Source organism: Xenorhabdus miraniensis (genome assembly GCF_002632615.1).
The window spans coordinates 1-115,343 of record NZ_NITZ01000007.1 but is presented as its reverse complement, the minus strand read 5'-3'; the positions used below and the strand labels follow the sequence as shown (position 1 = coordinate 115,343).

The 115,343-nt window shown below is 44.1% G+C and carries 91 protein-coding genes, 4 tRNA genes, 2 pseudogenes and 2 riboswitches; of the genes and pseudogenes, 39 read left to right on the top strand and 58 right to left on the bottom strand.

The window, feature by feature from the left end; translation table 11 throughout:
* Nucleotides 1–379: 379 nt before the first annotated feature.
* On the bottom strand, nucleotides 380–946 hold the full coding sequence (gene syd, locus Xmir_RS08905; protein ID WP_099114032.1) for a SecY-interacting protein: 567 nt from the start codon (nucleotides 944–946) through the stop codon (nucleotides 380–382).
* A gap of 507 nt (nucleotides 947–1,453) precedes the next feature.
* Between syd and Xmir_RS08900 the strand changes: the two genes are divergently transcribed.
* From Xmir_RS08900 to xni, 5 genes are all read left to right on the top strand, one after another.
* Nucleotides 1,454–3,145 (top strand): cholesterol oxidase substrate-binding domain-containing protein, encoded by a 1,692-nt coding sequence (locus Xmir_RS08900; RefSeq protein WP_099114031.1) that lies wholly within the window; start codon nucleotides 1,454–1,456, stop codon nucleotides 3,143–3,145.
* A gap of 173 nt (nucleotides 3,146–3,318) precedes the next feature.
* Nucleotides 3,319–3,492, top strand: coding sequence for a YopJ family acetyltransferase (locus tag Xmir_RS24495; protein WP_167385959.1), 174 nt, complete (start codon nucleotides 3,319–3,321; stop codon nucleotides 3,490–3,492).
* Nucleotides 3,493–3,580: 88 nt separating this feature from the next.
* Nucleotides 3,581–4,426 carry an NADPH-dependent 7-cyano-7-deazaguanine reductase QueF gene (gene queF, locus Xmir_RS08895; RefSeq protein WP_099114030.1) on the top strand — a complete coding sequence of 282 codons (846 nt, stop codon included), beginning with the start codon at nucleotides 3,581–3,583 and terminating at the stop codon, nucleotides 4,424–4,426.
* Between the two features lie 246 nt (nucleotides 4,427–4,672).
* On the top strand, nucleotides 4,673–6,040 hold the full coding sequence (ppnN, locus tag Xmir_RS08890) for a nucleotide 5'-monophosphate nucleosidase PpnN (RefSeq protein WP_099114029.1): 1,368 nt from the start codon (nucleotides 4,673–4,675) through the stop codon (nucleotides 6,038–6,040).
* Nucleotides 6,041–6,118: 78 nt separating this feature from the next.
* Nucleotides 6,119–6,877, top strand: a complete 759-nt coding sequence (xni, locus tag Xmir_RS08885) for a flap endonuclease Xni (RefSeq protein ID WP_099114028.1) — start codon at nucleotides 6,119–6,121, stop codon at nucleotides 6,875–6,877.
* Between the two features lie 92 nt (nucleotides 6,878–6,969).
* Here xni and Xmir_RS08880 read toward each other — a convergent pair whose 3' ends face one another.
* The 9 genes from Xmir_RS08880 to Xmir_RS08840 form a co-directional block, all read right to left on the bottom strand.
* Nucleotides 6,970–8,481, bottom strand: coding sequence for a M10 family metallopeptidase C-terminal domain-containing protein (locus Xmir_RS08880; protein ID WP_099114027.1), 1,512 nt, complete (start codon nucleotides 8,479–8,481; stop codon nucleotides 6,970–6,972).
* Between the two features lie 308 nt (nucleotides 8,482–8,789).
* Nucleotides 8,790–10,256: a TolC family outer membrane protein gene (locus Xmir_RS08875; RefSeq protein ID WP_099114113.1), complete on the bottom strand. Its 1,467-nt coding sequence runs from the start codon at nucleotides 10,254–10,256 to the stop codon at nucleotides 8,790–8,792.
* Between the two features lie 5 nt (nucleotides 10,257–10,261).
* Nucleotides 10,262–11,599, bottom strand: a complete 1,338-nt coding sequence (locus Xmir_RS08870) for an HlyD family type I secretion periplasmic adaptor subunit (protein ID WP_099114026.1) — start codon at nucleotides 11,597–11,599, stop codon at nucleotides 10,262–10,264.
* 51 nt (nucleotides 11,600–11,650) lie between these two features.
* A complete protein-coding gene (locus tag Xmir_RS08865; protein ID WP_099114025.1) occupies nucleotides 11,651–13,411 on the bottom strand; it encodes a type I secretion system permease/ATPase in 1,761 nt (586 codons plus the stop codon).
* A gap of 61 nt (nucleotides 13,412–13,472) precedes the next feature.
* Nucleotides 13,473–13,808, bottom strand: a complete 336-nt coding sequence (locus tag Xmir_RS08860; RefSeq protein WP_099114024.1) for a protease inhibitor Inh/omp19 family protein — start codon at nucleotides 13,806–13,808, stop codon at nucleotides 13,473–13,475.
* A 251-nt stretch (nucleotides 13,809–14,059) separates the two neighbouring features.
* The gene (locus Xmir_RS08855; protein ID WP_099114023.1) at nucleotides 14,060–15,493 is read right to left on the bottom strand and encodes a serralysin family metalloprotease; all 1,434 of its coding nucleotides are present in this window, start codon (nucleotides 15,491–15,493) and stop codon (nucleotides 14,060–14,062) included.
* 377 nt (nucleotides 15,494–15,870) lie between these two features.
* Nucleotides 15,871–16,968, bottom strand: coding sequence for a 23S rRNA (cytidine(2498)-2'-O)-methyltransferase RlmM (gene rlmM / locus Xmir_RS08850; RefSeq protein ID WP_099114022.1), 1,098 nt, complete (start codon nucleotides 16,966–16,968; stop codon nucleotides 15,871–15,873).
* Nucleotides 16,961–17,356: a DUF423 domain-containing protein gene (locus tag Xmir_RS08845; RefSeq protein WP_099114021.1), complete on the bottom strand. Its 396-nt coding sequence runs from the start codon at nucleotides 17,354–17,356 to the stop codon at nucleotides 16,961–16,963. Before Xmir_RS08845 ends, rlmM begins: the two co-directional genes overlap by 8 nt.
* A complete protein-coding gene (locus tag Xmir_RS08840; RefSeq protein ID WP_099114020.1) occupies nucleotides 17,356–18,306 on the bottom strand; it encodes a transcriptional regulator GcvA in 951 nt (316 codons plus the stop codon). The genes Xmir_RS08845 and Xmir_RS08840 overlap by 1 nt, the downstream gene beginning before the upstream one ends.
* 404 nt (nucleotides 18,307–18,710) lie before the next feature.
* Here Xmir_RS08840 and csdA point away from each other — a divergent pair, with 404 nt between their 5' ends.
* Nucleotides 18,711–19,916 carry a cysteine desulfurase CsdA gene (csdA, locus tag Xmir_RS08835; protein WP_099114019.1) on the top strand — a complete coding sequence of 402 codons (1,206 nt, stop codon included), beginning with the start codon at nucleotides 18,711–18,713 and terminating at the stop codon, nucleotides 19,914–19,916.
* A gap of 139 nt (nucleotides 19,917–20,055) precedes the next feature.
* On the opposite strand, the pseudogene Xmir_RS08830 reads toward csdA, so the two are convergent.
* Nucleotides 20,056–20,333, bottom strand: a pseudogene (locus Xmir_RS08830) (IS1 family transposase); the annotation flags it as partial.
* 735 nt (nucleotides 20,334–21,068) lie between these two features.
* On the opposite strand from Xmir_RS08830, the gene Xmir_RS08825 reads away from it, so the two are divergent.
* The 6 genes from Xmir_RS08825 (at nucleotide 21,069) to csdE (ending at nucleotide 27,482) form a co-directional block, all read left to right on the top strand.
* On the top strand, nucleotides 21,069–22,124 hold the full coding sequence (locus Xmir_RS08825) for a fatty acid desaturase family protein (RefSeq protein ID WP_099114017.1): 1,056 nt from the start codon (nucleotides 21,069–21,071) through the stop codon (nucleotides 22,122–22,124).
* A gap of 24 nt (nucleotides 22,125–22,148) precedes the next feature.
* Nucleotides 22,149–23,129 (top strand): proline dehydrogenase family protein, encoded by a 981-nt coding sequence (locus Xmir_RS08820; RefSeq protein WP_208620409.1) that lies wholly within the window; start codon nucleotides 22,149–22,151, stop codon nucleotides 23,127–23,129.
* Between the two features lie 23 nt (nucleotides 23,130–23,152).
* Nucleotides 23,153–24,409 carry an ATP-grasp domain-containing protein gene (locus Xmir_RS08815; protein WP_099114016.1) on the top strand — a complete coding sequence of 419 codons (1,257 nt, stop codon included), beginning with the start codon at nucleotides 23,153–23,155 and terminating at the stop codon, nucleotides 24,407–24,409.
* The gene (locus tag Xmir_RS08810) at nucleotides 24,402–25,616 is read left to right on the top strand and encodes an MFS transporter (protein WP_099114015.1); all 1,215 of its coding nucleotides are present in this window, start codon (nucleotides 24,402–24,404) and stop codon (nucleotides 25,614–25,616) included. The genes Xmir_RS08815 and Xmir_RS08810 overlap by 8 nt, the downstream gene beginning before the upstream one ends.
* 1 nt (nucleotide 25,617) lies before the next feature.
* Nucleotides 25,618–26,730 (top strand): aminotransferase class V-fold PLP-dependent enzyme, encoded by a 1,113-nt coding sequence (locus Xmir_RS08805; RefSeq protein ID WP_167385957.1) that lies wholly within the window; start codon nucleotides 25,618–25,620, stop codon nucleotides 26,728–26,730.
* Between the two features lie 293 nt (nucleotides 26,731–27,023).
* Nucleotides 27,024–27,482: a cysteine desulfurase sulfur acceptor subunit CsdE gene (gene csdE / locus Xmir_RS08800; protein WP_099114013.1), complete on the top strand. Its 459-nt coding sequence runs from the start codon at nucleotides 27,024–27,026 to the stop codon at nucleotides 27,480–27,482.
* An 8-nt stretch (nucleotides 27,483–27,490) separates the two neighbouring features.
* Here csdE and tcdA read toward each other — a convergent pair whose 3' ends face one another.
* Nucleotides 27,491–28,303, bottom strand: coding sequence for a tRNA cyclic N6-threonylcarbamoyladenosine(37) synthase TcdA (gene tcdA, locus Xmir_RS08795; protein WP_099114012.1), 813 nt, complete (start codon nucleotides 28,301–28,303; stop codon nucleotides 27,491–27,493).
* A gap of 72 nt (nucleotides 28,304–28,375) precedes the next feature.
* A complete protein-coding gene (mltA, locus tag Xmir_RS08790; protein ID WP_099114011.1) occupies nucleotides 28,376–29,473 on the bottom strand; it encodes a murein transglycosylase A in 1,098 nt (365 codons plus the stop codon).
* A gap of 225 nt (nucleotides 29,474–29,698) precedes the next feature.
* Between mltA and Xmir_RS08785 the strand changes: the two genes are divergently transcribed.
* The 3 genes from Xmir_RS08785 to Xmir_RS08775 all read left to right on the top strand — a co-directional run bounded on the left by Xmir_RS08785 (nucleotide 29,699) and on the right by Xmir_RS08775 (nucleotide 30,119).
* Nucleotides 29,699–29,775, top strand: a tRNA-Met gene (locus Xmir_RS08785).
* A 122-nt stretch (nucleotides 29,776–29,897) separates the two neighbouring features.
* Nucleotides 29,898–29,974, top strand: a tRNA-Met gene (locus tag Xmir_RS08780).
* Between the two features lie 68 nt (nucleotides 29,975–30,042).
* Nucleotides 30,043–30,119 (top strand) — tRNA-Met (locus Xmir_RS08775).
* Between the two features lie 150 nt (nucleotides 30,120–30,269).
* Here the strand turns inward: Xmir_RS08775 and amiC are convergent.
* On the bottom strand, nucleotides 30,270–31,517 hold the full coding sequence (gene amiC, locus Xmir_RS08770) for an N-acetylmuramoyl-L-alanine amidase AmiC (protein WP_099114010.1): 1,248 nt from the start codon (nucleotides 31,515–31,517) through the stop codon (nucleotides 30,270–30,272).
* Between the two features lie 257 nt (nucleotides 31,518–31,774).
* On the opposite strand from amiC, the gene argA reads away from it, so the two are divergent.
* Entirely contained in the window at nucleotides 31,775–33,100 is a 1,326-nt protein-coding gene (argA, locus tag Xmir_RS08765; RefSeq protein ID WP_099114009.1) for an amino-acid N-acetyltransferase, read from the top strand.
* 102 nt (nucleotides 33,101–33,202) lie between these two features.
* Here the strand turns inward: argA and recD are convergent, their stop codons facing one another.
* From recD to rppH, 12 genes are all read right to left on the bottom strand, one after another.
* Complete coding sequence (gene recD / locus Xmir_RS08760) at nucleotides 33,203–35,092, bottom strand: exodeoxyribonuclease V subunit alpha (protein ID WP_208620415.1); 1,890 nt, start codon at nucleotides 35,090–35,092, stop codon at nucleotides 33,203–33,205.
* A 5-nt stretch (nucleotides 35,093–35,097) separates the two neighbouring features.
* Nucleotides 35,098–38,805 (bottom strand): exodeoxyribonuclease V subunit beta, encoded by a 3,708-nt coding sequence (gene recB / locus Xmir_RS08755; protein WP_099114007.1) that lies wholly within the window; start codon nucleotides 38,803–38,805, stop codon nucleotides 35,098–35,100.
* Entirely contained in the window at nucleotides 38,802–41,687 is a 2,886-nt protein-coding gene (gene ptrA, locus Xmir_RS08750; protein WP_099114006.1) for a pitrilysin, read from the bottom strand. The genes recB and ptrA overlap by 4 nt, the downstream gene beginning before the upstream one ends.
* Before the next feature lie 19 nt (nucleotides 41,688–41,706).
* Nucleotides 41,707–45,129, bottom strand: coding sequence for an exodeoxyribonuclease V subunit gamma (gene recC, locus Xmir_RS08745; protein WP_099114005.1), 3,423 nt, complete (start codon nucleotides 45,127–45,129; stop codon nucleotides 41,707–41,709).
* Nucleotides 45,122–45,505: a prepilin-type N-terminal cleavage/methylation domain-containing protein gene (locus Xmir_RS08740; protein ID WP_099114004.1), complete on the bottom strand. Its 384-nt coding sequence runs from the start codon at nucleotides 45,503–45,505 to the stop codon at nucleotides 45,122–45,124. The genes recC and Xmir_RS08740 overlap by 8 nt, the downstream gene beginning before the upstream one ends.
* Nucleotides 45,502–45,960, bottom strand: coding sequence for a YgdB family protein (locus Xmir_RS08735; protein ID WP_244170903.1), 459 nt, complete (start codon nucleotides 45,958–45,960; stop codon nucleotides 45,502–45,504). Before Xmir_RS08735 ends, Xmir_RS08740 begins: the two co-directional genes overlap by 4 nt.
* A 7-nt stretch (nucleotides 45,961–45,967) precedes the next feature.
* Nucleotides 45,968–46,639 (bottom strand): prepilin peptidase-dependent protein, encoded by a 672-nt coding sequence (locus Xmir_RS08730; protein ID WP_244170902.1) that lies wholly within the window; start codon nucleotides 46,637–46,639, stop codon nucleotides 45,968–45,970.
* Nucleotides 46,636–47,217: a prepilin peptidase-dependent protein gene (locus Xmir_RS08725; protein ID WP_099114002.1), complete on the bottom strand. Its 582-nt coding sequence runs from the start codon at nucleotides 47,215–47,217 to the stop codon at nucleotides 46,636–46,638. The genes Xmir_RS08730 and Xmir_RS08725 overlap by 4 nt, the downstream gene beginning before the upstream one ends.
* Nucleotides 47,218–47,507: 290 nt before the next feature.
* The gene (thyA, locus tag Xmir_RS08720; protein ID WP_099114001.1) at nucleotides 47,508–48,302 is read right to left on the bottom strand and encodes a thymidylate synthase; all 795 of its coding nucleotides are present in this window, start codon (nucleotides 48,300–48,302) and stop codon (nucleotides 47,508–47,510) included.
* Nucleotides 48,299–49,189, bottom strand: coding sequence for a prolipoprotein diacylglyceryl transferase (lgt, locus tag Xmir_RS08715; RefSeq protein WP_099114000.1), 891 nt, complete (start codon nucleotides 49,187–49,189; stop codon nucleotides 48,299–48,301). The genes thyA and lgt overlap by 4 nt, the downstream gene beginning before the upstream one ends.
* 221 nt (nucleotides 49,190–49,410) lie before the next feature.
* Nucleotides 49,411–51,657, bottom strand: a complete 2,247-nt coding sequence (gene ptsP / locus Xmir_RS08710; RefSeq protein ID WP_099113999.1) for a phosphoenolpyruvate--protein phosphotransferase — start codon at nucleotides 51,655–51,657, stop codon at nucleotides 49,411–49,413.
* A 9-nt stretch (nucleotides 51,658–51,666) separates the two neighbouring features.
* Entirely contained in the window at nucleotides 51,667–52,197 is a 531-nt protein-coding gene (rppH, locus tag Xmir_RS08705) for an RNA pyrophosphohydrolase (protein ID WP_099113998.1), read from the bottom strand.
* Between the two features lie 116 nt (nucleotides 52,198–52,313).
* A riboswitch (TPP riboswitch) is annotated at nucleotides 52,314–52,418 on the top strand.
* Between the two features lie 102 nt (nucleotides 52,419–52,520).
* Here rppH and thiB point away from each other — a divergent pair.
* Genes thiB through thiQ form a run of 3 tightly spaced genes read left to right on the top strand, consistent with a single transcriptional unit; the run spans nucleotide 52,521 to nucleotide 55,802 of the window.
* On the top strand, nucleotides 52,521–53,534 hold the full coding sequence (gene thiB / locus Xmir_RS08700) for a thiamine ABC transporter substrate binding subunit (protein ID WP_099113997.1): 1,014 nt from the start codon (nucleotides 52,521–52,523) through the stop codon (nucleotides 53,532–53,534).
* Entirely contained in the window at nucleotides 53,510–55,114 is a 1,605-nt protein-coding gene (gene thiP, locus Xmir_RS08695) for a thiamine/thiamine pyrophosphate ABC transporter permease ThiP (RefSeq protein WP_099113996.1), read from the top strand. The genes thiB and thiP overlap by 25 nt, the downstream gene beginning before the upstream one ends.
* Nucleotides 55,107–55,802: a thiamine ABC transporter ATP-binding protein ThiQ gene (gene thiQ / locus Xmir_RS08690; RefSeq protein ID WP_099113995.1), complete on the top strand. Its 696-nt coding sequence runs from the start codon at nucleotides 55,107–55,109 to the stop codon at nucleotides 55,800–55,802. Before thiP ends, thiQ begins: the two co-directional genes overlap by 8 nt.
* A 432-nt stretch (nucleotides 55,803–56,234) precedes the next feature.
* Here the strand turns inward: thiQ and Xmir_RS08685 are convergent, their stop codons facing one another.
* Nucleotides 56,235–57,380: a hypothetical protein gene (locus Xmir_RS08685; RefSeq protein WP_339373879.1), complete on the bottom strand. Its 1,146-nt coding sequence runs from the start codon at nucleotides 57,378–57,380 to the stop codon at nucleotides 56,235–56,237.
* Between the two features lie 910 nt (nucleotides 57,381–58,290).
* On the opposite strand from Xmir_RS08685, the gene Xmir_RS08680 reads away from it, so the two are divergent.
* The 3 genes from Xmir_RS08680 (at nucleotide 58,291) to rluA (ending at nucleotide 64,620) form a co-directional block, all read left to right on the top strand.
* Entirely contained in the window at nucleotides 58,291–60,633 is a 2,343-nt protein-coding gene (locus tag Xmir_RS08680) for a DNA polymerase II (protein WP_422646039.1), read from the top strand.
* A 217-nt stretch (nucleotides 60,634–60,850) separates the two neighbouring features.
* The gene (rapA, locus tag Xmir_RS08675; RefSeq protein WP_099113992.1) at nucleotides 60,851–63,760 is read left to right on the top strand and encodes an RNA polymerase-associated protein RapA; all 2,910 of its coding nucleotides are present in this window, start codon (nucleotides 60,851–60,853) and stop codon (nucleotides 63,758–63,760) included.
* Nucleotides 63,761–63,966: 206 nt separating this feature from the next.
* Nucleotides 63,967–64,620 carry a bifunctional tRNA pseudouridine(32) synthase/23S rRNA pseudouridine(746) synthase RluA gene (gene rluA / locus Xmir_RS08670; RefSeq protein ID WP_099113991.1) on the top strand — a complete coding sequence of 218 codons (654 nt, stop codon included), beginning with the start codon at nucleotides 63,967–63,969 and terminating at the stop codon, nucleotides 64,618–64,620.
* A gap of 31 nt (nucleotides 64,621–64,651) precedes the next feature.
* Here rluA and djlA read toward each other — a convergent pair whose 3' ends face one another.
* Entirely contained in the window at nucleotides 64,652–65,476 is an 825-nt protein-coding gene (djlA, locus tag Xmir_RS08665) for a co-chaperone DjlA (RefSeq protein WP_099113990.1), read from the bottom strand.
* Between the two features lie 182 nt (nucleotides 65,477–65,658).
* On the opposite strand from djlA, the gene lptD reads away from it, so the two are divergent.
* The 6 genes from lptD (at nucleotide 65,659) to apaH (ending at nucleotide 72,425) form a co-directional block, all read left to right on the top strand.
* Nucleotides 65,659–68,007 (top strand): LPS assembly protein LptD, encoded by a 2,349-nt coding sequence (gene lptD, locus Xmir_RS08660; RefSeq protein WP_099113989.1) that lies wholly within the window; start codon nucleotides 65,659–65,661, stop codon nucleotides 68,005–68,007.
* Nucleotides 68,008–68,076: 69 nt separating this feature from the next.
* Nucleotides 68,077–69,381, top strand: a complete 1,305-nt coding sequence (surA, locus tag Xmir_RS08655; protein ID WP_099113988.1) for a peptidylprolyl isomerase SurA — start codon at nucleotides 68,077–68,079, stop codon at nucleotides 69,379–69,381.
* Nucleotides 69,359–70,372 carry a 4-hydroxythreonine-4-phosphate dehydrogenase PdxA gene (gene pdxA / locus Xmir_RS08650; protein WP_099113987.1) on the top strand — a complete coding sequence of 338 codons (1,014 nt, stop codon included), beginning with the start codon at nucleotides 69,359–69,361 and terminating at the stop codon, nucleotides 70,370–70,372. Before surA ends, pdxA begins: the two co-directional genes overlap by 23 nt.
* Nucleotides 70,365–71,180 carry a 16S rRNA (adenine(1518)-N(6)/adenine(1519)-N(6))-dimethyltransferase RsmA gene (gene rsmA / locus Xmir_RS08645; protein ID WP_099113986.1) on the top strand — a complete coding sequence of 272 codons (816 nt, stop codon included), beginning with the start codon at nucleotides 70,365–70,367 and terminating at the stop codon, nucleotides 71,178–71,180. The genes pdxA and rsmA overlap by 8 nt, the downstream gene beginning before the upstream one ends.
* A 37-nt stretch (nucleotides 71,181–71,217) precedes the next feature.
* Nucleotides 71,218–71,595, top strand: coding sequence for a Co2+/Mg2+ efflux protein ApaG (apaG, locus tag Xmir_RS08640; protein WP_099113985.1), 378 nt, complete (start codon nucleotides 71,218–71,220; stop codon nucleotides 71,593–71,595).
* Between the two features lie 2 nt (nucleotides 71,596–71,597).
* Nucleotides 71,598–72,425: a bis(5'-nucleosyl)-tetraphosphatase (symmetrical) ApaH gene (gene apaH, locus Xmir_RS08635; RefSeq protein WP_099113984.1), complete on the top strand. Its 828-nt coding sequence runs from the start codon at nucleotides 71,598–71,600 to the stop codon at nucleotides 72,423–72,425.
* Between the two features lie 45 nt (nucleotides 72,426–72,470).
* Here the strand turns inward: apaH and folA are convergent, their stop codons facing one another.
* From folA to nudF, 8 genes are all read right to left on the bottom strand, one after another.
* Nucleotides 72,471–72,956 (bottom strand): type 3 dihydrofolate reductase, encoded by a 486-nt coding sequence (gene folA, locus Xmir_RS08630; protein ID WP_099113983.1) that lies wholly within the window; start codon nucleotides 72,954–72,956, stop codon nucleotides 72,471–72,473.
* A gap of 284 nt (nucleotides 72,957–73,240) precedes the next feature.
* Nucleotides 73,241–74,671: a cell division protein FtsP gene (gene ftsP / locus Xmir_RS08625; RefSeq protein WP_099113982.1), complete on the bottom strand. Its 1,431-nt coding sequence runs from the start codon at nucleotides 74,669–74,671 to the stop codon at nucleotides 73,241–73,243.
* Between the two features lie 335 nt (nucleotides 74,672–75,006).
* Nucleotides 75,007–75,738: a 1-acylglycerol-3-phosphate O-acyltransferase gene (locus Xmir_RS08620; protein ID WP_099113981.1), complete on the bottom strand. Its 732-nt coding sequence runs from the start codon at nucleotides 75,736–75,738 to the stop codon at nucleotides 75,007–75,009.
* Nucleotides 75,739–75,805: 67 nt separating this feature from the next.
* Nucleotides 75,806–78,058, bottom strand: a complete 2,253-nt coding sequence (gene parC, locus Xmir_RS08615; protein ID WP_099113980.1) for a DNA topoisomerase IV subunit A — start codon at nucleotides 78,056–78,058, stop codon at nucleotides 75,806–75,808.
* A 55-nt stretch (nucleotides 78,059–78,113) separates the two neighbouring features.
* A complete protein-coding gene (parE, locus tag Xmir_RS08610; protein ID WP_099113979.1) occupies nucleotides 78,114–80,009 on the bottom strand; it encodes a DNA topoisomerase IV subunit B in 1,896 nt (631 codons plus the stop codon).
* Between the two features lie 73 nt (nucleotides 80,010–80,082).
* A complete protein-coding gene (gene yqiA, locus Xmir_RS08605; RefSeq protein WP_099113978.1) occupies nucleotides 80,083–80,691 on the bottom strand; it encodes an esterase YqiA in 609 nt (202 codons plus the stop codon).
* Complete coding sequence (gene cpdA / locus Xmir_RS08600) at nucleotides 80,691–81,530, bottom strand: 3',5'-cyclic-AMP phosphodiesterase (RefSeq protein WP_099113977.1); 840 nt, start codon at nucleotides 81,528–81,530, stop codon at nucleotides 80,691–80,693. The genes yqiA and cpdA overlap by 1 nt, the downstream gene beginning before the upstream one ends.
* A 104-nt stretch (nucleotides 81,531–81,634) precedes the next feature.
* Nucleotides 81,635–82,270, bottom strand: a complete 636-nt coding sequence (gene nudF, locus Xmir_RS08595) for an ADP-ribose diphosphatase (RefSeq protein WP_099113976.1) — start codon at nucleotides 82,268–82,270, stop codon at nucleotides 81,635–81,637.
* Between the two features lie 217 nt (nucleotides 82,271–82,487).
* On the opposite strand from nudF, the gene tolC reads away from it, so the two are divergent.
* From tolC to Xmir_RS08580, 3 genes are all read left to right on the top strand, one after another.
* A complete protein-coding gene (tolC, locus tag Xmir_RS08590; RefSeq protein ID WP_099113975.1) occupies nucleotides 82,488–83,858 on the top strand; it encodes an outer membrane channel protein TolC in 1,371 nt (456 codons plus the stop codon).
* A 173-nt stretch (nucleotides 83,859–84,031) separates the two neighbouring features.
* Nucleotides 84,032–84,733, top strand: a complete 702-nt coding sequence (locus Xmir_RS08585; RefSeq protein WP_099113974.1) for a DUF1190 family protein — start codon at nucleotides 84,032–84,034, stop codon at nucleotides 84,731–84,733.
* Nucleotides 84,734–84,739: 6 nt separating this feature from the next.
* Nucleotides 84,740–85,900 carry a glutathionylspermidine synthase family protein gene (locus Xmir_RS08580; RefSeq protein WP_099113973.1) on the top strand — a complete coding sequence of 387 codons (1,161 nt, stop codon included), beginning with the start codon at nucleotides 84,740–84,742 and terminating at the stop codon, nucleotides 85,898–85,900.
* A gap of 5 nt (nucleotides 85,901–85,905) precedes the next feature.
* On the opposite strand, the gene ygiD is transcribed toward Xmir_RS08580, so the two are convergent.
* Together ygiD and ribB are read right to left on the bottom strand one after the other, a co-directional pair.
* Nucleotides 85,906–86,682 carry a 4,5-DOPA-extradiol-dioxygenase gene (gene ygiD / locus Xmir_RS08575; RefSeq protein ID WP_099113972.1) on the bottom strand — a complete coding sequence of 259 codons (777 nt, stop codon included), beginning with the start codon at nucleotides 86,680–86,682 and terminating at the stop codon, nucleotides 85,906–85,908.
* A gap of 362 nt (nucleotides 86,683–87,044) precedes the next feature.
* Nucleotides 87,045–87,698, bottom strand: coding sequence for a 3,4-dihydroxy-2-butanone-4-phosphate synthase (ribB, locus tag Xmir_RS08570; RefSeq protein ID WP_099113971.1), 654 nt, complete (start codon nucleotides 87,696–87,698; stop codon nucleotides 87,045–87,047).
* 118 nt (nucleotides 87,699–87,816) lie between these two features.
* A riboswitch (FMN riboswitch) is annotated at nucleotides 87,817–87,996 on the bottom strand.
* A gap of 135 nt (nucleotides 87,997–88,131) precedes the next feature.
* Between ribB and ubiK the strand changes: the two genes are divergently transcribed.
* Complete coding sequence (gene ubiK, locus Xmir_RS08565) at nucleotides 88,132–88,407, top strand: ubiquinone biosynthesis accessory factor UbiK (protein ID WP_099113970.1); 276 nt, start codon at nucleotides 88,132–88,134, stop codon at nucleotides 88,405–88,407.
* Nucleotides 88,408–88,477: 70 nt separating this feature from the next.
* Here the strand turns inward: ubiK and Xmir_RS08560 are convergent, their stop codons facing one another.
* From Xmir_RS08560 to Xmir_RS08545, 4 genes are all read right to left on the bottom strand, one after another.
* The gene (locus Xmir_RS08560) at nucleotides 88,478–89,281 is read right to left on the bottom strand and encodes a M15 family metallopeptidase (protein ID WP_099113969.1); all 804 of its coding nucleotides are present in this window, start codon (nucleotides 89,279–89,281) and stop codon (nucleotides 88,478–88,480) included.
* 168 nt (nucleotides 89,282–89,449) lie between these two features.
* Nucleotides 89,450–90,874: a bifunctional D-glycero-beta-D-manno-heptose-7-phosphate kinase/D-glycero-beta-D-manno-heptose 1-phosphate adenylyltransferase HldE gene (gene hldE / locus Xmir_RS08555; RefSeq protein ID WP_099113968.1), complete on the bottom strand. Its 1,425-nt coding sequence runs from the start codon at nucleotides 90,872–90,874 to the stop codon at nucleotides 89,450–89,452.
* Nucleotides 90,875–90,962: 88 nt separating this feature from the next.
* Entirely contained in the window at nucleotides 90,963–93,809 is a 2,847-nt protein-coding gene (gene glnE / locus Xmir_RS08550) for a bifunctional [glutamate--ammonia ligase]-adenylyl-L-tyrosine phosphorylase/[glutamate--ammonia-ligase] adenylyltransferase (RefSeq protein WP_099113967.1), read from the bottom strand.
* A gap of 75 nt (nucleotides 93,810–93,884) precedes the next feature.
* Nucleotides 93,885–94,853 carry a CYTH domain-containing protein gene (locus Xmir_RS08545; RefSeq protein WP_099113966.1) on the bottom strand — a complete coding sequence of 323 codons (969 nt, stop codon included), beginning with the start codon at nucleotides 94,851–94,853 and terminating at the stop codon, nucleotides 93,885–93,887.
* 271 nt (nucleotides 94,854–95,124) lie between these two features.
* Here Xmir_RS08545 and Xmir_RS08540 point away from each other — a divergent pair, with 271 nt between their 5' ends.
* Both Xmir_RS08540 and Xmir_RS08535 read left to right on the top strand, forming a co-directional pair.
* Nucleotides 95,125–95,745 (top strand): TIGR04211 family SH3 domain-containing protein, encoded by a 621-nt coding sequence (locus Xmir_RS08540; RefSeq protein WP_099113965.1) that lies wholly within the window; start codon nucleotides 95,125–95,127, stop codon nucleotides 95,743–95,745.
* Between the two features lie 15 nt (nucleotides 95,746–95,760).
* Nucleotides 95,761–96,951 carry a multifunctional CCA addition/repair protein gene (locus Xmir_RS08535; protein ID WP_099113964.1) on the top strand — a complete coding sequence of 397 codons (1,191 nt, stop codon included), beginning with the start codon at nucleotides 95,761–95,763 and terminating at the stop codon, nucleotides 96,949–96,951.
* 84 nt (nucleotides 96,952–97,035) lie between these two features.
* Here Xmir_RS08535 and folB read toward each other — a convergent pair whose 3' ends face one another.
* Nucleotides 97,036–97,389 (bottom strand): bifunctional dihydroneopterin aldolase/7,8-dihydroneopterin epimerase, encoded by a 354-nt coding sequence (gene folB, locus Xmir_RS08530; protein WP_099114110.1) that lies wholly within the window; start codon nucleotides 97,387–97,389, stop codon nucleotides 97,036–97,038.
* 108 nt (nucleotides 97,390–97,497) lie between these two features.
* Between folB and plsY the strand changes: the two genes are divergently transcribed.
* A complete protein-coding gene (plsY, locus tag Xmir_RS08525) occupies nucleotides 97,498–98,157 on the top strand; it encodes a glycerol-3-phosphate 1-O-acyltransferase PlsY (RefSeq protein ID WP_099113963.1) in 660 nt (219 codons plus the stop codon).
* An 87-nt stretch (nucleotides 98,158–98,244) separates the two neighbouring features.
* On the opposite strand, the gene tsaD is transcribed toward plsY, so the two are convergent.
* A complete protein-coding gene (tsaD, locus tag Xmir_RS08520; RefSeq protein ID WP_099113962.1) occupies nucleotides 98,245–99,282 on the bottom strand; it encodes a tRNA (adenosine(37)-N6)-threonylcarbamoyltransferase complex transferase subunit TsaD in 1,038 nt (345 codons plus the stop codon).
* Between the two features lie 359 nt (nucleotides 99,283–99,641).
* On the opposite strand from tsaD, the gene rpsU reads away from it, so the two are divergent.
* The 3 genes from rpsU (at nucleotide 99,642) to rpoD (ending at nucleotide 103,922) form a co-directional block, all read left to right on the top strand.
* Nucleotides 99,642–99,857, top strand: a complete 216-nt coding sequence (rpsU, locus tag Xmir_RS08515) for a 30S ribosomal protein S21 (protein ID WP_001144069.1) — start codon at nucleotides 99,642–99,644, stop codon at nucleotides 99,855–99,857.
* 114 nt (nucleotides 99,858–99,971) lie between these two features.
* On the top strand, nucleotides 99,972–101,720 hold the full coding sequence (gene dnaG, locus Xmir_RS08510; protein ID WP_099113961.1) for a DNA primase: 1,749 nt from the start codon (nucleotides 99,972–99,974) through the stop codon (nucleotides 101,718–101,720).
* A 351-nt stretch (nucleotides 101,721–102,071) separates the two neighbouring features.
* Nucleotides 102,072–103,922: an RNA polymerase sigma factor RpoD gene (gene rpoD / locus Xmir_RS08505; protein ID WP_099113960.1), complete on the top strand. Its 1,851-nt coding sequence runs from the start codon at nucleotides 102,072–102,074 to the stop codon at nucleotides 103,920–103,922.
* A 55-nt stretch (nucleotides 103,923–103,977) separates the two neighbouring features.
* Here rpoD and Xmir_RS08500 read toward each other — a convergent pair whose 3' ends face one another.
* Entirely contained in the window at nucleotides 103,978–104,757 is a 780-nt protein-coding gene (locus tag Xmir_RS08500; RefSeq protein ID WP_099113959.1) for a GNAT family N-acetyltransferase, read from the bottom strand.
* Nucleotides 104,758–104,984: 227 nt separating this feature from the next.
* Here Xmir_RS08500 and Xmir_RS08495 point away from each other — a divergent pair.
* Nucleotides 104,985–105,060: transfer RNA gene (locus Xmir_RS08495), tRNA-Ile, on the top strand.
* Between the two features lie 320 nt (nucleotides 105,061–105,380).
* On the opposite strand, the gene Xmir_RS08490 is transcribed toward Xmir_RS08495, so the two are convergent.
* The 13 genes and pseudogenes from Xmir_RS08490 to Xmir_RS08430 all read right to left on the bottom strand — a co-directional run.
* Nucleotides 105,381–105,638 (bottom strand): helix-turn-helix domain-containing protein, encoded by a 258-nt coding sequence (locus tag Xmir_RS08490; protein ID WP_099113958.1) that lies wholly within the window; start codon nucleotides 105,636–105,638, stop codon nucleotides 105,381–105,383.
* Between the two features lie 353 nt (nucleotides 105,639–105,991).
* A complete protein-coding gene (locus tag Xmir_RS08485; protein ID WP_099113957.1) occupies nucleotides 105,992–107,299 on the bottom strand; it encodes an FRG domain-containing protein in 1,308 nt (435 codons plus the stop codon).
* Between the two features lie 130 nt (nucleotides 107,300–107,429).
* Entirely contained in the window at nucleotides 107,430–109,091 is a 1,662-nt protein-coding gene (locus tag Xmir_RS08480; RefSeq protein WP_099113956.1) for a terminase large subunit, read from the bottom strand.
* The gene (locus Xmir_RS08475; protein WP_099113955.1) at nucleotides 109,088–109,441 is read right to left on the bottom strand and encodes a phage terminase small subunit P27 family; all 354 of its coding nucleotides are present in this window, start codon (nucleotides 109,439–109,441) and stop codon (nucleotides 109,088–109,090) included. Before Xmir_RS08475 ends, Xmir_RS08480 begins: the two co-directional genes overlap by 4 nt.
* Nucleotides 109,442–109,560: 119 nt before the next feature.
* Nucleotides 109,561–109,998: an HNH endonuclease gene (locus Xmir_RS08470; protein WP_099113954.1), complete on the bottom strand. Its 438-nt coding sequence runs from the start codon at nucleotides 109,996–109,998 to the stop codon at nucleotides 109,561–109,563.
* Nucleotides 109,998–110,300: a head-tail connector protein gene (locus Xmir_RS08465; RefSeq protein ID WP_086113125.1), complete on the bottom strand. Its 303-nt coding sequence runs from the start codon at nucleotides 110,298–110,300 to the stop codon at nucleotides 109,998–110,000. The genes Xmir_RS08470 and Xmir_RS08465 overlap by 1 nt, the downstream gene beginning before the upstream one ends.
* A complete protein-coding gene (locus Xmir_RS08460) occupies nucleotides 110,293–110,631 on the bottom strand; it encodes a phage head closure protein (RefSeq protein WP_099113953.1) in 339 nt (112 codons plus the stop codon). Before Xmir_RS08460 ends, Xmir_RS08465 begins: the two co-directional genes overlap by 8 nt.
* A complete protein-coding gene (locus Xmir_RS08455; protein WP_099113952.1) occupies nucleotides 110,628–111,845 on the bottom strand; it encodes a phage portal protein in 1,218 nt (405 codons plus the stop codon). Before Xmir_RS08455 ends, Xmir_RS08460 begins: the two co-directional genes overlap by 4 nt.
* Nucleotides 111,846–111,847: 2 nt before the next feature.
* Nucleotides 111,848–112,393, bottom strand: coding sequence for an HK97 family phage prohead protease (locus tag Xmir_RS08450; protein ID WP_099113951.1), 546 nt, complete (start codon nucleotides 112,391–112,393; stop codon nucleotides 111,848–111,850).
* A 44-nt stretch (nucleotides 112,394–112,437) separates the two neighbouring features.
* On the bottom strand, nucleotides 112,438–113,589 hold the full coding sequence (locus Xmir_RS08445) for a phage major capsid protein (RefSeq protein ID WP_099113950.1): 1,152 nt from the start codon (nucleotides 113,587–113,589) through the stop codon (nucleotides 112,438–112,440).
* Nucleotides 113,590–113,751: 162 nt separating this feature from the next.
* A complete protein-coding gene (locus Xmir_RS28135) occupies nucleotides 113,752–114,150 on the bottom strand; it encodes a DUF6201 family protein (RefSeq protein WP_244170901.1) in 399 nt (132 codons plus the stop codon).
* Nucleotides 114,147–114,989, bottom strand: coding sequence for a DUF6402 family protein (locus tag Xmir_RS08435; RefSeq protein ID WP_099113949.1), 843 nt, complete (start codon nucleotides 114,987–114,989; stop codon nucleotides 114,147–114,149). Before Xmir_RS08435 ends, Xmir_RS28135 begins: the two co-directional genes overlap by 4 nt.
* A 2-nt stretch (nucleotides 114,990–114,991) precedes the next feature.
* Nucleotides 114,992–115,343, bottom strand: a pseudogene (locus Xmir_RS08430) (Hcp family type VI secretion system effector); the annotation flags it as partial.

Below are 115,343 nucleotides of genomic sequence, written 5' to 3'. Positions count from 1 at the left end.
ACTTAATCGTTGTACTGCTCAATTATTATACTGATAGTATCCGGCGATAATGGCATTTGGCGATCCTGCCTCTACCTGACCTTCCCTGAACCATCTTCCCGATGGGTTTATTCCCTGGTTATTGTTTTGCTGTGATCCCTTACGGAACAGTAAAAGGATCTATGATTTGGGCGGTTGGAACAAGCAACCGAACAGGAACCGTCAGTACGATGGTAAAAAGGATACTGCTGTCACATTCTGTATGATATTGATATAAAATAGAAATAATTTCACGCGCTAATATTCACTTTGTGATTAAAAGAAATATCTCACGCACCATGTGAGATATCTCTTACAAAAGATCAAACTAATATCTGCAAGTGACTGCACACATCTGCAACTAACTGCACACAACGGGATTGATAACTGAAAGGAAACTTGCCAGATTTGCAGATAACATTGTCCTCTCGTTACTGCCAAACTGCTCCAGAATCACCTGGCCGGTCAGATTACATACAGAAATCAGCCCCATATCAGAATCAGTCGTGCCAATAAATACGGTTGGTGAGAGCTTTAACCGCTTCTGTGTGACAAGATGACCAATTAGGTTTTCCTGTAACCGAATAAAATCATCTTCACTCCATACCTGAATCAAACTGAAATTCTGCCCTTCAAAACTGGCCGTCATATCACCCGCAAGTTGCGTCACATAGTAATCATGGATAGCACTTTGCAAACAAATATCCAGCGCTGTTTCGACCTTCTGGAGTTTTTCCCGGACAGAAAACGGCTGGGGAAGCCAATGCACTACACCATCTCCGGTACGTTCAATACAGGGTGAAGGTATGCCATACAGATCACTGCTGGCTGGCGGAAAACCTGTCTTCTCTTGCCACAATTCAACATAGCGTTGGGTGAAGCCAGAGAGAGCTTCTGTCACATTAGCTTCTGTCACATTAAAGGTCATATGATTATATCATCCATCATTTTCAGGTTTATAATGTTATCCTACTTATTCCTATACGTTTTTTAGCAAAATAACAACCGAAGAGTGATGTTACCATTGTTATGAAAGTTACCATTGTTATGAAAAAGTGTTGATATGACTTCCTTCATCTGAATACCTGTCATCTATTCCAATAAATGCTAAAAATGAGATCATTTTCGTATCTGACCTATAAAACTTTCTATTATCCTCATCATTAACCCATATTATTTAATTTCAACAAAATTTATGTTTTCTGAATTTCTTCACAAGTCTGAAATTTAAAGCATTTAATGACGACTATATGTCATCCATATCGCATCAAGTACATATCAGAGATAAAATAAATATTAACAGATGATCCCCACTGCCTAAAGGCGGAATGACCTTTTAATGTTCATAGTAAATAATCCCGTAATAAACGGATTTAGTTTTAAATTCATATTAAAGAACCCAAAACTCACAAAATAAAAATTAAGGTGACAAATAATGACCACATCAGATATAAATCGACAAGATGAAAATTACTTACAAGATAACATTATTACTGAGCCAGAATATCACTTGCCTCATTTTCCTGACCATATTATCTGGAAAAATTTAAACTTTAAAAATTGGTCAGGAGAAGTTCAGGCTCACAATGTACCATGCTGTATACCTCGTTCTGCTGAAGAGGTTATTTCAGTCGTCAATTGGGCATGGAAGGAAAATTATAAGCTAAGAATTGTCGGACAATCTCATAATTGGTCACCATTGATCCTGGAATCAGGGCAAAGCTTCAAAAATCGTATTATGTTGATGGATCTCTCTGAGCATTTTACTCACGTCAATATCGAACACCGTTCCCAATTTTCTATCGTAACCGCACAAACGGGTATATTGATGGAAACACTAATGACTCAAATGGAGGATCAAAATCTTGGTTTCACCGCAACACCAGCTCCCGGTGATTTAACATTAGGGGGCGTTCTCGCGATAGGCGGGCATGGAACTGCCATTAAAGCAGTGGACGAAACGCCACTTCCCGGGCACACATATGGCTCTCTGAGTAACACAATATTGTCCCTGTCTGCTGTTGTGTGGGATGCAGAAAACCAGCAATATACTATCAAGCATTTTGAGCGAAGTGATCCAAATTGTGCACCACTATTAACTCACTTAGGTTGTTCCCTGATTTTAGAAGTCCAGTTTCAGTCTGGTAAAAATCAACGCTTACGCTGCCAAAGCTTCACTAATATCTCAGCGGCGGAATTATTTGCCGATGCCGAATTTCCAGAAAGCAATCGAACTTTTAGTCATTTTCTAAATAAAAGCGGTCGGGCTGAGATTATTTTATTTCCTTTCACAAACCTCCCATGGTTAAAAGTCTGGAGTGTGGCACCAACCAAACCGGCTGCCAGCGTTGAGGTTAAAACACCCTATAACTATCCATTTTCCGATAATATCTCACCAGCCATATCGAATATCGTGGATGACATTCTTTCCGGTTTCCCTGCAATAACGCCTCTGGTCGGTGAGATGCAATATCAACTGGCAAATACCGCTTTACAAGGCCATGGAAAAGATATTTGGGGTTGGAGTAAAAACCTATTGCTGTATGTGAAACCCACAACACTGCGTGTTACAGCAAATGGCTATGCGGTATTAACGCGCCGTGCTGATATCCAGCGCGTTTTGAATGAATTTTATACCGAATGGCAAAAATTAATGCGTGAATTTGCAAATCAGGGGCGATATCCCATCAATGGCCCTATTGAAATCAGAGTCACTGGATTAGATGATCCTGCCGACGTCCTACATGAAAAGGCGGTTGTTCCCAGTTTATCTGCAATCCGTCCCCGTTTAGATCAGCCTGAATGGGATGTTGCAGTCTGGCTCGATATATTGACCTTTCCAAACACACCTTATGCCATTGAATTTTGCCGCCAATTTGAACAGTGGCTATTTAAAGAATTTGAGGGTTCTTATGCCTCAGCCCGTGTTGAATGGAGTAAAGGTTGGGCTTATGGCACCAACGTTGCGTGGGAAGATAAAGAAGTTTTAACCAAAATAATTCCAGCTTCATTCACTGATGGATTGCCTGCCGATAACAATTGGGTTTCAACAATTTCTGCATTGAAGAAATACGATCCACATCACATATTCAGATCGCCATTATTAGATAAATTACTTTCTGAATAAAGGCATCTTAACAAATAGTAGATATATTTTTATATCTACTATATCCATAGGCTTTCAAATTATAATTTCGTTAGTTACACGATGCTTCACAATGACATGGCAACCACATCATGAATTATGCTTTCTGGGATTTAACTTCCTTATCATCATGCCGCATCTGAAATCCATTGGGTATGACCATAAAAGTATGGAGAAAAAAAAGAGAAACCCTGCCAGAACGATATAAACGTCATTTGATTACCCGCACAATTGATGGTAAGTCACGAGACTACAGTACATCTATTGAAGAAAAAAGGCTTAGCCTTGCAGAAGCAGCGCTAAAATGGCTCGATGAGTACGGAGAATAATGCACAATAAAAATACGACCATTCAGGATTCCTTGATAAACTACGGTCTACCTCAAACATAATGATTTACCAATTTTAAGGAATCTTAATGTCTTTATATCAGGATAATCAGGCACTCGCTCAACTCACGTTAGGTAAACCCACTCCCTACCGCGACAACTACGATCCGACTTTACTGCAAGCGGTTCCCCGCAGCATGAACCGTGAACCGCTTGGACTATTCCCTGAAAGTATTCCTTTTCATGGTGCCGATATCTGGACGATGTACGAACTTTCCTGGCTCAACGCACGCGGTGTTCCTCAAGTTGCTATTGGTCATGTCAGTCTGGATGCCACCAGCGAAAACCTTATCGAATCAAAAAGCTTTAAGCTTTATTTGAATAGTTTTAACCAAACCCGCTTTGCTGATTGGGAAACCGTACAAAAAACGCTGCAACAGGATTTATCTGCGTGTGCCAATGGCAATATCGACGTTGTCTTACATCCCCTCCACAACTTCAGTCAGCAGCCAATTGCCGAATTTACAGGAAAATGTATCGATAATCAGGATATTGAAATTGATGATTATCAGTTCAGTCGCGATTATCTTAACAATGCAGCCATTGGCCCTATTGTTGAAGAAACTTTAGTGAGTCATTTGCTAAAATCAAACTGCCTGATCACTAATCAGCCAGACTGGGGATCTGTCATGATCCACTATAAAGGCGCCAGAATCGATCAGGAAAAGTTATTGCGCTACTTAGTTTCTTTCCGCCATCACAATGAATTTCATGAACAATGTGTCGAGCGTATTTTCAATGACTTAATGACATTATGCGTGCCTGAAAAACTCACTGTTTATGCACGTTATACCCGCCGGGGAGGGTTGGATATCAATCCGTGGCGCAGTAACGAAGAATTTACTCCAGCAATAGGAAGGTTAGCCCGTCAATAATCAAATCAATTTGATTAGCAATGGGTAACCAGACTGCTGGATGAAATCAGTTATACCCAATAAATTTCAGGTTGCTGTGACGGCAAATAAGCTAATTCCCCAGAAACTGAGATAACTGTCATAAGGTAACATCATGTTATTTCGTTATATCGCTGGAAGGAGTGGACGCAATAAAGCAGCAATTTGAAAGATAGAGGGTATAAATCATTATTGAGGAACCCCTATAAGGGGTAAAAGGAGTCATTCTTGATTACACATGTCAATCCATTGGGATCGATGGATTTACTCTCTCAGCTTGAAGTAGATACGCTTAAGCGTACCGCAAGTAGTGATTTATACCGCCTTTTTCGTAACTGTTCACTGGCGGTTCTTAATTCTGGAAGCCAAACCGATAACAGTAAAGAATTGCTGTCAAAATATGAAGATTTTGATATCAACGTACTGCGCAGAGAACGCGGCGTAAAGCTGGAGTTAGTCAATCCACCGGAAGACGCTTTTGTTGATGGTAAAATCATCCGTTCCCTGCAAGCAAATCTGTTCGCAGTGTTAAGGGATATTTTGTTCGTTCACGCGCAAATTACCAATGCACAGAAAGCTCACAATTTAAATATGGAAAATGGTACACATATTACCAGCACCATTTTCTCCATCCTGCGCAACGCTAACGCCCTGCATATCTCAGAAGATCCGAATATGATTGTTTGTTGGGGCGGTCATTCCATCAATGAAAAAGAGTATTTATATGGGCGCAAGGTAGGGAATGAGCTGGGGTTACGCGAACTGAATATCTGTACAGGTTGTGGCCCGGGAGCAATGGAAGCCCCAATGAAAGGCGCTGCGGTAGGGCATGCCCAGCAGAATTATAAAAACAGTCGGTTCGTCGGTATTACAGAGCCTTCAATTATCGCGGCAGAACCTCCCAACCCGTTGGTGAATGAGCTGATTATCATGCCTGACATCGAAAAACGTCTGGAAGCCTTTGTCCGTATTGCTCACGGTATTATTATCTTCCCCGGCGGCGTGGGTACGGCAGAAGAACTGCTGTATTTGCTGGCTATCCTGATGAATCCTGAAAATAAAGATCAGGTTCTGCCACTGGTCTTAACAGGCCCCAAAGAGAGTGCCGATTACTTCCACGCGTTAGATGAGTTTATCGTTAATACTTTGGGAAAACAGGCTCGTCACTACTACCGCATTATTATGGATGCACCATCAGAAGTCGCACGTATAATGAAAAGGGCGATGCCAAACGTCAAAGAGAATCGCCGTTCTACCGGAGATGCTTACAGCTTCAACTGGTCATTGAAAATCAGCCCTGATTTACAATCTCCATTCAATCCAGCCCATGACAACATGGCTAACCTGAATTTATATCCAAATCAACCACCTGAGAAACTTGCGTCAGCATTGCGATGCGCATTTTCTGGCATTGTGGCAGGTAATGTAAAAGAAGTGGGTATTCATGCCATAGAGAAATACGGGGCATTCAAGATCCACGGTGATGCTGACATTATGCACTGTATGGATAACTTGCTAGAAGATTTTGTGGAGCAAGATCGCATGAAACTTCCGGGAGGTACTGCTTATGAGCCGTGTTATGAGATAATCAAATAAATCACAGATACCTTTTCTCTTCACGATTCAATGAGGCTAGTGCCAAGGAATAAAATCCAAGGATGGAATATAACGACCATGATACATCTTTTAATTGTAGACGCCCTAAATCTGATTCGACGCATCCATGCGGTACAGGGAAGCCCTTGCGTTCCTGCCTGCGAACATGCGTTAAAGCAATTAATCACCCACGCATCCCCGACTCATGCCGTTGCCGTATTTGATGAAGATGATCGCAAACATAGCTGGCGCCATCAACTTTTCCCTGACTACAAAGCAGGGCGTTCTGCTATGCCAGAAAACTTACAACAGGAGATGCCGCTGATTAAGCAGGCATTCAATGAACTTGGCGTAGCTTGCTGGCATGCAGAAGGACATGAGGCGGATGATTTGGCCGCAACATTGGCGACTAAAGTCGCCAATACCGGTCATCATGTCACAATTGTTTCAACAGATAAGGGCTATTGCCAGCTTCTTTCTCCCAATATTCAAATCCGTGATTACTTCCAAAAACGCTGGCTGGACTTACCGTTCGTTCAGCAAGAATTCGGCGTTTCCCCTGACCAACTTCCTGATTATTGGGGGCTGGCAGGTATCAGTAGCAGTAAAATCCCCGGCGTTCAGGGCATTGGCCCGAAGACAGCCGCCACCCTGCTACAACAAGCCGGTTCGCTGGATAATTTATTCCAGAATCTGGAAGCCCAACCAGATAAATGGCGAAAAAAATTAGAAGCTCATAAAGAAATAGCTTATATCAGCCGGGAAGTCGCTTCATTAAAAACCGATCTATCACTACAAGGAAATTTGCAGCAACTCAGGCTGATTTATGTCGAATAAATCTCAAATCGCAGAGAAGAATAACCGTCTAAGAAAGTGAGCCGGAAAAACCAGTCATCTTGCGACTTGAAAAACAATATGTATAAACTGAATTAGAGAATAAAATCTGATTCAGTTAATTCTTTTATCCCTATAAATACTAACATAAACATATCAGAGACCATTCCTTTCCCTAACTTAATATATAAACTTGTTGAATTGTATATACTCTGGTATATAAAATAGGCATCTCCTGGCTGACCAAAATTGTGACGCTCAACAAATTTCACTTTTCCTGTTCCACCAAAATCAAAACCTGATAAATCGACTTTATCTTTACCTGATTCAAAATCAAGAATGGTATCGTAACTGCTATCTATTGATTGATTACCAGACAAATAAACGAATGTGTTTTTTCCCGTTCCTCCCCTTATCGTTCCTCCTCCAAAGCCACTATATAAAATATTATTGCCCGCAGTGCCTTCCAAATTTTTTGGAACATTATTACCTATAATGATATCGTTACCACGACCACCAATAGCCTCATGAATAGTACAACCGCGGGCGATAGAGACATTGCCTTTCAATCCACCAACATCAGAAAAAGCCCCCTCATTCAAATTGATAACCTGATCCTGCACAAAACCAGAAAAGTCAAACCTATTAACCTCTATTTCTTTGCCTGAAATAATATTAGGAGGACAGGCACAAAATATCAATTTACTCTCTTTGTGTAATGCAGTTTCATAATCCAAACCGGTATTAGAATTAAAACCATATACAATATAAGTAGGATAATTACTACTGTTAAGACCATATAACTTTTGAACAGCAGAAATATCATTCATTACAGGGCAAGATGGGTATAAATCCTCAAAATCCTGCCCAGTATAAGATGAATTAAAATAACTCATAACAGTATAAGCGAAACTATCCTCAAAATGAGAAGCACTCTTCTCATAATTGGGTTTCTCTTTATCACCGGCATCATATGGAGACGGGTGGATCAGACTCAATTGATGCCCAATTTCGTGAACAAACGCCTTTCGTATATTTCTATTGACTTCAAGAAATTTTTTATCAGAAAATTTGTCATTATTCATATTAAACCATGAATGGGATTTATAATTTCCTTTAGTAGGTAATTTAGTAAATGGATTAAGATCTGCTTTTTTTATATTTTTACTATAAAAACAAACGACAAGATCAGCTTTATCATAATCATAAACTTCGGTAAAAGAGATATTAGCAACACGACTCCAAGATTCATAGGATTTATCCAAAGCTTCCTTAATATCCATATCAATGGTCGCAAGTTCTGCAACCTTGGCTTTCTCCATAGCTTTTTTAACCGCAGGTTCTTTCGCAAATTTAGACTTTGATGTTAATATACAATATTTGAATTGTACAGGCTCGTTAGGTAGCGTCTCTTTTTTCTTATTCTTCCAAATAAAATTCTTTCTCAAAATTTTCTCATATGATTTATCACCATATATTGGTTTTTTATATTTATTAATATTTTTATTTTTACTTGGATTGTAATAATCCAAATATTTTTTTATTTGTTTAACCGCATAAGAATATAAAACCTCATTCTCATTAATTTCTTTTTTCGACAAGGACATCCCGACCTCCTTAAAAAGGCATCAACCTGAAATAAAAGACGGAAATCAATTGCTGACATATAATAAACACATCAACCACAATATAAAGTTTAGTTCAAATTCCTGTGAAAAGAGATCATTTTACATATCGTTTAACATTTATTTAAACTTATCCCTCTCTTAATCAGATAAGCTAAACAATCCCATTAAATTATTTTATAAAAATAAAAAACAGCATAGCTTTATAATAAAGTACGCTGTTTTCTCTTATCTGTTATTTAATGGAAATTTCAAAAAATCATTTAAATCGGTTTCTGCATAAAATCAGATCAACCAAAATAATCAGCAATTAACTTAATATGTTCACCATTTAATTGCCCCGACTCATTCAGCAATCCAATCCACGCTTTCATATAGTCATATTTAGCCTGAGACAGTTCACGACGCGCAGTATAGAGTTGTTGCTCAGCATTGAGCACATCGACATTCACTCGCTGCCCCAAAGCAACGCTTTTTTGCGTCGCTTTCACCTGTAATTCAGCCGCTTCTACCGCGGTTTCATAGACTCGTATCCGCTTCTCACCATTAACATAGGCATTATAATTGCGGCGCAGTGCATTCAGGATTTCGCCTGCCTGTGCATCCATCTCATATTTAGTCTTGCCATAATTTGCCGCCGATTGACGTACTGCCGCCGCCGTTCCGCCGCCATTATAAAGATTCATGGAAACACGCAAGCCAATAGAATCTGTCCGGTATTTTTGGTCAATACTGTTATCGCTACTGGACTTATTTTCGCTATGAGAAGCATACAACTCAAGTTTTGGCAGGTATCCCGCACGATTGCGGTTAATGTCATGATACGCCACATCAACTTTCTGCCGGGCTGCCGCCAATTGAGGGTTCTGGCTTAATGCCTGCTGTTCCCAATCAGCATAACGCCCGATATCCCGTTTGATGGCTTTGAACTGTGGTGCGTCGGACAAGCGATTAACCGGTAAACCGGCGGGCAACGGTACACCAACTAATAGCTGCAAGTCACGGATTGCGGCATCCAGCTCATCCTGCACCATCAATTCATCGGCCAGTACCTGGCTGTAACGTGTTTGCGTTTCTGCCACATCGGTGCGAGTGCCCTCGCCAGAGGAAAACAATTTCTGATTGCGTTCCAGTTGCTCTTCATAGGCAGTCCTCTGCCGGGCGACTTGCTCCAGCCGATCCTGTGCATAGGCTACAGCCACATAGCTGTTCACTACCCTGACCGCCAATTGCTGGCTATCCGCCCGAAAGCGGGCATCACTCATCAGCGTATAAGCCTGACGGGTTCGATAACGCGCCCACGCTTCAAAATCAATCAGCGGCTGGGTCAAAATAATCGCACCGCTATAGCTGTCATACTTCCGGTCACGGCTTTCGCTAACCTTCCGACCACGCATATCTACAGAATGAGATTCCATTTTCTGCCAGTTTTGCGGTGAATTCTGATAGCTAATCAATACCTTGGGCAGCAATTCTGCCAGCCCAAGATTTTTCTCTTCCTGCCCTGCTTCCTGCTCTTTGATGGCGGCCTGAAATGTTGGATCATGCTGCAATGCCAGAGCATAAGTTTCCGTCAAAGAAAGGGCTTTCGCGGAACCGGAAGCTGACATCACCAACAATGCCGTTAAAAACATTTCCCTCAAAAACATTGCCCTTAAAAACATTGCCCTTAAAAACATTGCCCTCAAAAACATTCGCCTTAAAAACAGAGGCAATAGCAAAGTACGTTTATTGGCAAAACCGCAATACCTCAACATCTCCATTACTCCTCAATCAGCGATGTAGACGCCCTATCCACCAGTGGCTTGAACAGATAGCTCAACAGAGAGCGCGATCCCGTTTTGACGAACACCTCAACCGGCATCCCCGGCTTGATATTCAGTCCTGCCAATTTCTCCATTCCCTCAGGGGTCACTTTCAATCGCATCTGGTAATAAGGTTCCCTTGTTACTCCATCCACTAACCGGTCAGCAGAAACCACTGCCAGCTTAGCCGTCACTTTCGGCGTCCGGTTTTGGTTGAACGCAGTAAACATCAAATCAACATCCTGACCTACAGCCACCTTATCAATCAAATGCACCATCAAGCGCGCTTCCACTTCCAAGGTACTCTGAGCAGGGAGGATCTCCATCAATTTCTCACCGGAAGCCACCACACCGCCTTGGGTAAATACGTTCAACCCCACCACTGAACCATCGACCGGAGCCGTAATTGAGGTATGAGACAAATCAAACTGGGCCGTTTCCAGCTTATTGCCTAATTCATTAGCCAACACCTGCACATCCGACAATTGGCTGCGTACTTCACGTTGGTAATCAGCCTGACGCTGAATAATTCGCTGTTGCGTTTCCTGCCGCTGCTTTTCAAGCTGACCAATTCGCCCAGACATCTCGGCCACACTGCCACTTAACTCACTTTGGTTACGCAGTAATTCCAGATACTGGTTACGGGGAAAATAGCCTTCCTCTGTTAAAGGTTGCAGGTTAGTCACTTGCTCCTTGAGTGAAGCCTGCTGTTGTCGCTTGCTTATTAAGGCTTCTCGTAATCCTTTGATTTGGAAATTCAGCCCTTCCTCAGTCTGTTGCATGCCTGCCAAGTCACTTCGCAACATCTCACGGCGTGACAGAAAGAGCTGTTTCTGCAATGCCAGAATATCCTGAACGCGCGGCTCCGATTGCTGACTCAATAATGTGGATGGAAAGACAATGGCATCCTGTCCTTGTTGTTCGGCCAACAGTCGGGCTTCCGTTGCCAAAGTGGTATAAAGTTGCTGTTTCAGAGAATCAATCTGCGCATTAACCTGCACTTGGCTGAGCTGAACCAAAACCTGCCCGGCCTTGACTTGCTCACCCTCTTTCACCTGAATTTGCCTGATAATACCATTCACCGGGGACTGTACCGTTTTTCGGTTTCCATCCACGACAACCGTCCCTGAAGAAGCCACCCCTTTATCGAGTGGCGCAAACGCGGCCCAGATTAAAAAGCCCAGAATGCCAATGCCAATAACCAACCAGCCTATTCGCAGGTAACGATTCGCATCCAGCGGCAATAATTCTGACGCCTCATTTTGGGCATCCTTTGCATTGGTCTGATAGGACATCTTTACTCCCAGATAGCAATATCCCAAGAATTTAAATATGGCTGAATCATGTTACGAGGCACGTTCGACCGCTTTTGGTTGTGGCTGTGGCTGTGACGGAGACAGCGCCGCCATGACTTGCTGGGAAGGGCCAAACATTTTCATTTTACCCTGCACCAACAGCAAAACTTTGGTTGTTTGCGAGAGCAATGAAGGACGATGGGTAATCACCACCACCGTTTTCCCTTGTTCCCGTAATTGAGCAATGGCATTACTCAGCGCTTTTTCTCCGATATCATCCAGATTCGAATTAGGTTCATCCAATACCACAAGCGACGGATTACCATACAAAGCGCGAGCCAGCCCAATCCGCTGTTTTTGCCCACCAGACAGCCCCATTCCTCCGGCACCAATGACCGTGTCATAACCCTGTTCAAGATTGAGCACCAATTCATGGACGCCGGCTTTTTGTGCCGCCTCGATCACTTTTTCAGGATCAACATCGTTAAAACGCGCGATATTCTCAGCAATCGTGCCACCAAACAGTTCAATGTCCTGCGGCAAATAACCAATGGATGCCCCCAATTCATCTTTGTTCCACTGGTAAATATCGGCACTATCAAGTCGTACAACGCCTTCCTGTGCCGGCCAAATCCCCACCAGCAAACGGGCTAATGTGGATTTCCCTGACGCACTGGGGCCAATCACCCCCAGAACATCGCCGGGATTTAAGGCAAAGTTGATATCCTGCAAAACATATTGCTTGTTTTGTGATGTCTGGCTTGGTGATGCCTGAGCGGCACGTGTTTTACCGGGTGGTATTGCAGAGACTTTCTCCAACAGCAATACGCCCTTGGGAACAGGCAATGACATGCCACTTTTGCGCTCTGGCTGAGCTTTCAGGAGCTTGTCCAACCGCTGCCATGACAAACGAGCCGCACTCCAGCTCTTCCATGCCTGTATCAACTGCTCAATCGGGGACAACGCCCGCCCCATCAAAATGGAACCTGCTATCATCATTCCCGGCGTGATATTCCCTTCAATCGCCAGCCAACCGCCCAAACCCAGAATCAAAGATTGCAAGGCTATGCGTACTGTTTTAGTCAGCGCAGCAATGAATGCCGCTCGTTCACTGGCAATACACTGGAAATGGAGAAAGCGCTTATGCAAACCAAACCAGCGGTGACGCAATACCGGCAACATTCCGAGCGCTTCGATCACTTCTGCGTTGCGTAAGTTGGTGCTGGCAAGATGGGCTGATCGTAAAGAGAGGTTGCTTGCTTCGGCTAACGGTGCCTGGGATAGCCACTGGTTCAATACCGCCAGCGTGATAAGAATGATGGCCCCAACCAGTGCCAACAATCCCAGATACGGGCTAAACAGGAAAATGACACAAAGGTAGACGGGGAACCAAGGAGCATCAAAAAAAGCAAACAGTGCATTCCCCGTCAGAAACTGGCGAATAGTCGCCAAATCATTGAGCATTTGCCCCGCATCTGTTGAGCCACTTTTTAGGTTGGACTCATACGAAGCGGTGTAAACCCGCTGGTTCAGGCTCATATCAAACTGGTTGCCAATGCGGATTACCACCTGACTGCGGATATATTCCAGCCCGCCCATGATGGCAAACATACCCAGTGTGATAAGCGTCAGCATTAACAGGGTCATTTCATTACCGGATGGCAGTACCCGATCATATACCTGAAGCATATAAATCGAGGGAACCAGCATCAACAGATTGATAAACGCTGTAAATAAGCCAATAGTCCAGAATACTTTGCTGCGTGCACGGATAACATCCGTGATTTCATCCTTCGGAAAGCGTAATTTCACTGCAATCCCTTTATCATTAACTGAAGCAAAACGAATTAGTTATCAAATCATGCCTGATTTTTTATTTTGTCACTGCATTCGCTGTGCCACTAAATGTCATGACCAATTCCCTGCCATCAACAAGGTAGGCGACCCATTGTTCTTCAGACTCATGACCAAAAAAGGCCAGACTATTACCGTCATCATCCGTCAATGTGATTCCATCGGGAGCCGGACGCCATCCTTCAACAGGCTGACCAAACAGCGCTGTCGCACAGGCGTCACTTTTTAGCGCCCAAATTGACCCTTCAGGTAAACGGGTATCGGTCAATTCAACACGACATACCTGCTGCCCATCGGAGAGTTGCCATAGCCCTTTCAACTCATCAGCGGGTGGAAGTCTCAAACTACTCGCCATACATCCTCCTGCAAAAAAAAGAGATAAAATTACCGATAATTTCAATGCCGATAAATTTATTGTCGATAAAAAAGCTCTCCGCAAACATGTCTTCAACCTATAAAACGGAGTTCCAAAAAATTCATACTGATGAAACAGGGGACGAAAGAAAACCGATATTATCTTCAGATGACGATATAACACAGCGGCCTCCTTAATACTGCCGTACACCAAGAAGCATACGGCAGCATTCAGTTATTGCGATGACATCATCAAACGATGAAATCTGCCTCAGTCAGCGGCTGGCCAACAACTTTCACTAGGAAATCGTTGCCCGCCAGATCACCACCAAGACTGATCTCTAAATCTGTGACTTCATTCACTTGGTCATAAGTGAACTTCACTTCACCCGCCTTGCCTGAGAATGAATCCACAAATTTGATATCGCCACGACTACCGAAGTTGAAGAAAGACAGATCGATCTTATCTTCACCAGAAGTAAAATCATGAATCCAATCCGGGTTGTCTTTCAATGATTCTTTGCCATCCAGATAAACAAAGGTATCCTTGCCTTCGCCACCCCACAGATGGTCACCGCCAAGCCCGCCATAAATGATGTCGTCGCCTGCACCACCTTTCAGGATGTTATCTGCGCTGTTACCGACCAGAATGTCGTCACCGCTACCGCCAATCGCATTTTCAATAACGACACCACGTGCGATAGAAACGTTACCTTTCAAGCCGCCAACATCAGAGAAAGCCCCTTCATTCAGGTTAATACGCTGATTTTGGGTAAAGCCAGAGAAATCAAATGTATCTTCACCGCCCGCATCCCAAACGCTGAACACCAGTTTGCTGTTCGCATCGGTAGCGGTCATGAAATCACGGCCAGTATTGGAATTGAAGCCATATATGGTATCGTCTGCACGAGTTTCCATATTAGCGCCATACAAATCCTGAATGGCAGAGATATCATTCAGCAAAGGTGCTGATGAATATTCACCTTTGAAATCCTGGCCCGTGTATTTCTCACCGAAATAACTCATGACCGTATAGGCACGAGAGTCTTCGAAATATTTTGCTTTAGTGATATAGCTTGGACGCACTTTATCAGAAGCATCATAATCAGCAGGGTGTTCCAATCCTAAAGTATGTCCAATTTCATGCGTGAAAGTCTGACGGGCATAACCATTCACATCAATGTCATTGTCTACAAAAGTATGGCTCTTAGCGTTATACCATGTATAAGCTGTTTTTTGTCCCTGTGGCAGATTTGCGAATGCGTAATCTTTCGCTTTGCTATAATCAAAGAAGCCAAAAGTGATATTTGCTTTATTAGCATTACTTACTTCGGTAAATTTAATATTGGCAACATCAGACCAAGACTGTAAAGAAAGTCTCGCTGCATCTTTCTGATCTTCATTAAACGCACTGAAGCCAGAAACATTAAACAGCGGCATGATAGCCGGTGTTTTTGTTAGAAAATGATATGATAATTCCAATGTTCCAGAAGAATTAACATATTTATTGGACCAGTGATAATGGCCCCTCACAAGCTGATCAGGCGCATTATCGCCCAATGGATTATGATCAACACGAATAGAAGAATCGTAATTCGGAACGTAGGCTGTGAGAAGTGCTTTTACATCCTGAACAGAATTAGAATCAGATAACCCCGAATAGGTATATTTTTTCTTTGAGGTCATGTAAATCTCCTGTAAGAACAAGATTAATTTTCTAAAACCCGAAATAGTTGTAATAACGGGAGCAAGAGTTTTAAATTCTTTCTAAGTTCCCCTTAGAAATAAAACTCCAGCATAAAATAGCGTTAGTTCTTGTCCGTGTAAAAATAATTAATATATCTTTTTAGAATACATATTGAACAAATTTAGTTTATGTATTTAATTATTTATTTTTCAATGAAATTTTTTTGATAACAAAAAAACAGTATTATTTATTATAAAATAATACTGTTTTTATCTGCTGGAAATTAGCCCTAAGAAAGAATTATCTATTTACACTTTCTTTTTTCAAATTGCGGTATTTTCACCGCAACTTGAAATTTATTCCCTATCCATCACCTTCAATAATCCCTTTCAGTTGCATAAACAGACCAGATGCGGCGAACATGTACTGTAATCTCTTCACGATCGTGATACAGATGTTTCGCCTGAATTTGAGCATTTACACCATTCTCTTTCAGTTGCGACTCAATTTTCTGCAATATGTGATCCACTTCCTCATAACGCTTTTTCATCGGCAATTTGAGATTGAAGATCGCTTCACGACACCAGCTTTTTACCAACCAATCTGTCATCAAGTGTGCAACTTTGGCAGGTTTTTCAACCATGTCACAAACCAGCCAGTAAATGTTTTTTACTGACGGCTCAAATTTAAAGCCATCCACGCGGTGATGCTTCACCTGACCGGTTTCCATTAAACTTTCCGCCATCGGGCCATTATCTACCGCATGAACCAGCATGCTGCGTTTTACCAGCTGGTAAGTCCATCCTCCCGGACAGGCACCGAGATCCACGGCATGAAGACCGCTGCATAGACGTTCTTCCCATTCGTCATAAGGAACAAAGACATGAAAGGCTTCTTCCAGTTTCAGCGTGGAACGGCTTGGTGCATCAGATGGAAATTTCAGACGAGGGATCCCCATATAGAAACGGGAATTATTGTTACTGTAGGAATACCCCACATAGCAGCAACCTGAAGCAATGAAAAAAACATGGATTACAGGACGGCTGTAGTTTTCCTTTGCCAGCAAGAGCTTTTCCTGACGCATTGCATTACGTAGTGGAACCGTAAATTTACGGCAGAATTTCATCAACTCTTTGCTTTCATTGGTGTCCGGGACTTCTACACGCAGCTCACCGGCTCGCTCAATCACCCCCATCAACATACCAATAATCGGTGTAATGCGATCTTCCTGCGGCAGATCTTTCAACAACTCGCCCACGACCAACATTTGGCGGGCAAAAATCAATTCCTTAAACGGAATTTCACGGATCAGACGATCGGCATCATCAGGCTGATAACACTCAAACAGTACATATCCGCTGTTTTCTTTCACACGGGCGAAACCGTAAATTTCTTTTTTACCCGCTTTATCGGTAATTTCTGCCGCACACTCTTTTTCAAAACCCGGGCGGCAATATAAAGCAACTTTATTCATGGCTAAGCGCCGATTTCCTTAGACGCAGAGCGCCAATTAATACACATAACCAACCAATGAGAAAACTCAGCCCACCGATTGGTGTCAAATACACCAGAAATTTTAGCGGTAAAAAGGCCAGACAATAAAGACTGCCGCTAAACAGCACAATTCCCGCTGCGAAAAAAATACCACTCCATCCAAATTGGGGTACTGGCTGACGCATCAAAAAAACAGCCAGCGCCATCATGGCGAGTGTATGCAGCCCTTGATATTGCAGGCCGGTATGAATCCATTCCATCTGACGTGAAGTCAGGACAGGCGCCAACATATGTGCCCCCATCGCTCCCAATGCCACGTAGAAAAAACCACTGATCCCGACAAAAATAAGCATGACCCGACTGCTCATCACACAGCTCCTGTTTCAGATTGGCATCTATTGGGTATAGTGATATATCCCAACCTTTCTTGTTCGGACGCGGCTTGCGTCAATATCCATTTCCGAAAAGCGGCAATCTTGCCCAATTCTGCCTGATTATCGTGACAAACCAAATAAAATGCGTTCTTACTGACCAGAACATCATTGAATGGACAGACCAAACGCCCCGCATCAATTTCATTTTGTGCCATAACATTATTGGCAAGGGCAACCCCCTGACCGTGCACAGCCGCCTGAATCACCATTGCACTGTGACTGAATATTGGCCCTTGCTGGACATTGATTTGTTGCTGCATGTCAAGCTGACGAATATAGGCTTGCCAATCCCTCCGGGATGAATCGTGCAATAAGGTATGCCTGGCAAGATCTGAAGGGGTTTTCAAGGGCCGGTCTCCCGCCAACAAGGCCGGAGAACAGACGGGCAGTAAATACTCAGGATAAAGACGATCGGTCCGCAACCCCGGCCAATTGCCCCTGCCATAAAAAATGGCGACATCAACATCATCAGTCAATTTATCTTCTTCCCGATCTATCGCCTGAATCCTGACATCAATCCCCGGAAAGCTCTGATTAAAACCAGAAAGCCGTGGCACCAGCCATTGAATAGCAAAACTGGGAGACAAACTCACGGTTAACGCCCCTTTAGCGCTACGTGCCTGAAGCTTGCGGGTTGCATCATTGATAGCAGTAAAAATTTCCTTGATATCGAGATAGTAACTCTGCCCATCTTCAGTTAACAACAGTGAACGATTACGACGACGAAAAAGCTTTAATCCCAGAAAATCTTCCAGACTTTTCATCTGATGACTAACTGCGGCCTGAGTCACAAATAATTCTTCTGCCGCCTTAGTAAAACTTAAATGACGGGCGGCGGCATCAAAAACGCGTAAGGCATTGAGTGGAGGTAAACGTTTAGACATGTTGGTTTCTTATATGGTGGTGACGATACCGGTAACTCTTTTCGTTCAGGTATTAGTTTTTATAATCCGAAGCATTATAATTTGTCCCTTGATGATATACCAGCAAATCCCTATAGTGTGCGCACTTCCTAAGCCGGAACGAAAAGTCTCTTTGTATTAATACATTGATACTTTTGGCTTTGTGGTTGTGATGTTGTGTTTGCAAGTTGTCTGGTAATCCAGACTTTGTAGCGTAAGCTACCGTTTTTTTTCACTTCCTGTACATTTACCCTGTCTGTCCATAGTGATTTTTTTAATGCACCGCAATTGCGGTGCTTTTTTTCTCAACTTTCCTGTAGAATTCCCCTTCCTCTGGCTAAAGAAAAACTTATTCTTTATCACACAATGATTAAATTACACCGTTTATGAAAGCCTTTGACTCAGAACAATTCCGCCAACAATTTCCTGCCCTGCAAGAATCAACCACGTTTCTGGATAGTGCCGCCACTGCATTAAAGCCGAGATGTATGATTGAGGCGACCGAACACTATTACCAGAACCACAGTGCGACGGTACATCGCAGCCAGCACGCGACAGCACAAGCCATGACCGCGCGTTATGAGCAAGCCCGATCACGGGTCGCGGAATTGATCAATGCGCCATTACCTGTGGATATCATCTGGACGAAAGGCACCACTGAGTCCATTAATCTGGTAGCGCAGAGTTACTTTCGCACCCGCCTGAACGTAGGTGATGAAATCATTATCAGCGAACAGGAACACCACTCTAACCTGCTACCGTGGCTGATTCTGGCAGAACAGACAGGCGTCAAAATCGTAAAATGGCCGATTGGCAACCAACGCCAACCTGAAATAGAGAAACTGGTAGAACTGTTAAATGAGAAAAGCCGACTAGTCGCCATCAGCCAAATGTCGAACGTGACTGGCGCCGCCATCGATTTGGCACAGGTCACAACACTCGCCCATCAATATCACTGCAAGGTACTGGTTGATGGTGCTCAGGGCATCGTTCACGCACCTATTGATGTTCAGCAACTGGATATCGATTTTTATGCGTTCTCAGCCCATAAACTGTATGGCCCGAATGGGTTGGGTGTGTTGTATGGCAAAACTGAGTTACTGAATGCGATGTCTCCGTGGCATGGCGGCGGCAAAATGCTGACTCAAGTCTCATTTGACGGTTTCACACCGGAAGCCGTGCCCTATCGCTTTGAAGCAGGTACACCTAACGTTGCTGGCGTAATCGGCTTTGCAACAACTCTGGAGTGGCTGAAAACCATTGATATCCAGCTCGCCGAATCCCATGCCATTGCCCTGACGGATTACACCGAGCAGCAACTCAGCCTTCTGCCGGGTTTTATCAGCTACCGTGTGGCTAGTTCCAGTTTGCTGGCGTTCAATTTCGCCGGAATACATCACAGTGACTTAGCAACACTGATTGCAGAACAAAATATCTCCCTGCGTTCGGGGCAACATTGCGCTCAACCCTTGCTAGAAGCTCTTGGGATCAGCGGCTGCTTGCGCGCTTCATTTATGCCTTATAACAACCAGCAAGATGCAGATAGATTGATTGAAGCGGTGAAATTTGCGCTGTCGTTGCTGGATGAGTGATATTAGTTTGTTGTTGATTACGCCTCTATTTATAGTAGGGGCGTGTGTTTAATATATTGACTGAAACGTTCAAGGAAATGCTTCTGTTTCATAAAATTGTATCTTAATCAGTTAGTCATGACTCCAATAGTGAGATCATTTAAAGGAAGTAGTATTCATTTTCAATGAACGTTCCTATCCTTTATTGTGTGTTTCTTCGGATTTGGAATAACCTATCGTTTTTCGGTTTAGCCTTTTTAGGCGGATACGCTGAGTGAGATTAGTTCTCCCGATACGTTGGGTAAACGTCTTTCCCGTGAGGTGTTTTTTCTCAGGAAAGCAATGACAAACGACATAGTCATCTGTACAGTAAAACCAGATATTAAAAGAAGACAGAAGTAAAAGCAGTTTTTCCAACGTTTTCCTGCTGCGATCACCACTTTGACATGTTCTAATTTGTGACAATAACAACAATAGACGTTAACTTTAGCCATGCTTTACCTTCATCACTAAAAACCGATAAGCCTGCTACAACTCATTATTTAATACATGACCCCATCCTGAATATAATATCTGATCTATTTAGTTTAATAGATAAATTGACATTATTTAATTTTTCAGAGCGACATTATGTGTAGATAAAATTACTATCCAAACTTTTTCTCTGAAGAGCATTTCTAATTTTTATTTCTTCATAAATAAAAAACCAATTAGAGTATGGCATTGTTTATAAATTTCATTATAAGGATGTGTATTTTTCACAAAATGAAACCAAATTGGAAGCACTAAAATAAATTTAACCCTAAAGTGTTATTTTTTTAATTTAGTTTGTTGTGTTTATGTAACTTGTTTGCTATTTTAATTTTTGTGTTTATCTAGCGTAGTCATATTAAATATTTATCAGTGAAACTATAACCAAATGTTTAATGCTTGGTTTATATTTAAAACTAAAATTAGATTTTTATAGGAGTGATTATGTACTTGTGTGAAAGTTAAATAAAATTTAATGTAGATAGTTATAATTGACTTTAAAAGCAAGTTTCTTTAGTTATAATTACGCATTTAATTTCGAAATTAAATACTACTTTCTAGTAAAAATCAAGTTTTATCTTTATTGGAAAATATATTATCAACATCATGATCTTATTTTTCCTTATTAAGTAAGGGTGTGTTATGATTTCTGAAAATATAGAGGTATCTAATAGGTATAAAATATCAAGAGATGTAATTAGAGGATTAAAGCCTTTATGTAAACAAGATAATTATCACTGGCTGTTAGCTATTTTAAAGGACTACTCTCTTATAGCTATATCAATATATTTAACACTTGGTGTCAGTTATTGGTTTTACCCTATTTCATTATTTGTGATTGGTTCTACACAAAGAGCGTTCACTAATATATTACATGAGGCATCTCATAATGTCTTGGCTAAAAATAAGGTGTTAAATTATATAGCTGGTACTTACTTGTCTGGCTATTTGGTGTTTCATTTTTATAATTCTTATAGTTATTCGCATATTAAATATCATCACGTTTATTTAGGGGATAAAGATAAAGATCCAGATTATAACTTTCATATAAAATCTGGGCTGTACAATTCGAATGAAGATTCAAAAGATTTCTTCATTAAAAATATTTTATTAGCCCTAACAGGTTACAGGTCCTTCAAATATATACAATATGTAATAAAAGATAGAATAAAGATACAAAATAATGAGAACGAGGAGGGGAAAAAAGAGTTAATTCCATTTTTATTATATTGGATTGCTATTTTATCAGTTTGTGTATACTTTGATGTTATATTATATTTTTTAGCTTTTTGGTTAGTGCCATTATTTACCTTTGCCGTTGCGATTGGTTGGATAGTTGAACTTTCCGAGCATTACCCCTTGCCTGAATCTGAAAATGAAGCACTATTACTAACTCGAAATCGCAAAGGAGCATGGTGGGAGAATTTCTTTTTTGGCAGACATAATGATAACTATCATCTGGTTCATCATTTACATCCGGGTATTCCACATTGGAATATGAAAAAAGCCCATATCCATCTGATGAGTGACACAAATTATGCTAGGTGGGATCGATTATGGGGAGGAATATTTACACGTAAAAATAAAAACGAAGAAACACTGCTTAGTTATGCTAAAAAATATAGAGAGTATAAACGATTGAATGAAAAAAATGATGTTAGTCACAGTTTTGCGAAATATATGTTGTCTCTTCAATAACCTATATTAAAAAGGATATTGCTTATGAACCTTGTTTTTATGAATGACGTAAACCAAAGACTAATAACCTCTAAGGCACTTAAGTACTTTGCTGCCAATGCTTCTTTAAGAGAATTATTCATATCATCAAAAGAATTTCAGGACTTTTTAAGACCTGCAGCACATCGCTATATTGTCGGTGAAAATATTTCTGAGTTATTCGAAAGGTTACAAAATTTAGCAAGTATAGGCTATAACACGGGAATCGAATTTGCAGGTGAAGAGGCTTCCTCAATAGCTGAAGTAGATACAATAGTTAATGAATATCTTAATTTGATCGACCGTATAGACAATGGGGTTGATAGTAAACCTCAGTTAGGATTTGATTTATCTAATTTAGGTTCAGGAATTTCAAAAGAGATTGCTATTCTGAATTGTGAGAAAATTTGTGAGAAAGCAATCAAAAAAGATATACCCATAATCATTAGTATGGAAAGATCTAAATGGACTGATATCATTCTTGATATTTTCTTTATGCTGAGAAAGAAGTTTAGTAACTTAGGAATAACGTTACAAGCTCAATTAAATAGAACTAAGGATGATATAAAGGATGTTCTTAAAACCGGATGTAAAATTAGGTTAGTCAAGGGGGTTTATGATGAACCTGAGAAAATATCTCTCCCCAGAGGAAGCAAACTTGATAAGAGATATATGGAAATTTTAATAGAAATAGCTAATAATGAAAATATCTTTGCTTATGCAACTCAAGATCCAAAGCTAATAGAAATGATTAGAGGGGAAGGTATACATAAGACAGGGGAGCATGAAATGCTGCATGGTGTAAGGCCTGAATTACTGAAAAGCACTAGAGATTTGTCTGTCATTAAACCGCGTATTGCCTGTGTTTACGGTTACAATTGGTATTTGCATTTTATACATCGTTTAGCAGAATCACCTGAAAATATTTATCAAGCATTCAATGATATTTATTTAAATGGTAAAATCAAAAAGTCATATAACTATTAGTTATATAAGTAAATGGAAAACCGATGAAAGAATATGTCGCTTTAGTTGATGTGTATTCTAGTGGTAATTTTTTACCACGTTTTTTTAAAGAAAATGGGATCTCGCTGATTCATGTACAAAGCACCCCTGAACTGATGCCAACAATGTTAGGGCCTAATCTATCCGAATATGAAATTAACTTAGTTTATAATGGTTGTAATTTAGATGAAATTGTAATTTTATTGAAAGAAATGAATGTGATTGCTATTATTGCTGGGCAGGAACCGGGAGTAATTTTAGCTGATTTATTAAGTGAATCACTTCATTTAACCAATTCAAACGGAACTCAATTATCCAGTTCTAGGCGAAATAAATATGATATGATTGAAACGTTGCATCAAAATAATATTAACGCGACATGCCAAATTAAATCAGCAGAAAAAAATCATATCCTTGATTGGGTGAATAACCAAAGTGGATATCCTTGTGTTGTAAAACCACTAAGTTCAGCCTCAACGGATGGTGTGACTATTTGTTTTAATGAAAAGGATGTTATTGATGCGTGTGATGTTGTTTTAAACAATAAAGATATATTTGGCCTTGATAATAAGGATATATTAGTTCAATCATTTCTTGAAGGTGATGAATATATCGTTGATACAGTAAGTAGTCATGGGCATGTTTATATTTGTGGGATATGGAAATATGTTAAAAAAATGGTCCATGGCGGGAAGAACATATATGACAGAGATGTGTTGATTGATGAGAATAGCGATGAAGCAAAATTATTGGTTGATTATATCTATAAGGTCTTGCCCGCTCTAGGGATAATGAATGGTCCGGCTCACGCAGAAGTGATATTAACTGATAAGGGGCCTGCACTTGTTGAAATAGGAGCGAGACTAAATGGAAACATGGAACCTGATTTTCACGATATTGTGTTGGGTAACAATCAGGCAAGAATAACTTATATTGCCTATTGCTCTCCGGATAGGTTCTTGAAAAATTTTGCAGGTAAAAAATATAGAAAATTAAAAGAAGCATGTGTTTTAAACACATCAACGAAACAGGATGGGATAATAACCGCGATTAATGAAAGTATAGTGAATGAAATTAGAGGGTTGGATACGGTTTTTAAATTAGTAGTAAAATATAGTGTTGGCAGAAAAATATCACCCACTATTGATCTCTTATCAAGTCCACTAAGGATATTTATTTTCTCGGATGAAAAAACAGCTATCGAATTAGATTATAAAAAAATAGATTCAATCAAAGATGGAGTGTATGAGTTAAATGTTTGACACAATAGCAACGATACGAGGATTGAACAAAAAACTTCAATCTTTATTTTTTGCGACGCTTTCATTCAGAATGGGAACGATGGGGTTCCCATTCTTTGCCGCATATCTTATACAGGAAAAATCATTAACTGCCATTCAAGCGGGTGTGTTAGTCGGTGTTTTTGGTGCAGGTGCATTACTTTGTGATCTTATTATCGGCTATTTTATTACAAAATTTGGCTCTAATAGAATTATTGTTTTTTCATTATTGTTTACATCGATGATCTTGTTTGTTATTCCATTCCTAGATTCTTATCATACAATTATTGTATTTTCTTTTCTTTGGGGAATGAGCTATGAGTCTTTTACGCCTGCCGCCTATTCTGAAACAGTTGCAAATTCAGATTATTCAACAAGGAAAATTGCCTTTTCATGTAATAGATTAGCTATAAATATCGGTATGGCAATTGGACCCTTTATAGGAGGGATTATATTTTCTGTCAGTCCTATATCTGTTTTTTTAGTGAATGCAGTTTTTGCTTTATTCTCACTTATTTTTTACCTTTTCTCTCTGAGAGTCAGAACTACTCTTAATAGAGAGCTTGATGACACGGATGATAATATGAAAAAGGAATATGAAGTTTCGGAAGATAGAAAATATCAATCTTCAAGATTAGTGGTTATTCTATCTTCCGTTTTACCTGTACATATTGCCTATGCACTTCCGCCAACCTTTCTTTCTGCCTATATTATAGGCTATACATCACTGCCCAGCTACTTTGTCGGTGTTATTTTCTTTGTTAATGCGTTTCTTGTGATTTTATTTGAGATTCCGATTAATAAAAAAATGAATAATATCAATAGTAGACTTTCATTAGTTTTAGGATTTTTGTTGGCAGGAGGAGGATTCTCATTAATGATCTACGGTCATAGTATTTTTCTTCTAATAAGCGCTACTGTATTATGGTCTTTGGGCGAAATGATAATATTCCCTGCTATCACGCATTATATTAGTGGTATATCTTTACGTGAAACGGTTGATAGAAATTTAGGTTTTTATTCAGCTGGTGTGAACATAGGTATTATGATTACACCTTCTATTGCGTTTTATATGATGGAAAATAAATTTATCTCCCCTTGGCTATTTATTGGGGTGATTTTACTGTTTATTTCTGTTTTTTTGTTTTTGGTAAAGAAAAATAAAATATTGTGGAAGGATAATGCTTAACATGAAAGTACATATGAACACTGCCGGATCGGGTATTATCCATGCTTCCACTCATGAGGTTATGAGTAATTATTTATCTTCAGAGTTTCAAATAGGTAGTTATGAAACTGAGTTGAAGAATGAATTTCTTTTAAAGAATGAAGTTTATAATCATTGTGCACAACTGATAAATTGTGATCCAAAAAACGTCGCTTTGTTTACCAGTGCAACAGATGCCTGGATTAACATTATGAGAATGTTATCAGTTAAAGAAGGAACAGAAATATGGACTAGTGATTCAGAATATGCCGCTAATATTATATATTTCTCATTTTTATCCAAAAAATACAATTTAAAATTACGAAAAATCCCCTCTAATCCAGATTTTACTCTTAATCTCGAATGGATGGAAAATAACTTATCGGATAATGTTTCTATTGTCAGTATTACACATATTCCATCATGCTGTGGGATTGTCAATCCTATTGAAAAAATTGGTGATATATTAAAAAATAAAGACACAACTTATATTGTTGATGTATGTCAATCAATAGGTCAACTGCCTGTTGATGTGAAAAGAATTCAATGTGATCTTTTAACCGGTGCCGGCCGCAAATTTTTGCATGGCCCTAGAGGGGTGGGTTTTGCATTTATTTCAGAAAAATTATTACGTAAACTTAACTATGACTTTTTTGACCTACATGCAGGTTATATCGAGAATTTTAATTCGTATTTGACTGTCAATACTGCAAAAAATGTTGAAAAAACAGAAAGGAGTCTTGTTTCTGTTTGTGGTTTCAATAATGCGTTGAAAATAAGAGTGAATGATAGTGATTATAATAATGAAAGTTTCACATTTTTTTTTGAGGAATTAAAAAAAATTAAAACGATTAAAGTTCTTTTCCCTGATTCAACGATACAAGGAATAGCAGCCTTTCAATTTGAACACTGCCCTGCTTCTGATGCGGTGAAAAAATTAAGAGATCAAGGCATTAATTTATGGGAAGGAACGGCGCAACATACCCCATTTTTAGCCCCTCATCTGTTACACAGTCAATTTGTACGGGCTTCTTTTGATAAAAGATTAACAATTTATGATATTGAAATTGCGTTAAACGCAATTAGAAAAATATAAAGTGTTTTTTGATAATAGGTATATTTTCTCAAAGTGGAAGTAGCTGGAGTTATGTGTTTGTATGAAAATCATACTCTATTGGCAGTACCAACAATGGCTAAAAAACACTCTTTTTTGACAACGAATAAAACTCATCAATTTTTCCTTTTTCGCATAACTGATTATTGAAGTGGGAAGCCTCTCCCGATACAGTCACCGGAAATGCTAATTCATCATAGCAATGATAACTGCTATGATCCTGAAACCTCATCCAGAGAAAATCAGTAACAAACTCACTGCAAGATAAAAAACCGATGACACAACTTTCAGACAGCATCCTTGCTCCGCATCCATTCGGAACAGAGATTACAGAGCAACAACTCATTGAAAACTTCCGGCAATGTAAGTTGTGGGAAGATCGCTACCGACAGCTAATCGGCCTTGCCAGAAAACTGCCACCTTTGGCGGATAAACTAAAACAGCAGAATATTGAAATGTCCGGTTGTGAAAACCGTGTTTGGTTGGGGCATCAATTGCTTTCAGAGGGCTGCCTGCATTTTTACGGTGACAGCGAAGGCCGCATTGTTAAAGGGTTATTAGCGGTTATCCTGACGGCGGTGGAAGGCAAAACACCTGAGCAGGTTTTGCAGACACCTTTGGCCGAGCTATTTCAACAACTCGGCCTGGAACAACAACTGAGTGACTCACGGCTCAATGGTGTGAAATCCCTGATTAACACCATTCAGGAAATCGCGCACACTTACACGAATTAGTCCCTCTATTACAGCGCCTTTTCCCGTTCGGCTTTTGCCACCATCTTTTTCAGTGCGTGGGATACAGCAACAAAACCAAAGGTCGCCGTAACCATCGTTGCGGCACCAAAACCAGAAGCACAATCCATTCGTTTGGAACCATCCGCCGTGCTCTTGGCAGCACAAACCGTACCGTCAGATTGCGGATAAACTAACTGTTCCGTGGAAAAAACACAGTCAATGCCTAATTTTCCTTTACCGTTTTTCACTACGCGATAATCCGATTTCAGGCGCTCTTTCAATTTCGCTGCCAGCGGATCTTGTACTGTTTTCGCCAAATCCACCACCTGAATCTGGGTAGGATCAAGTTGTCCGCCCGCTCCCCCCGTCGTAACAACAGGGATCTTATAACGACGGCAATAAGCCAGTAACGCCGCTTTTGGCCGTATGCTATCAATGGCATCAATGACATAACTGAATCCTGTAGACATCAATTCAGCGACATTATCAGGCGTGACGAAATCATCAATGCACGTCACTTGGCATTCAGGATTAATGGCCCGTATCCGCTCGGCAATGACTTCCGTTTTCGGCAATCCGACATTTTGTACCAACGTATGCAACTGGCGGTTGGTATTAGTGATGCAAACATCATCCATATCAATCAGCGTGATAGCACCAATGCCTGTGCGCGCCAACGCTTCTGCGGCCCACGAACCGACACCGCCAATGCCGACAACACAAACATGGGAGCGGGCAAATAATGAAAGTGCTTTCTGGCCATATAATCGAGCCGTGCCAGCGAAACGTTGGAGATAAGCATCAGAGAGAGAAACTTGCATCGCTAAATAAATCCTGCATAAAACCTATCTCTATCGGGATAGGTTATCGATTGATGATTTTAGGAGGGGATCTTACTGGTTTGCCGCTAAAAAACCAGATAAGGCTTTCTTCAATACCCAAACACGGCCATAGTGATTATAAAACCCTGCCATTTCCCCCGCTTTTTCACCGACACCATGATAAATGTCGAAATGATGCCCTTTAATGGCGCCACCAACATCCAATGCCACCATCAACCGCATGCGATACTGTCCGGTAAATTTACCGGATTCATCCAACACAGGAACTTCCGCCAGCAATGCGGTCCCCGGCGGGATCAATGTCTTATCAGATGCCACCGAAGCTTTTGCAACAAGAGGGACAGCACTGGCTCCCCTGACAGGGGTATAAGACTCAGGTTTAAAGAAAACAAATGAAGGGTTCTGTTCCAGCACCTCTCTCACTTTAGCTTCGCTGTGCTGTTCTCCCCACAGACGAATCGCTTTCATTGACATTTTGTCACTGGGGATTTCTTTACGGTCGATCAGCACCTTGCCAATACTGCGGTAGGCATGCCCATTTTTTCCCCCGTAACCAAAAAAGGTCAATGGTTGACCATCACCAAAATTGACGTAACCACTTCCTTGCACTTCCATCATAAAATTATCCATCAGGGAATTACTGTACCCGATGATAAATTTTTTGTTCAACGCCCCGCTGTATATTGCTGCGCGATTGGGTAAACGAAAACGCGATTTCGTTGGCATACTGTACAGCGGATATTTGAATTCCCCTTGCTTAATATGCCGGGCTTGCAAAACGGGCGTGTAATAACCCGTAAACTTCACATTACCGTAATTATCTCCGCCTTCCATCTGATAGGCGAGTAAACCAAACTCATTTAAATGGCGAGTATCACCACCGGATAACATCCAATTTTCGATGGCTTCGAATGTTTCACGGTGACTGTTATACAAGCGGGGAGAAGATGTACTGATATATTTAACTTGGGTAGCAAAATCTTTGGCATTAACCGGGCTACCCTGAGCATTAGGCATGTTAACCAATTGGAGATTTTGGGTAATCCGACCATCTTTATATTGCTGAGCCTGATCTGTCGGACGTAAATGACAGCCCGATAATGACGAGATGACAAATCCACATAAAAGATATTTGCCCCAGTGCTTCATATTTCTGCCTTATTTTCTTACCATTACTATCTGACGATGAACAATATCAAACACCAATAAATAATAAAATGTAGTTAGAAAAAATAGCTTATAGTTTTTCAACGCACATAGAACAAAAACAAAACAACAAGAATGCTTTTTAACCAAAAAACAAACAAATTCAGTAAATATCAATAAAAAAACTTGCAACCACGCCGTTCAAGAGTATAGTGTGCCGACATCAGACGCGGGGTGGAGCAGCTTGGTAGCTCGTCGGGCTCATAACCCGAAGGTCGTCGGTTCAAATCCGGCCCCCGCAACCAAATCTACGCGAGAATATCATTTATTAACAGATGATTCAGCATAGACACAATCTAGCAGTAAAGAATGTTATCATTCAGTATTTGCACTCACTATTGATAGTCAAAGTTTGCAAATAGACGGACGCGGGGTGGAGCAGCCTGGTAGCTCGTCGGGCTCATAACCCGAAGGTCGTCGGTTCAAATCCGGCCCCCGCAACCAATTTTGTATGATGTCATCATTAAGTATTTGCACTCATTGTTAATAATCAAAGTTTGCAGATAGACGGACGCGGGGTGGAGCAGCCTGGTAGCTCGTCGGGCTCATAACCCGAAGGTCGTCGGTTCAAATCCGGCCCCCGCAACCAATTTTCTTTTTATTAATACTTCCTTTTATTATTTCCTTAATCTTCATCTCTTATTGCTTATCTGGTTTTCACAGCCGTTCCCAACGCTTATTTAAAATTTTTTAAGTCTGGCTATTTTAAGTCTGGATATAAGTATCTAAGGCGGATATTTCACCGCCGTGCCAATTCTGCGCCACTTTTAAAATAAGCCTTAATGCCAGCAAAAATAGATTCCGCTACTTGTTGCTGGAATTTGGCTGTCTTAAGTTTACGCTCTTCTTCCAAGTTGCTGATAAACGCAGTTTCCACCAAAATGGAGGGAATATCTGGCGCTTTCAATACTGCAAACCCCGCCTGATCGACACTATTTTTATGCAGCTTATTAATTTTATTCATTCTCTTGAGCACTTCATCACCAAATTTCAGGCTATCGTTGATAGTCGCGGTCTGAACCAAATCCAGCATAGTATGATCCAAATATCTATCACCGCTTTTACTCACTCCCCCAATCAAGTCCGCCTCGTTCTGGGTCTGGGCCAGAAAACGGGCAGTATTACTGGTTGCTCCCTTAGTTGACAACGCAAATACGGATGAACCACGGGCAGAGCGGTTCGTAAAGGCATCCGCATGAATCGAAACAAAGAGATCAGCCTGCATTTTACGCGCTTTTGCCACCCTGACTTTCAACGGAATAAAGACATCTTCGTTGCGAGTCATGTAAACTTTCATGCCAGGTTCACGTCTTATAAGCGCCTGTACACGACGAGCAATTTGTAACACAACATCTTTTTCGCGGGTTTTATATTTTCCAATCGCCCCTGAATCTTCACCGCCGTGCCCCGGATCGAGCATAATTACAATTGGCCTGTCTTTTCCGGCCTTACCAGGTTTGCGTGTTTCCGCAGGCAAGTGTCTTTCCAAGTCCCCGCTGTTGTACTCTTCAAGCAAAGCCTGTAAAGGATCATCATCCACAGCAGCGGCCTTTTTCGGATAAAGATCTAATACCAAACGGTGCTTAAATTTCGCAATCGGTGGCAATGTAAAAATATGCGGAGAAATTAGCTGCTTAATTTCAAAAACCAAACGCACCGTTTTAGGATTAAATTGTCCGGCTCTCACCACTTTCAGGTAAGGATCGCGTCGCTGAACCTGTGTTCCCATGCTGCTCAAAACGCTATTAAGCTGGACACCCTGTAAATCGATAACAATGCGATTAGGATTTGAGAGAGAAAATTGGCGATACTTGAGTGGAATATTAGACTCCAACGTCACTCTGGTATAACTTGATGCAGGCCAAATACGAACAGCAACCACTTTTGAATTTGCTGCCTGGCCGATAGGGCTAATACTCAACAGCCATACAGCGGCTGCGCCTTTCAACAGACGACGACGTGAAAAATTATAGTCTGAATGACTCATCGTTTATTCCATTTAAAAACAACCAAACGCAGTAATCTTTACCCAACATATAATCTTTAACCAACATAATAGTCAGGCGGGAACTCTAATTAATTAACGAATCGCTGTCATCAAAAAAAGCATTTTTTGCTCTCTCAAGTTATTTATACCAATATAAATAATAACGTTATTTTTATCCATGTTTCCGCTTGCCATTTCCTTTCAAAAAGAATAAAAATACAAAAAATTCGAATAAAAATTCAATCGGAGAGGGTTTCATGAGAGAGCGCAGTACCGAATTGGTTGAAATATTCCGGCACTCGGTTCCATATATCAATGCACACCGAGGTAAAACCTTTGTCATTATGTTGGGAGGTGAAGCCATCGCCCATGATAATTTTTCCAATATCGTCAACGATATTGGATTACTGCATAATTTGGGCATTCGTTTAATCGTCGTGTATGGTGCTCGCCCACAAATCGAACAAAATATTGCCGAACACAATCACCAACCGTTTTATCACAAACACACCCGGGTAACTGACGCCAAAACGCTGGATTTGGTCAAACAGGCTGCCGGTCTGTTGCAACTGGATATTACGGCGCGTCTTTCCATGAGCCTGAGCAATACCCCATCACAAGGCGCACATATTAATGTTGTCAGCGGTAATTTTATCATTGCCCAGCCCCTGGGCGTCGATGATGGGGTCGATTATTGCCACAGTGGCAGAATACGCCGTATTGATGAAGATGCCATCAACCAACAATTGGACAATAATGCGATTGTATTAATTGGGCCTGTTGCCGTTTCCGTTACGGGAGAAAGTTTCAACCTGACAACTGAAGAGATTGCAACACAACTGGCAATTAAATTAAGGGCGGAGAAATTGATCGGTTTTTGTTCATCACAGGGCGTGCTTGATGCTGAAGGCAATACATTATCAGAAATGTTCCCCAATGAAGGAGAAAACCGCCTGCATGAATTGGAAAACTCCGATGATCACTATTCAGGAACAGTGCGTTTCTTGAGGGGAGCCATCAAAGCCTGTCGCCGTGGCGTTCGCCGCAGTCATTTGATCAGTTATCAGGAAAATGGTTCGCTGATTCAGGAGTTATTTTCCCGTGAAGGTATCGGTACTCAAATTGTTATGGAGCGCTCCGAACAGATTCGTCGTGCCAATATCAATGACATTGGCGGCATTCTTGAGCTTATTCGCCCATTGGAACAACAAGGCATTTTGGTGCGTCGCTCACGGGAACAATTGGAAATGGAGGTTGATAAGTTCATGTTGATAGAACTTGATAACGTCACCATCGCGTGTGCGGCTCTGTATCCTTATCCTGATGAAAAAATCGGGGAAATGGCCTGCGTTGCCGTACATCCAGACTATCGGAACTCTTCCCGGGGTGAAATACTGCTAAATTCCATTATCAATCAGGCTAAACAAACAGGGTTAGAAAAAATCTTTGTGCTTACAACTCGCAGTATTCACTGGTTTCAAGAGAGAGGGTTTGAACCCGCAGGCATTGAAACACTGCCAGTAGAAAAACAGGCTCTGTATAACTACCAGCGCTGTTCCAAGATCTTAATGCTGAATTTATAGCTCCATTGATTTTGTATACGGAAACTTTACTCAGATTACCCTTAATTTAATTGACTCCGGTTATATTGGCCTTGGTGATAACAACCTCGGCCAATACCTGTTTCACGGCTGATTTAGCCATTCTGCCAACCCACTTCGGCGCTGTGTTGCCGTAGCCACAGCCTTATCCAACACGGGCTTATGGGCATAAAGGGTTAATTTTTCTCGTGCCCGAGTCAGTGCGGTATACACCAATTCCCGGCTGACTATCGGTGAATATTGGGTCGGTAATACCAATGCAGTATGTTCAAATTCTGAACCCTGAGATTTGTGCACCGTCATCACATAAGCCGTTTCATGTTGTGGTAATCGGCTCGGCTGAAACCCTTTGATCTGCCCATCCGATAACTGAAAATAAGCTTTCAGTTCATTCTCCTGATTCCTGAGCATAATCCCGATATCGCCATTAAACAGTCCAAGGGTACTGTCATTACGTAATATCATGATCGGACGCCCGGAATAACCCCGATTCTCGATATTTCTGGGTAGCGTTATAATTCCTTTTCTGTGCAGCAGTTGCTCCACTCGCTGATTTAACCCCATAACCCCAAACGGCCCTTCCCTTAATGCACACAATAACCGAAAACGGTTAAACTCCGCCAAAATGGCTTTTTCTGAAGCCCGTTGCTGCACCATCGCCAAATATGAGGAGTAACCCTCAGCAGTTTCAGTCAATAAACGCTGATAATCTTCATCCCCTGAAAGAGGATTAAAGGATACATCGGGAAAAGGTTGCTTCAATACCGCAGATACTCCGGCACGATTTCCCTGATTAACTGCCGATGCCAGCCTTCCAATGCCAGAAGCCGAATTGAAACGATAACTTTTACGTAACAGACATAAACAATCCTGCACGGCGAAAGGTTTATCATCAGCATGAGATATAGAGTGTGACATAAAATAAGGCATTAACTGGCACCCGGTTAATCGCCCCAATTGTTCCGTACGTTTAGCGCTATATCCCTGTTCAGCGAAGCGGCAAATATCCCCCAATACCGCTCCGGCTTCGACCGACGCCAACTGATCTTTATCCCCCAGAAAAATCACTTTTGTCCGCGATGGTAACGCATCAATCAAATGTGCCATCATCGGTAAATCCACCATAGAGGCTTCATCAATGATCAAAATATCAAGGGCAAGAGGGTTATTGCGATTATAACGAAGCTTCTGGCTATCAGGTTGTGCGCCCAGTAAACGATGGGTGGTTTGCGCCTGTTCTGGAATGCTACGCCATTGTTCCGGGGTCAAAGCCAATTTATTTACTGCTTCCCTGAGAGACTCAGTTAATCTCGCCGCCGCTTTACCCGTTGGCGCTGCCAATTGAATGCTCAATTGCTGCCCTTCATGCAGTTTTATCAAGGCAACCAGCAACTTAGCCACTGTCGTTGTTTTTCCTGTTCCCGGCCCACCAGAAATAACCGAAATACGGCTTGTTACCGCAACGGCCGCCGCTACTTTCTGCCAATCGATCTCCCCTTCAACAGTGACACCGAAAAGCTCATCCAAAATGCGGCGTAACTGCATTTCATCAGGAACATCAGTCAATTCAACAGTGGCAAAGAAACCTGCCACACGCCGTTCACTTTGCCACATACGTTGCAAATATAAACGGTAATCAGAAACATTCTGTAACGAAAGGATGATCGGCGCAGGAAACTCCCCCGTACTCACTGCCGGACATGCCTGCAAAGCAGCAATAATCTGCTGTTGATCAGGCTCCCCCGTTAAAGACCAAAGCGAAGCGGCTAATTCTGGCTGCCTGCCTTCAAATAAATATTTCGGGGAAATCCGTTCGAGGGGTAAACAAACATGTCCCGCGCCTGATTCGGCACTTAACAAGGCCGTAATCAGCAATAAAAGAGGATTTTCATCTTCAATCATCGCATAAGCAAACTGCACATCCAGCGGGCGCAACAATTTCTGGCTCACGGCGTGTTGCAATAATGACTTCATGGAATTCATACGCTTTGTTCCTTACCCACAGCGCTGAAAAGCGTATCCAGTTCATCAATAAATTCAAAGGGCGGTAAATAGTGATAAATACCATGTCCGGGATTATTTTTATCAATACCGCGTAAAAATAGGTATATTACCCCGCCGAAATGCTGACGATAATCATAGTGAGCTAATCGATGACGCAAATAACGATGCAGAGCCAACGTATAGAGCTGGTACTGTAAATCGTAACGATGTTCTATCATGGCCTTAGCCATCGCTTCCTGCGTATATGACTGGCTACTTTCTCCCAGCCAGTTTGATTTATAATCCACGACGTAAAACTTATCCTGCCAACAAAAAACCAAATCAATAAATCCTTTTAACATCCCCTTGACCTGATAAAAGCCCAACGGTGCACATTGTGCTGACAACGGATCATAGCGACGAGTCAGGGCATCCATCTCTTTTGAATGCAATAACTTATCCACTGGTAAATAAAACTGCATTTCACTTTGCTGAAAATGGCGAGGCACACTGGCAAGCTGCATTCCTTGCGCATTCAACTCTGCGCTCAGAATATCTTTTACCCACTGTTCCAACACAGATGCCCAATTTTCATCAAACCCTGATGCTGCCAGTTTTTCTGCCAGGCACGTTTGATCAGGGGGATTAGCGAAATCTAAATCTTCCAAAATACTGTGCAGAAAAGTTCCCGCAGATGCTCCGCGTGGAAAAGTATGCGGGGTCATCTGCAATGATAGTTCCTCTTGTTTTTCACCTCGTGCATCAATATCCAGCTTCGGAGCGATGGATTGCACGATCACATCAACTGACTCCACAAATGCACTCGTGCGTTCATGGGAAATAGCATTTGAAATAGCATGGGAAGCTGAATGTTGTAAACCTGAATAGCTCGTCACTCGCCAATCATCCCGAATGGAGCGCTGAAATCTTCGGGCTTCCAGCGAAAAAGGAATTTCACTTTGTGAGCACCATTGCTTATCAGCAGTTTCGCCCACCCGCTCAACTTCTATGCTGTCGTCACAAAGTTCATTTAAGCTATCCACCAGCAATTCCGCATCGCCTTTCTGACCTTTCTGCAATAGATACCCCAAGGCAGATAAATGTAAATCAGTCTCCCCCGTTTTTCCTCTATTTCCTTTGATAAGCGGAGCCACACCAATGCTACAGTGATAAACTGAACGGGTTAATGCAACATAAAGTAAACGTAAATCTTCTGCCAAGCGCTCTTCATCAGCCAGTTCCAAAGCTTTTTTCAGTTTTTCATCATCATGTGAAATGCTGAGATGAGTCTCAAAATTACGGCGATCATGGTAAACCGCCTGTTTCTGCTTCCTATAACTGCAAATGAAAGGCAAGCAAACCAATGGATACTCCAGCCCCTTTGATTTATGGATAGTACAGATCTGCACCAAGTGCCGATCACTCTCCAGTCTCATTTGTTGGGCTTCTGATTGTGGATTAGGGCGGGAAATCTGTTGCGCCAACCAACGGGCAACAGCGTGTTCGCTATCCAGTTGCAGGGATGCCTCCTGCAATAACTCCCCAATGTGCATCACATCAGTAAGCCGACGTTCACCGTCATCTCCGGCCAGCAAGTTTTCCGCTATCTGATATTTCACCATCACCGCCCGCAACATTGGCAATACCCCACGTGTGCGCCATAAACGGGCATAGCCATCGAATTCATCAACCAGACGATCCCACGCAGCTTCGTCGTGATTCAGTTGATCAATTTGCTGTGCACTCATACCAAATAAGCTACTGGCTAGTGCGCTTCTCAGTTCTCGGGCCTTTTCCGGCGATAAAACCGCCTGTAACAACCAAAGGAGATCTTTGGCTTCCGGTGTATCAAACACGCTTTCCCGATTGGAAAGAAATACCGATGGTATCTTTAACGTGTTCAGTTCGTTACGGATTAATGCGGCTTCCCGTCGATCACGTACCAATACCGTAATATCTGCCGCCACAACAGGACGGCTTTTTTCCGCCTGACACATTTCTGCCTGACACATTTCTTTCTTACACAACAGAGCCTTGCCTTCTTGCCCCGCCTGTAACCAATCCCGGATTTGGGCAGCGCACAGTCGCGCCATGTTCTGTTCATATTCCCCTTTGGAAACACCTTCACCGGGTTGTAACCAAAATCGCAGCGCAGCCTGCTCCTCATTATGTAAAGAGAATTTCAGCCCATGATTTTTTTCAGCTGCATTGACATTAATGAATGGGATCTGTTCAAACCAAAATGGGCGTTCTGTTCGGGAAAACAGTTTATTGACTGCCTGCACCATTGATGCGGAAGAACGCCAGTTAGTCTCTAATGTGTAATGGGCTTTAACATTGGAACGCGCCCGAATATAAGTAAAGATATCCGCACCACGGAACGCATAAATCGCTTGTTTAGGATCTCCGATGAACAATAAGCCATTTTCTAATGGTGGATATTCTGACGGCTTGCTTTCTGATTGATCACAATATATAGCCTGAAAAATGCGGTATTGCTGGGGGTCAGTATCCTGAAATTCATCAATCATCGCAACGGGATAACGTTGGCGGATAGTCGTTGCCAGATGTTCCCCGCCAGCACGCCTCAAGGCGCTATCCAAACGGGTCAGCAAGTCATCAAACCCCATGTAGCCGCGCATCAGCTTCTCTTGATTGACAGATTGGCGGACTTCAACAATCGCCTTAGAGATAATGATATCTTTCAGCGTCAGTGGATGCTGGTATAACTCATCAATAGCTTCAAACAGCGGATGCCGTGGAGCTTCACCCTTTTTAGTTTTTTCCAATAATCGTGATTGGCAAAATTTATCCAAATCCTTGGCAAGCTGGTAATCTTTGGTTGGTGATTTAGCCCATTCAGAGACGTTACTTAACCAATTAGGTAAGAACCGGCTGCTATAGCTTCGCTTATCAACACCAGAACTGGCAATAAGACCGGGTAAATCAGCGGCTGCATCATTCCACTGGCGTTTTATCAGATCAATTTGCTCAATAATTTTCTGGTGACGGCTAAACAGTGTTTCATCGCCATCAGGCGCATTGACGATATACGGCATATCCCCATGCAAATAATCAGAGATATCTTTCAGCAATGCTTCCGGCCCACTCCATATTCGGCTTATTTCTGAGGCAATCGGCAATGGAAGAGGATAACAGTGACGGCGCCAGAAATCGGCACAGCCTTGTTTACGCAGCTGGCTCTCATCCTGAATTAACGTTTGCTCAAACAGCACACCGGATTCAAACGCATTGTGAACCAACATTCGCTGACAAAAACCGTGGATGGTATAAATCGCCGCTTCGTCCATTTGGCGTTCAGCGGCTAATAACCAACTCGCGGCGCTTTTTTTATCAGAAATCTCATCCAACAATTGCTGATAGGCCGGATCGCTGACAGTTGTTTCTTCCCGTACCCGTACGCACGCCAAGCGAAGCTGGTGGATATTTTCGCGAATACGCCCGCGCAATTCATCCGTTGCCGCTTCTGTAAAGGTAACAACCAGAATCTCCTCAACATTCAGCGGGCGGGAAAAGGCGGCAGAGCCGCCCAGTCCCAGTAACAGACGAAGATAAAGCAAACCTATTGTGTAGGTCTTTCCTGTGCCTGCTGAAGCCTCGATCAGCCGCTGACCATACAGCGGCAATGTTAATGGGTTAAGTTTATGAGATTGTATTTGGTGTTCGGGTATTTCTTTGCTCACTGAGCATTCACCTTAACCGGTAATTGTTTCTGGAAATCTGACACATAATTGTAAGTTTTCCATCCTTTCAGCTCAGCATATTGATGAACCGTGCCTTTTTTCCCGGTAATTTGGGAAATCAATGCCAATCCCTGACGCTTGATAACCGCTTTTTCGTAGAACTCAATCAGTTGTGCTTTCGTGACTTTTTCCATGGCCGCAATGTTTTTCTCTCTCGTATCAAATTTGAAGTTATTGCGCCCAAAATCCCAATCATAACGAGCGGCTTCTGAATAGAACGTTTCTGGCGGCTGACGCATTTCTGTCAGAAGTGCTTTTTTATACTGCTCAAACTCAGCATCAGGCATCGCTTTCAATTTTTTATCTGCCTGCTGATAGAAGCTTTGGTAGCGTTGATGCAAATAATCGGGTTGCTTACTGTTACTCTGCAACAGAAAACCTAATCCCCCCTGTTCTCCCACTTTCTGATTGAAAGCAAAGACCGCATAGCCAAGTTGTTCTATCGTCCTTAATTGATCATAGAACCACGGTGACAAAATGCTACTCAGCAAACTGGAATAAATATTACTATGGATACGGTCATACCCTGTTGGGATATAGATTTCAGCCAAAGCATTATCTGTACTATTCGCAGTTCCCTTGAAATCAGCAGCATAATTGCGATCAATCACAATGTGATCGCCCGTCCACCATACCGTACCCTGATTGGCGAGCTGCTTCTGCGCTGATTGAACGATGCTGATGCTCTCCTGCTCCGTAAAATTACCGAAGATAAACGCTTGTAAAGCAGCATGTTGAATCATCATCTGGCGATATTTCACAATATCGTCAACGGTGATGGTATCCAGTACCTTCAATTTTTCTGCCTGTTCAAAGTAAGGTACGCTTGAAAGGCGAGAAATGGGCTGCATAGCCATTTGGAAGGCTTTGCTATTATTGGCAACTTCAAGTTTTTCCCGGTACCATGATTTCGCTTGTGCTAATTCTTCCTGAGTTGGCGTAAACGAAATATATTGATTAATTGCTGAAGTTAACAATTCCGGTAAATGTTGCGTATAACCATTGACGCCGATTTTCAAACCATCGACATACCCCGTATAAACGCCCATTCCTCCGACTGATGCCTGATAACTCAGTTGATCAAGCGCAAGCCCGGACAAATAACCCAATAATGTATCTGAAAGCTGATCTTTAATATTCTTCAATCCATTAGGATTACGCATTTCCAGAGCAATACTGCCTTTAGGTTCATCCGCAAAATATTGGCTCGGCATATACAGCAAGCGAACATTTGGCTTTTCCAAAATCATGGAAGGATGTTTTTGGCTACCCGATGGTTTAATCAGGGATAAATTGTCAGGAATATAAGGGTTCAATTTAGGTAAAGAGAACGAAACGCCTTGCTCGAGCTGTTTCCAGTCCGCCAACTGTTTCGGGGTAATTTTATTGACCTGATACGGAGCCTGCACAAAGTAAGCTTCTTTGTTATATGGCTCTGTTGGGCTGATAAACCAGATACGCGCATTTTCAGGTGTTAATTCATCCAAACGGCTCGCTATCGCTTTTGGCTTGAAAGTATCCGCAACATAACCCGCATCCAGCACATGGGAAACAGGCAGTACTTGTATGGCATTGGACAACCCTTCAATGTAGTTCATATCCCGCACAATTGACGCATATTGAAATGCCAAATTAAGAACCTTTGACATTTCATCGAAATAGTTCTTATTGATACCCTGTTGTTTCAACAGATTAATATAAGAAAAAATAGCGGCTATAACTTGATCGCGATGTTCAAGCCCTTTATCCGTCAGCGAAACATAAATCTCAAACGTCCCGGAATTACCATCAGTTTTGGGACTCGCTCCAGCGTCAATACTTTCGATGAGTCCCTCCTTCTGCAACCAATCAGACAAGGTATTCTGGCTTCGGTTACCAATCAAATACCCAACATACGCATCTGTTTTACTGCGAAAGTCTGCACTGTTGTCAGCGATGCTAAATTCCAGTCTTAACGCCTTATGAGGTTGGGCAGGCACATAATGGATGATGATGCCTTTTTCTTTATCGGTAATTGCCGGCACTGTAATAGCAGGTACTGAAGCATGTCGATTCGGAATGCGGCCGAAGGTTTCCGTCGCCATCTGAGCCAACTTATCGATTGATTGGTTGCCATACACAACCCCTTTCATCAAATTAGCAGAGTAATAGCGTTGGTAAAAATCAATCAGTGCGGTCTGTAATTTGCTGTCTGGTTTATCTTTGAGCGTTTCTAAGTTTCCGCCAGCAAAGCGGGCATTAGGGTGAGCGGGGTTGATGGTCTCAGCCCGGATTTGCCACATACGATGCGCTTCACCTGCACGAGCGATGGTCATTTCATTATCAACAGCATTGCGTTCCCGATCGGCATTGACCGGGTTCAACAAAGGTTCTGCCAACGCATCCGCAAGGCGATCAACCGCTTCAGTTAAGGAATCATTTTCAACTTCCAAATAGAATGAAGTGCGGTTGGCAGTGGTACTGGCATTACGGCTTCCCCCATGTTTTTGCAGAAATTCAGCAAAATCACCTGGTTGTGGGTAGCGTTTGGAACCCATTAATACCATGTGTTCCAAATAATGGGCCAAACCAAGCTGATTGTCTGGATTCTCCATATGACCGACCGGAATCGAAACGGCGGCCAATGATTTAATCGCTTTTTCATCGGAAACCAGCAGGACTGTCATGCCATTTTGCAATTGAATGGCTTCATATTGGCGAGGATCGCGATTGCTCTTGTGAATTGTATCCGGCAACGGTTGCCACAGCGGTTGAGCATATGCCGTTACTCCACAAAGCAGCAGAAAGAGCATCATCATGATGCGAACGATATATTTAGGCATAACCTAATATTCTCCCTAGTTATTTGAACAACGAGCCATTTGAATAACGAGCCATAGGTAACAAATAGCTCTGAATTTCGCGTTTCATACGCTCTAAAAGTGATTGATCAACTTGCCGGAAAGCCCGCTGTATATAGTGATCGTAACTTTCACCTTTTCTGTCATGTGTCCCCAACCATTGCTCCATCAATTTACTTTCAGCACTTTGTTGAGTTTCCTCACTAAAGTTGATTTCCTGACTTTCCCGGTCAAAACAATCAGCCAGCCATGCCCAGCCACTTCGACAAAATAGAGGGAGAGGCTCAGACATGCCTTGAAAATACCCTTCTATCATCTGATTCAGGTAGTTTCTCGCCTCATCCCGTCCTAGCGGTAAAAATCGGCAATCTGGCACCTTTTTACCTTCTTTCTCCCTTTTATCTTTTTTCCCGGTTCCATACATGCGACTTTCGCTGGCTCCACCTGAAAGACAGTAGGCAAGGTGCTCAATCCATAGTTGGATACTATCATTGGCCGTTAAGTTCGCCGGACGCCAACGTAAAATCCCATCAGACTGTACCTGATGGATTTTGCCGGCCAATATCACGCTGTCTAATTCTTCATACAGGTCGATGGTAAAAGTCTCGGTTCTCTCTTCACGCACCTTATCCGCCAGTGGCCACATGGACTCCAACTGTTCTTCCCAATAGACTTCGCCAAAAGAGCCGTATGGCAATCCCCCCGATGCCCGAAGATGGTGGAATAAAGATGCCGGATCGCCCTGCTCTATCAAGATACTGAGCAACAGTTGGTTAAATTGATAACGTTGCAGATTATCCAGTACAAAAGGTTCTTCTTCAGGCAATTCCATTTCTTCAATCACAAAATGTACTTTTAGCCGCTGCTGAAAAAAGGCCCTGACAGGGTGGCGATAAAAACGGATCAGTTCATCCAATGCAACTTCTTTTATTTCACCGCGATCAAATGCAATCGGTCGGCAAAAATCAATCCCTGAGGCGCCCTGCTGTGCTGCCGCAGGCAGCCATTCTGCGGCATAACTTTGTGAGTAATGGTCGGGCAGGAAATTCTCTGTCGCAAAAGGAACACGAGTATGCTGTGAAAGTAAATGATTTCTGACATTTCTCGCACTGTCATCAACATTCAGCATTTCATCACCCAAGTGGCAAAAGCTCTGGCAAACATAATCCAGTAACTCATTGACCAGAACAGATGGGTTACATTCGGTATCATCTCGAATCGATTTACCGATATAGCTGATATAAAGAAATTGCTCAGCCGAAATTAATGCTTCCAAAAAGAGATAACGGTCATCATCGCGCCGTTTTCTATCCCCTCGCTGGGTTTTTTCAACCATCAGATCGAACCCAAGCGGAGGAATTGTCCGCGGATAAACGCCGTCATTCATTCCCAGCAGGCAAACAACCTTAAAAGGAATAGAACGCATAGGCATCAGGGTACAGAAATTAAGTGATCCTGCTAAAAAACGCTGGCTGATCTTCTCATCATCAAAACGAAGCGCCAATTCATCCCGCAATAGTACCAAAGGGATTTTTTCGCTGTAATGTGCATTAAGACCATTATCAATCACTTTTTGCCATTGCTGCGTGATAAGTGCCAATACCAGTTCAATTTCATCATCGGATTCAAAAAAAGTCTCCAACAATTGCGGACATATTGCCAGCCAATCCACCAATCGCTGCTCTTCACTCAAAATTTTCCGCCAGTGATTCAATTCCATTAAAAACTCAGCCAGTTGTCCGGCTAATTCGGCAGCAAGGCCACTGGATTCATCATAAGGCAAAACATCATTCCACGGCCCTGCATGGCTATCCATCGCATAACCCAGTAGCATTCGTGTCAGGCCAAAACGCCAGGTATTCTGCCCCGTGGCAGGCAAAGACAAGGCTTCAATATTGTCATCATCCAACCCCCAACAGATCCCGGATTCTTTCACCCAACGCCGCAATAAACGCAATCCTTCTTCCTGAATGGCAAATTTACTGGCTAAAGCCGGCACTTCCAATAATGCCAATACCTGCTCAGCCGTAAATCGGCTCTGCGGCAAATCCAATAAAGTAATAAATGCTTGTAAAACAGGATGAGCCTGACGCGCTTTACGGTCTGAGATGGCAAAAGGAATATAGCGATCATCCGGCGCATTACCGAAAACCGCCTGAATATAGGGGGCATAGCTGTCAATATCAGCCATCATCACAATAATGTCCCTCGGTGTCAGCGAGGGATCATCATCCAACAAATGCAGAAGCTGATCCTGCAACACTTCAACTTCCCTCTGTGGGCTATGACACGAGTGAAAAGTCAGAGAACGATCAGTATGATCGAACGGGCGTTTTTTTAAACTGTTTCTGAAAGTACTATCCGTAGATCCTATCTGAGCATGATCTTCAAGATTAAAAATATCTCGTTGGACTTGGTGCAAAATACAGTCAGATTCCAGTTCAACAAAAGCATGAATATCGGAATCTGGCTCTAATTGTGACAGCAGGTAGAGATTATCCCTCCCCAATTTTCCCCAGGATGCCAATAGTGGGTTATTCAGATTTTGTTCCCCTTCTTCATTAAAGAGTGACGGGGCATTATCTGGATCTTTGAATCTCTCCAGTAATTGGCTGTTTTTATAATGTTTGGGTTTACGGCTACTTAGCCTGGCAAGAAACGCATAACTCTGAATATCTCCCCAATAATATTGGCACGGATTGGTAAACATAAGATGAATATCAATATGTTGCCCTAATGCCTTAAATACTTGCAGGTAAGCAGGAGGAAGCGTAGATATCCCACAAATGAAAATACGCGGTGGCAGATTCTCCAACGGAAAATTTCCACTTTCCAGCGTCGTGATAAACCGCTGATATAAATTGGCGCGATGCCACAGCGGTTGTTGTAGCTGACGAGTATACTCTGTCAGTTCAGACCAGAGTCTTTGTTGCCACAATTGATTACTGCTCAGGCCATCAATTAATTGACCATTTTCCCAATTTTCTAACCATTGCGGACGATAAACGAGATATTGGTCAAATAGATCCGCAACCCGACCCGCTAATTGGTGAATTTTGCGTTTATCGATATCCTGATCAAGATAGTGCCTGAGGGCCGAAAATTCGGGTTCTGTTAACAATTCAGGCAACAACATCATTAACTTCCATTTCATGGCATCCTTACTAAAGGCACCATCTTTAGGAATATCAGGTAATACCAGAGTGAACATCTGCCAGATAAAAGTCGCGGGAAGTGGAAATTCCATGTTCGCGGCAATGCCCAATTTCTCTGCCAATTGAATCTGCAACCACTGTGACATTCCTGGGCTTTGAACCAGAATCACTTCTTTGCCAAATGGGTCAGAAAGGGGGGTTTCCCCGATCAATATCGCCATCAACTCTTTAAGAAGATCGAGTTGATTTGAATGATAAACTCTAAACATCAATGCTCCCACTTGCACAAAACCAGCGTTCTAATTTACTTGGTTTATTGTAATATACTGTCAATTTAACCGTTACCTGAAAGCATTCCAAAGAGTGAAACTCTCGTTGAAACTCCATTTTCCATTTCTGCCTTGACGCCGTTTCTCCCTCTGTTTTACCCGAGCCTATTTGCCCTTCCAAACGTTCATACTGTTCCAACTGATCATGGGCATAACGGATTGCCTTAAGTTGCCCCCAATATTGCTGAAAATTTGCTGACAATGCCTGATGGTAGCGCATTAACCCCAATAATGAGATCGCAAATACAACAGATGCTACCAGAACTTCTGGCAGACTCATGCCTTCTTGCCGGCCGAGGTGGAGGTTCCTTTTCATAAACAAAATTCAACCTGAGGAACAGGGCAAAAATCTAACCAACCACTTTCAACGGGAATCAGCCCAACAGAAATAAGTGTATCCTGATTTAAGTGTTTCATCTGTTTCATCCATTGATAAAGTTCAATATTTTCCCCTGAGGTGAATGGAGCTATTCCTTTTAATAAAAAAAGCTCATCTGAATAACGTCTTAAACAGCTTTTCAAATTAAACTCTGTCTGTTGCAAACAAAACCAATCATCCATTTCTTGCTGATTGATCTGCCACGGTTGCACCTTTCCCCATGCCAGTGAGGATTCCGCCCGCAGAAAAGCATTCAGATAATGTTGTTCATCCATCATCATAAGCATCGCGTTTTCTTGTTGATAATGGAGCGCTTTCAACATCATTAAGCTCAGCGCCAATAACATTATTATCGATACCAGCAAAATATTTCCCTGCTGCTTGTTTGCCATATTTTCTTTATTCCCTGACATTACGTAGCCGGATTGTCGTTTGGTGATGATAGACAATTGATGAAGATTTCAGCCAATGGGCTTTAATGGACAGAGTGACAAAAATCGGCCCTTTTTTTGCCTGTGATTTTTCAAGGTAGAAGATATCAATCACAATCTCTTTAGGATCAAATAACCTTTCCCAACCATTTTCCTGACAATCACCCGCCCCTCTTTTCCATTCAAGCGCCCGGTTATTCAGACGATAGCCAAAAAACTCGGATTCAATATGATCAGGTTTTTCCCATCGATTATTTAGGTTTAGATCAAAAGCGACAATAAAACAGGAGCTGGCAGGTTCTGTATTCTTATTTTTAATGATCAATGGCTCACCTTCACACTGTTTTTTATCCTGACAATAACCTGCCCGCCGGATATCTTTTTCCATCAAATAAACGGTTCTATTCACCAAATAATGCAGACGATATTTACGATAGAGATCGAAGACCTGACCAGACAAAACCGGATAGGTTTTGGTCATGGCAATAAAAATAACACTACTAATCAACATGGCTACCATTATTTCCAACAAGGAAAACCCTGCCTGTTTTTGTTTAAAACAGAACATAGTCTTAAAACAGAAGGTAGTTTTAAAACGAAAAGTAGTTTTAAAGCGAAAAGCAGCCAGCATCATGATCATGGATTTTTTATTCCTTCACAATCAGGAAGTTGGCTAATTGTATTACTGCACGTTCTAATCCGACCGCGTCCCGAAATCACAATACTAATTTCACCCGCAGAATTTGCCAGCATGAAACTGGCCGGCATTGCCGTGTTTCTAATGCCATAAAAATCAATGCGTTCAGTCGTAGATGACGCCAAAAAAACATCGCCATGAGGAGAATTAACCCGTTCTCCATGTTCTGCACTACAATCAGATACCTTGGTCACAGAAGATATCAGACACCAAGAATGCCCCATGACTAACCATAGTGTACGATCTTGGTTCAGATAATTTGCCAAAGCCTGTTGCCTTTCCATAAAGGACAAAACATTGTGCACCGCTGATTGCAAGCGCAGGCGGTTTTGATATTGCCCCCAATAATACAGTCCATAAGACAAACTAATGGAGATAATCAGCATCGCTATCAATAACTCCAATAATGTAAACCCTGATTGTTCAGGTCTGTTTACTCGCCTATTTGCTTTGCAATTTAATAAACTATTTTCTGGACAATTTTCTACCTTAGTATTTGTCGTCTTAATAATTATTCTCATATCAATCTCTTATACGCCAATTCCTTTTATAATTAAGGCGTGATTCTTTCGGCTAAAATATCTTTGATTCATAGAAAAATAGGAAGACAATTTATTTCATTATGCGAAGTGATTTCAGGGAAAAATAACGATGAAATAATCTCTTTCATTTTATTTGGGAGGCAACACGCAAAAGTGACAAGCAGCTAATTTTTAATATTGAGAACCTCTGGCGATAAATGTAAAAAGAGCAGGCAAAACCCGCTCTTTAATAATTTGGTATTACGTTAAGAAACTATTGGTATCGTTTCTTAAATCGCGACTGGGGCTTTGATGCCCGGATGTGGATCATAACCCACAATTTCAAAGTCTTCGAATCGATAATCAAACAATGAATCAGGCTTACGCTTAATAACCAATTTAGGTAACGCACGTGGCTCACGGCTTAACTGAAGTTTAGTTTGTTCCATATGATTACTGTAAAGATGGGTATCTCCACCTGTCCAAACAAAATCACCCACTTCAAGATCACACTGTTGAGCCATCATATGCACTAACAAAGCATAGCTGGCAATGTTGAATGGCAATCCTAAAAACACATCACAGGAACGCTGGTAAAGCTGACAGGACAGTTTGCCATCGGCCACATAGAATTGGAAAAAAGCATGGCATGGCGCCAATGCCATTTTATCCAACTCGCCAACATTCCATGCTGAAACAATAATCCGGCGTGAATCAGGATCATTTTTCAATTGTTCAATAACTTGGGTTAATTGATCGACTTGACGACCATCCGCCGAGCCCCAGGCGCGCCATTGTTTACCGTAAACAGGCCCCAAATCGCCATTTTCGTCAGCCCATTCATCCCAGATGGTCACGCCATTATCATGCAGATATTGGGTATTGGTATCACCATTTAAGAACCAAAGCAGTTCATGGATGATGGAGCGAAGATGACAACGCTTGGTTGTTACCAGCGGGAAACCTTCTTGCAAATTGAAACGCATCTGATGACCAAAGATAGAGAGAGTTCCCGTACCGGTACGGTCATCTTTTGCCGTGCCTTCTTCCAGCACTTTTTTCATTAAATCCAGATACTGTTTCATTTTGCCTCTTGTACCTTATTGTTTCGAGCTTTGTTGCCAGGGCTTTTATACGCCCATACCATCATTAAAATTCCGACCAGAATCATTGGAACAGAAAGGATTTGCCCCATACTAATCCCTTCAAACAGCCCGAGCTGCGCATCAGGCTGGCGGAAAAATTCGACTATTATACGGAATGCGCCGTAACCAATCAGGAACAGGCCTGAAATGCTTCCCATCGGACGTGGTTTACGGATAAATAAATTAAGGATGATAAACAGCACAATACCTTCAAGCACCATCTCGTATAACTGTGATGGATGGCGAGGCAGGACACCATATTTTTCCAAAATCGGCCATAAAGAAGGATCGGTTGTCGCCAATGCGATATCTTCACTGCGGGAACCCGGGAACAACATCGCCCATGGCGTATCAAGCGTGACACGCCCCCACAGTTCGCCATTGATAAAGTTACCGATACGCCCCATGCCCAAACCAAAAGGAACCAATGGGGCAACGAAGTCAGCGACCTGTAAGAAATGACGTTTAGTCCGGCGGGAAAACCACCACATGGCGCAGATAACCCCTACCAGCCCACCGTGGAAGGACATGCCGCCATCCCAAACCTTAAACAGATAAAGAGGGTTATCAAGGAACATTGGAAGGTTATAAAACAGAACATAACCGAGGCGTCCACCGACGAAAACCCCGACAAACCCTGCATATAGTAAGTTCTCAACTTCGGTTTTATTCCAGCCACTGTTGGGTTTTGCTGCACGGCGATTTGCCAGCCACATGGCAAAAACAAAACCAACCAGATACATAAAACCGTACCAGTGGAGGGATACAGGCCCGATTGAAAATATGACTGGGTCAATTTTAGGAAATTCCAGATAGCTAGTGCTCATCGTTCCCCACTAAAAGTAATGTTGTGTGAATAAATGATATGGCGGATAAATTATCTTATGCGAATAAATTATTTTGCTTGAATAACTCCAGACAAATAATAGCATAGCCAAGTGACTGTTCTCCGCCCTTATCGTCAGACATCGAATTTCAAGCATAAAATTCACGGTGTTTTTGAATTAACTCCAATGCCTATTCCAAGGGATTTTGAGCTGATTTAATGCTAAATACCGCCTCGGATTAATCCTCCCAGCCCATGCGATTCCATAAACTCGGCTGACAAAGTTTTTACCTGCTGGCTGGTTTCGGCTTTCAGTACCACATCTATCAGGCTTTCGAGTTTGTTAACACCCAATTGGCGCAACAAATATTTGATGCGTGGAACACTTCGGCCACTCATGCTCAGGCTACGATAACCTAAACCAAGCAATATTAATGCTCCCATCGGTAAACCCGCCATTTCACCACATATGCTGATAGGAAGATCAAGGCGTTGACATTCATCAAAGGCCAGTTTTAGCGCCTTAATCACCGCAGGGTGTAAATTATCATAGAGTGAAGCGACATGGGTATTATTGCGATCCACTGCAAGTAAATACTGGGTTAAGTCATTCGTGCCAATAGAGACAAAATCAACCCGCTTCTTTAACTGCGGCAACAGAAAAATCGTAGATGGCACTTCAATCATGATACCAATCTGGGGCATGGGGATTATGTCAGAGATGGTTTGCTCAACCTCAGCTTTCGCTCTTTCAATCAGTTTTCGAGCTTCATCAATTTCCTCAATACTTGTCACCATTGGCAAAAGAATTTTTAGATTGCCGGTGTGTATATTGGCTTTCAGCATAGCCCTAAGCTGAATGAGAAAAATCTCAGGCTGATCCAGAGTGATACGAATTCCTCTCCAGCCGAGACAGGGGTTATCTTCACTGATGGGCATATAAGGAAGTTGTTTGTCTGCACCAATATCCAGTGTTCTCAACACCACAGGCTTATCAGGAAAAAGTTCCAGCATCTCCTGATAACGATTTTTCTGCTCATCTTCTGATGGAAAACCGTTATGCAGCATAAAGGGGATTTCTGTGCGATATAGCCCGACGCCATCAATACTATCCGCTATTTGCTGTTCATGTTTCAGACTCAGGCCCGCGTTCAGTTGCACCAAAACCCGCTCACCACTCTTGAGCTGTGCTCGCTGCTGCTGTTCACCTTCGGCCAGCTTGCTGAGGACGCGTTCTTCTTCAATGATCTGCCGATATTCCTGAGCGATAAGCGGCTCTGGCTCAACGAAAATCTCTCCGCGATAGCCATCAAGGATAAGCGTCCGGTTATGCAGTAGTTCAGGTTGGATATCCGCTCCCATAATAGCCGGGATCCCCATCGCACGAACCAGTATCGCAGAGTGGGAATGCGTCGCACCGTCACGCACAATCACGCCAACTAACTGTTCTTGCGGCATTTCAGCCAACAAATTGGCACTAAGTTCATCGGCAACCAGAATAAAGCGTTCCGGCCACTGACCAGCGCCAGCGAAAGAATCATCCAGATGAAACAACACCCGCTGCCCAAGCGCCCGCAGATCAGATGCTCTTTCTCGCATATAGGGGTCTTGCAAGCTGGCAAACTGTTCGGCGTATTTTTCAATCACGACTTTGATTGCCCATTCCGCCATAAAACCATTATCGACGGAATAAAACAGATCTTGCTTGAGTTGGGGATCATTCAATAAATGAGAATAGAGATCAAAAATGGCAGCACTTTCTTTCTGTGAGCTCACAGTGAAACGCTTGCTAATCCGGCGACACTCCGCTGTAGTTTGTTCCAGGGCCCGAGTCAGTCTTGATCGTTCAGCCTGATAATCCAGCGTCAATGCCTCAGATACCTGATCCAGCAAAGGTTGTGAGCGATCTTGCCATCCCTGAGCCATGACAATGCCATTAGAAATAGCGAGAGCCTTAATACGGGTTTGACGGTACTGACCAAATAACCCTTTTGTCTGCGTCTGAGCAAGAATAACACCAAGCTGTGTCGCCAGTGTAACCATGAAAGATTCTTCACTTTCATCAAACAGCCGCCGTTCAAGTTGCTGAACAACTAATATTCCCTGCAACTGACGGCGATAAATAATAGGCACACCTAAAAAAGCCCGCAGGCTTTCTTCCTTGACTTGGGGGATATATTTGAAACTAGGATGTTCGCGAACATCTGCGAGATTGATTAATTCAGACAAACGCCCGACTTCGCCCACGACGCCTTCATCAAAGGCCAGACTGATCGCTTGACCCCGGGGTTTTCTCAACCCTTTGGTTGCCATTAGGTAATAACAATGTCGCTGATGATCTGCCAGATAAATAGAACAGACATCCGTGTTCATTGCCTGACAAGTTTCATTGACCAACAGCTCAAGCGCTTCAGATAAATTAGCTGTCATAGCCACTTTTTCGACAATTTCCCGTAAGCGCGTGAGCATAACAATTACCTAACTTCTTCTACGACGATGTAAATAAGGTGAATGTATCTGTGAAGCAGATTCCTGTATTGGCATCACAATGGAAGAAAATTCTTTCATCACGCGGCGGTATACATCCCGTTTAAAGGAAACCACTTGCCGGACAGGATACCAATAACTAACCCAACGCCAGCCATCAAATTCCGGCGTATTACTGCGCTGCACATTAATATCTGCTTCATTACACAGCAACTGCAATAAAAACCAGCGTTGCTTTTGCCCAATACAAACAGGCTTTGTATCCCAACGCACCAAACGCTTGGGTAATTTGTAACGCAACCAACTACGGGTCGAGGCGAGAACCCGTACGTCTTTGCGACTTAAACCAACTTCTTCGAACAACTCGCGATACATCGCTTGCTCTGGTGATTCCCCCGGATTGATACCCCCCTGAGGAAACTGCCAGGAATGCTGCCCATAACGGCGGGCCCACAGAACCTGCCCTTGGCGATTACAAATTACAATTCCTACATTCGGGCGGTAGCCATCATCATCGATCACCAGACTACCTCTCGATAAAATACATTTGAAAAGATGGCTAATTGTTTCACACTCATCTCAAGCGGTAAACCTCTATGATTGGACTTTGCAGACGTAGCCTAAGTCTCTACAATACCGCCATCTCAACGGGGTGCGGCTGTAATAAAACAGTTTTGCTGAGAACAAACCCGTCGAACCTGAACCGGTTAGTACCGGCGTAGGGATTTGAGACGCTAGTCATTGATATAAAATAAGTAATTATCATTTAGCACCTTCTCAGATCCTTTGCCAATCTGCCAATAACGAACGTTAATAACTAATGTCCATAAGTACAGGAGAGCAAAGTGTTTAAGAAATTATTTTTCAGCTTTATCGCCATCAGTACGCTATTGATTTCTGCCTGTGTCTTTGCCCAAGCATCTCAATCGAAGCCAACATTGACAGTTTACACTTATGATTCATTTGCCTCTGAATGGGGGGCTGGGCCAGCCATTAAAAAAGCCTTTGAAGCAGAGTGTGGTTGTGAACTGAAACTTGTTGCTCTGGAAGATGGCGTATCCCTACTGAACCGTTTGAGAATGGAAGGCAAAAAAACATCAGCAGATATCGTGCTGGGATTGGATAACAACTTGATCCAAGCCGCCCAACAAACAGGATTGTTCACAACAAGCCATGTTGATGTATCAAAACTGAAATTACCCATCTCATGGAACAATACAACATTTATTCCTTACGATTACGGTTACTTTGCCTTCATTTACAACAAGAACACCTTACCTCATCCACCAAAAAGTATGGATGAATTAATCAATAGTCACCAGAACTGGAAGATTATTTATCAAGACCCGCGCACCAGTACTCCGGGCTTGGGCTTCCTGCTCTGGATGCAGGATCTCTATGGCGATAACACCGCACAGGAGTGGCAGAAAGTAGCCAAAAAGACGCTTACTGTCACGAAAGGGTGGAGTGAAGCCTATGGCCTGTTCCTGAAAGGCGAAGGTGATATGGTGCTGAGCTATACCACTTCACCGGGTTATCACATCATGTCAGAGAAAAAAGATAACTATGCGGCGGCGATATTCGAGGAAGGGCATTATTTGCAGATTGAAGTCGCAGCCCAATTAGCCTCAAGCAAACAGCCTGAGCTGGCACAAAAGTTCATGAATTTCATGGTATCGCCGGCATTCCAGCAAGCCCTTCCGACAACCCAATGGATGTATCCCGTGATTGATATTCCTTTACCTGAGGTTTTCAAGCAACTCACGGTTCCTGAGAAATCCCTGCTATTCAATGCAGATGATGTGGCAAAACACCGTACCAAATGGATCCGTATATGGCAAAGCGCTGTCAGCCGTTAATTGCGGGTTGGATATTGCCGGGGGTTATTGCCTCCGGCCTGTTAATTATCGTTGCCCTGTCAGCATTTGGGACGCTGTGGTTCAATGCGCCTGAAAGCAACTGGCAGACATTCCTGCATGACAGTTATCTCTGGCATGTTATTCAGTTCACCTTCTGGCAAGCGTTCTTATCTGCCGTATTATCGGTAATACCCGGCATTTTCCTCGCAAGGGCGCTTTATCGCCGCCATTTTCCGGGCAAAATGTTGTTTCTGCGCTTATGCGCAATGACATTGATCCTTCCTGTTTTGGTCGCTCTGTTTGGTATTCTCACTGTTTATGGTCAAACCGGCTGGCTGGCAAATATTTCCCAATGGATAGGGGTGGAATACCGTTTTACGCCTTATGGGTTGCAAGGAATTCTACTGGCGCATATCTTCTTTAATATGCCGATGGCAACACGCTTATTGCTGCAATCTCTGGAAAATATTGCCATCGAACAACGGCAACTTGCAGCCCAGCTTGGTATGAGTGAATGGCAACATTTTCGTTTTGTGGAGTGGCCTTATCTGCGCCGCCAAATTTTGCCGACAGGCGCACTGATTTTCATGCTGTGTTTTGCCAGTTTTGCCACTGTGCTTGCATTGGGTGGTGGCCCTGCGGCGACCACTATCGAACTGGCTATTTATCAGGCAATCAGTTATGACTATGATCTCTCTCAAGCTGCCCTGCTCGCCCTGATACAACTTTTTTGCTGCCTCAGCTTGGTATTACTTAGCCAAAAACTCAAAGGCACCTTTTCTGTCGGTTACAGCCATCAACGAAAATGGCGCAATCCACAGGATTCATGGCTGAGAAAACTATCCGATGGTTTACTGATTAGCGTGGCGTTACTACTTCTGCTGCCTCCTTTGCTAGCCGTCATTGTCGATGGACTGAACCTCAGTATTTTTACTGTCTTGAGCCAGCCCGCTTTATGGCAGGCCCTTATCACTTCCATCTTTATTGCACTGGGCGCCGGATTACTTTGTGTCGTACTGACCATGATGCTGCTATGGAGTAGCCGCGAATTACGTTTACGTCATTTATCGCGCTGGGGGCAAGCAATGGAAACCAGTGGCTTGTTAATTCTTGCCATGCCGGGCATTGTCCTTGCTACAGGTTTTTTCCTTTTACTGAATACCACTATTGGCATACCCCAATCACCTTACGGATTGGTTATCTTGACCAACGCACTGATGGCGATCCCTTATGCTCTAAAAGTATTAGAAAATCCTATGCGCGATCTGGCTGAACGCTACAACCCTCTATGCCGTTCCCTCAATATTCAGGGTATTCATCGGCTGCGTCTCATTGAGCTTAAAGCACTGAAAATCCCATTAGCACAAGCACTGGCTTTTGCCTGTGTATTGTCAATTGGTGATTTTGGGGTTGTCGCATTATTTGGCAACGAAGATTTCCGTACTCTGCCCTTCTATCTTTATCAACAAATTGGGGCATACCGCAGTCAGGATGGTGCAGTCACCGCGTTCTTACTGCTCCTTCTCTGTTTTATTTTATTCACTGTTATTGAACGTCTACCGAGCCGACGCCATGATTAAACTCGATAATGTCACTTATACTTACGAACATCTTGCCATGCAGTTTGATGTGAACGTTAAAGCCGGGGAACGCATTGCGATCCTCGGTCCAAGCGGAGCAGGCAAAAGTACCTTATTAAGTTTAATGGCGGGCTTCCAATTTCCTGAGCATGGCAAAATCTGGCTGAATAATGAAGATCATACGTATACTCCTCCTTCTAAGCGGCCCGTTTCTATGTTATTTCAGGAAAACAATCTGTTTTCCCATTTAACCATTGCGCAAAATATTGGTTTAGGTTTACACCCCGGATTGCGCTTAAATACCGAACAAAAGCAAACACTCCAGCAGATCGCTACTCAGGTATCGCTGGAGGAATGCCTCTCTCGCTTACCCGCTCAACTTTCTGGCGGTCAACGCCAACGCGCAGCATTAGCGCGTTGCTTGGTTCGCCATCAGCCTATTTTATTGCTGGATGAACCCTTTTCAGCACTTGATCCTGCTTTACGCAATGAAATGCTGGAATTGCTGGATCAAATCTGTCGTGAACGCCAAATCACTCTATTGATGGTGTCTCATAATCTCGATGACGCTGCAAAAATCGCTCCACGTTCGTTACTGATTGTGGATGGGAAAATTCGTTATGATGGTGCAACAGAGAAATTGATGAGTGGAGAGGCGGCTGAGGCGGCGGTTTTAGGGATAGGTTGAATTTTGACATTTTACACAGACAAAATATTGCCTGACTATTGTCAGTCTTAATTTAAGGGCATGCGACTGTTTCATAAAACTGCACCTTAATCAATTAATGCCTAACTTTTGGGGTGCAGTTCAAATTTTGATATTTTTTCAGAGGGATATCCCCTGAGATAACGGGTATCAATTTCTAACTCAGGATAAACCGAGTGCAGATAATTTATTATTGTTTGATTAATCATGGGATAACTCTTTTTGAGCCTTGAAAAATAGAAGTATCCAAGCAAGGATGTAGCTGCTAATGAACCCTATGATTATCTTGAAAAAACTTATACATTCTATAAAAATATTTTTGGACGTAATTCGATTTATTGTCATTGATTCTTGGAGTCAAGTTGGTATTTGTCCTAATTAAATAAAGCGCCATTTAATGGCGCTTTATTTAAATTATTTATTATCTTCCAACCCCACCTTTTTATAAACCACCAAATTTTCACGATCTTGACCTGGCCTATGCCCCTGCCAAAATAACACCATGCCTTTAGGTGCAGGATCTATCTCTTCAGATAAAAATAAAACAAGCAACCAATCACATTTTTTGGGGGCATCAAAGGTTTTCTGTTGTTGATGCAAAATATGGGCATAGTAATAGAGCATTGGAGCTTCAGATTCACCAATATTATATGAAGCCATGCAGTCATTATATCGATATACCCCTGCTAACTTCTCCTTTAAATCAAGAAAAGTGCCTTGATAACCTTTGGTGTAGTCAATCCAACCGACAAATAATGTAAAGACTAATCCCCAAACTGTGGCAATACCCAGAACCCAGTTTTGTGCGGCGTGCAAAGCGGGAGATTTAGAAATAAGCCAATTTTTGGCTACCCATATTGCCGTAATTAAAACAGCGATAGTAAATATAAATCCAGAAAAATGTATCTGATAACTCATTGGCAACCATCTGCCAAGTGGCGTTAACCAGTGTTTATAATCCGTGGAAAGTGCTAAGAAATAACAGACCCATAAAAATATAATCAGAACAGACCAAAGTATGGAGGAAAATAAGGTTAAATATTTATAGATTATTTGAGGTATTTTAATGAAAGTCTCTGTTGCTAAAATAGCCATAGGTGCAATAAAAGGCAGTAAATATAATGCCCGGCCAGAGGCTGATATTTGCAATAGAACAACACCTAATACAACAAATGCGGAGCAAAGGAAATAGTGCTCATCAGATAATGACTTGATTGGATTCATTAATATGAAGATGAAAGCTAAAACACCTGATGGCAGAGCGAATAAAAGCACGGCTTCGGGGATCATGGTCAAATTACCTCTGGCTCCGAGGTCTTCAACAGAGAAACCTAAAAAGCGACCGATATTGTTATCCCAAAACCAGACTTTAAATAAATCAGGATGTTCAATAAGTAACATGACTGGCCACGGCAGGATGAATACCAGTGCAATAACGCCTGACAAGAAAGTATTTAACCCATATTGTTTAGTTCGACACTGTTTTAGAAAAACGGGGGCAAGAAGCAAGCAAATCCATAATAATCCCGGAATAAATACCCCTTTTGATAACAATGTCATAACCGTACCGATAATTAACCATAAACAGGAGTAACTGGTTTTTTCTTGTTTGATTAATCCCAGTAAACCATATAAGCCGATGGTTGTTCCTGCTATCAATGAGGTATCAGTAAACATATCGTGACTGTGACGAACCAAACCGGGAGCACTTACATACAACGCAAAGGCAATCCATATCCGGCTGTCTGTAAAGTGTCTGGCATCAAATACACGCCGGGATAACAAAATAAAAAAGGAAAAATTGATTATAGAAAAAAATAAAGTGGCGGTTCTGGCTGCATCATACATCGGAAGCCAAGAGGACAATAAATGTATAAACGAGGTTGCTGTCCAATAATACAGAGGGGGCTTTTCCATAAAAGGTTGCCCCGCGTTTTTGGGCACTAACCAATTTCCCGTTTCATACATGGTTTGAATAATACCAAAACTATAATTTTCATCTTGTTTCCAGGGAGTATGCCCATAAATACCAGGTAATAAATAAAGCAACGTGAAAGCTAGAAATAACAGTAATGCTTTGATATCTGTCTGAGTCAGTTTATTGGGTTTATTCATCAATATTTACCAGATTCAATTAACATTTATCTTCTCCATAAAAACCGATAACATCTTATACAATTAAAAATAATAACAAAAGGAACCTGCCATAACTAGATTAGAATTCAATCCATTATAGTTGGTTAATATCATTGATATTAACTTAATAAAATTAAATCTATTGAAATGAATTTCTAAATTTTACTGACAATATTAATTAATAAATACAATTTCTTCAGGGAATTTTTATTCCCACCCCAAGCCTTAATCCCACAAAAAACACTGTATGAATAACCACTATCAGTGCTATGATTGAAATTACCTTTACAAAACCAGATATGGCTGATTGCTTTTAATAAAGAAAACCATGCAGATAAATCACGTTGAACAAGGTTTTATACTGACTCGTCACTGGAAAGATACTTCGTCTGGCATCGAGTTAGTGTATTGGCTGGCGACAGATAACGGGGCACGTCGCATCACAATTCCTCATCAAAAAGCCGTTGCCTTTATTCCTCAACATGATTTACCTAAAGCCAAGCGTTTATTGGCACAAGAAAGACATTGCCAACTGAACGCCTTGCCACTGAAAGATTTCAACCGTCAGCCTGTCTCAGCACTGTATTGTTTACAATATCACCACCTGCAATACCTGGAAAAAAACCTTAAAGAACAGGATATTCCGCTCTACGAGGCTGATATTCGGCCGCCCGATCGGTTTATGATGGAGCGCTTTATTACCGCCCCTGTCTGGTTCGGCCAGAAACCTGACGGAAGTTATCAGATGAAAACCAATCCCACCTATCGCCCTAAGCTGAAATGGGTATCTCTGGATATTGAAACCAGTCAGCATGGGGAGTTGTATTCCATTGGCCTGGCGGGATGTGGTGAGAAAACAGTGTTTATGCTAGGGCCGAAGAACGGCAACCAGCAGGATCTCAATTTCAAACTGGAATATGTCGCCAGCCGTCCACTGATGCTGGAAAAACTCAACGAGTGGCTGGCTCATTACGACCCTGATGCCATTATTGGCTGGAATCTGATTCAATTTGATTTAAGGGTGTTACAGCAACATGCTGAGCGCTATAACGTGCCATTAAAATTCGGCCGTAATCAGGGCCTGCTCGAATGGCGTGAACATGGCTTTAAAGCAGGGCACTTTTTTGCCTCAGCAGAAGGCCGCTTGATTATTGATGGTATCGAAGCGCTGAAAACGGCAACGTGGAATTTTCCTTCATTCAGCCTTGAATATGTTGCACAAGCGCTATTGGGAGAAGGGAAATCCCTTGATAATCCCTATGACCGCATGGATGAAATCAATCGTCGCTTTCAGGAAGATAAGCCCGCCCTCGCCCACTATAATTTGCAGGACTGTATTCTCGTCAATCATATTTTTGAGAAAGCGGATCTCATGGCGTTCTTATTGGAACGCGCCACGGTAACAGGCTTGGCGGTGGATCGCAGCGGCGGTTCTGTGGCTGCGTTCACCCATCTTTATCTGCCAAGAATGCACCGGATTGGCTATGTCGCTCCCGTTCAGCCAACTTATTTCGATGATAACAGTCCGGGGGGTTTTGTGATGGATTCATTCCCGGGGTTGTATGATTCGGTATTGGTGCTGGATTACAAGAGCCTTTATCCTTCGATTATTCGCACATTCCTGATTGATCCCGTTGGCATGGTCGAAGGAATTGCCGCTCCCGACTATGAACATGCTGTCCCCGGTTTTAAGCAAGCCTTCTTCTCCCGTACGCAACATTGCTTACCCGATATCGTTACGCAAATCTGGTACGAACGTGACAAGGCCAAAAAGCAACAGAACGCTCCGCTTTCCCAAGCCCTGAAAATTATTATGAATGCGTTTTATGGGGTACTCGGTGCTTCCGGCTGCCATTTTTTTGATCCTCGCCTGACATCCTCAATTACCATGCGTGGGCATAAAATCATGCATCAAACCCGTGAGTTAATAGAATCACAAGGCTATCAGGTGATTTATGGCGATACAGATTCTACGTTTGTCTGGCTGAAACGCCTCCATTCTGAAAAAGAAGCCAGCCAAATTGGGCATGCGCTGGCGCAATTTGTTAACCAATGGTGGAAAAATCATCTCAAAACCGAATTCAACCTTGAAAGTGTGCTGGAATTAGAATTTGAAACGCACTATCGGCGCTTCCTGATGCCAACGGTACGAGGTGCGGAGCAAGGCAGTAAAAAGCGCTATGCCGGGCTGAGTGGCGACAAAGTGATTTTCAAAGGGCTGGAAACGGTAAGAACTGACTGGACACCACTCGCACAAATATTCCAAAAGGAGTTATATACTCTGATCTTCCATCAGAAACCCCATCAGAATTATGTCCGTGAGTATCTTGCCAAAACGCTGGCAGGTGAGTTTGATGATCACCTTGTTTACCGCAAACGGCTACGCCGCAAATTGTCTGAGTACCAGCGCAATGTTCCCCCTCATGTCAGGGCCGCACGTTTGGCGGATGAATATAACCAACAGCATCATCGCCCATTGCAGTACCAAAACGGAGGCTGGATCAACTATATCATCACTCAATCCGGGCCTGAACCGTTGGAAAATCAGACTTCACCCCCCGATTATGAGCACTATATCAATAAGCAATTGATGCCGATTGCTGATGCTATCTTGCCATTTATTCAGGATGACTTTATGACCTTGCTGACAGGGCAAATGAGCATCTCTTTTGAGTAATGGATATTTTTGCAGGTGACGGCTTGCTCAGCATCAATTAACATATCGCCCCTCTAAAGGGGAATGGTGCTTTTGTGACCTCGTTATCAAAAAACAGGCGCTATAAAGTCCATTGAAAACTATCCCTATCGATAACCAATGATGATCGATATCCAACAAAAGCAGCCATCCTGCAACCATAAATAACATTGTCTAACAGAAAACTGAGCCCAAATTTATGCCATTTACTCTTGGTCAACGCTGGATAAGCGATACAGAAAGCGAACTTGGATTAGGAACAGTCGTAGCGCTTGATGCGCGCATGGTAACGTTGCTTTTTCCTGCCAGCGGAGAAAACCGCCTTTACGCACGCAATGACTCCCCCATTACCCGCGTTATGTTTAATGTGGGCGATACCGTGACCAGTCACGAAAGCTGGAAACTCAAGATCGATGATGTTCAGCAAGATAATGGCCTGCTGATCTACGTCGGTACTCGTCTGGATACCGAAGAAGAAAATATCTGCCTGCGGGAAGTTTTTCTGGATAGCAAACTGACGTTTAATAAGCCGCAGGATCGTCTGTTTGCCGGTCAAATTGACCGCATGGATCGCTTTGCACTGCGTTTTCGCGCCCGTAAGCACCAGAGCGAACAATTTCGGCTGGCTGAAAGTGGGTTACGTGGTATTCGTGCCAGTTTGATCCCTCACCAGTTACACATTGCCAATGAAGTGGGTAAGCGTCACGCCCCCCGTGTGTTACTGGCGGATGAAGTTGGTCTGGGGAAAACCATTGAAGCGGGCATGATTATCCACCAGCAATTGATGGCCGGGCGTGCCGAGCGGGTGTTAATCATTGTGCCAGACAGCTTGCAACATCAATGGCTGGTAGAAATGCTGCGCCGATTCAACCTGCGTTTTTCGCTGTTTGATGATGGCCGGTATAGCGAAGCGCTGCATGACAGTGACAACCCCTTTGAAACCGAGCAATTGGTTATCTGTTCCCTGGATTTTGTTCGCCGCAATAAGCAGCGTTTCGAACATCTGCTGGAAGCGAGCTGGGATTTAATGGTGGTGGATGAAGCTCACCATTTGGCGTGGAGCGAAAAAGCCCCAAGCCGCGAATATTACGCTATCGAACAATTAGCAGAGCAAATTCCTTCTGTTCTGCTGCTGACAGCGACACCTGAGCAGTTGGGGCAAGAGAGCCACTTCGCCCGTCTGCGTCTGCTGGACGCAAACCGCTTCCACGATTATCAGGCATTTATTGATGAACAACAGAAATATCGTCCTGTTGCTGATGCTGTCACGTTATTGTTGTCCGGTGAAACGCTGAATAATGACCAGCAAAATGTGATTGTTGAGCTGATCAGTGAGCAGGATATTGAACCTCTTCTGAAAGCAGCAAACAGCCATCAGGATGAAGAGAGCGAAAATGCTCGCCGTGAACTGATCTCTATGCTGATGGATCGCCACGGCACCAGCCGGTTGCTGTTCCGTAATACCCGTGGCGGCGTGAAAGGTTTCCCTCATCGCGAACTGCACGAGATTAAGTTACCGTTGCCTGCCCAATACCAGACGGCAATCAAAGTTTCTGACATCATGGGCGCCAAAAAAACCGTGGAAGCGCGCGCCAAAGATATGCTCTATCCTGAGCGGATCTATCAGGAGTTCGAAGGTGAAAACGCCACATGGTGGAACTTCGACCCCCGCGTAGAATGGCTGTTGGGTTTCTTGATGGCAAACCGTGACGAAAAAGTTCTGGTGATCTGTGCCAAAGCAGAAACGGCGCTGCAACTGGAGCAAGTTCTGCGTGAGCGCGAAGGTATCCGCAGTGCCATATTCCATGAAGGCTTGTCCCTGTTGGAACGCGACCGTGCGGCGGCTTACTTTGCTTCTGAAGAAGAAGGGGCGCAAGTGCTGCTCTGTTCTGAAATTGGTTCCGAAGGGCGTAACTTCCAGTTTGCCAATCAGCTCGTCATGTTTGATCTGCCATTCAACCCTGATTTGCTGGAACAGCGTATCGGACGTCTGGATCGTATCGGCCAGAGCCGCGATATTAAGATCAGCGTGCCTTATCTGGAAAACACCGCGCAATCGATTCTCCTGCGCTGGTATCACGAAGGTCTGGATGCCTTTGAACATACCTGCCCGACCGGCCGTTCTATCTATGACAAGTATTATGAAGTTCTGTTGAACTTCCTTGCCAAGCCAAACGAGCAGGCGGGTTTCAATGAATTTATTGCGGAATGCCGCACACATCACGAACAACTCAAACAACAACTGGAACAAGGCCGTGACCGTCTGCTGGAAATGAATTCTAACGGCGGCGAGCAAGGCCAAAAACTGGCAGAAACCATTGCCGCACAAGATAACGATACGGATCTGGTGAATTTTGCCCTGAACCTGTTCGATATCATCGGCATCAATCAGGAAGATCGCTGCGATAATATTATCGCCCTGCAACCATCCGATCATATGCTGGTACCTGATTTTCCCGGATTACCGAAAGATGGCTGCTCCATTACGTTTAGCCGTGAGAAAGCGCTATCCCGTGAGGATACTCAATTCCTGAGCTGGGAACATCCAATCATCCGTAATGGTCTGGATTTAGTCTTGTCAGGAGATACCGGAAGCTGCGCTGTTTCTATTCTGAAAAACAAAGCACTGCCGGTCGGTACGCTGTTGGTTGAGTTAATTTACGTTGTTGAAGCACAAGCGCCTAAACATCTGCAATTGACCCGCTTCTTGCCACCAACGCCTGTGCGCCTCTTGTTGGATCTGAAAGGCACCAATCTGGCTCCTCAGGTAGAGTTTGAGAGTTTCAACCGCCAGTTAAATGCCATCAATCGCCACAATGCCAGCAAACTGGTTAATGCGGTACAAAAAGAAGTTCATGCGATTTTGCAGCAATCAGAGCCTCTGATTGAAAAGCAAGCGCGTAAATTGATTGAGAAAGCCAAAAAAGAAGCAGATGAAATCCTGTCAGCAGAATTATCACGTCTGGAAGCCCTGAAAGCGGTTAACCCGAATATCCGTGATGATGAGCTGGAAGCGATTGAATCTGAGCATAAGCATCTGTTGCTTAACCTTGATCAAGCGAACTGGCGTCTGGACGCTATTCGTCTGGTGGTTGTTTCTCATCAATAATAGTTTCTCACCAGTAATAGCGGTTTATCAGTAATGGCTTATCGCCAATCATTGATTTAAACTCAGGGGGTTTTCTTCACGAAAGCCCCCGTCATTTTTCCGATTTGACTATTTTTCGACTTTTCGACATAACTATTTTTCGACATAACTATTTTTCGACACGACTATTTTTCAACACGATCATCCTTCAACATATGGGAGCTATTATGCTGGAGTCTTATAATCCCCCGACAGATCCTTGGTTATATGTGCTGTACCAAGACGAGCACATTATGGTTGTCAATAAACCCAGTGGATTGCTTTCTGTGCCGGGCAAAGCAGAAGAGCACAAGGACAGTATCATGACACGGGTACAAGCGGAATTTCCCACTGCTGAATCAGTACATCGATTGGATATGGCCACCAGCGGTATCATGGTTGTTGCGCTGACTAAAGCCGCCGAACGTGAATTGAAGCGTCAATTCCGCGAGCGTGAACCGAAAAAAGTCTATATCGCGCGGGTATGGGGAAAACTGGAGCCGGAAGAAGGATTGGTGGATCTACCGTTAATCTGCGACTGGCCGAATCGCCCGAAACAGAAAGTCTGTTTTGAAACCGGCAAATCGGCACAAACAGAGTATCAGGTACTGGAGTATGAAGCACAAGCAACGCGGGTCAGGCTGGCACCAATCACAGGGCGCTCTCATCAGCTCCGTGTACATATGTTAGCACTTGGCAACCCTATTCTGGGGGATCGGTTCTATGCCCATGAACAGGCAAGGGAATTGGCACCTCGCCTGCAATTACATGCCCAAGAACTCTTCATTACTCATCCGGCTTATGGCACTCCAATGTATTTTGAGTGCCAGGCAGATTTTTAACGCATGCGCTTTTGGCACATTTGGATAAGCGCTATTTAAAGCCCTTCTCTTTTTTAATTAAATCGTAAGCAGACTGGATGGACTGCGCTTTTTGTTTCGCAAGTTCCATCATTTCTGGTGGTAAACCTTTCGCCACCAGTTTGTCGGGATGATGTTCACTCATTAGTTTTCGATAAGCCCGCTTAATGGTTGTGGCGTCATCCTGTTCATTGACGCCCAATACCTTACAGGCATCTGACAACGTCGCACGCTGCTGCCCACGACCTTGGTAATGCCCGTATTGCTGATTCTGCCCACCAAAATTCTGCCCGTCAAAATGACGCCCGCCTTCCATCATGGCAAGGAACTGTTCAAATTGAATACGGGAAATTCCCAGTTCTTCGGCGATAACAAATAAAACTTTTCTTTCGTTAGGATGCAGTTCACCGTCAGCAAATGCAGCCTGTAACTGAATTTCCAAAAACATCCGAGTCAGGTCAAAACGACCAACGCAAGCACGCCGTAATTGTCGTAATGTTTCACGCAGAGGGAACTGAGGCTGTTTGCCCTCACGAAATGCCTGCTGGGCGGCAAGCCTGGCTTCACCATGCAGTTGCATTCTGTCCATCAGTTGAGTGGCAAGCTGGATATCTGTTTCTGTTACCCGGCCTTTTGCTTTGGTTATATGCCCCAATACTTGGAAAGTACTGCGAAAAAACAGGGACTGTCGGGTCGGGCCTTTAGCATCGGCACCCAAATTTCGGGCCCTGACTTTGTCAAGAATGTGACCCAACAACACGCCAATCACAATCCCCCAAAAACCAGCACCAGACGCAATACCAAATATTAATCCAAATAATTTTCCCCAATACTGCATATAGTCTTCAATTCCCCAATGCCCTTAGCGCAATTTTGCATTATCATACTATTCATTAAGCTCTGTGCCTAACAACAAGATAAGCAAAGTTAAACTTTACTCTGGTGCATATATCTCAACTACGTTAGTCTCTGAACATTTGCCGGCACGATGGCACTGATGACGGAACCGCATAAACATCTATGAACAAATGTTATCCTACCCTGCTGGCCACGATGGTATGGGCCGCACTTTACAGTCAGCAAGCACATGCTGACCTCGCAGCACAATGTATGCTGGGTGTCCCTGTCTATGATAAGCCGATTATCACAGGTGATCCCAATAAAATGCCCGTTAACATTAAATCCGAAGATACTCGTGGCGAATATCCTAATGCGGTTGAGTTCATTGGTAATGTTGATATCCGGCAGGGAAATAAAACGCTGACAGCCGATAAAGTCAGGCTTGAGCAAACACAAGATAAAGAACTCGTTCGTACTATTACCGCAACAGGTAATGTCAGCTATGATGACCCTCAGATCATTTTGAAAGGGCCACGCGCCTGGGCTAATTTAAACAATAAAGACACCGACGTGGAACAAGGCAAATACCAGATGGTTGGCCGCCAGGGACGTGGCAGTGCAGATAAGATGATGTTGCGTGATGAAAACCGCTATACCATTTTAAATAACGGGATATTTACCTCTTGTTTGCCGGGCAACGATAGCTGGAGTGTTGTCGGTTCCGAAGTGATCCTGGATCGCGAAGAAGAAGTGGCTGAAATCTGGAATGCCCGTTTCCGGGTTGCCAACGTGCCAGTGTTTTACAGCCCGTATTTGCAGTTACCGATTGGTGATAAACGCCGCTCGGGTTTCCTGATCCCCAATGCCAGTTTCTCCAATAAAGATGGTTTCCAATTCCTGCTGCCGTATTACTGGAATATTGCCCCTAATTATGATGCCACGATCACTCCGCATCTTATCACTATGCGTGGCTTGAAACTGGATAATGAATTCCGTTACCTGACTAAAGCCGGTACGGGCACTGTTGCGTTGGATTGGATAGGCAACGACCGCCTGTACAGGGAAGACAAAAGACCTGAACGAGAGAGTGATAATCGCTGGCTCTTTTATTGGAACCATAGCGGCGTCATGAATCAGGTCTGGCGTTTTAGCGCCGACTATACCAAAGTCAGTGATCCAAGCTATTTTACTGACTTTACTTCTCAGTATGGTTCTAGCACGGACAGCTATGCGACCCAGAAATTCAGTATTGGTTATGCGCAACAGAACTGGAATGCCACACTCGCAACCAAACAGTTCCAGATTTTTACCATTGACGATAGAAGAAGAGCCTACCGGGCAGCCCCTCAGTTGGATCTGAATTATTATAAAAACGATTTAGGGCCATTTGATTTTCATGCCTATGCCCAAGCAGCTAAATTTACCAGCGTTGGTAGCCAGTGGCCTGATGCAACACGTTTGCATGTGGAACCCACCATTAACTTGCCACTTTCCAATAGCTGGGCCAGCATCAATAATGAATTTAAGTTGATGGCTACGCATTACCAACAGGATCTTACTGCTGCAACCAAAGCCAATAAAGTTACGGCTTCATTGGAGAGATCAGTAAACCGTCTCCTGCCTGTATTTAAATCAGATGCCAAGATGGTGTTTGAACGCGCCATGTATTTTAATCAGGATTATACCCAGACGCTGGAGCCACGCGCTCAGTATTTGTATGTGCCTTACAAGAATCAAAATAACATCAACAACTTTGATTCTTCCCTGCTGCAAGCCGACTATACCGGATTGTTCCGTGACCGCTTCTACAGTGGCTTAGACCGCATTTCATCTGCCAATCAATTTACGACGGGTGTAACTACCCGTATTTATGATGAAGATTTAGTTGAACGTTTTAGCCTGTCCGTAGGTCAAATCTACTACTTTGAACGTCCACGTACTGAAGATACTGAACCTAATTCAGGTTCTAAAGATATCATCGGGAACAAAAAGGGAACGGGCGCCACGACATGGGCTGGCGATACGCACTGGAGAATCAATGATTCCTGGGGATTCAAAGGCGGGCTGCAATATGATAACCGTCTGGGTAGTTTAACCATGGGTAATGCAGTAGTGGAATACCGTCGTGATGCTGATCGCATATTGCAGTTAAACTATCGTTTCGTTGACCGCGATTATATTCAGGCCACGCTCAAAGGCGGTGCGCCAGCTTATCAACAGGGTATTTCGCAGGTTGGAATGGTGGCAAGCTGGCCATTGACGGATCACTGGGCATTTGTCGGAGCGTATTACTACGATACCAAAGAGAAACAACCGGCGAACCAGATGGTAGGTCTGCAATACAACACTTGCTGTTGGGCAGTCAATGTGGGCTATGAACGCAAGATCGTCAACTGGAGATTCGGCAGCAGTCAGTATGACAACAAATGGTCATTCAATGTTGAACTTCGTGGCTTAAGTAACAATCACAGTTTGGGGAGTCAGAAAATGCTACAGCAAGGTATTCTTCCATACCAGCGCGCATTCTGATACCGATAAACTCTAATACCGATATACACAATAACCCCGCCAAGGCGGGATTGATATGATGGGAAATGTATGAAGAACTGGAAAGCGCTCATTCTCGGATTGATGTTTTCAGTAACCACTGTCGCAGTGGCTGCACCACAGGAACTCAATAGGGTAGCTGCCGTTGTTAACAATGATGTCGTACTGGAAAGTGACGTCAACAGCCTCTTACAATCCGTTAAACTCAATGCAAAGCATGCAGGCCAGCAAATACCGGATGAAAAAGCACTGCGTCATCAGATCATTGAGCGCCTGATTATGGATGACATCGTTTTGCAAATGGCAAAGCAGATGCAAATTACCATCCCCGATCAAGCCCTGGATTCTGCAATTACCGATATTGCTGCCCAAAACCACCTGAGCATGGCCCAGCTGAAACAGAACCTGACCGCAGATGGTATTAATTTTGACACCTACCGCAACCAAGTCCGCAAGGAAATGACGATTGCGGAAGTACGCAATAATGAAGTGCGCCGCCGCATCACTATCCTGCCACAGGAAGTTGATTCACTGGCGAATCAGCTCGAAAGCCAAAATAGTCAGGACTCGGAATTGAACATCAGCCATATTCTGATCCCTCTGCCAGAAAATCCAGATCAGGCTCAGGTAGAAAAAGCTGAAACCACGGTCAAAAAAGTTTTGTCTGAACTCAAGAATGGCGGGGATTTCGGCAAATTGGCCATCGCGTATTCTGGTGACAGCCAAGCCCTGAAAGGGGGAAATATGGGCTGGAGCAGGCTGCAAGAATTGCCAACCCTGTTCGCTGAACAGCTCCAATCTGCGCACAAAGGGCAGATTATTGGCCCGATTCGTTCTGGTGTGGGTTTTCACATTCTGAAAGTGAATGATATCCGTGGTGGTCAGACGCCGATTGCAGTCACTGAAGTGAATGCCCGTCATATTCTGCTGAAAACATCACCGGTTATGAACGACGAGCAGGCGCGTAACGAATTAATGAAACTCAGGGAAGAAATTTTAAGCGGCAAAACGACATTCGAAGCAGCAGCAAAAGAGTATTCTGAAGATCCCGGTTCCGCCCTGCGTGGTGGAGAACTGGGCTGGAATTTGCCGAGTGCTTATGACCCGGCTTTCCGTGATGCCTTGACCAAACTGCAAAAAGGTGAGATCAGCCAACCCGTTCACTCTTCTTTCGGCTGGCACTTAATTCAACTGCTTGATAGCCGCAAAGTTGACAGAACTGATACAGCACAGAAAGATCGTGCCTACCGTCTGCTATTCAACCGTAAATTCAATGAAGAGGCACAAAGCTGGATGCAGGAATTACGCGCCTCCGCTTATGTGAAAATTTTAGATGGTAGCGATGCACAACAATAAACCCACTATCAACCCCATTGTCATCACCCCCGGCGAGCCAGCCGGGGTTGGCCCTGATTTAGTTATTGCCCTCGCCCAAAAAGAGTGGCCCATCCAATTGGTAGTCTGTGCTGATCCAGAGCTGATGCTCTCCCGGGCCAGACAACTGAATTTACCTCTGAGACTACAAACATACTCCCCTGAACACATTTCTTCATCACAAGCGACCGGAACCCTGACTATTCTGCCTGTCTCTCTCCAATCTCCGGCTATTGCGGGTGAATTGAACCGAGAAAATGGTACTTATGTCACGGAAACACTGGCAAAAGCCTGCGATGGTTGCCTGAATGGGGAGTTTTCTGCTCTGGTAACAGGCCCGGTGCATAAAGGCGTCATCAATGAAGCTGGCGTGCCCTTTACCGGACATACTGAGTTTTTTGCTGACCACAGCCAATGCTCAAGGGTAGTCATGATGTTGGCAACAGAAGAGTTGCGGGTTGCGCTGGCAACGACACACCTGCCAATTTTAGATGTTCCCAAGGCGATTACCTTTGATTCCCTCAGGGAAGTCGTCACCATTCTCAACCATGATCTGAAAACCAAATTCGGTATCCGACGTCCCCACATCTATGTTTGCGGCCTGAATCCCCATGCGGGTGAAGGCGGGCATATGGGGCATGAAGAAATAGACGTGATCATTCCTGCACTGGAGAGCCTGAGAGCAGAAGGAATTTGGCTGGAAGGCCCATTGCCCGCGGATACACTATTTCAGCCCAAATATTTGGATAATGCTGATGCGGTGCTTTCGATGTATCACGATCAGGGGCTACCCGTGCTAAAATACCAGGGTTTTGGCAGGGCCGTGAATATCACATTGGGCCTGCCATTTATCCGAACTTCTGTCGATCATGGCACAGCACTGGAGCTGGCGGGGACAGGTCAAGCTGATGTGGGTAGTTTTATCACCGCATTAAATCTAGCAATTAAAATGATACAAAACAGTAATGAATAATAAAGTCCATCAGGGGCACCATGCCCGTAAACGTTTCGGGCAAAACTTTTTAACCGATCAGTTTATTATTGACAGCATTGTCGATGCGATAAACCCACAGTCCGGTCAGGCTGTAGTGGAGATTGGCCCGGGTCTGGGAGCACTGACTGAACCCGTTGGTGAGCGCATGGATAAAATGACGGTCGTCGAGCTTGACCGCGATTTGGCGGCCAGACTGCATGTCCATCCGAAACTGAAAGATAAGCTGACAATCATTCAACAAGATGCGATGACTGTTGATTTTGGTCAGATTGCCAGAGAGCGCGGGCAGTCACTGCGTGTATTTGGTAATCTGCCTTATAATATTTCCACGCCATTGATGTTCCACCTTTTCAGCTATACTGATGCTATCGCTGATATGAGCTTTATGCTGCAAAAAGAAGTGGTGAATCGTCTTGTCGCTGGCCCGGGCAGCAAAGCTTACGGGCGTTTAAGTGTGATGGCTCAATACTACTGTCAAGTAATCCCTGTTCTTGAGGTACCGCCTACGGCATTCACGCCAGCACCAAAAGTGGATTCCGCTATTGTGCGCTTGATCCCGTACAAGACCATACCTTATCCGGTTCAGGACATCAGCATGTTAGCCCGGATCACAACCCAAGCATTTAACCAACGGAGAAAAACTATCCGTAACAGCCTTGGAAATATTTTTTCTGTTGAACAGTTATCTGAACTGGGTATTGATCCAACCACTCGGGCTGAAAACATTTCTGTCGAGCAATACTGTAAAATGGCAAACTGGTTATCGTCTCAGTCTGAAGTTGCCTGAAACCAACAAACAGTCGTTACAGTAACAGGAGGCACTTATGCTCAATGAACCAAGAATTTATATTCAAGTACAAAGTACCTATGTAGAAAGTCAATCACAGCCGGAACAACAGCGCTTTGTATTTGCTTATACAATATCAATTCGCAATCTTGGGCATTTCCCAGTGCAACTGATTAGCCGTTACTGGCGCATAACCAACAGTGATGGTCACCGGACCGAAATTCAGGGTGAAGGGGTTGTGGGGAAACAACCTTTGATCCCGTCAGGAACAGAATATACCTACAGCAGCGGGACAATCCTGGAAACACCTCTGGGTACGATGGAAGGTCATTATGAAATGATTGATCACGAAGGCCACCCATTTCGTGCCACCATTCCCGTATTTCGACTGGCAATTCCGACACTGATTAATTAATTATGGCGACATACCTTATCGGCGACATTCACGGTTGTTACCGTGAATTACGTGCCTTATTAGAACAAGTTGATTTTCATTCCGGCAAAGATACATTGTGGCTAACGGGCGATTTGGTTGCCCGTGGCCCTGACTCTCTGGCAGTACTTCGTTATATCAAGCAGCTCGGCACAGCAGTTAAACTGGTACTGGGTAATCACGATCTGCATTTGCTGGCGGTTTACGCAAAGATCAGCCGTAATAAGCCGAAAGACTTGCTGGATGAATTACTCTCTGCACCAGATATTGATGAATTGATAAATTGGCTGAGAAAACAGCCAATGTTACAAATCGATGATGAGTTGAAATTGGTCATGGCCCATGCGGGGCTCACCCCACAATGGGATTTAGAAACTGCCAAAACATGCGCCCGTGAAGTGGAAGCCATTCTTCGCAGTGACAGTTACCCTTTATTTCTTAATGAAATGTATGGGGATATGCCAAATAACTGGGCCCCTGAATTAAGTGGCCTTGCCCGGCTGCGTTACAGCACCAATGCACTGACCCGGATGCGTTATTGTTTTCCAAATGGTCAGTTGGATATGATCTGTAAATCTAAGCCCGAAAATGCCCCTGCTCCGTTGAAACCTTGGTTCGAATTACCGCGCAACATTCCTGAAGATTATGCCATTGCGTTTGGTCACTGGGCTGCGCTGGAAGGGCAAGGTGCTCCCGATGGTATTTATGCGCTGGATACGGGCTGCTGTTGGGGAGGTAAGTTGACAATGCTACGTTGGGAAGATAAACAGTATTTCAGTCAGGATTCAATGCTCACAAAATCAAAAGACTGAATTGACGACGCCGGAGTGCCTAAGCACTCCGCACGTAAAATAAAATCACTTTCTGCGTTCTAAGATTTCAAAACAATAGCTGTGTGAATTGTTTTCGTCTTCATCGTGATATTCAGTAAAAACTGAATTCCACTCATCAGGTTCATAATCAGGGAAATGCGTGTCACCGATCACTTCTGCATCAATGTGAGTCAGATACATACGGTTAGCCAGAGGAATAAACTGCTCATAAATTTTTCCTCCTCCCATCACCATAATCTCTTCAACATCACCAGCCGCAGCTAAGGCAGCTTCGATGGAGCTTACCCAAGTGACCCGATCATCGCTTGCAGGTTGACTGCTGATCACGATATTCAGACGTCCCGGCAAAGGACGGCCAATTGATTCATAAGTAACTCGTCCCATCACAACCGGCTTTCCGAGTGTGTTGCGTTTGAACCAGGCTAAATCACCTGGCAGAGTCCACGGCATGGAATTTTCCATACCAATAACTCGATCCATGGCCATCGCAGCAATCAAGCTGATATTCATTAAGTCACCTTACAGGCAAGTAGTATGAAAATTTGGGACACTATACGGAAAGGGTTACGCTCAGTCGATAAAATTAGCAATTTATTCAGAACAAATTGTTAGACTACACTCTAAATGTTAAGCAATTTATAGCGTAATCAACTTCTGGTTAGCAAAAAAGCACTCTCATCGCAGCCCGGCTCAATCGGATGGGGTATCCACCACCGCTTTTCATTGCCATTCTGAGCTGCTGCCATTTCTCAAGGTTATTTATTTCTAAAGGTTACTATTCCTCAATGCGGTTTTTATCCAATGCCGAAGCTGGCAGGGTTAACAATTAGTCGTCCTGCAACTCCACGATCCGCCATTTCCAGTATCTGGCTGTAATACATGAAGGGGAAATTCTCATAAGAGGGCTGCATCATATTGACCAGTAGTTCTGCCCGTTCATCAATCCAGACAGTATCTTTCCAACCATAATCCTGTGGCTCTGGGCGATTGCCATTAAGGCTGATAACTTTAAATCTTACGCCTTCGATATGGAAAGGCTGGGGTGTTGAGGTTGTGATTATCCAACGTTCCCATGCACCTTGCTGGCTAGCTATGTCGGTTCGATGTTCATTCAGCACTGAACCATTAATCCCCTGCGAATAATCTCCCAAAGCTAGCTGCCTGCTTCGGATAGAAGAATTGATTTGTGTATTATCCAGCACGAGCTGAGAAGGTAATTGATCCGTCACCAGTGGGAGCAAACCACTGGCTTTAAGTGTCAATACTGTGGTGGATAACAATTTGGTTGAAGGTTCAAACAACCCTTTCAGACGATCCATCACGCTTGCGGATTCTCCCGCAGTAATAGTGACACTTTCCACTTTCGACATATCAACCAAGACTTCACGACGTTCGCCCGGGGCAAGTGGCAGTTGCTGTATGGCTACAGGCGCAGGCAACAACCCCTGATCAGTGCCAACCATATAGAAAGGACGCCCATCGCTGAGTTCTAATTGAAATCGCCGGGCATTAGAAGCATTCAGCAAACGTAGCCTGACCCAACCTCTGGCAACTTCAACAAAAGGATTTTCAACCCCGTTAACCACTAAAGTATCGCCAAGGAAACCCTGATTAGCTGGCGGGTCATATTGTGGTACGCCAAAATTATCCAGCCGTTTATCCTGCAAAATAACAGGGAAATCATCAACGCCATAATGTTCAGGTAAAGGCAAACCACGGCTGCTTTCGTCCTCCACCAGCCACATTCCGGCCAGACCAGTATAAACATGCCGTGCCATTCGGTGTGGTGTGTTGGCATGATACCAACAGGTAGCCGCAGGTTGATCTATCGGGATAACCGGCGACCAATTTTCACCCGGTGCTATCAAACGGGACGCCCCCCCCATCAGGGTTCCGGGCACCAGTAAACCACCTACCGTCATTGAAACCGGTTCAGACAGACGGTTGCTATATATCAGTTTGACATCGTCTCCTCGACGAACCCGGATAGTCGGCCCCAGATAGTGTCCGTTGATGCCCCAAACATGAACTTTATTCTGACCATTAAATGACCATTTGGCTTTCTGTATGGCTAAAAAGAGAGGTTGTCCGCCTCGGGGTTCCAGTAAGGGGGGAAGTGGCAATTTCGTTTGTTGATTTTTATTGGCTCGAACCGCAAAAGGAAGCGCCCCTAAACACATTGCCAAACCAGATGCCTGAATAAACTGGCGTCGACTCAGTGACATACTTTCTCCACAGCAGGAATAGTATCTACGACAAGAAATAGTATCTACGACAAGCAATAACAAGAATAGCAACCCACAATGATTGCTTATGTAAACGCAAACACTAACTAATGACTAAAAAACTCAAATAATTACTGGGATGAATATCCCGATATTGTGGCTATCAGGATTTATTATTCTATCGATTGCGTTTAATAAAAACATTAAGTTATTAAACGCAATCATATCGCGAATGGGAAATAAATTCTAAAAATATCTTAAATTGATAGCCAAAATCCATCCAAAGTGTGGGGAAATATATTTGACGATTTCGGCCATTTTATCGTCATCTGAAATTATCCTCGCTTATTCAGCGCCTCAACTTCTTTATCCAATTCTTCAATTTTAGATTGCATCATTTGCCGACAATGCCCCGCCAATTCACGAACCTGTTCTTTGGTATATTTCGTGGTATCAATCGGAGGTAACATTTCGACAATCACAGTGCCATTATTCCAACGATTCAGTTTTATTTTATCGTGTGTTGAAGAAACACACACTGGCACGATAGGTACACCTGCTGCAATGGCGGCATGAAAGGCCCCTGTTTTAAACGGCAATAATCCGCGACCGCGACTGCGCGTTCCTTCCGGGAACATCCAGACAGAAACCTGTTTTTTGGTAATTTGGTCAACAACCTGTGAGATTGTACCGTGTGCTTTTGTGCGGTTTTCTCTGTCGATCAAAATATTGCCTGTCAACCAATAAAGCTGACCAAAAAACGGAATAAAAACCAGGCTTTTCTTGCCCACAGTGACGGTACGTGGCTGCACTGCATTAGACATGGTAACCATGTCGTAATTGTTTTGATGATTAGCGATATAAATGCTAGGCCCGTATTTCTGAGCTTCTGCTGGAATACGTTCCACTAGTTTAATACCAAATATTTTATGCAGTTTGCCAAACGCATGGCCGAAAGTCATCACATGACGTGGATTGCGCGGACTGAATAAACAGTAGATACAACCAAAAATAAAGATCAGGATTGTAAACAGAATAACAATAATTCCACGAATGATTGCTAGCATAACGGCCTCTTGCAGAGCAGGCCAGTATCATACTGGCCCGCAATTATGATTTTTGTTGTTACTTAACTTATTGGTTAGGCGTTTCTACTTCAACACGTTCCACGCGCTGTAATCCACGAGGCAGTGAAGTTCCCTTACGCCCTCTTTCTGCCCTGAATTTCTGTAAGTCCTCTGGGCGGAGTTGCAATTTACGCTTACCAAAGTAGAGCGTAATGGTGGATTGTGGAGGCAGCACCAGCAACCAACTCAGCATATCTTCCCCTGATGCGGCCTGAGCTGCGGGAATAGACACAATCTTGTTGCCCTTGCCTTTGGAAAGCTGAGGAAGATCCGCTACAGGAAACATTAACACGCGACCTGCTTTGGTTATCGCCAGCAGCATATCATCCTGCTCGTTGTTAATTTCCAACGGCAACATCACCTTGGCGTTCTCAGGCAGGGTAATCAACGCCTTACCTGCGCGGTTCTTAGCAATCAGGTCACTGAAAGTACAGATAAAACCATAACCTGCATCTGATGCCATCAGGAGTTTCTGTTCTTCTTTCGCCATCAGAAGATGCTCAACGGATGCTCCAGCCGGCAATGCCAATTTCCCCGTCAACGGTTCACCCTGGCCTCTGGCTGATGGCAAATCCAACGGATCTATAGAGTAACTACGCCCGGTGTTATCAATAAAGACCACAGGTTGGTTACTTTTACCACGTACTGCACTGCGGAAGCTGTCACCAGACTTATAATTCAAGCCGGCCGGATCAATTTCATGCCCTTTCGCACTGCGCACCCAGCCCATTTCAGACATAACAACCGTAATGGGCTCAGATGGCAGGATGTCATGATCGCTCATGGCTTTCGCTTCCATGCGCTCTTTCAACGGGGAGCGGCGAACATCACCGTAGCTTTCAGCATCGGCAATAATCTCTTTTTTCAGCAAGGTATTTAATTTACGTTCGGAACCCAAAATCGCCTGAAGTTTGTCACGCTCTTTCGCTAATTCATCCTGCTCGCCACGAATTTTGACTTCTTCCAATTTCGCCAAGTGACGCAATTTCAGCTCCAGAATTGCTTCGGCCTGCGTTTCGGTTAATTCAAAACGCTGCATCAGCACTGGCTTTGGTTCATCTTCATTGCGAATCATGTGGATGACTTCGTCAATGTTAAGATAAGCCGCTAACAACCCTTCCAGAATATGTAAACGTTTAAGGACTTTTTCCAAGCGGTGATTCAGACGGTTACGCACTGTTTCACGACGGAAAACCAGCCACTCACTGAGGATCTCAACCAAGCCTTTAACCGCAGGACGGTTATCCAAACCGATCATATTGAGGTTAACGCGATAGCTTTTTTCCAGATCAGTCGTCGCAAACAGATGGTTCATGACTTGTTCGACATCAACACGATTCGTGCGTGGAACAATCACCAAGCGGGTTGGGTTTTCGTGATCAGATTCATCGCGTAGATCATCCACCATTGGCAGTTTTTTCGCCCGCATTTGGCTAGCGATCTGCTCCAAAATTTTCGCACCGGACACTTGGTGTGGCAGGGCAGTAATGACAACGTTGCCCTCTTCTTTCGACCAAACCGCCCGCATACGCACCGAACCACGGCCATTTTTGTAGATCTTGCGAATATCTTCTTTTGACGTGATGATCTCGGCTTCGGTGGGATAATCCGGCCCCTTGACATACTCCATTGCCTCATCAAGCGATAGATCAGGCTTATCCAGCATGGCAATCAGCGCATTCGCCACTTCACGGGCATTATGCGGTGGAATATCCGTAGCCATACCAACGGCAATGCCGGTAGTACCGTTCAACAGAATATTAGGCAGGCGTGCAGGCAACATTTTCGGCTCCTGCAATGTGCCATCAAAGTTTGGCACCCAATCCACCGTGCCTTGCCCCAACTCACTCAGCAGCAATTCAGCATATTTGGACAACCGGGATTCGGTATAACGCATCGCCGCAAAAGATTTCGGATCATCCGGGGCACCCCAGTTACCTTGCCCATCAACCAGCGGATAACGGTATGAGAAAGGCTGAGCCATCAGAACCATAGCTTCATAACATGCACCATCCCCATGCGGATGGTATTTACCCAGCACGTCACCCACAGTACGGGCAGATTTTTTAAATTTGGCGCTGCTGCTCAGCCCCAGTTCTGACATCGCATAGACAATACGGCGCTGAACAGGTTTTAAACCATCACCGATAAAAGGCAACGCCCTGTCCATGATGACGTACATGGAGTAGTTCAAATAGGCGTTTTCAGTGAATGTGTGAAGCGGCTGGCGCTCCACACCATCGTGAGTTATCTCACTCATGTATTAATTTCCTCAGAATCTGTATTGACTATCTATTGCGCTATATCTCAATGCGCTAAACTTCAATATCGATGGAATCACCCTTCTCTTGCAGCCAGTTGCGGCGATCTTCTGAGCGCTTTTTCGCCAGAAGCATATCCATGACTGAAAGGGTTTCCTGATAATTATCATCGTCGATAGTCAACTGCACCAGACGGCGAGTGTTGGGATCTAACGTGGTTTCGCGCAACTGCATTGGGTTCATTTCACCCAAGCCTTTAAAGCGCTGGACATTCGGCTTACCCCGTTTGCGACTCAAGCGATCGAGTATGGCGCTCTTTTCCCCTTCATCCAGCGCATAATGCACTTCTTTGCCGAGGTCGATACGGTACAGTGGCGGCATTGCCATATAGACATGTCCACGTTTTACCAGCGTCGGAAAGTGGCGGACAAATAGGGCACACAGCAGGGTGGCAATGTGCAATCCATCCGAATCTGCATCCGCCAGTATGCAGACTTTACCGTAGCGAAGCTGGCTTAAATCGTCACTATCTGGATCGATACCAATCGCAACAGAAATATCATGCACTTCCTGCGAAGCCAGTACTTCATCGGAAGAAACTTCCCATGTATTCAGGATCTTTCCACGCAGCGGCATAATTGCCTGAAATTCACGATCGCGGGCTTGTTTAGCAGAGCCGCCGGCCGAATCCCCTTCCACCAGAAACAGCTCCGTGATACTGAGATCCTGAGCGGTACAATCTGCTAATTTACCCGGCAATGCAGGGCCGTTGGTCAGCTTTTTACGTACAACTTTCTTCGCCGCACGCATTCTGCGTTGCGCACTGGCAATCGCCATTTCAGCCAGTTGTTCTGCTTCCTGAATATGCTGGTTCAACCACAGGCTGAACGCATCTTTCACCACACCAGAAACGAAAGCCGCAGACTGACGCGAAGAGAGGCGTTCTTTGGTTTGCCCTGCAAATTGCGGATCTTGCATTTTTAGGGATAACACGTAAGCACAGCGATCCCAGATATCATCAGCCGAGAGTTTAACGCCACGTGGCAGAATGTTGCGGAATTCACAAAACTCACGCATGGCATCAAGCAAACCTTGGCGTAAGCCATTAACGTGGGTTCCCCCCTGTACTGTCGGGATCAGGTTGACGTAACTTTCTGCCAGTAATTCTCCGCCTTCCGGCAACCAAAGCAATGCCCAGTCAACCGCTTCAGTATCCCCGCGGAGTGTGCCTACAAAAGGTGCTTGTGGCAACGTGACCAACCCATTAACGGCTTCCAGCAGATAATCTGTCAGCCCGTCGGCATAACACCATTTCTGCTCTGTATCGCTCAATTTGTCCTTAAAGACAATTTCAACACCCGGACACAATACCGCCTTGGCTTTCAGCAAATGTGTCAAACGAGTCGCAGAAAAACGGGGGATATCGAAATAGCTTTCATCCGGCCAGAAGTGAACACTGGTTCCGGTGTTGCGCTTACCGCAACTGCCGATAACGTCCAGCTCTTGTACTTTTTCGCCATGTTCAAAAGCGATCTGATGAACCTGACTGTTGCGACGAACCGTGACCTCTACCCGTTTGGACAGGGCATTGACCACCGAGATCCCAACACCATGCAAACCACCAGAAAACTGGTAATTTTTATTGGAAAATTTTCCCCCCGCATGCAGGCGGGTGAGGATCAATTCAACAGCAGAAACTTTTTCTTCAGGATGGATATCAACCGGCATACCACGGCCATCATCTATCACTTCCAGAGACTGATCGCTGTGAAGGATTACTTCAATATGCTTCGCGTGACCAGCCAGAGCTTCGTCCACACTGTTATCGATCACTTCCTGTGCCAGATGGTTCGGGCGGGCTGTATCGGTATACATGCCGGGACGACGACGAACTGGCTCCAGGCCACTGAGGACTTCAATGGCCTCTGCGTTGTAACTAGATTGAGTCATGTTGTAATTCTGTCGGTTGCTTCGTTATTAGAGGGCCAATCAGTATTGATATACTGTTGATAATACCAGTCGCTTACCTATTTTTGGCAATTTTTTTACTATTGCCACTGGTCAGACCCAAGAAATTGATGATTTGAGGGAAATAGTATTCGAGGCCAACAAAAGCATGATTCCCACCAGATTCAACCGTTTGCCGGCACTGCATCAGGTAAGCAACGGCCTGACGGTAGTCGAGCACTTCATCCCCGGTTTGCTGCAATAACCAGATAAGATCGGGCGATTCCAGCGGGTCAATGTGCATCACTTTGAGATCATGTATGTGGCTTTGTTCGAGAGTATACCGCTCTTCGGTATAGGGATTCACGTTTTCCCCGAGATAATCCTGAAGCAAATCGAATGGGCGTACCGCAGGGTTAACGACCACGGCAGGCAATCCAAAACACTGGGAAAGCCAGATAGCCAGATAGCCGCCAAGGGAAGAGCCCACCAGACCGATATTTTCACCGGCGCGCTCCATCACCAGTTCCTCCAGCAAGGTCGCCGTCTCTTCAGGATAAGGCGGTAATTGCGGCGTCAGCATCTCAATTTCAGGATGCTGCTGGTGCAACCATGTTTTCAGCGCATTGGCTTTCGCTGATTGGGGTGAGCTATTGAAACCATGTAGATAAAGTAACGTTGACATTAATACCCGTCCGAATCTAAATCCGGGCAAAACTCGTTACTCTTAAGCCTGTGAACCTGTGTTTGCAAACTTGCTTCTTTGTTGCCAGCCACAGACAGTTCGAGGTAACGCCATCCCGGAGCCACTGTATCAAGCATAAAATTAGTACAATGCGGCTTAAATTGCACACAGGTTGATGGTGTTGCCATAACACGAATGCCATTCCACATTTCATCAACGTCCTGATGGATATGCCCGCACAGTATGGCTTTCACTTGTGTTCTGCCTTTCAAAAACTCTGATAATTCAGGGGCATTACGCAAGCTGTGCTGATCCAACCATGTACACCCAGAAGGAATGGGATGATGGTGCAACATGACAATGGTATGGCGCTCACTGTGCTTATCCAGACATTTATTCATCCATTCGAGCTGATAATCCGTCAATTCTCCATGAGGAACGCCCTGCACCTGACTATCCAACATAATCAATTGCCAATGCTGGCCGATAAATATCTGCTTGGAAGGCGAAATCCCTGCTGCTGCCAACGTATCAACCATCGCCGGCTGATAATCATGATTACCGGGCAGCCAAACACAAGGCGCAGGCAAACGGGCAATCCCCTCAGCAAAATGCTGATAGGCATTGATTGTCTGATCCTGAACCAAATCACCTGTCGCAACGATCAAATCAATATCAAGATTCTGCTCAAGGATCTTATCCAACACAGCATGATAGCTACGATAAGTATTGATTCCCAGCAGTGAATCGCCTTTATTGGCGAAAAGATGCGTATCAGTGATTTGCAGTATTCTGGCTGTGGCGCCTTCTGCCACAGGTATTTCAAGCAGGCTTTCCAAATGGTTTCCTTTTCCTGTCGATCATAAGGATTATTCTAGCGTGTCTTTATGTAAAAGATCTGCTGACTGGGGCACACTTCCCGTTTTCCAGCATAAATTAGGAATTATTCCCCCAACCAATCTCTCTTCAGTTTTTCATGGTGCAACGCAAGCCACTGTATTGCAATAACCGAAGCGGCATTATCAATAATCCCCTCTTCCACCCACTGGTAAGCCTGTTCACGGCTGGCAACCAGAACGCGAATGTCTTCATGCTCACCTTCCAGACCATGAACGCCTGACGCAGTAGAAGCATCCACTTCACCAACAAAGATGTGCATGCGCTCTGTTGTACCGCCAGGGCTGGAAAGATAACTCAACGCAGGTTGACAGCGCTTAACGTCAATACCTGCCTCTTCCACTGCCTCACGGCGCACGACCTGTTCAGCCTCTTCGCCCTCTTCGATCATGCCGGCAATCACTTCCAGCAACCACGGTGTATCACTGGTTTCAACCGCAGGGATGCGGATTTGTTCAATCAAAACGACTTCATCGCGTACCGGATCATAAGGCAGTAAAACCCCCGCATGACCGCGTTCAAAAACCTCGCGTTTAACGGTTTCGCTCCAACCACCCCGGAACAGGCGATGCCTGAATTGATACTCCGTCATGGTAAAAAAACCGCGATAGAGCGTTTTTTGGGAAATAACTTCAACATCTTGTTTTGTAAAAGTGCGTGACGGGGAAAGATCTTCTTTCATAAAGGCTCCTGATTATTTTTAAAATTTCCTATTATTAAAAGGTATTTTTCTACATTGTCTAAATAAATTCATTTTGATGATACAAACAAGTTGAAAAATGAGGCAATATGGCACAAACAGCCACCCTGCCTTATTGGTATTTTCTGCTAGAATCTGTGGTATTTAGTTTTGATGCAGAGGCAACTTAAGCAAAATAGCTGCACAACAAGGAACGCAAATGAAAAAATTGCTCTCTCTTTTTATTGCTATGAATCTGGTAGGTTTTAGTACTTCAAGCCATGCTGCGGATTTACTCCAGATTTATCAGCAGGCAAAAGAAACAAACCCGGAATTGCTTAAGGCACAAGCTGATCGCAATTCAGTAGTTGAAAAGATTAATGAAACGCGTAGTACTTTATTGCCTCAGTTGGGGCTGAGTGCGGGTGTTGATTACAACAAAAGTTTTCGAGTTCCAAAAGATAAACAATCAGAAGGTCGTAGTAGCAGCGCTAAACTGCAATTGACCCAAACCATCTTTAACATGGCGAAATGGAATCAGCTAAATCAATCTGAGAAACGTGCTGGTATTGCCGATATCGATTACCAAACAGCTCAACAAAAATTAATTCTGGAGACCGCCAAAGCTTATTTTGACGTTCTGAATAGTATTGATGCCTTGACATATAGAGAAGCCCAGAAAGCCTCACTATATCGTCAGTTGGATCAAACTACCCAACGTTTTAATGTCGGTCTGGTTGCCATTACTGACGTACAGAATGCCCGCGCCCAGTATGATTCAATTCGAGCACAAGAGGTTTCTGATCGTAACACTCTGGACAATGCGTTGGAAAAACTACGCATGATTACCGGTACTTACTATCCACAACTGGCTTCATTGAATATTGATCAATTTAAAACTAAACAGCCAGAGTCTGCTGATAAAGTGCTAAAAGAAGCAGAAGCCAGTAACCTGAGCCTGCTGTCAGCGCGTTTAAAACAAGATCTAAGCCGCGAACAGATCAAGGAATCACAGACAGGCTATATGCCAACTGTTGAATTAACTGCATCTACAGGCATCAGCAACAGTCATACCCGTGGCGCTCAATACGAAAATACCTACAACGGGAATAACTCTGTTGGAGTATCCTTAAGCCTCCCCTTATTCAGTGGTGGAGCTACCTATTCTCAAGTAGAACAAGCAAAATATAATTTCGTCAGTGCCAGCCAGAACTTGGAAAACACTTATCGCCAAGTCACACAAGAAGTGCATTCCTCTACCAACAATATTTCTGCGGCGATCAGTAGTGTTGACGCCAACAAGCAGGCGGTACTTTCTGCACAAAGCTCATTGGATTCAATGGAAGCCGGTTATCAGGTAGGAACCCGTACTATCGTTGATGTGCTGGAATCGACAACCAAACTTTATCAAGCCAAACAGAATCTGTCTAAGGCACGCTACGATTACCTGCTTTCCCAATTAGGTAACCAACTGGCTCGTGGCACTTTGAATGAAAATGATTTGATAGAGCTGAACAAAATGTTAGGCACGCAAATCTCAACCTCTGCCAGCAATATCATTAAAGAGATGGAAACACCATCAATTCGCTGATTTAATATTCTATCGTTTTACATTAAAAAACGTTATATTAAAGACGCTATACTAAAGAAAGCAGCCCGCCGATTGTGTGGGCTGCTTTTTAAGCATATCCCAGAGAGCCAATCCCCTGGATATCCTACGTGGGACACGCTCTTAATCAGATACCTTTAAGATGGATGCCCCCTATGACAATTATTCCTTTAACACCCAGGAAACGGACAAAAGAGATAAACCGCGATTCTTTCCGCAAAACGTGGCGAAGCTATCGTCTGACACCTGTAGCGCTCGCTGTCAGTGCTGTTTTCATGCTTTCTGCCTGTGAACAAAATGATGAAACGGTGTCACTCTATACCAATGCCGATGAGTGCTCTCAGGCGAATCCTTCTCAAAGTGAACAATGTAAGACTGCTTACAATAATGCCTTGAAAGAAGCGGAAAAAACCGCACCGAAATATGCCTCTCGTGAAGAGTGTGTGGCTGAATTCGGTGAACAGCAATGTACTCAAACCCCTGCTCAGGCAGGCATCGGTCAAACTCAGGCTGAGGCACAAAGCAACAGTGGCAGTTTCTGGATGCCGTTGATGGCGGGTTACATGATGGGTCGCTTAATGGGCGGCAGCTCTGCACCATCACAACCGCTGTTTACCTCAAAATCAGCTTCCAGCCCGGCTAACGGCAAGTTTGTTGATGCGACAGGTAAAAGCTATGGCCCTGCTACCGCAGGTGGTCGCAGCATGACGGTGCCAAAAACCGCGATGGCCCCAAAACCCGCCACCACAACCACGATTACCCGCGGTGGATTCGGTGAATCTGTGGCGAAACAATCAGCCATGCAGCGTTCGTCTGCCAGCTCAAGTTCCAGTTCTTCCCGTTCTATGGGTGGTTAATTAAAGATGAAACGCATTGGTATTACCGAGCGCCCGGATTGGCGCGAAAAGGCTGAAGAATATGGCTTTAACTTTCATACTATGTATGGTCAGCCTTACTGGAGTGAAGATGCTTATTACCAGTTCACTCTGAACCAGATTGAAGACATTGAAGATGCGACAGCAGAACTGCACCAAATGTGTTTGCAGGTCGTGGAAAAAGTGGTCAACAGCGAAGAGCTGCTGACAAAATTTCAGATCCCAAAACACTGCTGGGAGTTTATCCGCTCTTCATGGGTAACCAGCCAACCTTCACTCTATTCCCGTCTGGATTTAGCCTATGATGGCAAAAATCCGCCCAAGTTACTGGAAAACAACGCCGATACCCCGACGTCTCTGTATGAATCCGCTTTCTTTCAGTGGATCTGGCTGGAAGACCAGATCAATGCCGGTAACCTGTCGTCAGATGCAGATCAGTTCAACAGCCTGCAAGAAAAGTTGATTGATCGTTTTGTGCAGTTACGTGAAAAACATGGATTTGGCCTGCTGCATATGGCCTGCTGTCAGGATACTGAGGAAGATCGTGGCACCATCCAATATTTACAGGACTGTGCTGCGGAAGCCGGTATTCCAACCGAATTCCTGTTTATTGAAGATATCGGGCTGGGTGAAAAAGGGCAGTTTACTGACTTACAGGATCAAGTGATCGGCAATCTGTTTAAACTGTATCCGTGGGAATTTATGTTGCGTGAGATGTTCTCCACCAAACTGGCTGATGCGGGTGTGCGTTGGCTGGAACCGGCATGGAAAAGTATTATCTCCAACAAAGCATTATTGCCAATGCTGTGGAAAATGTTCCCGAATCATCCTAATCTGCTGCCTGCTTATTTTGCGGATGAACGCCCTACAGATATGGATAGCTATGTTATTAAGCCACTGTTTTCCCGTGAAGGTGCTAATATTCGTATCATCGAAAATGGACGGGAAATAGCCAGTGCCGATGGCCCCTATGGGGAAGAAGGCATGATCGTTCAGCAATTTCATTCATTGCCAAAATTTGGCGATAGCTATGTGTTGGTGGGGAGTTGGTTGGTGGATGATCAATCGGCGGGTATCTGTATCCGTGAAGATCGAGAGTTAATAACTCAAGATCTGTCACGTTTCTACCCGCATATTATTTTGGATTAATTCAATTATCCAATCTGAATAGACAACATACTCAAGGAGCCGTCTTCAATACCCTCAACCGGGATTGAAATCGGCTCTTTTTTATCCCATGTCCCCATCACATACAGCAACGGCAGGAAGTGTTCTGGTGTTGGATTAGATAGCTGACCATCTTCCCTATCCAAAGCACTAACCAAAGGATGAGGTTCTTCAAAGCTGGTTAAGCTCTCACGCACAAACTGCTCAAAAGAGAGTGCCCATGGGAAAGGCTCTGCCCCCGATACCGCGGCCGGCAAATTATGTACAACATTACCACTTCCCATAATTAAGACGCCTTCATCACGAAGCAGGGCTAATTTTTTGCCTATTTCGTAATAAAAAGACGCAGGCTGAGTGCGATCCATGCTCAATTGGACAACGGGAATATCTGCATCAGGATACATTTTAGCCAATATTCCCCAAGAGCCATGATCCAATCCCCAGTCTTTAAAATCAGTCTCGACTTCAATCGGCTCCAGAATATCTTGTACCAATACAGCGAATTCAGGATACCCTTTGGCCGGATACTGTTTCTCATGTAACTCTCTGGGAAAATTACCAAAATCGTGGATCGTTCTGGGCTGAGCCATGGCTGTCACTGCTGTACCTTCCGTATACCAGTGAGCAGAAATCACAAGAATCGCTCTTGGTCTGGGCAATTTTTTCCCCAGCTCAAACCAAGCGCGTGAATAGCAGTTATCTTCAATGGCATTCATTGGGCTACCATGACCAATGAACAATGCAGGCATTCTCAGGAGACTCATTCTCGCCCCTTATACAGCAAATTAAACATTTAGAATAATGGATTGTGCGTTATGGTAAAAAGACTATGACAAGATTAAGACTTTTCTTCCCTGAATACAGTCAATCAAAAATGATGGAGTGTTTCAAAAATACTGAAAGGCCACAGAAGATGGGCTGTAGCCTTTCATACGTGCATGCGATATTTTTCCCCATCTTTCAAGTTACTGTGACACCGCACAGTAACTCAAAATCTGTTGAGTATAACCGATATACTCTATTTGATTTGTTTTCCATCCACTATTTTCTATCCATATAAGGAAAACAATATCTCTTACACATCATGATGAATTGGTGTCTTAAAGTAACCTAATTAGGGAGGCTATTAACTCGCCGCCTTTGCTATTTTTAAGCGATAGTCCACCAAATCTTCGATAGTGACTACCGGCATACCATGCAGTTTTGCGAATTCAATCACTTCAGGTGCACGGGCCATTGAACCATCGTCGTTTGTCAATTCACACAGTACTCCCGCAGGCCTGAAACCGGCCAATTTAACCAAATCAATGGTGGCTTCAGTATGACCACGGCGAGTCAATACGCCTCCCGGTTGCGCCCGCAAAGGAAAAACATGTCCAGGCCGATTTAGATCGTTTGGTTGAGCACCGTCTGCAATGGCGGCTTGGATCGTGGTGATGCGATCTGCCGCAGACACGCCGGTGGTTACCCCCTGTGCGGCTTCAATGGTGACAGTGAAAGCTGTCTGGTACTGACTGGAATTATTTTCGACCATCATGGGCAAATTTAGCTGCTGACGGCGTTCTTCGGTCAGGCAAAGGCAAACAATTCCACTGCCATGACGGATGGTTAATGCCATTTGCTCTACCGTCATTGTTTCGGCAACGAAAATCATATCGCCTTCATTTTCACGATTTTCATCATCCAATACCATCACACCCTGACCCGCACGCAAAGCAACAAGCGCACGTTCAACACGTTCAAATGGCGTCCCATATGAGGAAAGTAGCGTCTGATTCATGGTAAAGAAACCTCTTTAAATGTATGGATTACCAGAATCAGGGCAATTTTGAGGAGTTCATGCTGCACAAAAATACGGCAACAAAAACAACAGACGAGCGCAAGCACTCGATTGATGCTGTTATTCTCTCCCATCCGGACTATCACCGTCGGCTCCAGAATCACACTGGATCTGCTGACCTCTGTTTTATTTCGTTACGGACAACAACAAACAGAGCGCTCGCGGGCTTCATAAAATTATCATTCGATCATTTCATGTTACCGCCGGTAGGGACTTTCACCCTGCCCTGAGATAAACAATTTCACTATAGCGCTAATAATCTGTAGGGGCAATCTACAAAATCAAATATGAAACCTGGCTCGCAATCATTTATGCTTTCATCATCAAGTATTAGAATACTGCCAACACAATTATGCCTAAAAGGATGATCATCATGCTTGATCCAAAGAAAATTGAACAAATTGCCCGCCAAATCCACAATGCAATGCCAAAAGGTGTCAAAGAGTTTGGTGACGACGTAGAAAAAAAATTACGTACCGTTCTGCAATCTCAACTGAGCAAGCTGGATCTTGTCAACCGTGAAGAGTTTGATGTCCAAACACAAGTTCTTCTGCGTACACGTGAAAAGTTGGTTGCGCTGGAACAACGCCTGACTGAATTGGAAGCCCGTCTGGAAGGTTCAGACAAAAAAACCGAGCAGGCTGAATAATGGTGAGAGGAGAATAGCTATCGTAGCTTCGTTCTCCTCCATCGTTTCCCTTTATTTTTAACATAAAAAATCATCTTATATTTTTCTCTATACATTTCACTCGAATAATATCTCTGTCATTTTGATTTGAGTCTTTCATACACGCCTTATATTTATCTCCATAATCTTTGAATTCCGCCCTTGCTACAGATAATGGTTTTTTTAATAAGTCTTCAATGAAACCGACGCTTCCCACTTCAAAATGTTGGTAATCTATAGGCGTATCCCAATATCCTCCCCACCGCATAAAACCATTCGACAGAAAGATATCAATGACTTTTTCTGCCATCCCTTCTCTGACCTCTTTTCCCGGTCTCTTTTCTATTCTATTGAGATATTTTTCTGCACCCGCTTCGGGTAAAACATAGGGAACACCAGATTGATTAAAGCCTAAGAATGGGTTCTGCACGGGATTAATATCTATAGCGGCACCATACGCATGCTTTGACCATGACGAAGCCCCTGTTATTTTCCTTCCATTAAATGCCGATGAATTATTATCGCGCATAGAGGCTTGATCATCACCATTATAGTGTTCCATGGGTAATGCCTTATGTATCGGAAAATTGGCTAACAACAATTCGTTAAAAATATTCTCAACCTGCGGTGAAAATATATCAAGCACCACTATTTCACCCGTATTTTCATTTCCGGAAAGATCAATGTATTTAAAATTAACGACATTTAATCGGTGACAAGGAATGGGATTATTTTCTGTTATCACACCAGATAATTCCATTTTCTGGCAATCTTTCTGTGTGATTGAAGATATTTTCGCTGAAACATAAACAGGAAACAACATAAAAAATAAGAAAGTAAATTTAAATAGTCTCATAAACCAATCACGAATAATAAATTAAACAATTTATTATCATAATTATTATTTTACCCAAGTAAATTATTCATTTTTGTATTATCGAAAGAAAAAATGATAAGTAACTTAAGAAATAAAAGATATATGCCGTTATGCTCACAAACAAGCATAACGGATACAATGCCAAACTTACTGGCGCTGAATGGTTTTAATGATATTGGTTGTTGAAATACCATCTTCGAAGTTCAATACCTTAACTTCGCCACCAGCCGCCCAAACTTCTTCGCTACCGGCGATCTCTTCTGGTTTGTAATCACCACCTTTGACCAAAATATCCGGCAGGATACCAGCAATTAAACGCTGAGGTGTGTCTTCTTCGAACTCCACAACCCAATCCACGGATTCCAGTGCCGATAACACAATCATACGCTGTTCCAGTGGGTTGACCGGGCGAGTTTCCCCTTTCAGTCGCTTGGTGGAAGCATCGCTATTAACGGCAACAATCAAACGATCACCTAATTTGCGCGCATTGGACAGGTAAGAAACATGTCCGGCGTGAAGGATATCAAAACAGCCGTTAGTCATCACAATACGTTCGCCGCGCTGACGAGCCTGTGCAACCACCTCTTTCAGTTGAGCTTCGCTCATTATGCCAAACCCGGTTTCTGCACGTCCACGCACGGCGTTTTCCAGTTCGACAGGCGAAACAGTAGAAGTTCCCAACTTGCCAACCACAACACCTGCCGCCGCATTGGCAAGGTAACAAGCTTCATTCAGCGGCTTGCCAGCAGCAAGAGCCGTTGCCAATACCCCAATTACGGTATCGCCCGCACCCGTGACATCAAAAACTTCCTGTGCCTGAGTTGGCAAATGCAGAGGTGTCTGCCCGACTCGCAGCAAGCTCATACCACGCTCAGAACGTGTGATCAGCAACGCTTTCAGTTCCAGATCCTGTACCAGTTGCGTGCCTTTCTGTACCAGATCATCATCGTCTTTACAGTGCCCTACAACCGCTTCAAACTCTGACATATTTGGCGTGAGCAATGTTGCACCACGATAACGCTCAAAATCGCTGCCTTTCGGATCGATAAGCACAGGAACGTCGGCTTCGTTGGCAAGCTTAATCATTGCCTGAACTTGGTTCAGCGCTCCCTTTGCATAATCCGACAGAACCAACGCCCCGATATGTGGCAAAAATTGTCGAATTTTCTCCAGCATCGGCTGAGCATCTACGTTCTGGAAACCTTCTTCAAAATCCAGACGAAGCAATTGCTGGTTACGTGACAAAACACGCAATTTTGTGATAGTTGGATGCGTTGGAACAGGAACAAAATCGCATTGGACTTTCACACTACTGAGTTTTTCGTTCAATGCCCTTGCTGCATCATCAACACCCGTCAACCCGACCAGACGTGAATTGGCCCCCAGTGACGCAATATTCATGGCGACGTTCGCCGCGCCACCAGGACGCTCTTCAATCGTTTCCACTTTAACCACGGGAACCGGTGCTTCCGGTGAAATGCGGCTGGTTGGGCCATACCAATAGCGGTCTAACATAACATCACCGACAACTAAAACACCTGCGCGGTGAAAATCAGGGAGTGTTACTTTCATCCCATGCTCCAAATATCAAAATAAACTGTGGTGGATATTACCATAACCCATCTGAATGCCAGTAAGATCAACAGCAAAACCGACAATTTCAACAATTATCTGCTAGCCACTTCTGCCAGCTATCACGCACCAATGTCTGCTGCTGGCTAAAATGGTCAGATGAAACCCGGCTGGGTAGTGTCTGCAAGGCAAGGTGGTGGAGTTCATCACGCATGGTGATATAAGCCTGCGTCAATGCCATCGCTTCCTGCTCATCCATAATATTATGATTCGCCATTAATTCGAAAATTCGCACATTATCAGACCAACGGGTCAATTTGGCATTTTCCGGCGCATAGCGCAGCACCTGATACTGGGCAATAAACTCAATATCCGTGATCCCGCCCGGATCAGCCTTGATATCAAATTGATCTTGTTGCTGACTGCCTAAATGCCGGTGCATTTTTTCCCGCATTTCACGCACTTGCTGGCGCAGAAACGCAGGGTCGCGAGGAATACATAATGTTTCACGACGAATGCGCTCAAAGTCACTACGCATTTTCTCATCGCCAAAAACCATACGCGCCCGAATCAACGCTTGGTGTTCCCAAGTCCACGCTTCATTTTTCTGGTAGTCATCAAAAGCCTCAAGCGTGCTGACCAACATTCCTGATTCACCGGATGGACGCAAACGGGCATCAACGTCATATAATATTCCCGACGCTGTTCGAGTACTGAACAGATGAATGATGCGTTGAGCAAGGCGCAAATAAAACTGACGGGCATCAATAGAGCGTGCACCGTCGGTCACGACCCCCATTGGGCAATCCAACAGGAAAACCAGATCTAAATCGGAACCATAACCCAGCTCCCAGCCCCCCAATTTGCCATAACCGATAATGGCAAATCCTAGCCCCCCTTGCCGGGATAAATGAACAGGAGTGCCGTAGCGCTTGACCATCTGGTTCCACGCCTGCTGCACAACAGCACCAATAATGGCTTCTGCCAGATAAGTCAGGTGATCACTCACTTTCATCACCGGCAAAGCACCTACAATGTCTTCTGCTGCAATCCGCAATAACTGGGCCTGCTTAAATTGACGTAATGCTTCCAGCAATTGCTCTTCATCATCTTCAGGGATACGCAGCAAATATTGATAAAGTTCATCGCGATAGGCTTCCATCGGCAACGGCTGATACAGCGATTTGGGATCGAGCAACTCATCCAGCAGCAAGGGGTGACGGGTAAGCTGGCTGGCAATCATCGGGGAAGCGGCACACAAGCGAATCACGTGAACCATGACTTGCTCTGATTCCAACATCAGTTCCAGATAAGTCGTTCGGCTGACGATACTGAGTAACAGCGGGATAATCCGCTCCAAAACGGTATTAGCATCCTCCCGCACACCAATTTTTGCCAACAAACGTGGCATCAGTTGGTCAAGTACATCTCGTCCCCTTGGGCCGATCGTGCGTTTACTGACGTCCTGACGAAAAAGTGCGATTACATCCAGCATTTTCCGGGCTTCTGCTGCATCAAGATGAGGGATCAATGTGATGAGTTCGTCCCTGTTCAAAGCCTCCTGCCATAAACTTTTAAATGGCACATGGTTAGCTTCCTCACCATTCTCTTCGCTTTCATCGCCTATCAACAGCTGGAAAATACCTCGCACGGCATACATTTTGCGTTCTGTTTCTGCCATCAACGCATCCCAATCCGGAAAACCCATTCCCCAGGATAAACGAGCGCGATCCAATATATTATCCGGCAAGGTTTGTGTTTGTTGATCGCGGATCGATTGCAGCAGGTTTTCCAGCCGACGCAAGAACAGATAACTTTCTTCGAGCTGCCTTACCTGTTCCGGTGGCAGTAACGCCAGGTTTTCGATGGACTTCAATGTTGGCAATAATGAACGGGATTGCAGACTCGGCTCCCTTCCGCCACGAATAAGCTGAAAAACCTGAGTGATAAATTCGATTTCCCGGATCCCGCCCGCGCCTAATTTAATATTGTCTTTTAATCCACGACGGCGAACTTCCCGCTCAATCATGCCCTTCATATTCCGCAAGGACTGGATCACGCTAAAATCGATATAGCGACGGAAGACAAAAGGACGCAACATCTGACGCAATTCCTGTGAATAAGCCTGCTCATCATGCCCCAAAATACGTGCTTTCACCAACGCGTAACGCTCCCAGTCACGCCCTTGTTCCTGATAATAGTCTTCCAGAGCAGGGAAACTGAATACCAAAGGCCCACTGTCACCAAACGGACGCAGCCTCATGTCCACACGATAAACAAATCCATCTGCGGTTTGTTGATCCAACACCTTAATTAGCTTCTGCCCCATGCGAGTAAAAAACTGGGAGTTATCCATTTCACGGCGTCCGCCTTGGGTGACGCCATTTGCCGGATAAGCAAAAATAAGGTCGATATCAGAGGAAAAATTGAGTTCTCCGCCGCCCAATTTACCCATTCCCAGAATTAACAACGGTTGTGCCACGCCATCACTATTGGTCGGCGTTCCCCAATCCTGACAGCAACGCAGGTAAAGCCAATCACGAGCGGCGACAATCAGGGTTTCAGCCAGCATACTTAACTGCTGTAAAGTCTGTTCTGTCGTGCTGCTCTGCAAAGCCTGTGACCATGCAGTCCTGACCAACATCCGATGACGGAACAGGCGCAAAACCCGCATCAATCCATTTTCATCATTTGCCGTAGACAATGCGTGTGCTAACCAGTGGGAATAACATTGCCATTCATCCGGTTGCGGCGGATTCTGGCGGATATCCTCCAGCCATGCGGGGTGAGAAAGTAAATTTTCTGCCACAAAATCACTTAATGACAGGACAGCCTGTTCATGAAGTGAAAAAGGCGCGACGGTTCCCTCTAATGGCTGGAAATTCGCGATGACACGCTGTAATTGCTGAGCTAAAGGTGATGAAAATGGCAACATGACTGGGTTTCCCTTGATTACCGTTTATTACCGCTTATTACCAACATGCTAATCATGATGGTAATAACACTGAATTTATCGAGACTGAGCCATCAAACATTGGGTTAACGCCAGCTTACATTGCAGCCATGAAGCGCTGTAACACAACATTTCTGCTTCTGCATCGGCAGTAGATAAGCGCTTCCTTAATTCGGAGAGTAAATCAGACAATCGTTCCAGTGCGGGTAAATGTCCGGTCTGCTTTTCAGTGAGCTGCATCACCGAATGTACAACACGAATCAATCCCGTTTTACCTTCGTTCAGTCCCGCCAACCATCCTTCTTCCTGTTCCTGCCATTGCATCAAAATTTCAGGCAGAAGCACAGACAATGGCTGCTGCCATTCCAATTCCTCAGGGACACATGATAACGCCTTATGCGACAAACCATGAGCAAGTGCATATCCCCGTGCTGCTTTGCTTTTATTCGCTAAACGCAGCCCATCCTGTGATGCCAGTGTATCCGCCAATGACAGAATATCGGTGATATTGCCGTTTATCAGCTCCAACTCAAACTCACAAATGGGTGATGTCTGCTTTCCAGAACCTGCCTTTCCAGAGAAAATACTTCCTTGATCCAACACCACTTCAATTTCACTCTGCCCATAAGTCACAAGCCATTTTTCACGAGTGAAATCGGTGCTGAATAATACGGTCAATTCAGCTTGCAGCTGTACAAGATCAGTATTTTCAGGCCAGATATGCGAGGGAAACTGTGTTAAATCCAGCTCAGGATGATGCAGGGGAACATTGAATTCGGGACGCTGGTGCAACCCACCAATCACTTTACCTGCGGTTTTGATTGTCATCTCATAGTGCCCGTCAAAACCACGGATGCGCAACCCCATATCCCAGCGCCGCAACTTATTATCCGGCGTCTCAAAATAAATATTTGTCAAATGCTCTGGTGAAGTGTGTTGATGAGGAAGCTGAAATAACTGCTGGCGAACTGCTGATATCGCATCAGGCTTAACAGACAGTTTCAACTCTATCTCTACAGAACTCATATTTTTTTATTCCTCAATTCATATAACAGAATTTTTTATATACTGTTCACACTTGCGTTAACAAAAGAGAAAAATAAACCACAATAGGGTGTTATCTCAACAATCATCATGCTCACCTTGTTAAAAAACCCCCTAACAAGGTCTGTATTCGGTCAGTTGAGAGAGGATTGATTCTGGTTTACTGATTGCACCCACAAACTTAACTCTTTACTATTATTTGAGTAGTTTGAATCACGATTGGTCCATACACAAAGAGACAGTTGAATACAGAATGAAAAAACTACATCGATTATTTATCTTATTGTTGGGTTTCACGCTACCATTATCCGTACACGCTGAAGAAACACGTTATGTTTCTGATGAATTATCAGCCTACATTCGTAGCGGCCCAAGCATTCAAAACCGTATCATTGGCTCACTGAGTTCCGGTGAAGAAGTCATCCTGCTCAGCTCAAAATCAGAAAATGGTTTCTTTCAGGTAAAAGACCACAAAGGACGTACAAGCTGGATCCTCGCAAGTGAACTCAGTGCCATTCCAAGCCTGCGTGAACGCCTGCCAGCTATGGATCAAAAAATCAAAACGCTGACCGAGAATTTGGCAAATATTGATGATACGTGGAATAAACGCACCGCTGAGTTACAAAACAAGGTAGCGACCAGCGATAAGATCATCAATGATCTGAAAAAAGAAAATGCACAGCTCCAGAGTAAATTAACCATCGCTGAGAAAAAGGTAGAAGCCGCTAATTTACAACTGGATGATAAACAAAGAGAAATTATCTTACAGTGGTTTACCTATGGCGGTGGCGTGGCTGGAATCGGCCTGATTTTGGGATTGGTATTGCCGCACATTATTCCACGCCGCAAAAAGAAAGATCGCTGGATGAGCTGATTTAAGGAAGCAAGAGTGAAAGTCTATTTGGTTGGCGGCGCCGTTCGCGATCAATTATTGGGGCTGCCCGTTACTGAAAGGGACTGGGTGATCGTCGGCGGGAATCCAGAGACACTTCTATCAAAAGGATATCAACAGGTTGGGAAAGATTTCCCCGTCTTCCTGCACCCTAAAACCTATGAAGAGTATGCACTGGCACGTACAGAAAGAAAATCTGGTCAGGGGTATACCGGTTTTACCTGTTATGCTGCTCCCGATGTGACACTGGAAGAAGATCTGCTGCGCCGTGATTTAACAATTAACGCCATGGCCCAAACACCTGAAGGCGAATTGTTTGATCCTTATCATGGTGCCGATGATCTCAAAAATCGCACTTTGCGGCATGTTTCCGCCGCGTTTTCAGAAGATCCCTTGCGTGTACTGCGCTTGGCCCGTTTTGCCGCCCGCTTTGCCCATTTAGGCTTTGCCATTGCACCGGAAACCCAATCACTGATTGCAGAGATGGTCGCAAGCGGTGAGTTATCATCATTAACCGCGGAACGAGTTTGGCGGGAAACTGAAAAAGCACTCGCCACACAATCACCACAGGTCTATTTTCAAGTGCTACGCGATTGCGGCGCATTGGCTGTTCTTTTTCCTGAAGTTGATAATTTGTTTGGCATTCTTCTGCCATTACGGGACGAACAACAGGAAAAAACGCATCTCAGGCTTGATGCCGGGCTTCACTCACTGCAAGTTTTGCACATATCTACCCAATTGAGCGAAGAGGCAGATATTCGTTTCGCCTCACTATGCAGCCATATCGGCATCATGTCAGTGAAGCAAATGTGCGAACGGCTGCGTATTCCCAACTCAGTACGCGACTTAGCCACAATTGTGGCGCAATACCACAGTTGGGTACATACCGCAGAGCAATTATCTCCCGAAACCCTATTAGCCTTGTTTAATGCTGTGGATGCCTGGCGTAAGCCACAACGAATCGAACAATTAATTATCTGTAGTGAAGCAGATTACCGTGGCTATACCGGCTCGGAAACGGCATCCTATCCACAAGGCAATTATTTACGCAAAGTGTTTACCCTTGCCAGCCAAGTCAGCGTCCAAGAAGTGATTGCCCGTGGATTTCAAGGCGCGGAAATTCGCACAGAATTAGAACGTCAGCGACGCTTCGCCATTGAAAACTGGAAACAGCATTCAATCGGTTAGTTGCCGATAATAAATAAAAAAGCGTTCCGATAATTCATTAAATTGGGACGCTTTTTTAATATGAGCGACTAAGTAACCAGCTAATTAACCTGCACTCCGCTCAATGACCACACCGACACTTTTTGCCTGTGCAACCGCTCCCGGTTTACTGACTTTGATCCTTACCCAAGGTGAATGAAATTGAGTCAATAAAATGTCCGCGACTTCTTCCGCCACCCGCTCGACCAAGGCAAAACGTTGGTTTTCCACATGGTTAATCACGGCTTGGCTTACCTTGGCATAATCCAGACAGTGCTCAACATTATCACTGGAAGAGGCTCGTTTGTTATCCCATCCCATTTCGATATCGAACACTAATTTCTGCTTAATTGTTTGTTCCCAGTCATAAACACCGATCGTGGTAGTCACTGTTAATTCTTCAATAAATACGATATCCATCACGCCCTTTTCCCCGTTTTTCGGTTCGCCAGATACCACTTCCGACGAAATATGCGTATTATCCACTGTTAGACTTAAGAAAACGACCCTTATCATTGGAGATATCTTATGAGTGCAATCGCGCTTGGCATGATCATCTTCGCGTACTTATGTGGCTCTATATCCAGCGCGATATTGATTTGCCGTTTGGCAAGGCTTCCAGATCCTCGTCAGCATGGTTCAGGCAATCCCGGGGCAACGAATGTACTGCGCATCGGCGGTAAATGGGCCGCATTAGCCGTGCTGATTTGTGACGTCCTCAAAGGGATGGTTCCTGTTTGGCTGGCGTACAAACTGAATATTCCCCCATTTTATTTAGGTGTTATCGCCATTGCCGCCTGTCTGGGACATATTTATCCCATTTTCTTCCATTTCAAAGGGGGAAAAGGCGTAGCAACCGCTTTCGGGGCCATTGCCGCCATTGGTTGGGATCTCATGGGATTAATCGCCGGCACATGGCTGCTGACAGTGCTGTTAAGTGGCTATTCTTCATTAGGTGCCATCATCGGGGCATTAATCGCCCCTTTCTACGTCTGGTGGTTCAAACCTGAATTCACATTTCCCGTCGCCATGCTGTCATGTCTGGTGCTGGTTCGTCACCATGATAATATCCAGCGACTTTGGCGAGGGCAGGAAAGTCGCATCTGGCAGAAGTTGAAAAAGAAAAAAGAAATGACGGATAAAGAGAAAATTCAAGCTGCCAAAGAGCGGGAGCAACAAGACGATTGATGTGGATGGCCTCAACAAGGGTAATAAGACATTTAAAAAGCTGAGCGCCAAATGACGTTCAGCCCATATCAAACTGCGTGTTTTTTATCATTTTTGCAGAGCAGGAAGATCCGCCAATGGCCAGCGTGCTTTCACCGTTACGCCCAATTCACCCGCAGTTCCGCCTTGCAGACGGATCATGCCAGCCAATGCGATCATTGCGCCATTATCAGTACAGAATTCAGGACGGGCATAGAAAACTTCCCCACCCAACTTTTCCATTAATTCCTGCATCTTGGTACGCAATGTCCGGTTTGCACTCACCCCGCCCGCCATCACCAGACGTTTAAATCCCGTCTGTTCCAGCGCGCGCTTGCATTTAATCGCCAGCGTATCCACAACCGCGTCTTCAAATGCACGGGCAATATCCGCTTTGGTCTGTTCATCCTCAACCGTATCATGGCCATGAATATTATTGCGGATTGTATTGGCAGCGAATGTTTTCAGACCGGAGAAGCTAAAATCCAATCCCGGACGATCCGTCATTGGACGCGGGAAGACAAAACGTCCTGCTTTGCCCTGTTGCGCCATACGGGAAAGTACGGGGCCGCCCGGATAATCTAACCCGAGCAATTTTGCCGTCTTATCGAAGGCTTCACCGGCTGCATCATCAATGGATTCCCCCAACAGTTTGTACTCACCAATACCCGTGACACTGATAAGCTGGGTATGGCCGCCAGAAACCAGCAAGGCGACAAAAGGGAACTCTGGGCTATTTTCTTCCAGCATCGGTGCCAATAAATGGCCTTCCATATGATGCACCGGAATAGCAGGCACATCCCACGCAAACGCCAGTGAACGTCCAATGGTTGCCCCAACCAGCAATGCGCCAACCAAACCTGGCCCGGCAGTGTAAGCAACAGCATCAATATCTTTATTTGTCAGGCCCGCTTCCTGCAAAGCCGCCTGAATCAAGGGAACCGTTTTACGAATGTGGTCACGGGACGCCAATTCAGGCACAACACCGCCATAATCAGCATGCAGCTTGACCTGACTGTACAATTGATTCGCTAGCAGACCGGCTTTGTCATCATAAATTGCGATTCCGGTTTCATCGCAGGACGTTTCTATACCTAAAACTCGCATTGCACTATTCGTCTCGTTTCGTCTCGTCACTATACATTCGTATTCCTCTGAACGGGCGTCAGTGTAACACTATCTGCGTAACACTATCCATGAACCATTACATGCTGGCTATTTTTCCTGTTTAGTCTATAATCAGTACCCTACTTGAATATCCTGTGTGGTTAATGTTAATAACGCCGACATCAGATTGCTTGTTTTACATACAAAAAAGCATCCTGTAACCCGTAGCGTTATAGGTTTCAATTTTCCTCGGCACTTTACAAAGCCGTGTTCATTGAAGTAAAATTCCGCACCATTTTAGAGACGGCTGGCACTATCACGCCAGCGACAAACCCGATTTCCATTGAGGTGAGAGGCACATGCCAGTAATTAAAGTACGTGAAAACGAGCCATTTGACGTAGCACTGCGTCGCTTTAAGCGTTCTTGCGAGAAAGCAGGCGTATTAGCAGAAGTTCGTCGTCGTGAATTCTATGAAAAACCAACGACTGAGCGCAAACGCGCTAAAGCTTCTGCTGTTAAGCGTCATGCTAAGAAGCTGGCTCGTGAAAACGCACGCCGCACTCGTTTGTACTAATCCTTGCGGTCAATCCGCTTAGTGGTTGTATTAACAAACTACTGCTGTTAAAGGCCGTGCTTTCCAACAGGAAGCGCGGCTTATTCTCGTTCATCAACAGGCGTAAAAGGGCTTATGGCTGGACGAATTCCACGCGCATTTATCAATGACTTATTAGCAAGAACCGATATCATTGATTTGATCGATGTAAGGGTGCCTCTCAAAAAGAAAGGCAAGAATCATCAGGCGTGCTGTCCTTTCCATAACGAAAAAACCCCTTCATTCACCGTTAATGGCGATAAACAGTTTTACCATTGCTTCGGTTGTGGTGCACATGGCAATGCCATTGATTTTCTGATGAATTATGACAGGTTAGATTTTGTCGAATCCATCGAAGAACTGGCTGCGATGCACGGGCTGGAAGTGCCCTACGAAGCAGGCTCTGGCGGTGGTCATATTGAACGCCACCAAAGACAAAATCTTTATCAACTGATGGATAAGCTCAACGGCTTCTATCAGCATTCACTGACCACCCCCGGCGCTCAGTCAGCCCGGCAATATCTGGCTCAACGCGGTCTTAGTGAAGAGATAACCCACCGCTTTGCCATTGGCTTTGCACCGGCTGGGTGGGACAATGCGCTAAAACGCTTTGCCCATAATGTGGAAGATCGCAAACAGCTAAACGACGCGGGAATGCTGGTCACTAACGACAATGGCCGTACTTATGATCGTTTCCGCGAACGTGTGATGTTCCCAATTCGCGATCGTCGTGGTCGTGTCATTGCATTCGGTGGCCGAGTGCTGGGAGATGCACTTCCTAAATACCTGAACTCACCGGAAACAGAAATATTTCATAAAGGCCGCCAATTATATGGTCTTTATGAAGCGCAACAGAGCCATAACACGCTTTCAAAGCTATTGGTGGTTGAAGGTTATATGGATGTTGTCGCGTTAGCCCAATTTGGCATTGACTATGCCGTAGCTTCGTTGGGAACATCTACGACAGCCGAACACATTCAGTTACTTTTCCGCACAACGGATAATGTTATCTGTTGTTACGATGGCGACCGAGCTGGCCGCGATGCCGCATGGCGTGCACTGGAAACAGCGTTACCCTATCTGAATGATGGTCGGCAGTTACGTTTTATGTTCTTGCCAGATGGCGAAGATCCAGATTCACTGGTTCGCAAAGAAGGACGAGCGACGTTCGAACAAAGAATACAGAAAGCATTAACCTTATCTGAATTCTTGTTTGAATCACTATTACCCCAGGTAGATTTGAGTACCCCAGAAGGTGCGACCAAACTCAGTTCGCTTGCTATGCCTCTGATTAGTCAAATTCCTGGGGAAACACTGCGGCTCTACCTGCTCCAGGAAATTGGAAAACTGCTTGGCATACCTGATACAACACAATTGGAACGATCTTTGGCAAAACTTGTCAAAAAAGATACCAATACATATCAGGCGCTAAAACTGAAACCAACAACAATGCGTATTCTTATCGCATTGCTGGTGCAGAATCCGCATTTAGCGACATTAGTTCCTTCATTACAGGGAATGTTTTCTGCTCAGATAGCGGGGTTACCGTTATTTATAGAGCTTGTCGACACGTGCCTTGCTCAACCAGGTTTAACAACCGGGCAACTTTTGGAGCAGTATCGCGATAATAAATATGCAGCACAGCTTGAAAAACTCGCTGCATGGAACGATATACAGATAGAAGAAATTGCTGAGAAAACTTTCAGCGATGCGCTGAACCATCTTTTCGCGTCAGCCCTTGATGAGCGTTTTAACTTTCTGATGGCCAAAGAGAGGACAGAAGGACTGACACCAGAAGAACGTAAAGAAGTCTGCTTAATTACGGAATCTGGGGCGAGGAAATAAGAAACTGTCTCAACCAGCTATATTATATGAAGACTATATTACTTGGCTGACTTACTCAATACGTTTATGTTCGTAACATCACTGGATGAAAATATGCCTTTGAAAAACATAAATTTTTGAAAATATATTTTTTTAAAGAAATATAGCTTGATGAAACAGGTTCTATACCAAGTGTAAAATCACTGATACAGAATTCACGGCTTAACTGCCGCATTAGGTAGGGAGACAGCCCTACGATTGTCGCTATTGAGGGCAGCGGCAATACAATGAAAACGCCCCCAAATGTTATTGTTGGCATATTTGTTTCGCCGACCGACACCAACCAATACTCTGAAGTGTGGATACCGTCTTATGGAGCAAAACCCGCAGTCACAGCTAAAGCTACTTGTCACCCGAGGTAAGGAGCAAGGCTATCTGACCTATGCTGAGGTCAATGACCATCTGCCGGAAGATATCGTCGATTCTGATCAGATAGAAGATATCATCCAAATGATCAATGACATGGGCATCCAGGTAATGGAAGAAGCACCTGATGCTGATGATCTCATGTTGGCAGAAAACACAAACGACACCGATGAAGACGCGGCGGAAGCGGCTGCGCAAGTGTTATCCAGTGTCGAGTCAGAAATCGGTCGTACCACCGATCCTGTTCGCATGTACATGCGTGAAATGGGTACGGTGGAGTTACTGACTCGCGAAGGTGAGATTGACATTGCAAAGCGCATTGAAGATGGCATCAACCAAGTGCAGTGTTCCGTTGCCGAATACCCTGAAGCGATTACTTATCTGCTGGAGCAGTACGATCGCGTTGAAGCCGGCGAAAGCCGTCTGTCTGATTTGATCACGGGTTTCGTCGATCCTAATGCAGAAGAAGATCTCGCACCAACAGCGACTCACGTTGGCTCAGAACTTCCTCAGGAAGAGCTTGACGACGATGATGACGATGACGATGAAGAGCGCGATGATGATACTGACAGCGAAGATGATAACAGCATTGATCCAGAACTGGCGCGCCAGAAGTTTCTGGAACTACGTGAACAATATGAACTGACCCGTCAGTCAATCAAGAACCACGGGCGCAGTCATCCAAGTACCGCAGCAGAAATATTGACCTTATCTGAGGTATTCAAACAGTTCCGTCTGGTACCGAAACAGTTTGATTATCTGGTCAACAACATGCGTTCCATGATGGATCGTGTTCGTCTTCAAGAACGTCAAATCATGAAGATGTGTGTTGAACAGTGCAAAATGCCGAAGAAAAACTTCATCACGCTGTTCTCTGGCAATGAAACCACTGACACATGGTTCACCGCTGCAAAAGCAATGAACAAACCATGGTCTGATAAATTGCTGGAAGTTGAAGAAGAAATCATGCGTAGCCTGCAAAAGTTACGCCAAATCGAAGAAGAAACCGGCCTGACCATTGAGCAGGTCAAAGATATCAACCGTCGTATGTCAATCGGTGAAGCGAAAGCCCGCCGTGCGAAAAAAGAGATGGTTGAAGCTAACTTGCGTCTGGTTATTTCGATTGCGAAGAAATATACCAACCGCGGTCTGCAATTCCTCGATTTGATTCAGGAAGGTAATATCGGCCTGATGAAAGCAGTTGATAAATTTGAATACCGTCGTGGTTACAAATTCTCAACTTACGCTACATGGTGGATCCGTCAGGCAATCACGCGTTCTATCGCTGATCAGGCGCGTACCATCCGTATCCCGGTACATATGATTGAGACCATCAACAAACTCAATCGTATTTCCCGCCAGATGTTGCAGGAAATGGGTCGTGAGCCTTCACCAGAAGAGCTGGCAGAACGTATGTTGATGCCTGAAGACAAGATCCGCAAGGTACTGAAAATTGCCAAAGAGCCAATCTCCATGGAAACACCTGTAGGTGATGATGAAGATTCACATCTGGGCGATTTTATCGAGGATACTACCCTCGAACTGCCGCTGGATTCTGCCACTTCAGAAAGCCTGCGTTCTGCAACTCACGATGTGCTGGCTGGCCTGACTGCACGTGAAGCGAAAGTTCTGCGTATGCGTTTTGGTATTGATATGAACACTGACCATACACTGGAAGAAGTGGGTAAACAATTTGATGTAACCCGCGAACGTATTCGTCAGATCGAAGCCAAAGCATTGCGCAAACTGCGCCATCCAAGCCGTTCTGAAGTACTGCGCAGCTTCCTTGATGACTAATCAACGAATTTGCTGATCAATCTGAAAAGCGTCTGTTCCGGCAGACGCTTTTTTATTATTCACGGATAAATCCCTGATACTCAAATAATGGCTTAAACCCGACGCGTCGATACAATCCATTACCATCACGAGAAGCCTCTAAATAGCACTCAGTCGCGTCTTGCTGTTTGGCTTCGTGCAAAACCTGATTAATCAAGACAGAAGCATATCTCCTGCCCTGCATTTCCACCACTGTGCCGATATCATCAAAACGAGCAATATTGCCTTGTCTTGATAAGGTTAAAGCGCATACCGGTTGCCCTTCAACATATAACACATAATGTTGTAGATCTTTTCCTGCCTCTAATGCCGCCTGATGGCATTTTCGATATTGCCCAGAGGTAGGCTTTTCTGTCTCAAATGCGTTTTCTATCGGAGTTGCCCAATCATCCAAGCAATGGTCAACACGCCTGATTTCATATTCCATCGCTGATACATCACTCATCTGCCAACCCATCAAATCAAGCTGCATGGCTGTAGTGACACTATCAGGATCGGGGACAAATCCTGCCTGCTGGATAACCGCCAGAATTTGACTATCTGGATCGATGGCAGCAATCATGAAAGGCACGCTAACGTGTTCATCCAGCAGCCGAATAGCTGTTTTAAGCTCTTCTGCTATTTTGACAGAGCTACCTGTTACCAATAGCAAATTTAACGCAGAGGTTTCAACACCGGTCACATAAACCCGAACTTCTTTGCTGATATGTTGATACATTTGGCTGATAGATGAGAAAAAGTGATCTTCTATTTGATGATAGGCCAAGATAGCCGCAGATAAAGGGAATGTTTTCATATTAATTTACAAGGGTATTTTTCGTTGGCTAAAGTCTAATCAAAGGACGAAAAATAATCAGAAAGACTTATTAAAAAAGCAATCAACATCACTAAGAATAATTTTAAACCACGTCCAGTGACGGTAAACATGTTAAAAAATACTAATTATTGTATATAAAACACGCATATGAATTTTGGGGACTAGACCTAATACCAAAGTGTGCCGTATAATCGCTTCACTTCAACGGCCCCTTAGCTCAGTGGTTAGAGCAGGCGACTCATAATCGCTTGGTCGCTGGTTCAAGTCCAGCAGGGGCCACCAGATTTATCAAGGGGTTGCATCAAAAGTGCAACCCCTTAGTTTTTTCTAGGATACCCATAGGATACCTTCTGGCAGTAGCGTGAGGTATAACCGATTAACATTGCTACGGTAATGAACCGTTGTCGTATTTTCCTCTGTGATATTTATCACATTCCTTGAACATTATAGAATTTAGCTTTCTGCTTCCCTAATCACCACTTGAAAAACAAAAAAGCCATGAGTGCTAAAAATGGTTAAGTCTGGATACCATTTCAGTTTCAAGGCTTCGTATCAAAATTTATTATTCACAGAATAAATAACAAGCTGACGGATAATTATTCCTATGGTTTATTGCGAGCATGACGCTCAACAAGCTGACCGTCCATATCAAAATAGCGGCTAGGCCAGATCTCAGAGGGATGTATATTGAGGTAATTAGCGATAATCCACTCACCTTTTGGCCAAGGCCGACTGAGAGTATTTGCTAATGTAGATGAACTGAGTCCGGCTTCACGGGAGACAGCCGCTAAGGTTGTACCACGCTTACGTAATGCAGCAATAATGTCAGCTTGATGCCAATCATTTTTAACGTTATTCATTCCTGCTACCCCTTCCATTAATTGAGAAAATTGATGGTGGCGATTCAAGCAAGGTCATCACAACTGGGAGCTACCTTCCAGCGAGGCCGAAGCCTCCCTTACCTGAACCGCCATTGAAAGGGCGATAGCAGACACACTGGTAGAAACTTCCTACCAGTGGATAGCTCTTTACAAGGGTGATGATCCTTGACCATTGGATTTTGCCAATGGCAGAGCCACTTTAACCGATTGTTTTATCTGACTCAATAAGCGAACTCGTATAAACGCTTAACTTTTTGCGTTATGTGCCATTGATAATGGTGCTACCACTACCTCTCACCTCCGTTCAAAGTGATTTTCGAGCCGTAATAGAATTAAATGCTACGGTAAGATACTATCTTCTCTTGCATGTATTCAGTGAAAGATATGATTTCAGGATACACAAAATCTTTCGAAAAGCCGTATAGCTCCAGCTCTTTTCTTATAGGCTCTATACTTTCTTCAGGTATGATTATTTTTAATAATCCAGTATTTTTGTTAATATTATCTAATGATTTATCATCGATAGTAGTTATAGTATTATCATTATTAAATACGTCAGATGGATAAACCTCATCTTTTATATTATTACAAAACATTAACGCTCCTTGTTGGTTTTTTATCCTCTGATTAATTGGTAATGGTTCGATGATAGTATTATAATTATTGAAAATATCTATAGCAGCAGACGATCTTGAATAATTATCATCTGAAACACTGACAAATAATTTAGGAAAATCATAAGTACTTTCATCGAATTCATCAGTATATTTTTCAGGTAATTTATTTATAATATCAATTAGATGAACTTCTGAATTTAGTCTTACAGGATTGGCATTCTTGAAATATTTAAAATCAACCATAAGCTCATTAATAAGCATCGCAAGATCATATTTAATTGAAGATTTTTCTTTGTATGTTACTTGATCACTCCTTTGAGAAACATAAAAATCACGATGCTTCATAAAAAACCGTCCACAAAGCCCGTGTATTTTTTTATGGAATTTTTTCTCTTCTTCAATTTCTTTAAAAAAACGATCGCTAGAACACACGGCCAGTGGGTTGGATTGTTCATTCCAGATCATAAACACCGCAGCATTTATTATCTCAGATTCATCTTCAATCTTGTCATCTTGGCATTCATTTTCTTTATGTTTACTTTTAAGTTTTTCATACTCCTTTTTAATCTCTTCATATTTTTTTTTAATTTCGTCATCCTTCTTTTTTTCAACTGCGAAATACAATGCAATTAAAGGGCTATTAGTCCAATCAATAACTCGGGTTGATAGTCCATAATGCTGAGCAGTTACATGAAGATCAATATCATTCATCCTATAACCGTTAATAATATTTACATCAGGATAGACTATATGCTTTTCCTTAAATTTTGAGTATAATTCATGTGCCAATTCATATTTTGAAATATCATGGTCTTGATAACTTTCAGTAATTAAATTATACTTTTTAACATAATAATGTTTTAGTTTTGAATCAGAATACTTTAATAATCTACTTAAACTCGAATTAATACCATATTCTGAATTTCTTTGTCCACGGTAAAAAACACGTTTTTCATTAGGAGAAAATTTCTTAACAACACGAAGAAAATCTCCTACACATGTAATTCCTAATTTATTACTCAATTTATTCCCCTATTAAAAATCCCTAGTTCTATATATTTATTACATCAATAAGTAGCTCTTATAGGAGGAAAATATATCATCAGACATTGGCCTTTCAAACACTCATGAAGAAATAAAATTAATGCATTGACTAAATTCCGTTAAAATTATCCAATCGCTGCTTCTGTTCTTCACTCAAGCCAAACGCAAACTCTTCATGCTCTGCCTGCCATGTGCCAAAACTCATCAAAAACGCAATAGCCGGATCGATTTTATTCGCAGACTTCTTCTTATTCGGTTTGATATTGGCGTTCGCATCGGTTTCCATCACCACATTGGACATTGCCCACGCGAGAACCGGATCGCCGTTGTGACGAATGATTTTGCGATTCACGAACACTTCGGCAGATTTAGCCACCGGACTAAACCGCATATAGGTTTGCGGGAACGGCTCCACATCCAGCCCTGCACCCTGTAGCTGGGTGCGTAAGTGGGTGGCGTTCCATGTATCAAAGCCGACCAGTTTGATATCAAAGTGCTGGCTGTCGTTGAGAATGTCATCACGGATACGGTCATAATCAATGCAGTCGCCCGTTGTAGTGCGTATCCAGCCCATTTGTGCCCACTGACGATAAACCGCCCGGTTCTTGTTGGCGGGATTCTGTAGCTGGGCTTCGGGCAGGTAATGGCGGGTCAGTAATAACAGTTCATTGTCCACGGGAAAGGTGTAGCAAATGCTGGTGATATCGCCGGTTGAAGATAAATCGAGTCCGGCGTAACACTCCAGCCCTTTAAGGTCGTTTTCATCGTATTCTGTCTGGCAGGCTTGCCAAGCCCCGTCCCCCATCCACGGCGTTTCGCCCTGGCACCAGATATTAAAGCGTTTGGTGAGCATTTCCGTCCATTGTGAGGGAATGCCCCGCGCTTTCTGGATAGTGTCATGCAACGCGGCACTGTCCACGGACACATTCAGGTTGGGATTAGCCTTTATCCAAAGGGCTTCATCATCAATCTCGTGCTCGTCGTCCAGTTCGTAGATCAGGGCAAGCAGGGAGTCATTTTGCTCTTCCCCGTCCAGTATCTGGCAGCAATAATCATAGTGCTGTTTACAGGCGGAGATCACGTTGCTGCCCGCTGTGGTAATGGCAAACAGCATGCCTTCGGAACGTGCCCCCATGCCCAGTTCAAGAGCAGAGTACACGGCATTATCCGGGTGTAAATGGTACTCATCGACAATCGCCAGACTGGGGTTAGTCCCCTCAATCGTGGCGGCTTTGGCGGCCAGTGGCTTTAACAGGCTGTTACTCTTTGGATAGGTCACTTTGTGTTGCTGGATAGCGACCCGCTTTTTGAGTGGCTTGGAAAGCAGACACATCTGACGGGCATCATCAAATACAATACGCGCCTGATCACGGCTCACGGCGGCGGTGTAGATATCCTGCTGCCCGTTCTCCATCACAAGGAACCAGTTCGCCAGTATCGCGGCCACGGTGGACTTGGCATTTTTGCGTGGCACCTGAATGTAGGCACTGCGGTATTTTCGGCGTCCGGTCGCTTTGACTTTGAAGCCGAACAGGTTGGCAAAGGCAAATTGCTGCCACGGTTCCAAGACGATAGGTTTGCCGCGTAAATGACCTTTGACGTGCGGACAGTGACGAGAGAACGCCACAAAACGCCCGACAACCTCCGAATCAAACGTATAAAGCGGGTTATTCAGGTCGTTATAGTAGCGTTTCACCGCCTGTTTTACCCGTTTACAGGCCGGAATTCTGCTGTTTTCGATATCAAAAGCGTATTGCTCCCAAGCATTCATAGTCGGTCTAACTCGTCCTCTTCCTCAATCTCCACTGGATTTTTACGCCGTGATACGGGATCAAAACCCAGCAGCGAGGACATTTTTATCATGATTTTTTCTGCGTCAGCTTTGGCGCTCAGTGAGGGGTTGCGGCTTTCGCTTCCTTGGCTGTTAACAATACTAAAGCCCCTGATATTAAGGTCTGCCACCGCTTTTCGGTAAATGGCGTAATTGACGCAGTACAGTTCTAAATTGTTCCAGTCGGCGGCGGTCAGATCTTCCCGTTCGCTTAAGGTTTTTGCCTTGGCTTTCCACTGGCTGGCGGCAATCTCATTCAGATACGTCGGGGGTTTGGGTGCTCTTGCCATAATTTTTTGTTTTCCTTGTGATTTTATTTTCAAAAAAAGTGCCGTGCGTAAAAATTGGAGGAGGCGGCGGTTCCGCTGAGGGGGGCATTTGTCATTTTTGATACCCCCACCCCTCTATTTCATTGGGTTATTATTCCGCAACTCACCAACCTTGCCGCTTCTGCTTCTTGCTTCCGATACTCACCGTTCTTGCGCTTCTGTTTGGTGATCGGGTCTGTCTGTACGGTCTTACGGTTATGGCAGGCGTGGCATAAAGATTGATGGTTGGATTCAGGCCAGAACAACACATCACTATCACCCTCTATCGGGATAATGTGATCGACGATGGTGGCAGGTGTGTAACTGTTCTGCTTAAGGCAATGGACGCATAAGGGATTCGCCTTGAGATACATCATCCTGTATTTACCCCATTGATTACTATAACCACGCTGGGTACGTGTGCCGCGTTGCTTGTCCTGCTGTCGGCTGGTTTCTCGTCTGTGCTGCTCACAGCGTCCTGACTTCACCCGCTGGTTACAGCCCGGATAATTACAGCGTCTTAACGGTTGCCACGGCATCAATACACTCCCACATCACGATAAACAGACCACAATGATTTAATGGTGAACGGGATTTCTTTCAGTTCCTTATCAGCCACCATTGTCCGGTTCTCATACAGCAAGCCGATATAGAGTAAACAGCCCACCTTAATGGCGGGTGTAAAGGTCAAGCCTGCATCAAACCGCTTGCCAATATGTTGCTGGCAGACTTCCAATGCCGCATCAGCATAACCTTGAAGCAGGGCATCCTCTAAATCATTGCCCTCATCTATCCGGCAATGCTGCTTGATTTCACTCAGGGGGATTTCAATATCAGGCATATTTCACGCCTCCCTTGCAAAGTAGCTCTAGGTGAGTCCGTTTCGGATCGGGGATAACGGCAACGATGGCAAAAGCCTGACTGTGGGGACTATCACCCTGATAGATAATCCGGTGTGTGGTGGTGATATCGTTCCGGTAGCGCAACCAGATACGTACTGTGGCTTCGGAAAGCATCCGTCCGGAGGCCACCAGTTCCCGACCGCTGATAAATCTCACTTCTGCCCAGACGGTGGCAACGTCCACCCAATGCTTAACCATCGTGCCGTATTCACCACGGGTCGGTTCATTCTTTTGAATCATCACCCGATGCCGTAATCTGCCCGCTTTCATTCCTTGCCCTCCGGTTGTTGCTTGATTTCCACTGTTTGCTTCCATGCCTGACTGAATTCATCACCGCCCTCACGGGGGGATAATCCCTCCCGTTCACGGGCTTCATTCGGGCACATCACACCGGATTTAATCGCCGTCTCATAACTCTGGAAGCGTTCTTTCGGATTGGCACGCAGCAGGTCAGCAGTGTCGAACTCCACTTGGTAACGAATGCCCCGTTTTGGGGACGCCAGCAGCAAGGCGGATTTGATTTGTTGCTCAAAGTTAGCCAGCCACGGGCGCATGGTGATGGTCAGAAAAGCACGGGATGCTTCACTAAAATTGCTGTAAGTGCTGTTCGAATATTCTTGCAGGAAGATCGGGCTGACGTTGAACATGCGGGCGATATCGTCAATCGTGAAACGACGGGAAGCCAGCCATTCCGCATCCTGATTGCTCATCCCTAATTGCTGGTAGTCCATTCCACCTTCAAGAATGGGCGTTTTCCCCGCATTGCGGGCGCCCTTGTAACGTTCGAGGGCTTCCAGTGCCTTATTGCCCTTGACCCCATCCAGCCAGTCAGTGGATTTAATCACCCCGGCGGCCATCATGCCGTCTTTCATGATGCTGGCACCGTGGCGCTGTTGTGCCAGCCCCAAGCCCAAGGTTTCACGGCAAATGGTGACAGGTGAGCGCCCCAGAAAGCCGTCTTCGGTGGCATAACGCAGATGCAACACTTCTTCCTGTAGGTAGGTTTTCACCTTGCCGCTATACGGTTCTGTGATGGTGTAGGCGAAGCGGTGATCGGATAAGCGTTGTGCTACCACCGCTGACGGCGGGTAAGGGTGCAAGGATTGCGGCTGGCCGTCTTTGCCCCAGACAATCACCGCATAGGCATTGCCATTCAGCAAACAATGACGCATCAGGGTGCGCTTGAACTGAAACGGCGTCTGGCAGTCATTCGGGCATTCATTCAGCAAATAATCCACAGGGTGATCACTGAGCCACTCGCGGGATTCTTTGCCGTGCTGGTGCTGTACCCGATAGAGGTAACAAGGCATGGTGGCGACGGCTTCACTGATCACCGTGACCGCATTCATCACCGCAGGCAAGCCCTCCGCCGTGGACGGGGAAACATGTTCACCGGATTTGGTGTTAGCCATGCCCGCCAGAGAAAGAAACTCATCCATCGTCATGCTACGGGTTTCAGGCGATTTTCGCTTAAAAGGCCACATGGTTACACCTCGGACAGTTGCAGCCAGTAATGACGCAAATCGGCATCACAAGGTTTGGCGGCATTCAGGGAACGTTTGGCAATCTCTACGTTGCTTGTCGGATAGGCCGGAATACTGGTCAGGCTAATTTCTCGTAGCTCTGCCTCTAAGACGGTTCTGATATAGGGTGTTTGACCCGTATCCCACTGATCTTTAATGGCACGAAAACCAAAGGACATGCCTTGTATATCACCACGCTCAACCAGTGTCAGTACATCACGCCCCAATTGCGTATCAGGCGGGGTTAACTCGAAGCGTAATCCAATGGCATCTTCGGCAAGCTGCAATGTGCCCGATGTAGTGCGGCCTAACAGGTTCGTGTGATCGTGTTCATAAAGCGCCCTGACATCCGTATTCGCCGTTAAACTGGCGCTAAAGGCATTGGCGGCGAACTGCTCCACAAACTCATCCCACAAGACTTGTGATCGGCTGTTCCACTTAATCACATAACCCGTGAGCTTTTTATCACTGGCAGAAAGTGATGCCGTTCTTAATTCAATATCATTCATTTGAGAGACTCCAAGACAAAAAAGGGGCGCTGTGCCCCTCTTGCTTATTTACTGGCTGCTTTCACTTCCAGCACTTTGATGGCGTTGGAGTCCACCAGACCGCCGCCCAAGTATTTATCGGTGTGTACCTTATAAAATCCCGGTTCGGTAATATTGTCGGGACGGGTACGGGTGCCTGTTTGATGGTCAACAATGAAGTAACCGCGTTTGAAGTCACCCAGACCAATCACCCCCTCCGGCATAAATTCGAGGTAATGAACCGGCAAGCCCAATAACATATCAGGGTCACCCGCCTGTAAACGCTCGCGCCAGATATAATCGCCGTTACCGTTTTTCAGCTTCTGCACCTTCGCGGCGGTCGTGGAGTTCATCACCCACACGGCGTTCTTGCGGTATTTGTTCCTGAGCAGGAATTTCAGGTCAATCAGGCTATCGGCCTCAAGGGTGCTGACTTCCAGCTTTTGCAGCGTGCCGAAAGCACGTACCTTGTCGGCTTGGGGATCACGGGGATAAGACAGGAAGCCCCTGGCTTTTTTGCTGCCATCTCCACTCACAAGGTCGGTTTCTTCGGTATCGACAAACGTATCTGCAATCTCGGTGGTCAGCCAGCCCAAGATATCCACATCGCTAAAGTCGATAATCTCTTGGGTGGTTTTAGGGTAAGCGTAAATCGGGAACAGCTTAATGCTAACTTCTTCCATCTTCGGTGTCGTCGTTTCACTGCGTGCCTTGCCTTCTTCCCCGTGGGTGACGGCTGCACCACCGACCGAAACAAGCTGTTTATACTCATTGCTGCGAGTGGTTTTAATCGTACAGATCCGACGCATGACCGACTCATCAGCCAGTTGCTGCATGATCTGCTTGTTCAGTTCCGGGATAACGGTATAGCCACCGTCTGACGGGACACTTGTAGACAAGGTGCGGGTTTCCCCGGTCAGAACATAGTGGCGCAGTTCGTCATTGCTGAGTGGTTCACTGGTTGGCTGGTTCTTCGCCTGATTGCGTTCTTCATCAGACAGCGCTTCATAACGGGCAATTTCGGTATTCAGGGGGTCGGACTGGCTGCGCAGCTCGTCAAACTGTTTGTCTTCATCTTCGGTGAGTGAGCGCTTTTCAGTTTCGGCTTGGGTGAGCAGCGAACGCATTTGATTGGTCAGGTCGGCTTTTTGTTGGCGTAATTCGAGCAGTTTTTTCATGGTGTTTTTATATCGATTTATTTTTGATGGAATATATTTAACAACATGAAAAACAATAAGAAAGTAGATTTACTATGGTGTTCAATCACACAATAATAAAAAAGCCTCTGAAACTCAGAGGCTAAACAGAGATAAACATGAAAACAAAACATTTACAAAAAATTATTTTAATTTATTTACATAGATGACTTCATATCCGTCATTTGTTGGATAGATAAAAGCATCTTTATTAGCGGTTGGAAGGCTAAATGAGGCAGAAAATGCCCCATATGATATTGACGTAAAAGGAGAACTTTTCCAGATATCTCTGTTTTTATTATCATATAAAACAATAAAATATTTGTCTCCCAAAATGACATACTTCCACATTGCATATGGAGATATTGGCAACTTCTTATATACCACTGCAGTATATTGACCATCTTCACCCTTCTCCTCAAAACATTTATTCCAATTACCGAAGAATAATGTTGATGGAAATAACACCCACATTATAAAAATAATGATAAAAAATAAAACCAGCCATGGTTTTCTAAAAAAGTATTTACATTTATTTTTCATAGGTGAATAATTTTATGTTGTGGTAACGGGCTCAGCCATAAAATATCAGAAAAAACAATAAAATCACCACCTTCATTATGTTTTTTCTGCCATTTTCTAAAACCATCATTAATTACAGGAACATACCCATTATATTTAATCCATAAAGCCAGCCAACTTCCAGTCGCATAAAGAGCGGCATAATCAACGGAACCAATTTTATCTAATATACCATTTTTACTCCAAATGCCTAAAGGTTCATTAGCGCCAACAAAATCATAGGTATCTTTTAAATACATGCCAATCTGTTCGGTGACAAAAACATCTTTACTGTTTAATTTATCCACATATCCCTTAACGGCCACCTTCATATTGGAATTACCCATAGCCCCATACCAATCATCAACCGTATCCAACTTAGAACCAAATTGCCTAACATTGACTACTGAAAACGTGTCTATTTCCCGTATATCATTTTCATATCCTAATTCTTTTTTTCCACCTTCTTTCTCTAGCTGTTCTTTTAATTGCACGATACCCGCATTACTTGCCCATCCATTAATTAATACAGACATCACGTCTTGAGGTTGTTTATATTTCATTGCCCATTCCATTTTTATGATGGAATCATTAACCAGTTCATTTGGTATATCTATTGCGCGACCTCGAAAATATTCTGTTTTTATTTTTTCTGTAAAATAATAAGCAGGCTTTGTATTAAACCAATGCCGCATTAATTTCGGTGCCATTTCCCAACCCATTTTTTCCATTGCATTCGGGTTCTGGTTTAAATAGAAGATATCCATTTCAATTTCTGTATTTTTGCCGCCTTTAACGGTTTTGGTTTTAAAAATCGACATTATCAAATCCCTATTTTTGTCTGAAATAAATATTTAACTTCAAGATTTTCTTCTTTTTTGGCGTCAAACTGTTTTGTCATTCCCGATGTTTGACATATCCCTTCAATCAGTCCCTTGTCCGTTTCCACTCCATACGCTATATCTTGGCAAATATTTCCTTGATGTTTCAGAGTGAATTTATGGCTAAATAGAGCAACAATAACTTCTTCAATCAGTGGCTGAATATGATTAAACCCAGACAAAAGCGGCCTTTCCTCTTCACGTCCAACTAATTGCGAAATACTGTAACCCGACGTTCCGGCGGCGAGGTGACTGCATGAAATAGATTTGTAATCCAGCATCACCACTTCATGC

Coding starts and splice junctions, on each gene's coding strand:
- syd (WP_099114032.1), bottom strand. CDS start 946: ATGACCTTTAATGTGACAGAAGCTAATGTGACAGAAGCTCTCTCTGGC.
- Xmir_RS08900 (WP_099114031.1), top strand. CDS start 1,454: ATGACCACATCAGATATAAATCGACAAGATGAAAATTACTTACAAGAT.
- Xmir_RS24495 (WP_167385959.1), top strand. CDS start 3,319: ATGACCATAAAAGTATGGAGAAAAAAAAGAGAAACCCTGCCAGAACGA.
- queF (WP_099114030.1), top strand. CDS start 3,581: ATGTCTTTATATCAGGATAATCAGGCACTCGCTCAACTCACGTTAGGT.
- xni (WP_099114028.1), top strand. CDS start 6,119: ATGATACATCTTTTAATTGTAGACGCCCTAAATCTGATTCGACGCATC.
- Xmir_RS08880 (WP_099114027.1), bottom strand. CDS start 8,481: ATGTCCTTGTCGAAAAAAGAAATTAATGAGAATGAGGTTTTATATTCT.
- Xmir_RS08875 (WP_099114113.1), bottom strand. CDS start 10,256: ATGTTGAGGTATTGCGGTTTTGCCAATAAACGTACTTTGCTATTGCCT.
- Xmir_RS08870 (WP_099114026.1), bottom strand. CDS start 11,599: ATGTCCTATCAGACCAATGCAAAGGATGCCCAAAATGAGGCGTCAGAA.
- Xmir_RS08860 (WP_099114024.1), bottom strand. CDS start 13,808: ATGGCGAGTAGTTTGAGACTTCCACCCGCTGATGAGTTGAAAGGGCTA.
- Xmir_RS08855 (WP_099114023.1), bottom strand. CDS start 15,493: ATGACCTCAAAGAAAAAATATACCTATTCGGGGTTATCTGATTCTAAT.
- rlmM (WP_099114022.1), bottom strand. CDS start 16,968: ATGAATAAAGTTGCTTTATATTGCCGCCCGGGTTTTGAAAAAGAGTGT.
- Xmir_RS08845 (WP_099114021.1), bottom strand. CDS start 17,356: ATGAGCAGTCGGGTCATGCTTATTTTTGTCGGGATCAGTGGTTTTTTC.
- Xmir_RS08840 (WP_099114020.1), bottom strand. CDS start 18,306: ATGTCTAAACGTTTACCTCCACTCAATGCCTTACGCGTTTTTGATGCC.
- csdA (WP_099114019.1), top strand. CDS start 18,711: ATGAAAGCCTTTGACTCAGAACAATTCCGCCAACAATTTCCTGCCCTG.
- Xmir_RS08825 (WP_099114017.1), top strand. CDS start 21,069: ATGATTTCTGAAAATATAGAGGTATCTAATAGGTATAAAATATCAAGA.
- Xmir_RS08820 (WP_208620409.1), top strand. CDS start 22,149: ATGAACCTTGTTTTTATGAATGACGTAAACCAAAGACTAATAACCTCT.
- Xmir_RS08815 (WP_099114016.1), top strand. CDS start 23,153: ATGAAAGAATATGTCGCTTTAGTTGATGTGTATTCTAGTGGTAATTTT.
- Xmir_RS08810 (WP_099114015.1), top strand. CDS start 24,402: ATGTTTGACACAATAGCAACGATACGAGGATTGAACAAAAAACTTCAA.
- Xmir_RS08805 (WP_167385957.1), top strand. CDS start 25,618: ATGAAAGTACATATGAACACTGCCGGATCGGGTATTATCCATGCTTCC.
- csdE (WP_099114013.1), top strand. CDS start 27,024: ATGACACAACTTTCAGACAGCATCCTTGCTCCGCATCCATTCGGAACA.
- tcdA (WP_099114012.1), bottom strand. CDS start 28,303: ATGCAAGTTTCTCTCTCTGATGCTTATCTCCAACGTTTCGCTGGCACG.
- mltA (WP_099114011.1), bottom strand. CDS start 29,473: ATGAAGCACTGGGGCAAATATCTTTTATGTGGATTTGTCATCTCGTCA.
- amiC (WP_099114010.1), bottom strand. CDS start 31,517: ATGAGTCATTCAGACTATAATTTTTCACGTCGTCGTCTGTTGAAAGGC.
- argA (WP_099114009.1), top strand. CDS start 31,775: ATGAGAGAGCGCAGTACCGAATTGGTTGAAATATTCCGGCACTCGGTT.
- recD (WP_208620415.1), bottom strand. CDS start 35,092: ATGAAGTCATTATTGCAACACGCCGTGAGCCAGAAATTGTTGCGCCCG.
- ptrA (WP_099114006.1), bottom strand. CDS start 41,687: ATGCCTAAATATATCGTTCGCATCATGATGATGCTCTTTCTGCTGCTT.
- recC (WP_099114005.1), bottom strand. CDS start 45,129: ATGTTTAGAGTTTATCATTCAAATCAACTCGATCTTCTTAAAGAGTTG.
- Xmir_RS08740 (WP_099114004.1), bottom strand. CDS start 45,505: ATGAAAAGGAACCTCCACCTCGGCCGGCAAGAAGGCATGAGTCTGCCA.
- Xmir_RS08735 (WP_244170903.1), bottom strand. CDS start 45,960: ATGGCAAACAAGCAGCAGGGAAATATTTTGCTGGTATCGATAATAATG.
- Xmir_RS08730 (WP_244170902.1), bottom strand. CDS start 46,639: ATGATCATGATGCTGGCTGCTTTTCGCTTTAAAACTACTTTTCGTTTT.
- Xmir_RS08725 (WP_099114002.1), bottom strand. CDS start 47,217: ATGAGAATAATTATTAAGACGACAAATACTAAGGTAGAAAATTGTCCA.
- thyA (WP_099114001.1), bottom strand. CDS start 48,302: ATGAAACAGTATCTGGATTTAATGAAAAAAGTGCTGGAAGAAGGCACG.
- lgt (WP_099114000.1), bottom strand. CDS start 49,189: ATGAGCACTAGCTATCTGGAATTTCCTAAAATTGACCCAGTCATATTT.
- ptsP (WP_099113999.1), bottom strand. CDS start 51,657: ATGCTCACGCGCTTACGGGAAATTGTCGAAAAAGTGGCTATGACAGCT.
- thiP (WP_099113996.1), top strand. CDS start 53,510: ATGGCAAAGCGCTGTCAGCCGTTAATTGCGGGTTGGATATTGCCGGGG.
- thiQ (WP_099113995.1), top strand. CDS start 55,107: ATGATTAAACTCGATAATGTCACTTATACTTACGAACATCTTGCCATG.
- Xmir_RS08685 (WP_339373879.1), bottom strand. CDS start 57,380: ATGACATTGTTATCAAAAGGGGTATTTATTCCGGGATTATTATGGATT.
- rapA (WP_099113992.1), top strand. CDS start 60,851: ATGCCATTTACTCTTGGTCAACGCTGGATAAGCGATACAGAAAGCGAA.
- rluA (WP_099113991.1), top strand. CDS start 63,967: ATGCTGGAGTCTTATAATCCCCCGACAGATCCTTGGTTATATGTGCTG.
- djlA (WP_099113990.1), bottom strand. CDS start 65,476: ATGCAGTATTGGGGAAAATTATTTGGATTAATATTTGGTATTGCGTCT.
- lptD (WP_099113989.1), top strand. CDS start 65,659: ATGAACAAATGTTATCCTACCCTGCTGGCCACGATGGTATGGGCCGCA.
- surA (WP_099113988.1), top strand. CDS start 68,077: ATGAAGAACTGGAAAGCGCTCATTCTCGGATTGATGTTTTCAGTAACC.
- pdxA (WP_099113987.1), top strand. CDS start 69,359: ATGGTAGCGATGCACAACAATAAACCCACTATCAACCCCATTGTCATC.
- rsmA (WP_099113986.1), top strand. CDS start 70,365: ATGAATAATAAAGTCCATCAGGGGCACCATGCCCGTAAACGTTTCGGG.
- apaG (WP_099113985.1), top strand. CDS start 71,218: ATGCTCAATGAACCAAGAATTTATATTCAAGTACAAAGTACCTATGTA.
- apaH (WP_099113984.1), top strand. CDS start 71,598: ATGGCGACATACCTTATCGGCGACATTCACGGTTGTTACCGTGAATTA.
- folA (WP_099113983.1), bottom strand. CDS start 72,956: ATGAATATCAGCTTGATTGCTGCGATGGCCATGGATCGAGTTATTGGT.
- ftsP (WP_099113982.1), bottom strand. CDS start 74,671: ATGTCACTGAGTCGACGCCAGTTTATTCAGGCATCTGGTTTGGCAATG.
- Xmir_RS08620 (WP_099113981.1), bottom strand. CDS start 75,738: ATGCTAGCAATCATTCGTGGAATTATTGTTATTCTGTTTACAATCCTG.
- parC (WP_099113980.1), bottom strand. CDS start 78,058: ATGAGTGAGATAACTCACGATGGTGTGGAGCGCCAGCCGCTTCACACA.
- parE (WP_099113979.1), bottom strand. CDS start 80,009: ATGACTCAATCTAGTTACAACGCAGAGGCCATTGAAGTCCTCAGTGGC.
- yqiA (WP_099113978.1), bottom strand. CDS start 80,691: ATGTCAACGTTACTTTATCTACATGGTTTCAATAGCTCACCCCAATCA.
- nudF (WP_099113976.1), bottom strand. CDS start 82,270: ATGAAAGAAGATCTTTCCCCGTCACGCACTTTTACAAAACAAGATGTT.
- tolC (WP_099113975.1), top strand. CDS start 82,488: ATGAAAAAATTGCTCTCTCTTTTTATTGCTATGAATCTGGTAGGTTTT.
- Xmir_RS08585 (WP_099113974.1), top strand. CDS start 84,032: ATGACAATTATTCCTTTAACACCCAGGAAACGGACAAAAGAGATAAAC.
- Xmir_RS08580 (WP_099113973.1), top strand. CDS start 84,740: ATGAAACGCATTGGTATTACCGAGCGCCCGGATTGGCGCGAAAAGGCT.
- ygiD (WP_099113972.1), bottom strand. CDS start 86,682: ATGAGTCTCCTGAGAATGCCTGCATTGTTCATTGGTCATGGTAGCCCA.
- ribB (WP_099113971.1), bottom strand. CDS start 87,698: ATGAATCAGACGCTACTTTCCTCATATGGGACGCCATTTGAACGTGTT.
- ubiK (WP_099113970.1), top strand. CDS start 88,132: ATGCTTGATCCAAAGAAAATTGAACAAATTGCCCGCCAAATCCACAAT.
- Xmir_RS08560 (WP_099113969.1), bottom strand. CDS start 89,281: ATGAGACTATTTAAATTTACTTTCTTATTTTTTATGTTGTTTCCTGTT.
- hldE (WP_099113968.1), bottom strand. CDS start 90,874: ATGAAAGTAACACTCCCTGATTTTCACCGCGCAGGTGTTTTAGTTGTC.
- glnE (WP_099113967.1), bottom strand. CDS start 93,809: ATGTTGCCATTTTCATCACCTTTAGCTCAGCAATTACAGCGTGTCATC.
- Xmir_RS08545 (WP_099113966.1), bottom strand. CDS start 94,853: ATGAGTTCTGTAGAGATAGAGTTGAAACTGTCTGTTAAGCCTGATGCG.
- Xmir_RS08540 (WP_099113965.1), top strand. CDS start 95,125: ATGAAAAAACTACATCGATTATTTATCTTATTGTTGGGTTTCACGCTA.
- folB (WP_099114110.1), bottom strand. CDS start 97,389: ATGGATATCGTATTTATTGAAGAATTAACAGTGACTACCACGATCGGT.
- plsY (WP_099113963.1), top strand. CDS start 97,498: ATGAGTGCAATCGCGCTTGGCATGATCATCTTCGCGTACTTATGTGGC.
- tsaD (WP_099113962.1), bottom strand. CDS start 99,282: ATGCGAGTTTTAGGTATAGAAACGTCCTGCGATGAAACCGGAATCGCA.
- rpsU (WP_001144069.1), top strand. CDS start 99,642: ATGCCAGTAATTAAAGTACGTGAAAACGAGCCATTTGACGTAGCACTG.
- dnaG (WP_099113961.1), top strand. CDS start 99,972: ATGGCTGGACGAATTCCACGCGCATTTATCAATGACTTATTAGCAAGA.
- rpoD (WP_099113960.1), top strand. CDS start 102,072: ATGGAGCAAAACCCGCAGTCACAGCTAAAGCTACTTGTCACCCGAGGT.
- Xmir_RS08500 (WP_099113959.1), bottom strand. CDS start 104,757: ATGAAAACATTCCCTTTATCTGCGGCTATCTTGGCCTATCATCAAATA.
- Xmir_RS08490 (WP_099113958.1), bottom strand. CDS start 105,638: ATGAATAACGTTAAAAATGATTGGCATCAAGCTGACATTATTGCTGCA.
- Xmir_RS08480 (WP_099113956.1), bottom strand. CDS start 109,091: ATGAATGCTTGGGAGCAATACGCTTTTGATATCGAAAACAGCAGAATT.
- Xmir_RS08475 (WP_099113955.1), bottom strand. CDS start 109,441: ATGGCAAGAGCACCCAAACCCCCGACGTATCTGAATGAGATTGCCGCC.
- Xmir_RS08470 (WP_099113954.1), bottom strand. CDS start 109,998: ATGCCGTGGCAACCGTTAAGACGCTGTAATTATCCGGGCTGTAACCAG.
- Xmir_RS08465 (WP_086113125.1), bottom strand. CDS start 110,300: ATGCCTGATATTGAAATCCCCCTGAGTGAAATCAAGCAGCATTGCCGG.
- Xmir_RS08460 (WP_099113953.1), bottom strand. CDS start 110,631: ATGAAAGCGGGCAGATTACGGCATCGGGTGATGATTCAAAAGAATGAA.
- Xmir_RS08455 (WP_099113952.1), bottom strand. CDS start 111,845: ATGTGGCCTTTTAAGCGAAAATCGCCTGAAACCCGTAGCATGACGATG.
- Xmir_RS08450 (WP_099113951.1), bottom strand. CDS start 112,393: ATGAATGATATTGAATTAAGAACGGCATCACTTTCTGCCAGTGATAAA.
- Xmir_RS08445 (WP_099113950.1), bottom strand. CDS start 113,589: ATGAAAAAACTGCTCGAATTACGCCAACAAAAAGCCGACCTGACCAAT.
- Xmir_RS28135 (WP_244170901.1), bottom strand. CDS start 114,150: ATGAAAAATAAATGTAAATACTTTTTTAGAAAACCATGGCTGGTTTTA.
- Xmir_RS08435 (WP_099113949.1), bottom strand. CDS start 114,989: ATGTCGATTTTTAAAACCAAAACCGTTAAAGGCGGCAAAAATACAGAA.